Source organism: Phocaeicola plebeius (assembly GCF_003437535.1).
In the GTDB taxonomy this organism is placed as follows: domain Bacteria; phylum Bacteroidota; class Bacteroidia; order Bacteroidales; family Bacteroidaceae; genus Phocaeicola; species Phocaeicola plebeius_A.
This window is the reverse complement of the sequence record NZ_QSQT01000009.1, coordinates 1-115,343: the sequence shown is the minus strand read 5'-3', so window position 1 is coordinate 115,343 and position 115,343 is coordinate 1. Positions and strand designations below refer to the sequence as shown.

The window sequence follows — 115,343 nt, the reverse complement described above, 5'->3', positions numbered from 1 at the left end:
CTGCACGTGCTTCTTCAATCGTAGAGCCATACGCTTTCAACGCATCCGGATCAACTCCGGGAAGTAATTTTCCTGAGCCATGTCCTACACATTCATGCAAGTCTGTATGGAGGTCACCTGTAATGTCGGCATATTTTTCCAGCAAGTCTTTTTCTTCCTGACTGTACACAAATTCTTCACGGAAGCCATTGCCTTTAGCCGCCTTGTTATAAGCGTCTGTCAGATTTCCGATAGTCACCGATTTTGACCCATGCAGACTACGAATCCAGTTTGAATTAGGCAAATTAATTCCTATCGCCGAACTTGGATATAAATCACCACCCAGCATAGCCGCTGTAATCACTTTAGCAGAAACTCCTCGCACCACCTCTTTCTTGAAGGAAGGAGACACCGGAGAGTGGTCTTCAAACCATTGTGCATGCTGGCTAATAATTTCCGTACGGTGAGTAGCTTCTTCATCCTTAAAGTTTACAATTGATTCCCAACTTGCCTTCATGCCTAACGGATCACCATAGCTTTCAATAAAGCCATTAACAAAATCTACTTTTGAGTCTGTATCCTTTAACCAGGCAATAGAGTAAGTATCAAATGTCTTCAAATCGCCCGTACGATAGAAGTCTATCAACAGACGGATGACTTCACGCTGTGCCTCATTTTCAGCCACTGTTTCCGCTTTTTCCAACCAGAAAATAATTTTTTGAATTGCCTCTCCATACATGCCGTCCAATTTCCAGACTTCTTCTTGCAGAACTCCATCTTTCTTTACCAATCGGCTATTCATTCCATACATTACCGGGTGAGGATCAGCTGCTACTTTTTGCATGGCATAAAACTTCTCAGCCTCATCCTGAGTTACTCCTTCATAATAATTGGCAGCAGATGTCATAACCAAATCTTCCCCATCGGCCTGATTTACCCGCTTGGGCATCACTTTAGGGTCAAACATGACAGGGAACAATTTGTCACACATCGCCTGAACTGACTCACCATCCTTCAGAGGAAGAGAAGCGACATCTACCTGCTCTATGCACTCACGCAAAAATTCCGGTGAGAAAGCTGGCACAAACTTATCACACGCATAATGGTGATATATGCCACTGGAGAACCAAACGCGTTTCAGATAAACCTCCAGTCCCTGAAATTCCGGATTATTACGGTCGCCCGAATAAGACACATAAACCGCCTCCAGCAGTTTTCGAATCTGTAGATTATACTTTCCGTTCTGGTCAAAAAGAATATCTCTTCCTTCCAAAGCGGCCTCTGAGAGGTAATAAATCAATTCTTTCTGCCACAAAGACAAGTTTTCAAAACCTGCCACACGATAACGCAACAGCTGCAAATCGGCAAACTGTTCTACTATATAATTAAAATTTTCTGACATACTCATTTCAGCTCATTTTAGGCGTTATTACAACATAATTATACAAAAATCGTAGAAGTTTTTCGATTTCACAACAATAGTTCCGAAAACTTTATCAAAAACCTTTACATCCGCACAAAAACACGATAAAACGGTAACTCTTTATTTTTTTATATATCTTTGTGAGCAAAATTAAAAAACATGAGAGAACAAATGCTGAAAACACTCAAATCTTATTTTGGGTACACTTCTTTCCGTCCGCTTCAAGAAAAAATCATTTCTGCAATTCTTCAAAAGAAAGACGCATTGGTGCTCATGCCGACCGGAGGAGGAAAATCCATGTGTTATCAGCTACCAGCTCTGCTGATGGAAGGGACGACCGTTGTGGTTTCTCCATTGATTTCTCTCATGAAAGACCAGGTGGAGTCTCTACAGGCCAATGGTATCGTAGCCCGCGCTTTAAATAGCACGAACGATGATGCTACCAACGCCCAGCTCCATTTTGAATGTGTGCAAGGAAGAGTAAAACTTCTTTATATATCTCCCGAAAGACTGATGTCGGAAATAAACTACCTGTTACGCGACATCCACATTTCTCTATTTGCCATTGACGAGGCTCACTGTATTTCTCATTGGGGACACGACTTTCGTCCTGAATATACACAGCTGAAAGCCATACGGCAACATTTTCCCAATGTACCTGTAGTAGCTTTGACTGCCACTGCCGATAAAATAACCCGTGAAGACATCATACGGCAATTGGACATGCGCAACCCGGAAGTATTCATTTCTTCTTTCGACCGTCCAAACCTGAGTCTGGAAGTGAAAAGAGGGTATCAGCAAAAGGAAAAAATCAGGGCCATTGTCAAATTCCTGCGCAGACACCGTAATGAAAGCGGCATCATCTACTGTATGAGCCGCAACGGTACGGAGAAAGTAGCCCAGCTATTGGAAAATGAAGGGTTCGATGTAGGTGTTTACCATGCCGGTATGTCAAATGAGCAACGGGAAATGACGCAGGATGATTTCATCAATGACCGGGTACAGATTATCTGCGCAACCATTGCATTCGGTATGGGAATTGATAAGTCTAATGTCAGGTGGGTAATCCATTACAACCTGCCCAAAAGTATTGAGAACTTTTACCAGGAAATCGGACGTGCCGGCCGTGACGGACTTCCCAGTGAAACGTTACTTTTTTACTCTTTTGGCGATATTGTCCTGCTGTCGAAATTTGCCGCTGAAAGTAATCAGCAGGGAATCAACCTGGAAAAGCTAAACCGCATGCAGCAATATGCAGAATCGGACATTTGCCGCCGAAGAATTCTTTTGAATTATTTCGGAGAAACCATGAATCATGACTGCGGAAACTGTGACGTATGTAAAAATCCTCCTGAACGCTTCGATGGTACCATCATCGTACAAAAGGCCTTAAGTGCCATCGCCCGCGCCAACGAACAAATCGGTACCCGCACCCTGATTGATATTCTGAAAGGATATGCCAGCCAGGAGGTGATTGAAAAAGGGTACGACAAACTCAAGACATACGGTGCCGGAAGAGATGTTCCCGGAAAAGACTGGCAGGACTACTTGCTCCAGATGCTAAACTTAGGTTATTTTGAGATAGCCTACAACGAAAATAATCACCTGAAAATTACGGAAGCCGGAAAAAAAGTTTTATTCGGCAAGGAACGTGCACAGCTGATAGTCATTAAAAGAGAAGAAAGTTACGGAAAGAAAGGCTCTGCCAAAGAAAGCAAAACAGCCTCTCCTGCCCCCTTATTCACTCCGACCGTATTTGAAAATGAAGATGAGGGCTTGTTTGAAGCACTTCGCCAACTACGCAAAAAGCTGGCCGATCAGCTGGCTATCCCTGCCTATATTGTGCTGTCCGATAAAACCTTGCACTTGCTTGCCCTGAAAAAGCCCGGTGATATGGAGGCATTTGGTGAAATCAGTGGAATCGGCGAATTCAAGAAAGAAAAATACGGGAAGGATTTCCTGGCTGTCATCAACGAATACCTAGGTAGAAACTAATGAGACAAACGGCTTCCGGTCCATACCGGACGGGCAAACGACTGCCCGGAAAATGCAGCACGTGTATAACTTGCTACAGGCAACATTTCCGGAAGATGCGCTTTGTCAAATGTCACAAAGTCCTCATACAGTACCTGCTCTGTATCCATGCCTATTTTCATCACCTTTTCATAAAGCGACTTACGGGAAGGTGCATTAAAAGCACAGGTATTCGAGTTCATCATACTATCTTCTGAAGGACGATAAGCCCCTTTCGGATAAGTGCAAGCTCCTTCATACACCCCTAAATGTTCGTTCTGGTAACGAGAATCTGTCAAAAAGGAAGCCCATAGTACGGTATCTTTCGATGCGGTAAAATCTACATTCTGTAACCATCCGTTAGCCTGCATTGTACGTATCCGCTGTATTTCCAATGTAGAAATGCTTCCTTTGTCCGAATATACATACTCGTCTTCCAGCTTACCTAAGCCATGTCCAATCGCCTCATGTACTAACACCTGACGAAAATGTTCGCTATCAAGGTTATCAATCACCGGACAATAAGCTATAGCAAATTCCACCAATTTATTATTCTTACCCTGATACCCCCAATAAGTAGTTCCTGCGTATGCTGACGTGTTCAGTATCACTACAGCCAGACTGTTTTCTTTTTTCTTTTCTTTATCCAGTACTTTACCCACATAAATTTGTACAGATGTATCATCTCCTATAATTGTCGTACTGTTTCCACCTGCCAGCTTACAACTGAATGCCGTTTTATACCCCATACCAAAATCATTATTTTCGGAAACGGCATTAATCATAAATACATCAAAATATTCTCGCAAAGACTTCACAGGTTCTTCAGTAAACAGGTTTTCCATAGCCTTTTCCATTACACGCCGGTAGGTTCCATCGGCCAACTCCTGGTCTACAAAGCCATCTCCCATCAATACGATGGGAATCCCCTCTCCTTTTACATGCTGTTGCAATGTATCAATCTTACCATCTTCCGAGAAATCAACCGACTCCAGCACCTGGCCCCCCTGCTGAGATATTTTCACCGTCGCCAACTCTTTTTGCGACCCATCTTCTTCCTTTACAAAGAGTAAATAAGCCGAACGCGACATTCCGCCTTTATTCGAAGTTGCATGCAATGATACTTCATGCGTTTCTGAGGCTGCAGAACGGGAAGTCGTTTCCTGTCTCAACCAACTTCCAGGCTCGGAGGAAGTATACACTTTTAGTTTTTCTACATCTACATTTGTTTCAAAATAAATAGTAAACACTCCTCCTTCCACTCCTATGAGGTATTCCTCTTTCTCCGGAAGCACATAATCTCCCACCTCCTGAAAAACTGAAATTTCACAAGCCTCATCGCCAGATGTCAGTTTTACCTTTGCCTCCCGCACTTGATTTGAATTGTTTTCAAAAACGGCAGTCACTTTCACTTGGCTCTCACCAGCATCACCCGACAAAGGAGATAGGCTTAACCATGTTGCATCGGTGGTGACATTCCATGTACCCAAACTGGTAAATGAAATGAATGCCTCATCCCCGACAACTGATTGTAAAGTCACACTTTCCGTCACATTCTCAAATGCAACAGATTCCATTTCTTTGTGACAAGAAGTCAATAACATCAGAAAAGCCAAACACAGATTGAATAATGTCGTTTTCATACAGCACGATGAGAGCATTCAAAAGTTCATAATTGTTTACCGGAAGAAGTTCATAGAAACAAAAACAGGATTACAAAGAGAATTCTATCCTGCATACTGACAGTGTTCTCTTTGTAATCCTGTCTGAAGAAAGCAAGCGTCCGTTACTTATCCAAGGAATGAAATAAGTACACCGGCAGCAACTGCTGATCCGATTACACCCGAAATATTACTTGCCATACAATATTGCAACACGTGGTTCTTCGGGTCATATTTCAACGCAATTTCATTGGCTACACGGCTGGCCATCGGCACAGCACTAAGACCGGTTGCTCCAATCAACGGATTAATTTTCTTCTTCGTAAACAAATTGAATATCTTCACGAAGAAAATACCACCTGAGATTGAAAGTGCAAAAGCCAAGAAACCGCCAATCACGATACCGATAGTCGTCCAGTTCAGGAATGCATCGGTAGTCATTGTAGCTCCTACTGAAATACCCAGGAAAATAGTAGCCGCATTCATAATGCTGTTAGATGCTGCATCGAACAAGCGAGAAGTATTGCTACCAATTTCCTTCACCAAATTACCGAACATCAGCATACCGATCAAAGGCACTGCACTCGGCACGAACAAGGCCACGATGGTAGTACATGCAATCGGGAAAATAATTTTCAGAACGCGCAGATTCTTGATTTCCGTTTTTGAAGGATATTTCTTTTCCTGTTCCTTCATGTTGATGGACAATTCTTTCTTTGTACACCACAAACGTACTACCAACGGCACGATAACCGGTACCAAGGCCATATAAGAATAGGCTGCAATGGCAATCGGACCTAACAAATGCGGAGCCAGCTTAATGGTTGTAAAGATGGCTGTCGGACCGTCAGCACCTCCGATGATACCCAAAGAAGCAGCTTCCTTGGGAGTAAAGCCCATCAAAATAGATACCAGCAATACGGCAAAGATACCCAACTGAGCAGCCGCACCGAAAATAGAAAGACGAAGATTACGAAGCATCGGACCAAAATCGGTCAGTGCACCTACTCCCATGAATATAATCGGCGGAAGGAATCCCGTCTTAATCAACATATAGTAAATGAAGTTCATCAATCCCAGTTCATGTGCAATTTCATGAAGCGGCATTTCCCAGATGTTCTTCATCACACCGTTCATCATGACCATTCCGTTTTCATCGGCCTGCACTACTCCCATATCACCGCCCGGGAAGTTGGCCAGCAACACCCCGAAAGCGATGGGTACCAGCAGCAACGGTTCGTACTGCTTCTTGATACCCAGATAGAGCAAGACGAAAGCAATGGCATACATGATGAGAAACCGCGGGTCAGCAGCAATGTTGCTGAAAGCGGTCATATCATATAATCTTTCTAATATCTCTTCCATTACAAAATCTTCATTAATACATCATCTTCTGATACGGAGTCACCGGAATTTGCACAGATAGCAGTGATGGTTCCACTAAACTCAGCACGGATGGCATTGTAAGTCTTCATGGCCTCTACATAGCAAATTACATCTCCCTTGTTCACCTTGTCACCCACTTTCACCGGAGTTTCCTGCGCACTCTTCGTCAGGAAGAATTTACCTTCCAGCGGAGAAAGCACTTCTTTTCCTTCACCAGCCGGAGCTTGGGCAGCCGGAGCAGCTGCAGCAGGCTGATTCTGTGCAGAAAGTTTAGACGGATTGACATCGCCAAAGGCTACTGTTACACGATAAGCCTGACCGTTTACGTCTACTGTCAAGACTTTAGTCTGGTCATTGGCCATGTGTACCTCTTCCTTAGCTTCACGACGTTTCTTCACATCTTCCAGGAAGTCAGCTTTTGCCTTTCCGCTCTTATAGGCTTCATACTGAGCTGGGTGCATGGCATATTCAAAGAGTTCTTCATCATCCTGTCCAGTTTCCCATTTCTTTTCCCACATCATCTGACGGTATTTTTCCAGCTGATCAGGATAGTTGTCCTGTGGGTTGCCTGTGAAGAACTTACGGCCTTCACGTTCAGCTTTTTCCACAATTTCAGGAGCCAGTTTGCCAGGCAATTGTCCGGCTTTTCCTAAAATCATGTCCCAAATATCGTCGGCAATCATACCCCAGCGTTCCTTGCCTTTTTCAAGCTGGATGACATTCATCATGGCCAGGTTCTTCACATACTGGCTGAACGGAGTTACCAGGCACGGATAACCCACACGCGGCCATACGTATGCTACCTCATCAAACAGTTTAATCAGCAGTTCATCCTGAGTCATGAACGGCAAGTTACGTTTTGCCTTATACTTATTGATAGATTCCAGGTTGGTATCCAAATCGGCCATCAAGCTACCCATCATACCACCCGGAAGTCCCGGTCCAATCAGCAAAGAATTCATCAGACGGTTCTTCGGACTGATATACAATCCCAGGAAATCATCCATAAATTCCTGAATCAGAGAACGCACCTTCATATAGGCCTGCATATTGATTTCAGGCACCTTGAATCCGGCATCTTTCAGCATGGCCTGCACACTGATTACGTCTGCATGTCCGGTACCCCATGACAACGGGTCCATACCTACATCCACATAATCACATCCGGCCTTGCACACTTCCAGAATAGAAGCCATGTTGAAGCCCGGACCTGCATGAGAGTGATACTGAATCGTAATATCCTTGATTTTCTTGATACCTGCCACCAGCTTACCTAAGAATACCGGACGACCAATACCTGCCATATCCTTGATACAGATTTCATCGCATCCTGCATCAATCAGTTTCTTGGCCATATCCAAATAATATTCCACGGTATGAATCGGAGAATAAGTGATGCAGAGACAGCACTGAGAAATCATGCCGGCATCATGTGCATAACCGATGGAAGGAATAATATTTCGCACATCGTTCAATCCGCAGAATGTACGGGTAATATCTGTACCCTGAGCCTTCTTTACTTTATAGAATAATTTACGTACGTCGGCCGGTACCGGACTCATTCGCAAACCGTTCAGCGCACGGTCGAGCATGTGTGTCTGAATTCCTGCTTCATGAAAAGGCTTCGTCCACTCGCGGACAGCCTTGTTCGGATTTTCACCAAACAACAGGTTAACTTGTTCAAAACCTCCCCCGTTTGTTTCTACACGGGCAAAACACCCCATTTCGATAATGGCTGGGGCTACCTTCACCAACTGGTCTACTCGTGGTACGTATTTCCCGGCACTCTGCCACATATCACGAAAAACCAAACTAAATTTGACTTCTTTCTGTTCCATGACTAATACATGCGTGTTTTTCTAACAGATTACTGCAGTTTTTCTACTTTTATTACCTGACCTTTTCCGGCTGTCAATATATCCACAGCCGCCTTAATGGCATCCATTGCACCGGCATCGGTAGATGCGCCCGTAGCAGCCACCTTCTTTTTAGGAGCCTCTTCTGGAGCAACTTTATTTACAATGGAAATCAGAAGCTGGCTTAACCAGATAACAATGAGCAGAATTACAAAGACTGTGACCATTCCGACCACCATCAGCAATAATCCTAATTCAATGTTTTCCATTTCTCAATTAATTAGAATATACATAAAAGGCGCTCCCTGAAAAAGGATTCAGAGAGCGTCCCAAAAGTAGGAAATTCCATAAAGAACTACTACTAAAACTCGTTAAATATTTGATATTTTATTTAGGTTATCGCCTTATTACTATCAAAATAATATTTCATCAAGCGATTTGCGTTTCTTAGTTGGCACTTCTTGTTCTTTTGCATAACCCACAGGAATCATCACTACCGGCTCCATGGAATCAGGCAGACAAAGCACTTCCCTACAAAGCGGTACATCAAAGTTGCATACCCAGCAAGTGCCTAATCCCTGCTCCGTTGCAGCCAGGCAAAGATGCTCTACGGCTATAGCCACATCAACATCTGCATGGTCTTTTCCGTCCGACTTGCGATGCCAGGATTCCTCATGATTAGCACAAGCCACGATAATGCAGGGCACATTTTCCATCCAGTTTCTGGGATACGCTTTTTTCAGTTGTGACAAGCGGGCCTCATCAGTGACTACGGCAAATTTCCAAGGCTGAAAATTCACGGCCGAAGGAGACAAGCGTACACATTCCAGCACATAATCCAATTTTTCTTTTTCCACCGCACGCGTTTCATAATTCCGTACGGAATGACGCATGTTTACTAAATCCAAGAAATTCATATTATTTTCAATATTATAGTTTTATCTCTAAATTAAGTCCCAAAATATTCAGGCAGCGCTTTACGTCATATTGGCGGCAATAATATACATCCAATGCCGTTTTACGGGAAAAAGGCCATCGCACTCCCGGACGATAACGGACGCGTGGCAAGGAGAAGAAAGCCTTGTCACCCACCGGCTGAAATGCTTCCACCGAGAAATAAGGATATACCACCCAGTTTCCCGATTCATAAGCTATCCTCAAGCGTGAACGCAGCTGCGCTTCATTTGTTCCACCAATAAATGTATGTTGCAGAAGTTCCCGCCAGCCCAACTTTATATTTCGTTTGGTTCCTGAAACGATAAAACCGGCCTGATAGCGATGTCCAATTTTCCATCCGGCAGCCCCGCGGTCACGGTATTGTAACTCGTAATATCCTTTCAGCTGCAATAACGGTAATACACGATAATTCAACCCCACATTCAACCGTTCCCGTTCCATCTCCTTCAAACCGTTTTGGGTACGGGCCTGAAATGTACCTCTAAATTTCACCTTCGGATTAAATTGCCAGTCTACCCGTACTCCCGTCCAGGTGGCAAATTCACCTTCTGGCACGGCATAAGCAGAGAATGACACCAAACACATTCCCAACACAAGTAGTAATGTTCCCCATCTATTTTGTTTTTGATTCATAAGTACCTATTCCAACTAAATTGACTGTGCAAGGTATCAAGAAAATCCTGAATTTGCAAATTCAAAGAATACCTCTTCTTCATTTCACATTTGAATCTATTCCCCAGCTCTAGATATCATCAAGCATCCTAAAAAGGAATAGTTTAACACTTTACACCTCCCATTCGTAGTTTTTTTCGCCTATTCATAGATTTTATTTTCGAATCAATAGACTTCTCAATAGTTTTGCACAGATTCATCAACTCATCGCCATGAAACAAAACATATTATTATTCATTCTCATCCTATTAATTTCAGGATGCAGTCAGAAAGAAATAGAACCAAGTTTCTCACTGCAAGAAGAGACTAGTTCAATTACTTTAGCCTCTGCAGCCAGTTCCCAAACTGTAATCAGGTTTACCAGTACACGGGAATGGAAAGCAAGCACTTCCAGCGAATGGCTGCTGATTTCTCCTACTTCAGGAGAAGCCGGCACTTATCAGATGGCTCTGACGGCTTCCAGTAAGAATAATAGCAAAAACTCACGTACGGCTACGGTAAATTTAGTTTCTGCCGGCCTCACCCAATCGTTTACCGTTACACAATCGCCTGCAGAATATGTGGAACTGGAACAAACAACGTATTATACAGAAGTTCAAGGAGGCTCACTACAAGTCAAGTTCACCACCAATCTCAGCACTGACGAACTAGCTATTTATGGCACGGCCAGCTGGCTAACACAACCTGCCAACAGTCGCACAGATCAGGCCTATGTAGTCAACCTGACCGTTCTGCCGAACGAAGATGAAAAGGAAAGAACGGCCTATCTTTGTTTTTGTAAAACAAACGGCGAAGAAGAGGAAGTACTTAATAGTGTCACTATTTTACAAGAAGGCACCAGCACAAGCACGTCTACTGATTATTCTGCCGACAAGACAGTACGTGTACTTCAGCGTGCCACACAGGGAAGCGGACTCCCTATCGTACTGATGGGAGATGGATTTCTGGACACTGACATTGTAAACGGGACATACGATGAGGTTATGAACAAAGCCATGGAAAACCTGTTTACAGAAGAACCGCTGAAATCGCTGCAAAGCTATTTCAACGTATATTCCGTAACGGCAGTCTCCCGCAGTAACAGATTCGATGGTTATAACACTGCTTTTGGATGCCAAATGGAAGGAGGAATGAGTACCTTGATAACCGGAAACGATGAAAATGTAATAGACTATATACAATGTGTAGAAGGGATTGATGTGTCCGAAACACTGGCTGTAGTCGTACTAAATTCTCCCTCGTATGCCGGAACGACCTACTTTGGCTACTACAGCGAGAACCAGGTAACCGAATTAGCCATAGCCTATTGCCCGATTATCTACAACCTTGAAAACGATAGCTTCAGGCAAGTATTGGTACATGAGGCAGTGGGACATGGATTCGCCAAGTTAGAAGATGAATACAGCTACGAAGAAAACGGAAAGATGCCTTCGGATGAAATAAACGACGTAAAAGTGCTGCAAAGCTATGGATGGGCACAAAATGTGGATTTCACTCAGGATGAAAATACCATCTTATGGTCATCTTTTCTGAAAGACAGTCGCTATAGTTCAGAAGGCATCGGCATTTATGAAGGAGGCTGTACCTACATGCGCGGTGTGTATCGTCCTACGGAAGACAGTATGATGAATACCAATACATGTGGATTTAATGCACCGTCACGAAAAGCCATCTACGACATGGTGATGAGAAGAGGAGAAAACCGGGAAACCACCTACGAAGAGTTTGCGGACTTTGATAGCCAGAATGTTTCACAGGTACAAACCCTTACCCGGACTTCGAATACCATTAGCCGCCCGTTTACACGTCCGCACTTCGTCCACAAATCCATTAATAAATAAAGCCTCAAAAGCCAAGAGGATAATAAATGAATTGACCGAATATATCTACGTTTCCGCTGGCTGAGACGTACGTTTCTCTATCGGAAAACCTACGTTTCGCGTAAAGGAAACCTACGTTTCCCGACAGAGAGACATAAAAATTACTTCGGCAAAACAATAATCACATAAGGATATTTAAGAAAGACCTGTTATAAATAATATCAGAAGTAATTTACTTCAAACAAAAACGCCCTGAGTCTGTGACAGATACAGGGCGTTGCTTTTTTATTTTTCGTTTTTATTTTTATCCAGCCATCAGCAAGACAAGCAGCTGAGCCGTCAGGATACGCAAAAACATGGTCAACGGATAAACGGTTGAGTAACCTACAGCCGGCGCATCATTTCCTGCAATCTGATTGGCGTATGCCAAGGCAGGAGGGTCAGTATTACTACCGGCAATCAAACCCATCAACGTGAAATAGTTCACCCGATGATGCCAGCGAGCAACAATACCGGTAATTACCAACGGTATGAAAGTAATCAGGAAACCGAGTCCCACATACAATACGCCATCACCTTCGACTACCATCTGCACAAAGTTCTCGCCGGCTTTGATTCCCACACTCGCCAAGAAGAGCACCAGTCCCACTTCACGAAGCATCAGATTGGCACTCATTGTGGTGTAGGTTACCAGTTTCACTTTATGTCCGAAACGTCCAATCAAAATAGAGATAATCAGCGGACCACCAGCCAAACCCAGTTTTACCGGAGTCGGCATACCCGGAATGGCAATAGGCAAACTTCCGAAAAGGATACCGCAAAGAATACCGACAAAAATAGTTACGATGTTCGGATGATCCAGACGACGCAACTGGTTACCCAGCAAGTTAGCCACACGTTCGATGGCATCCTGTGGACCAACTACCATCACACGGTCGCCCACCTGCAAGCGAAGCTGACGGGCTGCAAACAAGTCCATACCCGAACGATTGACACGTGTCACGTTAACTCCATACATACTGCTGAAATGAAGTTCTCCCAGCGTTTTTCCGTTGATATTCGGCTGTGTCACCAAAATACGGCGAGACACCATCGGTTTGTCCTGCTGGTTAGTGGCATCCCAGTCTTGTTCGATTTTCGGACCGATGAAGGCCATGATAGCTTCTGAGTCATCTTCCGCACAAACCAGGAACATACGGTCACCCAGACGAAGCACCGTATTGGCATTCGGCGTAATCATGTGGCCGTCCTGAATAATACGCGTACATACAAAGTCACGTGCCAGGAAGTTCTGCACCTGTGACAAGGTCTTACCGCTCAGCGCCTCATTCTGCACCTTCAGTGAGATAGTATAAGGCTTCATGTGAGGATTGGCTTCTTCTTCTTTCTGAATCTCGTCACTATCACGCTGCACATCTACCCGGCAGATATAACGGATAATAATCATGGAAAGAATGATACCCATCACACCCAACGGATAAGCACAGGCATATCCCATGGCAATTTCAGGACCCTGATAGTGCAACTGCTGCAAAGCTTCATTTGCCGCACCAAGCCCCGGAGTATTGGTAACCGCTCCACACAGGATACCTACCATCATCGGAATGTCTACTCTACCCTGCAAAGCAAAGTACAGAATCAATGCTACGGCAATGTTCAGGAATACAATTCCCACTGCCAGCAGGTTTAATGTAATACCTCCCCGTTTAAAAGAAGAAAAGAATGAAGGACCGACCTGAAGTCCGATACAGAAGACAAAAAGAATCAGTCCGAAGTCTTGCACGAAAGAAAGGATGGCAGGATTTCCAGTAAAACCGAAGTGTCCAGCCAAGATTCCCACGAACAAGACGAATGTAACTCCCAGCGATATGCCGAAGAATTTAATTTTTCCCAACAGTACCCCCGCCGCAATTACAAAGGCATACAATGCCACTATATGCGCTATCGAGTTGGGATTCGTCAATAAATCTTGTAGCCAGTTCATAGATATTAAATTAGTTTATTCAGGAGGCAAATGTAACCAATTAAAAATAATAGGGCAAACTTTTCTTTCTTTTTTCATCCCAACCTTCTTTCTGATGTATTCCATACACTCTTTTCCTGTCCAAAAGCCCTCAGCCCCCTTGCACACGTTTAATGTTTTTAGCTTTCTATAGCTATAAAAAAGGGGTAATGTGGAATAAACAAGCGGAAAATTTGTATATTTGCCCATGCAGGCTACAACCTGTGTGATAATTTTAAATCTGAATATCAACCCAAAAACACTAATTCACTATGGCAGATAGTAAAGAAAAACTCTTTTCAGATTTTTCGCCCGTGTCCACACAAGAATGGATGGACAAGATTACGGTAGATTTGAAAGGAGCCGATTTTGAGAAGAAGTTAGTATGGAGAACCAACGAAGGTTTCAAAGTGAAACCATTCTACCGTCAGGAAGATTTGGAAGGATTGAAAACCACAGAGGGACTTCCCGGACAATATCCCTACATCAGAGGCATCAAAAAAGACGATAACACCTGGTTTATCCGTCAGGACATTAACGTAAACGATGCGGCTGAAGCCAACGCCAAAGCCCTTGATATATTAAATAAAGGTGTAGACTCACTCGGATTCCATATCAAAGCCAAAGAACTCAATGCAGAATACCTCGATACTTTGCTGAAAGACATCTGCTGCGAATGTGTGGAACTGAACTTCTCTACCTGCCAGCGTCACACGCTGCAACTGGCACAACTGCTGGTAGCCTATTTCCAGAAAAAAGGATATGCACCTGAAAAGCTGAAAGGCTCGCTCAATTTCGACCCTATCAGCAAAATGATGCAAAAAGGAAAAGACGTAAGCGCTGTCATTGCCACAGGGAAGGAACTGGTGGAAACACTGGCTGCATACCCGCATTTCCGTTGCATTGCCGTGAACTCTGTACAGTTGAACAACGCCGGAGCCTACATTTATCAGGAATTAGGATACGCACTGGCATGGGGAAATGAATACCTCAACCAGTTGGTAGAAGCAGGCGTTCCTGCCGCACTGGCTGCCAAGAAAATCAAATTTAACTTTGGTATCAGTTCCAACTATTTCATGGAAATTGCCAAATTCCGTGCCGCACGTATGCTGTGGGCTGACATCGTAAAACAATACGCACCGAAATGTCCGCGCACGGACTGCAAGAATACAGGAGCCGACGGCACTTGTTACTGTGCCTGCAAGATGGTAGCCCATGCAGAGACATCTAATTTCAACCTTACTTTGTTCGATGCACACGTGAATTTACTCCGTACGCAAACTGAGGCCATGAGTGCTGCCATTGCCGGAGTCAACTCCATCACGGTATCTCCATTCGACAAAGCTTATCAGACACCGGACGATTTCTCTGAAAGAATTGCCCGCAACCAGCAGTTGCTGTTGAAAGAAGAATCACACCTGAACCGTATCGTTGATCCGGCTGCAGGTTCTTATTATATTGAAAATCTGACTGTAGCCATTGCCAAACAGGCTTGGGACCTCTTCCTTTCTGTAGAAGAAGCAGGAGGTATGTTGCAGGCTGTCAAGGCTGGAAGCATTCAGGAAGCTGTAAACCAAAGCAACAAAGCCCGTCATGAAGCGGTTTCCAAACGTAAAGAAATCCTGTTGGGAACTAACCAGTATCCGAATTTCAATGAACTGGCAGGAGACAAACGTCCGCTGGATGGATGCAAGAAATGCGGTTGCGGTGGAGAAGCACACGAAGAAGAAGGCACTCTGGCCAAACTGGAAACCGCACGTGCAGCCAGCGAATTCGAAGCTCTCCGTCTGGAGACTGAAAATTCAGGCAAACGTCCGAAAGCTTTCATGCTGACCATCGGTAACCTGGCCATGCGTCAGGCTCGTGCACAGTTCTCATGCAACTTCCTGGCTTGTGCAGGCTACCAGGTAATTGACAACTTAGGATTTGCCAGCGTAGAAGAAGGAATTGAAGCTGCCATGAAAGCACAGGCAGACATCGTGGTCATCTGCTCCAGCGATGATGAATATGCAGAATATGCTATCCCGGCCTTCAAGGCACTCAACGGACGCGCTATGTTTATCGTAGCCGGTGCTCCGGCCTGCATGGAAGAACTGAAAGCTGCCGGCATTGAAAACTTCATTCATGTGCGTTGCAACGTACTGGAAACCTTACGCGAATACAACAGCAAACTCTTATCCTGAATTGAACTATGAGACAGAATTTCAAACAAATCGATATATTTGCCGGTTTCCATCCGCAGAATGGCATGGAATGGCAGAAAGAAAATGGCATCACTGCCAACTGGAAAACGCCTGAACAGATTCAGGTGAAACCTGTATACACGAAAGAAGACCTGGAGGGTATGGAACACCTGAACTATGCAGCCGGTATTCCTCCTTATCTTCGTGGCCCATACTCTATGATGTACACCTTCCGCCCGTGGACTATCCGTCAGTATGCTGGATTCTCTACCGCCGAAGAGTCAAACGCATTCTACCGTCGTAACTTGGCTTCCGGTCAGAAAGGATTGTCAGTAGCTTTCGACCTTCCGACACACCGTGGATACGACCCTGACCATCCGCGTGTAGTGGGCGACGTAGGTAAAGCCGGAGTATCTATCTGTTCACTGGAAAACATGAAAGTGCTTTTCGACGGTATTCCATTGAACAAAATGTCTGTTTCCATGACCATGAACGGTGCGGTACTTCCTGTCATGGCATTCTATATTAATGCCGGACTGGAACAGGGTGCCAAACTGGAAGAAATGGCCGGAACCATCCAGAACGATATTCTGAAAGAGTTCATGGTGCGTAACACCTATATTTATCCGCCTGCCTTCTCCATGAAGATTATTTCTGACATCTTTGAATATACTTCTCAGAAGATGCCGAAATTCAACTCTATCTCTATTTCGGGATACCACATGCAGGAAGCGGGGGCCACTGCCGACATTGAACTGGCTTATACACTGGCCGACGGATTGGAATACCTCCGTGCAGGAGTGGCTGCCGGTATTGACATTGATGCTTTTGCTCCGCGTCTGTCGTTCTTCTGGGCCATCGGTATGAACCACTTTATGGAAATAGCCAAGATGCGTGCCGCACGTATGCTGTGGGCCAAGATTGTAAAACAGTTCAATCCGAAGAACCCGAAATCACTGGCACTGCGTACACACTCACAGACTTCAGGATGGTCACTGACCGAACAGGATCCGTTCAACAACGTAGGACGTACCTGTATCGAAGCCATGGCTGCCGCATTGGGACATACGCAGTCACTGCATACCAACGCATTGGACGAAGCGATTGCCCTTCCGACCGACTTCTCGGCACGTATTGCACGTAATACTCAGATTTACATTCAGGAAGAAACGCAGATTTGTAAGAACGTAGACCCGTGGGGCGGTTCTTACTACGTAGAAGCATTGACCAACGAACTGGCTCACAAGGCTTGGGAACACATTCAGGAAATCGAGAAACTAGGCGGTATGGCCAAAGCCATCGAAACCGGTATTCCGAAAATGCGTATCGAAGAAGCTGCTGCACGTACTCAGGCTCGTATCGACTCGGGTGAACAGACTATCGTGGGTACAAACAAATATCGTCTGGAAAAAGAAGACCCGATTGATATTCTGGAAGTGGACAACACAGCCGTACGCCAGGAACAGATTGAAAACCTGCGCCGCCTGAAAGAAGGCCGTAACCAGGCTGAAGTGGACAAGGCATTGGAGGCTATTACCGAATGCGTACGCACAGGCAAGGGCAACTTACTGGAACTAGCCGTAGAAGCTGCTCGCGTACGTGCCACACTGGGAGAAATATCTGACGCCTGCGAAAAAGTCGTAGGACGTTATAAAGCAATTATCAGAACAATATCAGGCGTGTATTCATCAGAAAGTAAAAAGGATGCAGATTTCGCACGGGCTTGCGAACTGACCGAAGAATTTGCGAAGAAAGAAGGCCGTCGTCCGCGTGTCATGATTGCCAAGATGGGACAGGACGGACACGACCGTGGTGCCAAGGTAGTAGCTACCGGATTTGCGGACTGTGGTTTCGACGTGGATATGGGCCCGTTGTTCCAGACTCCGGAAGAAGCCGCTCGCGAAGCTGTAGAAAACGACGTTCATGCAGTGGGAGTTTCTTCATTGGCTGCCGGACACAAGACTTTGATTCCGCAAATCATTGCCGAATTGAAACGTCTGGGCCGCGAAGATATTCTGGTCTTTGCAGGTGGTGTCATCCCGGCACAGGACTACGATTTCTTGTATAAAGCCGGTGTAATGGCTATCTTTGGTCCGGGTACTTCCGTAGCTAAATCGGCCTGCCAGGTAATGGAACTGTTGTTAGAGGCAGAAGAGGAATAAAAATAATTTTCACCATAAAAAAGCGTTCCGGATTTCGAATCCGGAACGCTTTTTTATGATAATTACTATAACTTACTTATACGTAATCCAGCGAATCATTTCCTTGAAAGAAGGTTTCTTTCCATACATCAGGATACCTACCCGATAAATCTTTCCGGCTATCCAAATCATGCCGAAAGCGGCAACGTACAGAATAACTACAGACAGCATCGTTTCCCACACCGGTACATCGAAAGGCAGACGCACCATCATGACAATAGGTGAAGTAAACGGAATCATGGAACACCAGATAGCCAACGGTCCGTCGGGGTTATCGGAGCTGTAAATACCTGCATAGAGGGCAAAAATCAACAGAAGAACAATCGGCATCATAAACTGCTGAGAGTCTTCCTGCCCGTTGATGGCCGCACCGATAGCTGCAAATATGGAAGCATACACCAGGTACCCTCCGATAAAGTTCAAGACAAAGAATCCTCCCATCTTGGCCAGATTCAGTCCCTGAAGAGTTGCCAGCAAACCAGATGCTCCTCCCATCAGTTCGGGCGAACTACCAGAGATTCCCCCGGCTACAGCCAACAATACTATAATCAACACCGCCCAGATAGCCAGCTGTGCCACACCGACCAGTCCGATACCGATAATTTTTCCAATCATCAACTGAAAGGGCTTAACAGAAGAAACAATCACTTCTACAATGCGGTTGGTCTTTTCTTCCATCACACTTTGCATAACCATACCTCCGTATGACATCACAAACATGTAAATCAGAAAAGTCAGCACCATACCGGCTGCCATAGCCGCTCCTGCGTTGGATTCACTCTCACTCCCGTCTTCTCCCCATTTTACCGTGCGGATATTCAACTTGCGGTTCACATCCTGCATGATGGAAGGCAACTGCGGAATGTCATAATGCAGCAGCTTGTCCTGACGTACCTGCTCGTCAAGCGTCTCACTCACCAGGCGCGAAAGACTGTTAGGAACTTCTTTCCGCGAATAAATCGTTACGGCCTCCGGATGTTCAGCCAGGTCGGCCTTGATTTCTACCACGGCATCAAACTGTGTGGAGTCACTTCGAAAAGAGGCTTCCATCTGGGGAACTCCCACAAAATGCCAGGATTCATCGTCTTTAAACTGAGGAAGATATTTCATGGTGGCATCAATAATGGCTACCTGTTTCTGGTCTCCGCCCTTGACCGTGGATAACCACAACGGGACAAAAATAAGTGCCGCAAAAATGAACGGCATCAATATGGTAAGCAGGATAAACGACTTTTTGCTTACCCGGTTTATGAATTCACGCTGAATAATAATCCATGTCTTGTTCATAACTGAAAGATTTATTTTTTTGATTAGATTTTCCCCTCTACCGTACGGATAAAGATATCGTTCATGGAAGGGATACATTCGGTAAACTTGCAGATTTCGCCCTGCGCACCTACAAGTGACAATAACTCAGAATTGGAAATGGAAGTGAGCTTCCGCAGTTTATAGTTTACCGTCTGCTCATCCTGCACCTCACTGCTGACAATTTCAAAGGTATCCGAATTCTGTAACGGTTTCGAAGACTGCATCATCAGTTCATACTGATTGCTTTTATAACGTGAACGAATGTCTGTTACCGCTCCCTGCAACACCACCTTTGAATGATTGATTAGTGCAATATGGTCGCAGATTTCCTCCACAGAAGCCATGTTGTGCGTAGAGAAGATAATGGTATGTCCCTCGTCTTTCAATTTCAGGATTTCTCTTTTCAGCAGTTCCGCATTTACCGGGTCAAAGCCTGAAAACGGTTCGTCGAAAATCAGCAGGCGGGGACGATGCAACACGGTAATGACAAACTGCACTTTCTGCTGCATACCTTTGGAAAGTTCCTCCAGTTTCTTGTTCCACCAAGGCATAATTTCAAAGCGCTCAAACCAGTCGGTTAGTCTTTTCTTGGCCTCCTGACGGCTTAATCCTTTCAATTGTGCCAGATAGATGGCCTGTTCGCCCACCTTCATTTTTTTGTAAAGTCCACGTTCTTCGGGAAGATAGCCAATGGAATAAATATCTTCCGGGCGTGAGAGTCGTCCGTCAAACCACACCTCACCGGCATCGGGAGCTGTAATACGGTTGATAATACGAATCAGCGTGGTCTTTCCTGCCCCATTGGGTCCCAGCAAACCAAATACCTGTCCTTCGGGCACTGCGATGCTTACTCCATCCAGCGCCGTATGGTTGGCATACCGTTTTACGACCTGTCGTGTTTCCAAAAAAGAATCATTCATGTTGTTACTTGTTAAAAATTGAACATTTAAAAGATATAAGTTTCACAAAGTTATCAATTTCATGCAAAGTAAAGAAAACTGTTCTTATTTTCTGCATAAAAAGCAGACAAGAAAAAAACGCAAGGGCGTTTGACCTAAAACGTAAGTGCGTTTGAAGTAAAACGCACTTACGTTTGATCTTAAACGCAAGTGCGTTTTGAATTGAACGTAAAGGCGTTTGAAAGAAAAGGAAAAACGGCCTTCAGGGAGAAAAAAAGCGGAAATGCCCGCAGTAACTACTCAGGCATTTCCGCAACAAATTCCAATAGAATGAAAAGCTTACAGGAAGAACTTAAAGACAAAGATGAAGGCCAGAATATACATGGCCGGTGTAAACTTCTTGGTATGTCCGCACAACAGATTAATCAGGACGTAGCTGATCATTCCCAACACGATTCCATCGGAGATGCTGTAAGCCAAAGGCATAAAGATGATACAGATAAACGCCGGAATGGCTTCTGAGTAATCCATAAAATCGACTTTCTTCACAGAAGACATCATCATCAGACCTACCAGAATCAATACGGGAGCCGTAGCTGCACCCGGTACTGCCAAAAAGAACGGAGCCAAAAACAATGACAGAAGGAAGCACACTGCCGTAACAAAGGAAGTCAGTCCACTACGTCCGCCTTCGCCCACTCCGGAAGCACTTTCCACGAAGGTGGTAATGGTACTGGTACCCAGCATGGCACCGGCTGTTGTTCCGATGGCATCCACCAAAAAGGCTTGCTTCAGGTGAGGAATCTTTCCATCTTTTGTCACCATTCCGGCCTTTGTAGTCACTCCGACCAACGTACCGATGGTATCAAACATATCTACAAACAGGAAAGTAAACACTACAATCACCATTTCCTTTGTAAAGATATGCTCCCACTGGAACTGGAAGAAAATGGGTTCGATAGAAGGAGGAGTGCTCAACACGCCATCCAGATGCGTCAATCCCATAGGAATACCGATAACAGTAGTCAGCAAGATTCCTATCAGCAAGGCTCCACGGACTTTCTTCACCAGCAAGATGGAAGTAATCAGCAGGCCGATAATGCCCAGCAAGGCCGAACCAGAAGTAATATTTCCCAATGAAATCAAAGTCGCATCGTTATTCACAATGATACCGGCATTCTGCAAACCGATGAACGCAATGAACAAACCGATACCTGCACCAATGGCATTGCGAAGGCTCAAGGGCAACGCATCTACGATTTTTTCACGCAAATTGGTAACCGTCAGCAGAATGAATATGATTCCTTCCAAAAGTACGGCAGTCAGAGCAAACTGCCAGGTATAGCCCAGCGTAAGACAAACGGTATAGGCAAAAAACGCATTCAACCCCATTCCCGGTGCCAGTCCGAAAGGCAATTTGGCATAAAAGGCCATCAACAATGTAGCAAAAGCCGAAGCGATGACTGTTGTTGTGAAAAGCGCTCCCTTGTCCATACCTGTAGCCGCCAGAATGTTGGGATTGACAGCCAAAATATAGGCCATGGTCAGAAAGGTCGTGATTCCGGCCAAGATTTCCGTACGCACACGCGTCTCACGAGGGTTAAAACCGAATAATTTTTCCAGCATTTTCATTTTATAATTGCTTTAAATGATTCAACCGGTTTAGAAAGACCACTTCATGGCCAGTGTCGGGATGAAGTAGAATCCGTTACGATCGGCAAAATCCGTACTCAATTCCCATTCTGTACCTACGCTCAGGTTCAAGTCTTTGTTTACATGCTTAAACTTATTCAGGTTTACCCAGAACTGCGGTTCACTGATGAATACAAAGTCGTGGTTGTTTCCATCTGCATCAAAATGTTTCTCACGCCAGAAATCCGCAAATCCGCTGAAAGTAAATTTTTCCTTACAGAAATTCAGGGTCCATGTACCCGTCAACTGAAAGTTATGCGGTTTTTCATTCTTCTGAATATATTTATACAGCACCTGTACGCCGAATACCTTGGAAAAATCATTACTGTTCCATGAGTAGGTAGCACCTCCCAAGAAGGCATTGTTGATATAATTCAAACCTCCGTTGTATTCTACATGTGCAGAAACAGGAGCCTTCCAGAATTTCAGTTCACGGCTGATTTCCCAATAAGCAGATGACACTCCTTTGTCTGTATAATCCATATCGACAAAGAAATAAGTGCTACCCCACTTGTCTGCCTTGAACATCTCGACCGTTGTAGTCACCCACGGACGTTCGTCCAATGATTTATACAAGGCACGCCCCAAGTCATAATGCAACTGAATGTTCTGAGCCATCACTTTTCCTGCGCATACAGAAAGAAGAATAAACGCAAAAAGAAATAATTTTTTCATTTTAATTTAACGTACTTTTAATGGTTTTTAAAATCGGCTGCAAAATTACATAAAAAAGCGGTATAAAAACAAAGAACTCGTTATCTTTGCTCTTAAAGAGCATAAATAAGAAGCCATGAAAAAACTGTTAATCATTCTATTGATGTGTGTGATAGGCCTGGGAGCAAAAGGCCAGGTATCTCAAGAAGCCTTCCGCCAATGGCACGGAGACAAATATTCCATGTTTATCCACTTCGGACTTTACTCACAATTAGGCGGGGTATGGCAGGGTAAACAGGTGAAGAATGGATACAGTGAACAGATTCAGGCTTTTGCCCCAATTTCCAAGAAAGACTACGAAAAAATTGCCGGCCAGTTTAATCCGACACAGTTTAATGCTGACTCCATTGCTGTACTGGCAAAAAAGGCGGGAATGCATTCCATTATCCTGACCAGCAAACACCATGACGGCTTCTGCCTGTTCAAAACGGCTACTACTTCCTTCAACTCATACGATGCGACTCCATGCAAACGAGATTTCGTGAAAGAAATGTCGGAAGCTGCCCGCCGTCATGGACTACGGTTCGGACTGTACTATTCGCTTATCGACTGGCACTATCCGTATGCATCACCCATGTCTCCTCATAACGCTGACTTTATTACAGAAGCACACCATGCTTTTTCAAAAGCCCAACTGAAGGAACTCCTTACCAATTATGGAAAGATTTCTGAACTCTGGTTTGACATGGGAGCAAACACCCCGGCACAAAGTAAGGAACTGTATGAACTGGTACACCACTACCAGCCCGACTGCATGGTGAGCGGACGCCTGGGCAACGACCAGTATGATTTCTGCGTAATGGCAGACAATGACTATCCGGATAAAACCCTTCATGCTCCCTGGCAAAGTGCCGCATCCATGTTCAATGAGACCTGGGGATACAGAGCATGGCAAGACCGGGGAAGCATAGAAAGCAAAGTACGTGAAAAGACACGAAGCCTGATTAATGTGGTTTCCAGAGGAGGAAACTACCTGCTAAACATCGGTCCGAAGGGAAACGGAGCAGTAGTTGACTTTGAGAAAGAAGTGTTGGAACAGATGGGCGACTGGCTTTCCCGCTATGGCTACGCTGTATATCAAACGGAAGCTTCTCCTTTCCAGGAAGAGTTTACATGGGGAGAAGTAACACGCAAAGACAATCACCTGTACTTGTTTCTCTCCGGGAAATATCCGGCAGAGGGAAAAATCACCCTGCAAATGCCCGGCTATCTTCTGCAGAAAGGAGACGGGAAAATGGCTACTTACCTGCAATATGGGGACGAGGTAGTATTGACCGTACCGGCCTCAGCCTACAAGGACAAACAAATACACGTATTGACTCTTTCCTTCGATAAAAAGATTGAACCGTTCCCAGGAAAGACCATTAGAAATGCCGTGCTTACTCCTCGCAACGCTACGCCGCAATACAGTTACTCCTGTTTTGATTACTATACGAACTACCGCAGCATTACGGGCTACAGCTGGAATTTCGAACAACTTCTGTTGAAACAATTGGAGATTATCTACACTTCACAGGAAGCAGGAAGAGAAATAGACCTGATATTGGATGGAAAGACCTACTCCGTAACACTGGACAAAGGAAAAGAGATAAAAGAAACGGCTTTTTCAGGTACCACCTGGGGAGATACCTACGTATGTGGTCCCGGCAGCGGAGTGTTCCATTCGGCAGAGAAACTGGATGCAGACTTACAGCATGCACCTGTATCCGGTAAAACCTGGACCAAAATAGATAAAGACAGTGACAAGGTTGCCTGCCCGATTCTATCCAGCTATTATGTGATGCGAGAAATAGACTCTCCGCGTTCACAGCATATTCTGGCGGAAATTGGTGCCGGAAATGGAATGGAGGTCTACCTGAACGGAAAACTGATAGCCAAGCATCTGAATCCGTATCGCACGAAGTTCCGTACGGAAAAAGTGATTCTTCCACTGAAGAAAGGAAAGAACCAGGTAATCCTCCGCAGCTATAACCGTTTTGAAGACGAAGCGGCTTATCTGCTGCGACCTGCCGAGGAACAGAAAGCTTACCGTCAGGATTTCATTATTCCAGATGCGGTGAACGGAAAAGAGCATAGCCTCACTATAAAACCACACAATCCCTCTTCCCCGCACACAGATGCTGAATTATTCAACCTGCGTATCCGGTTAAGAAGGATTGCGATGTAAAAAGTCAAAGAGGTTAATACACCTCTTTGGCTACCTTATATACACTATCGGATGCCATGAATGTGTAAAAGTGCAGGCCCGGAACTCCGTGTGCCAACAAATCCTTACACTGTGCCTTGCACCATTCCACTCCTACTGCTTTCACTTCTTCGTCCGTCGTACATTTACGAAGTTCAGAAGCAAAGGCTTCTGGAATGTCTGTGCGGAACACTTTAGGCAATACATTCAACTGATTCTTAAATACCACAGGCTTGATTCCCGGAATAATGGGCACGTCAATACCTTCCTGACGGCAACGCTCTACGAAAGCATAGTATTTCTCGTTGTCGAAAAACATCTGTGTCACCACATAATCAGCTCCGTTGCGTACCTTTTCTTTCAAGTAGAACAGGTCGGACTCCATATTGGGAGCTTCTTCATGCTTTTCCGGATAACAAGCCATACCGTAAGAGAAAGGAGTTTCAATTCCTTCTATCTTGGAACCATCCAGTCCAAAGCCCTGATTGAAACGGTTCACCTGTTCCTGTAAATCGGTGGCATGCTCATGGTACAGACACAAATCTTTTTCTGCAATGTCCAGCGGCTTGGAATCTCCTCTCAGCAGCAACAAGTTATTAATGCCTAAGAAATTCAGGTCGAGCAAGGCATATTCCGTTTCCTCCTTCGTAAATCCCTTACAGATGATATGAGGCACCGCCTGAATGCCATACTTGTTCTGAATGGCTGCGGCAATGGCTACCGTTCCGGGGCGCTTGCGTACCGTAGTCTTCTTCAGGTTTCCATCGGGCTGCGGCAAATACACTATCTCACTGTGATGTGAAGTGATGTTGATGTATTTAGGGTCAAACTCCCTCAACTTATCAATGATGTGATATACTTTTTGTATACTGTTTCCCTTTAACGGTGGCAAAATCTCAAAGGAAAACACGGGTTCCTTACTATTCTTTATCAAATCTATTACTTTCATAGTGCATTTGTATAATTTGTCGGCAAAGATACAAGCAAAAGTGCTATCCACCAACAATCGGAAGATATTTAGAAAAAACGGACTGTTTTTCCCATTAAAGACGGATAGAATTAGAATAATATTCTATGTTTTATTCTGTTTATGGAATAAATACACAGAAAAGGATTTCACGTCCCTATATGTGCAGTCCATAGTCATGCTTCACTTCATCCATGACAAACATACTTTCCAGCGAACCCAGACTGTCAATTGTACCCAATACATTAATAATAAACTCCTGGTAATATTTCATGTTCGGAGCATGGATTTTCAGCAGATAATCGTAACTGCCGGAAATGTTATAGCACTCCGTCACCTCCGGAATGTTCTGAATGATACGGGTGAACTCCATCGCTATGTCTTTATTCATCCGACGCAATTTGACATTACAGAATACCACAAATCCCTGATTCAGTTTGTCGGCATCCAGCACGGCAATGTACTTCTTGATGTATCCTTCCCTCTCCAGCCTTTTCAACCGTTCAAATACAGGAGTAGACGACAGACTGACCTGTGCCGCCAGCTCTTTAGTGGTCAACCGGGCATTCTCCTGCAACGTACGGAGAATCTGCAAATCCACTTTATCCAGTTTTTCTGTCATAAGAATATTATTCTATTATGAATTGTTTTACGGCAGCAAATCTACAAGTTTTTTCTTTTAAACCATCATTATATAGAACAATTCTCCATATTTTCAGCAAATATTGGATGATATAACCATACAAACTACTTTTGCAGTATCATTTAATCACTTTTACACACTTACGACTATGGATAGAACTAAGCTACACTTCGAAACCCTCCAGTTACATGTGGGACAAGAAAATCCCGATCCGACGACCGATGCACGAGCAGTCCCCATCTATCAGACGACTTCGTACGTCTTTCATGACTCGGCCCATGCCGCAGCCCGTTTCAGTCTGGAAGACAGCGGAAACATCTATGGCCGACTGACCAATCCCACCCAAAGTGTACTGGAACAGCGAGTAGCTGCATTGGAAGGAGGAGTAGCTGCCCTGGCCGTAGCCTCCGGAGCGGCCGCCATCAGTTATGCGTTTGAAAATATTACGCGCACCGGTGACCATATTGTATCGGCCCGTACCATTTATGGAGGAACTTACAACCTGCTGGCACATACTTTCCCCAGCCGTGGGATACACACCACTTTTGTAGACGCAGAAGAACCGGCAAACGTGGAACAGGCCATCCAGCCCAATACTAAGGCGATATTCATTGAAAGTTTAGGAAATCCGAACTGCACGCTTGTCGACATCGCCCGCATTGCGGAAATAGCTCACCGTCATCAGATTCCTTTACTGATTGACAACACATTTGCTACTCCTTATCTGCTGCGTCCCATTGAACATGGTGCCGACATCGTTATACATTCTGCCACGAAGTTTATCGGAGGACACGGCACGTCATTAGGAGGTATCATTGTGGATTCCGGTAAATTCGACTGGAAAGCTTCCGGTAAATTCCCCCAACTGACAAGTCCCGACCCATGTTACCACGGACTTTGCTTTGCCGATGTGGCAGGTCCTGCGGCCTATATCACCCGAATACGCGCCATTCTGTTACGCGATACCGGAGCCGCCATCAGTCCGTTCAATGCCTTCCTCCTTCTGCAAGGACTGGAAACCCTCTCGCTCAGAGTGGAACGTCACGTAGAGAATGCGCTGAAGGTAGTAGACTTCCTGCAGCACCATCCTAAAGTGAAAAAGGTCAACCATCCGTCACTTCCTGAGCACACTTCCCCGGCCCTCTATCAGAAATATTTCCCAAAAGGTGCCGGCTCCATCTTCACGTTTGAAATCCAGGGCGGACGTACGGAAGCACACCGCTTTATCGACCATCTGGAGATATTCTCCCTGCTGGCCAATGTAGCCGATGTCAAATCGCTGGTCATCCATCCGGCCAGTACGACGCACTCCCAGCTCAACGACCAGGAACTGGCGGAACAAGGCATCACACAGTCTACCATCCGTCTTTCCATCGGAACCGAGCACATTGAAGATTTGCTTACCGACCTGAGTCAGGCCCTTGAACAAATCTAACCCAAAACACAAACGGAGAATGCCCATTTCAGTAACGCGCATTCTCCGTTTGACATATTCTTTTGTACGCCGAATTTATTCCAGTTCGTCGATATTCAATTCTTCGCTTTTCCGGTATCCGGAACTGGTCAGTACTGCAATCAACTGCTGTTGCTCATCTACCAGACGCACTTCAATGAAAGGTACCCTTCCATGATTGAACGTCTCGGTAGCCTCTGCATACACATACCCTTCACTGATTGCACGCAGAAAAGTGATATTGGCATTCAGTGACAAAGTCAGACGTCCACGGCTATTGGCCACAGCAGCAAATGCCAAATCGGCCAATGTAAACAATGCACCTCCCTGACAAACTCCTCCGGCGTTCAGATGCTTTTCAGTCACCTTCATCCGGGCTTTGGCATATCCCGGACTGATTTCCAGTAATTCCACTCCAGCCTCAGCCGCAAAACGGTCGGCCGACAGCATTTCTTTTAACGTTCCCATATCTTTTAGTGAATTGTAACCATTGTAGCTCCGAAACCGTATTCACGGAAAGAAGCATCCTGCCATTGATAAGTCTTATATTTACGTTTCAGCTCATCCAAGATAGCCCGACGCAATACACCATCTCCTTTACCGTGAATAAACACAATCCGCTGCCCTTTCTTCTGCTTGTATTCCTCCAATGTCTTGCGGAACACATCCAGCTGATAATTCAGCATTTCGGCATTTCCCATACCGGTAGTGTCATCCAGCAGTTCATGGATATGCAGGTCGACCTCCACAATTTCATTCTTTACCACATGCTGCTTTTTCTGCAACTTTGCCGGTACGTCCTGCACGTTCTTCTGCAACAGCGCATTCTTGATGTCGTCAGCCGAAACATATACCTGCTTTACCGCTTCATCATCCTTGACAATCTCATAAATCAAGGCCGGTTCCTCAAAAAAGTCGGAAGACTGGAAAGTATGCAACTTGTAAAACTTCACCGTATCAATGCGCAACTCCTGATTCACCGCCTGTTTCAGTAGAAAGGTACGGTCATCCTTATAAGCCAGAAGCTGTACGGCCACACGCTCCATACCGTTCAATGCACTCTTTTCGAACTCTTCCAGGTGCATCTTCATGTTCGGTTTCACCGTTCCCCGGCTGCGTAAAGTCCAGCTCTTACCCTCTGCCGAAAGATACAAGTAATCAATAAAATAGTTACTGTCATTCACCAGATAGGCATCAAATGCAGTAGAGGATATGGACTTTACATCCTGCGGCACATAAGCCAGAAACACATTCAGTACGTCATTTCCACGTATTTCGGGTGCCCGATAAGTTATCGGCTTTTCTTCTTCCTCCTCTTCTTCTTCAACTTCCGGTGCAGAAGGCTTGGCTGTAGATTTCAACGGGATGTTATAATCGTCGGTCTGTATCACCACACACTCCCTAATCAGCATAGGAATTTCAAAACCATCTTCTCCTTCCACCAAAGCAATGTCCTTTCCTTGAAATCCCCGGACAATGCCACCGCCTACTTCACTCAGGAAGCGTACTTTATCTCCTATTTTCATAATCTGTCCTCAATTTATTACACTCACAAATGTAACGACTTTCCACGGAATATGGAAATTATTCAGCAGTCTGCAAAAGGAAGTCCACGAAAAAATTATTATGTTAGGAGGATTCTGCTATTTGTTGTACTTTTGCAAAAAAATAAACGACATGGAAGAAACAAAACATATAAAGATTAGCGACTACAACTATCCGCTGCCGGATGAACGCATCGCTAAATTTCCGCTGCCGGTCCGCGACCAGTCCAAGCTGCTGGTGTATCAGCACGGACAAATCAGTGAAACACATTTCACCTCCCTTCCGGACTACCTGGAGCCCGGTACCCTCATGATTTTCAACAACACGAAAGTCATTCAGGCACGTCTGCACTTCCGCAAGGAAACCGGCGCGCTGATTGAGATTTTCTGTCTGGAGCCCATCGAACCCAACGACTATGTACTCAACTTCCAGCAAACCCAGCATGCGGCCTGGCTTTGCATGATTGGCAACCTGAAGAAATGGAAAGAAGGCCCTCTGCACAAGGAAATGACAGTAAAGGGAAAGACACTGACGCTGACTGCTACTCGTGGAGAATGTCACGGCACCAGCCACTGGATTGATTTCACCTGGGACAATCCGGAAGTAACCTTTGCCGACATTCTGGAGTTCTTCGGCGAACTGCCCATTCCTCCCTACCTGAACAGAGAAACACAGGAAAGCGACAAGGAAACTTACCAGACCGTCTACTCGAAGATAAAAGGTTCCGTAGCCGCCCCGACTGCCGGCCTGCATTTCACGGAACGCGTATTGCACGCTCTCAAAGAAAAAGGAGTGGATTTGGAAGAAGTCACCCTACACGTTGGAGCCGGCACATTCAAACCTGTGAAAAGTGAAGAAATAGAAGGCCACGAAATGCATACGGAATACATTTCCGTAAACCGTGGAACCATAGAGAAGCTCCTGGCACATGGAGGTGAAGCCGTGGCGGTAGGAACTACTTCTGTCCGTACACTGGAGAGCCTTTACTACATCGGTGTCACTTTGTCACAGCACCCCGATGCCAGCCAGCAGGAACTGCACGTACAGCAATGGCAACCCTACGAAACTCATCCGGAGTTAAGTACCACAGAAGCCCTGCAACAGATACTCGACTACATGGACCGGAACCAGCTCGATGCGCTGCACACCAGTACACAGATCATCATTGCACCGGGATACAATTACCACATCGTCAAGAAAATGGTCACCAACTTCCACCAGCCGCAAAGCACCCTGCTGTTACTGGTCTCTGCTTTTGTGAAAGGAAACTGGCGTCCCATCTACGATTACGCGCTGGCGCATGATTTCCGCTTCCTGAGCTACGGAGATTCATCTTTACTTATCCCCTAACCCCAAACAGAAGAAACAATGACAGACAATAGCGAAGAAATGTTTCCCATCGTAGACGAAGAAGGAAACATCACAGGTGCCGCTACCCGAGGAGAATGCCACAACGGAAGCAAGCTGCTGCATCCGGTAGTCCACTTGCATGTATTCAACAGCAAAGGAGAATTATATCTGCAAAAACGTCCGGAATGGAAAGACATCCAACCGGGAAAATGGGATACCTCCGTAGGAGGACATGTAGACCTAGGAGAAAGCGTGGAAATGGCACTGAAACGGGAAGCCGGAGAGGAACTCGGCATTTCCAATTTTACTCCTCAACTGCTGACACATTATGTATTTGAATCAGACCGGGAAAAAGAACTGGTATTTTCGCACAAAACCGTATTCGACGGACCTATCTCGCCCAGTGAAGAACTGGCAGGAGGACGTTTCTGGCCACTGGATGAAATTCGGCAAAATTTAGGGAAAAACGTTTTCACCCCCAATTTTGAACGAGAATTCACTACAGTTCTACATCAACAATAACAAGAACAAAAGTAAACAGAAAACGTTACATACTTTTCTGTAAAACAGTCTTATCCTTATTACGTTTCCCCTAAGGAAAACATAAGTTTCCCACAGCGAAACCCTACGTTTCCGGTATGAAAAACGTACGGTTCCGCCGTGGGAAACATAAAAAATATAAAGGCATTACAGCCTTATTACCCAATCATTTTAGTATTCCACCTTATCCGTTTTTTCAGTCCAGTCCTGAAAAGCCCGAATAGCTTCTTCCGGCAACAAAACTTCTGAGGGCAGACGTCTTTCCGCCGGTTTCAAATCCAGTTCCTCATAAATAAAGGCATCGTCAAAGCCGATAGCTGCTGCATCGTGCTTGTTATTTCCATAATACATACGGTCCAGATGTGCCCAATAGATTGCACCTAAGCACATGGGACATGGTTCACAAGAAGTATATATCTCACAACCACTCAAGTCGAATGTACCCAGTTTCTTAGCTGCCGCACGGATGGCACTTACTTCTGCATGGGCGGTCGGGTCGCAATCCGGCGTCACACGGTTTACTCCCGTAGCTACAATCTCACCGTTCTTTGCAATGACAGCACCAAAAGGACCGCCACCTTCAGCTACATTCTTCACTGACAACTCAATAGCCTTACGCATCAATTCTTCTTTCGTCATACCATATTATTTTTAGTAATTCGTAAAAAACTTGATGAAAATACACAAAACTATAGAATAATCCAAACTTTTTAGCTATATTGCAAAAGCCACACATAATAACAGCCGCCTATGAAAAACCGCCTATTCATTTTGTTATGGTGTATTCCCGGCTTTCTTTTTTCCGTCACTCCCAAGCCGGATGTAGAAAAACTGACAGAAACGGCCGATACTTATTATCAGGCAGGTAAGGTAGATTCTGCCCTATGGGCTATCGAACAAGCTCTTCAACTTGCAATGACAGAAAAGGATACTTGTGCCATGATGTCATGCTACACTTCACAAGGAGTCTACCTGCGCTCGTCCGGGAAACTCACCGAAGCAATTGCCGCCTACGACAAAGCCCTGCAATATGCGCCCCTTCTTTCCGGTAACAACGAAGAAAACTTACAGGCAATTACCACATTATACAACAACTTGGCTACGGTTTACTTGGATATGAAAAATCCGGCTCAGGCAGTAAAATACGCCTTAGATGCGGTTAAGCAGGCCGATAAATGTCAGGATAAGTCATTCCGCACACAGATTTATACCGTCTGTTCTTCCATTTTCATCACTCAAGAAGAATACGAAGCCGCCAAAACCTATCTGTCTAAAGCCATTGCCCTATCCCAGCAATTGCAACAGCCCGAAACGGAACTTGGTGCCCGCACATACTACCTGCTGACCTTGTTCCGCACCCAGGCATCTGCCTCAGAAATCCAGAAACTGGTAGAACAAACGAATGCACTTGCCGCTAAGGTCAACTCTACCATGGCACTTGTCAATTACTATCAGGTACTTTTCTATGTCCAGCAGACCCGTAAAGAATGGAAGGCTGCCACTCAGACTGCACAGAAAATCCTGCAACTGCCGGGCATCGAAAATTATCCGTTCCTGCAATATGACGTGTATAACAACCTTCATCTTGTCTACAAGGAACTATCTGAATTTCCACAGGCCTACCACACGCTGGAATTGGCCAAGGCACTCAGCGATTCGTTGTTCGTGCAAGAAAAAAGTCGCCAGCTGGAAGAGCTTTCCGTGAAATATGAAACCCAGAAAAAGGAGCTGGAGTACCAGAAGCTGCAGGAAAAGCGTCAAAAGGAAAAGCAGAATCTGCAATTGAAGATTACGTTTCTGTTAATCCTGATGGCTATAATGGCCTTCGTTTCACTCTACTTTATCCAAAAACAAAAACTCCGTATCGAACGGCAGAAAAGAGAAGCAGAAGCACAAAAGCGTGAATTCGAAACTTTGCAACGCGATACGGAACGCAATGCCACACGTGCCTACCTGAAAGAGCTCGAGAAAGAACGCAACCGTCTGGCCAAAGAACTTCACGACGGCGTTTGCAACGACCTGTATGCACTCGAGATGAATGCCTCCACACTCAACGAATCGTGGAAAGAACTCCTGCGCACCAGTCGGGAGAACATCCGACGTGTATCCCACGAACTGCTTCCTCCTACCTTCCAGGAAACGACTTTAAAGCAAGTATTACAGAACTATGCAGAACGGATGACCTCTGCATCATGCAAAGTCACCCTGACCACTCTTCCCGAAGAATGCGACTGGTCTGTACTTCCGGAAACTTATTGTCTGAACATCTACCGCATCATTCAGGAGGCTACCGGCAATGCGCTCAAACATGCCTTCCCCACGGAAATCCATCTCACACTGGAGTGGAAACTTCCGAATCTGGAACTCACCATTTCACACAACGGGAAATTCAGCTCTACCTCAGAAAAAGGTATCGGGCTACAAACTATGAAAGAAAGAGTGATGGCAATGAAAGGACACATTTCAGTTGAAGCAGAAAAAATACAAATCATTATTCCGCTTTTCCTATAGAAAAACTACGGCTTCCCGTGGGCATTATCTCAAGAGGGTTGCGTACTTTTGTTAACAAATAAAAAGACAAGTATTGCATGAATTTGAATGTAGCCATCGTAGACGACCATCCTCTTGTGCTGGAAGGCCTAAAAAGCCTGCTTCTTCAGACTGAAGGCATAGAACACATCTATACTGCCCAAACAGGTTCACAACTGGGCAGTTTGCTCGCTCTGCATTCAATTCATCTGTATATCATCGATTTAGACCTGCCTGATATAGACGGTTTTGAACTGATTCACCAGATTAAACAGAAATCTCCGGAGGCCAAGATTATTGTCAGCACCATGCACGAGGAAATCTGGATTGTCAACAAGCTGAAACATCCTGACATTGACGCTGTGGTATTCAAATCTTCCGCAGGGAAATACATACAGAAAGCCTTACAGGCTGTTTTAAAGGGGAAAAAATACTATTGCCCGCAGTTTCAGAAACTCTATAAAGAAAAAGATAAAATCGGACACACGCCCGACACGCTTGATTCCGCTCCCACCATTCGGGAACTGGACGTGCTGAAAGCCATAGCCAAAGGAATGAGTACCCACGAAATATCCGAATGTCTCTTTATTTCAGAGAATACAGTAGAATGGCACCGGAAAAACCTGATGGTGAAGTTCGGGGCCAAGAACGCCACCGACCTGGTCATCAAAGCCCTTTCAAAAGGTTATCTCAGTATTCCGCTGAAATAAGTATTGCTTTGTTTTATTTTATGTTTCACCTAAATTATCTGCTACCATGAAAAAACTGATTTATGCAGGACTTGCCTGCTTTATGCTACTGGCCGCTCAAGCTTGTTCCGGAAATGCACAAAAATCCACTTCTGATGAAGCCGTCCAGGAAACTGTTTCTCAACCAGTTTCAGACCCGGTATACGACAAAATCATGAACCTGATTGAGGAAGCGACTGCCAAAATCAAGGAAAATCCCAATCCGCAAGAAGCCATGAAAATTATGGCAGAAACCAGCAAGAACATTGATAAGTGCTGTGAAGAAAATGGTATCACCCTTTCCGATTGGAAAAAGAACCTGTCTGACGACTTAAAGAAAAAATACGAAGAAGCAACTGCTAAATTCTTGGAAGCCTGCGAAAAAATAAAATAACCTTTAAATAAATACGTTATGAAAACATTAGCTTATTATTTGTTAGGCATCTTCTCTTTATGCCTCCTGAATGCATGCAGTGACGAAGAAAACCCAACTCCGGAACCTCCTCCTTCCAAAGGACAGGAAGAAGTACAAAAAATTGTAGAAGTACTGAAAGAAAGCAATCCGGAAGTCAGCCAGTTTGTAGAAATACTGGAAAAAGTGAATGTAGCCGACCTGACACAAGACGAACTGACCGTCTTTGCTGTAAAAAACAAAAATACCGCAAGCCGTGCTGCCGTATTGGATACCGCTTCCATCAAAAATCACATCGTCAAAGGACGCTATGCCAAAGAGGATTTAACAGATGGCAGTACCCTGACCAGTATCAGTAACGAAACACTTTATGTGACACGTACTGAAAATGACGTACAAATTAATGGAGTCAAGATTGAAGGCAATGCTATTCCGGCCGGAAACAGCTATGTGTATGTCGTTCCTGAAGTGATTCCGACAGCAGAGGTTCCTTTGGTTCCTTTACATGCAACCACCATTATCACCAAGTTACCTACAGGAGAAGCACTTGCAGGAGTCAACATCGAAGCAAAAGATGGAAGAGGAAACCTGCTTGGCACTTTCACCACGAATGAAAACGGTGAAACAATTATTCAGCATCAAAGCGATACATTGAGTTATGTGATTAGTAAAGAAAATTTCTCTAACCTGCACGACGGCTTCTTAATCGCAGGAATGGACGAAAACGGAAATTTAATATACGCCGACTTAAACGGAGATGGCCTGATAAACGTGGATGATAAAGTAAGCAGTGACCCTTATACTTACTTCGTGAATTACAAAGATCTTCCGGAAAACAGTCTGACAAAGACTCACTACATGACAGAGATAAAAGAGGAAGAAATCAATGTGCCTGAAGTGGAAGCACTATGGAAACAATCATTTGAGACATTCCTTACTCAAAGCAAAAACATGGAATTCAGCCTGTTATATGATAAAAGCTTTGACTATAACATGATTGAATATACCTCCAGTACTTTCTGGGATTTTGCTTATCAAACAATAGACGAATGCAAAAAATACCTGGAACAACTGACTTCACTCAATACCGCAGAAGGATGGGAAGCCTCCTGGAATCTAACCGTTGACTTAGGAGTCATTCAAAGCCAGTTGTTCGGATATTATGGTAAACTCATACCTAATGACACACAGGAAAGTCAAGAATACTTGATTTACTATCTGACTGATTTAGTAAATACATTTGACACGGAGAAACAATTAGCAGCCAGAGCCCTACTTGCAAAGATTTCCCTACTTTCTGGAGCTTACGACGCTGCTATCCAAGAATGCCAATATATTTTGAATACCAACGCATTCGTTTTAGACCCACAGGCTCTAAATAATCTTGAAAGTAAAGAAGTTATTTGGGGAGGATATAAAGACAATTTCGGTAATCCCGGAGGCGACTACATTCATCCAGTTCTGCTGCGTGAAGTCTACCTTATGGCTGCCATCGCTTATTCTCAAACCGGAAGAGAAATGGAAGTCACAGAAGTTAAAAACATCTTAAACGAGGCATTCTCTATCGAAGGTGCAGAATGGAAAGACTACATCAATCTGCTGCAAGGAACCGGAAGCGCTTATCCATATTACCGGTTGCTGAACATACCTATCGAGCAGACAGGATTCAACCCGAACAAACATTTCTATCTCCCCATTCCTCAAACTGCACTCGATACTTATCCAGGAATGAAGCAGAACTCTGGATATTGATTCTCTCTTACTCTCTCTCTAACACAAAAAAATCCCAGCCAGAAATATTTCCGACTGGGATTTGCTTAATATCTGAAAGGGGAAGATTACATCATACCGCCCATGCCACCCATTCCCGGAGCAGCCATCGGCATTTCAGGTTTTTCTTCCTTCTTTTCTACGATGACACATTCTGTAGTCAGGAACATACCTGCGATAGAAGCGGCATTTTCCAATGCTACACGAGTAACCTTTGCAGGATCAACTACACCGGCAGCATGCAAGTGTTCGTATACATCTGTACGAGCATTGTAACCGAAGTCACCTTTACCTTCACGTACTTTCTGTACTACAACTGCACCTTCCTTACCAGCGTTAGCTACAATCTGACGAAGCGGTTCTTCGATTGCACGCTTGATGATTTCGATACCTGTAGTTTCATCTGCATTGTCACCTTTCAAGCCTTCCAATGCATCGATGGCACGGATGTAAGTTACACCACCACCCGGTACGATACCTTCTTCGATAGCGGCACGAGTTGCACACAAGGCATCATCTACACGGTCTTTCTTTTCCTTCATTTCTACTTCGCTGGCAGCACCTACGTAAAGAACTGCTACACCACCTGACAATTTAGCCAGACGTTCCTGCAATTTTTCCTTATCGTAGTCAGAAGTAGAGTTCTTGATTTCAGCCTTAATCTGATTGATACGTTCCTGAATCAATTCTTTCTGACCTGCACCGTTTACGATAGTAGTGTTTTCCTTAGAAACAGTTACCTTGTCGCAAGTACCCAACATTTCGAGTGTAGCCTGTTCCAGTTTCAAACCTTTTTCTTCGCTGATAACTACACCGCCAGTCAATACGGCAATATCTTCCAGCATAGCCTTACGACGGTCGCCGAATCCCGGAGCCTTCACAGCACAAATCTTCAACTGACCACGCAGACGGTTAACTACCAAAGTAGTCAACGCTTCGCTGTCTACATCTTCTGCGATAACCAACAAAGGACGTCCGCTCTGTACAGCCGGTTCCAGGATAGGCAAGAAATCTTTCAGGTTAGAAATCTTCTTATCGTAAATCAGGATATACGGATGTTCCATCACGCATTCCATCTTTTCAGTATCAGTTACAAAGTAAGCAGACAAGTAACCACGGTCAAACTGCATACCTTCTACCACACCAATTGTAGTATCTGTACCCTTAGCTTCTTCGATAGTGATAACACCGTCTTTAGAAACTTTACGCATTGCATCTGCAATCAACTTACCGATAACCGGGTCGTTGTTTGCAGAAATTGTAGCAACCTGTTCAATCTTATCGTAGTTATCACCTACAGTTTCAGACTGAGCCTTGATAGATTCCACAACCTTTGCCACAGCCTTGTCAATACCACGTTTCAAATCCATCGGATTTGCACCGGCAGTTACGTTCTTCAAACCAACACCTACGATTGACTGAGCCAATACAGTAGCAGTAGTTGTACCGTCACCTGCATCATCACCTGTCTTAGAGGCTACAGATTTTACCAGCTGAGCACCTGTGTTCTGGAACGGATCGCTCAATTCCACTTCTTTTGCTACAGTTACACCATCCTTTGTAATGTGAGGGGCACCGAATTTCTTTTCGATGATTACATTACGACCTTTCGGGCCCAGTGTTACTTTCACTGCATTAGCCAGTTCGTCTACACCTTTTTTCAACTGATCGCGAGCGTCAATGTTGAAGAGAATATCTTTTGCCATAGTGAATTTCCTTTCTAATCTTAAATTCGTTAATTACCTAAATTATCCCAAAACTGCCAGTACATCGCTCTGACGCATCATCAAATACTTCACACCTTCGTATTCGATTTCAGTACCAGAATATTTACCATACAATACAGTATCACCTACTTTCAAGACCATTTCTTCGTCTTTAGTGCCATGGCCAACTGCCACTACTTCACCCTGCAACGGTTTTTCTTTCGCTGTGTCAGGAATAATGATACCACCGATTGTTTTTTCTTCTGCAGGAGCCGGAAGAATCAGGACTCTGTCTGCTAATGGTTTAATGTTCATAATGCTATAATTTAGTTTATATTTTATCGTTTATCAAATGCGTTAAAGCACCTATCTTTCTGCGAAAAGCGTGCCAAAACAAAAGACTGACATTCTGACATAAACAACCTGACAGTCCTGGCCGTCATACTGACAATTCTGACATCCAGCCTTACACGCAAACAAACTTCCGTTATTGGAGATGTATCGAAAAATAATTATCTTTACCACCTAAACCTAACATAATAAATATATGAACAGACCTCTGCAAACACTTACTTTAGCCGCTGCACTTTCCTGCACAATGGCTACGGGTTGGGCTTCCATTCTTACACAAATGCCCAATCAACAGAACAATGACTACGAAATGTTTATGGAAAAAATCCGGAATACAACTATTAAAAATCCTTCCATTGACAAAGATCTAGCTTTGTTTCAGGAAAACGGCTCATTTAGCGACATTGATTATGATGATACCCAGATGACCAACTGGACTCCGATTCAACACATTGAACGTTTGTCGGATTTTGTCTACGCATATACCAACGAAAAGAACAAATACTATCAGAACGAAGATTTATATCAGAAAATTGTCAAAGGATTAGAATACTGGTATGACGTAGATTCTGAAAGTGACAACTGGTGGCACAATCAGATTTCCGAACCACAGAAACTCGGGGTGCTGCTCATTCAAATGCGCATTGGAAAAAAACAGATTCCACAAGAACTGGAAACAAAAATATTGAAACGGATTCAGGAAACAGGCGGAGACCCGGCTAAATGGACAGGTGCCAACCGTACAGATATTGCTCTACACTGGATTTACCGTTCTTGTCTGACACAGAATGAAGCCGATTTAAAAACAGCTATCGACAACGTTTTCAATCCGGTGGTATATACCACAGAAGAAGGATTCCAACATGACAACAGTTATTTCCAACATGGAGAACAGCTTTACATCGGAGGCTATGGAGATGAAATTCTTAAAGGTGTTACCCAGGTAGCTTCCTATGCATTGGGCACACAGTATCAACTGGATAAAGAGAAAGTGAAGCTGCTCAGCAAGTTCATGCGCGAGACTTATTACCGTACCGTACGCGGTCAGAATATGTCGTTCGACGTGGTAGGACGCAGTGTAAGCCGTCCGGGATTACTGAACAAACGAACCACTACCACTTATGCCCAGCGAATGATTGACATCGATCCAACTCATGCCGATGAATACAAAGCCATCATCGCCCGCCTGAACCGAAAGCAGCCTGCTGACTATCAGGTAACCGCTTCACATACCCATTATTTCCGTGGTGACTACTCATTACATGTGCGTCCTCAATATAACTTTGACGTACGTTTGGCTTCTACACGCACGAAGAAATGTGAATACGGCAACAAAGAAAACCTGAAAACCTATTTCATGTCCGACGGATGTACCAACATTGTACAAACAGGCGATGAGTATTTCAATATCTTCCCAGTATGGAACTGGTGCCATATTCCGGGTACTACCGCTCCTCAAGTAGAAAAAATACCGATGGATCCGAAAGCATGGGGCGTGTTAGGTACTTCCACATACGCAGGAGGAGTTTCCGACAGTATTTATGGAGCTACGGCATACGCTTACATGGATACCAATCCTGAAGTAAACACCGGAGCCAAGAAAAGCTGGTACTTCTTTGATAACGAAGTGGTATGTCTGGGAGCTGGTATACAATCCACTTCCACTTATCCGGTTCACACCACTGTCAACCAATGCTTCTTGAAAGACGGCATCTTAGTTGACAAGGGAGGTAAAGAAGAGACCTTAGCAAACGGAAGTTATACCTTGCAAGCCCCGCAGTGGGTATTGCATGACAAAATCGGCTACTTCTTCCCACAGAAAGAAGAAGTGTTCCTGACAGCCCAGACACAGAGCGGACGCTGGTATGACATCAACACCAGCAAATCGAAAAAAGAAGAAAAGAGGGATGTCTTCACATTGGGTATCAATCACGGTGTGGCTCCGAAAGACGGCTCATACGCTTACATTGTAGTGCCGGGAAAAACTTCCGCACAAGAGATGGAAGCCTATCAGAAAGAGAATGCCATCGAAATTCTGTCGAACAATGCAAAAGTACAGGCTGTTCGGAATACCAAACTGAATGTCTGGATGGTAACTTTCTTCGAAGCTGGTACTTTCAAACATAAAGAATTGAGTGTTACCGTAGACAAGCCATGCATATTGATGGTAAAAGACATCAACGCAAAATCGGCCAATCTGCATATTGCCGACCCGGGACAAACCCAGTCGCCCATTCAAGTGGAACTGAAAATCGGTAAGAAGAAACAAGCGCTCACAGCCGACTTCAGCCAAACAGGCATTTATGCAGGAGCTACCAAGCAATACACTGTAAAACTTTAATCTCAATATGAGACAAAAAAGAAGCTCCATGGTACACTCAACTCAAGGCCATGGAGCTTCTTCTTTTTATTGTTCTTCCGATTCCGAGAATAAATCTCTTGCAGGAGTCACCGGTGTCGTGCCCCTGTCCGCTTCCTGCCGGATACGGGAGGAGAACCTCTTTTTCGAAGTGATGCCCAATTCCGTCAGCATATCCGCCTGACGAATCAGGTTGCCTTTTCCCTGCGAAAGCTGCCCCAACGCATTCTTGTAAGCCGTGGAAGCTGCCTGTAAAGAATCTCCAATCTTTTCGAAAGTCTCGGTAAATCCTACCAGTTTCTCATAAAGCACCGTTCCTCGCTTGATGATGTCCTGAATATTTTTCACCTGATACTCCCGCTTCCATAAATCCAAGGCCAATCGAAGCGCTGCAATCAGGTTGGTCGGACTAATCAATACGACCTTCTTCTGGTAAGCATAATTCCAAATGTCCGGATCGGCCTGCAAGGCCAACAAATAAGCCGGCTCGTTCGGCACGAACATCATTACAAAATCCAATGAAGACACATTGTAGCTGGAATAATCTTTCCGGCTCAACTCATCAATGTGGGCTTTCACAGAAGCCAGATGTGCTTTCAAGTACTGTTCACGCTGCACGGCATCCTCACAGGCCACATAGCTTGCGTATGCCGTAAGCGATACTTTTGAGTCAATAATCACCTGACGGTTATCCGGATACACCACCAGCACATCAGGCTGCATCCGCTGTCCCAACTCGTTTTTAAGCGGTTCACCGTGTTCATCTTTCAAGAATTCCTGACGGAAATATTCTTCCCCTTCCCTCAGACCGGAATTTTCCAAGATAGTCTCCAATATCATTTCACCCCAGTTTCCCTGCATCTTGGAATCTCCTTTCAAGGCACGAGTCAGGTTGTTGGCATCGTCGCTAATCTGTTTGTTCAGCTGCATCAGTTCCTTGATACGGTCTTCCAAAGAAAAGCGTTGCTTGGATTCTTTATCGTACACCTCTTCCACCTGATGCTTGAATTCTTTCAAATTCTCTCCAAAAGGTTTCAACAAATTACTCAAAGTTTCTGAACTAAGCCGGTTGAATGCCTCCGTCTTCTGCTGGAAAATCCGGTTAGCCATATTCTCAAACTCCGTATTCAGTTGCTTCCGCAATTTCTCCACTTCTTCCTTCTGATTCTCCAACCGTTCTTCCAGGTTGCGACGCTCTGCCTGTGATGTAGCCAGTGCACGACCTGCCTCTGCCCATTTCCCAGAAAGTTCATCGACCTGTCCACGCAGCCTCTCCGTATCCTTCCGATACTGCTCTGTCAGCAATTCAGCACGTTCCTTTTCCGCCTTCAGCAAATCCTGGGCATGCTGTTGGTTCATCTGTAACTCCGACCGCAAAGAAACGGACTTCCTCGCAGCCCATAAATAGCCCAGCAATCCTCCTACTATCACGCCAACAACCAAATATACAATTTCCATATTCTCTACTAATTTTCGAAACACCTATAAAAAAACACAGGTTTCACGAAACAGAAGTCCGAAGCATCTGCCTCTTCCGTCTTCTTCCGTGAAACCTGTGTCCTTTTTATTTATGATTAACGCTCACGCTTATCCGTTGATGGCAGCTACCAGTTCGTCCGGAGTAACCAGCGACTGTTCGCCGCTTGTCATATTCTTCAGCATGACTTTTCCTTCTTTCATTTCATTTTCACCCACAATGGCTACAAACGGTACCATCTTTGCATTGGCATAGCTCATCTGTTTCTTCATTTTGGCAGCATCCGGGTAGATTTCTGCACGAATACCAGCCGCACGTACCTGTGCCAATACCGGCAATACATACGCAGCCTCAGCTTCGCCAAAGTTGACGAACAGCAACTGTGTACCGTTCACCGCTTCTTTCGGATACAAATCCAACTGGTTTAGTACGTCGTAAATACGGTCAGCACCGAATGAGATACCCACTCCCGACATGCCTTCCATACCGAACACACCGGTCAGGTTATCGTAACGGCCACCTCCACTGATACTACCAATCTGTACGTCCAGTGCCTTCACTTCAAAGATAGCACCCGTATAATAGTTCAATCCGCGAGCCAATGTCAAATCCAGTTCTACTTCCGACTGAATACCCAGTCCGGCAATCGTCTTCAGGATAAATTCACTTTCTTCTACTCCCTTCAAGCCAGTCTCGCTGGCAGCCAGCACATTCTTCAACGTAGCTATTTTCTCTTCATTCGAACCGCTCAACAGAATAATCGGCTGCAACTTATCAATGGCTTCCTGCGGAATACCTTTTGATGCCAGTTCCGCATTTACATTGTCCAAACCAATTTTATCCAGTTTGTCGATAGCTACTGTAATATCTACAATCTTATCAGCTTCTCCGATAATTTCGGCAATACCTGTCAGAATCTTACGGTTGTTAATCTTGATGGAAACACGGATACCAAACTTCTGGAACACGGCATCAATCATCTGTACCAATTCCACCTCATTCAGCAGAGAGTTACTGCCCACCACATCGGCATCACACTGATAGAATTCACGGTAACGTCCCTTCTGCGGACGGTCGGCACGCCATACCGGCTGAATCTGGAAACGCTTGAACGGGAAAGTGATTTCATCACGGTGCATTACCACGTAACGCGCAAAAGGAACTGTCAGGTCATATCGCAAACCTTTTTCACAGAATTTGCTGGCCAATTTTGCTGCATTGCGGCTCAACAGTTCTTCATCTGTCAGTCCAGAAAAATAGTCACCTGAATTCTGAATCTTGAAAAGCAGCTTATCGCCTTCCTCTCCGTACTTACCCATCAAAGTAGACAGGTTTTCCATGGAAGGAGTCTCTATCTGCTGAAAGCCGTAGCGATAGAACACCTCGCGAATGGTGTTGAATATATAGTTACGTTTCGCCATTTCTACCGGCGAAAAGTCTCTTGTTCCTTTAGGTATACTTGGTTTTGTTGCCATAATGAATCAGTCTTTAAATTAACGGGGCAAAAATACGAATAAAATTTCTACCTTCCGCATACAAAACGAAAGGATTTCATGCTTACTCGCGACGATTCATATAAATCGTTACGTAGTAAATCAGCGTAGCCAGTGAACCCAAGGCAGCTACGACATACGTATAGGCAGCCGACTTCAAGGCATCCGTAGCCTGCTGATGATTAAACGCATTGGTAATTCCGGCACTGCTCAACCATACCAGTGCACGACGGCTTGCATCAATTTCTACCGGAAGAGTAATGAAACTGAACAACGTGGTCATGGCAAACAGACAGATACCGATAAGCAGCAGCTGAGGAAAAGAGTTGACCATCAGAATACCAGCTAACAACACCCAAGATACGATGGAAGAAGAAAACTGTACCACCGGGACCAAAGCCGAACGCATACGCAAAGGCGCATATCCCCGTGCATGCTGTACCGCATGTCCGCACTCGTGAGCTGCTACAGCTGCAGCAGCCACACTCGCACTACCATAAACCCCTTCACTCAAATTTACCGTCTTGTTCATCGGGTTATAATGGTCAGTCAACATACCCGATGTACTGGTCACCGTCACGTCGTAAATACCATTGTCACGCAGCATCTTCTCCGCCACTTCCTTTCCTGTCATGCCATTGGTCAACGGCATCTGGGAATATTTTTCAAATTTACTCTTCAGGTTTGCCTGAACCAGGTAACTGATAATCGCAATACCTATAAATACAATCCAAATCAACATAATTTCTTCATTTAAATGTTATACTAATTCTTTAGCAAAAACCTTGCCAAAAGAAAGGTTGTCAGTCATTTCTGCCCAAAGATAAAGATTTTATTTTTCTATTCAGGCAACTTTACGTAATTTTGCTCCGTATTGAAAGAAAGACCATGATAGTTTGCATAGCCGAAAAACCCAGCGTGGCACGCGACATCGCTGATGTGCTGGGAGCCAAAAACCGAAAAGAAGGATACATTGAAGGAAACGGATACCAGGTAACCTGGACATTCGGTCATCTGTGTACCCTAAAAGAACCGCATGAATATACTCCTTCGTGGAAAAGCTGGAGTCTGAGCAGCCTGCCCATGATTCCTCCCCGCTTCGGAATCAAGCTGATAAACGACAGCGGAATAGAAAAGCAGTTTCACATCATCGAAAAGCTGATGCAGGAAGCTGAAATGATTATCAACTGCGGGGATGCCGGCCAGGAAGGAGAACTCATCCAGCGGTGGGTAATGCAAAAGGCCGGTGCCAAATGCCCGGTCAAACGACTCTGGATTTCCTCACTGACGGAAGAGGCTATACGCGACGGATTTGCCAACCTGAAAGACCAGGCGGAGTTCCAACCGCTCTACGAAGCCGGACTGAGCCGCGCCATCGGTGACTGGACTTTGGGCATGAATGCCACCCGACTATACACCTTGAAATACGGACAGAACAAACAGGTACTTTCCATCGGACGAGTACAGACTCCGACTCTGGCCCTGATTGTAAAAAGACAGCAGGAAATAGAACACTTCGTACCCAAGCAATACTGGGAACTGAAGACGGTCTACCGCGATACGGTGTTCTCGGCCATCGTACGAAAGAGCGATGAGGAACTGGCTGAAGAGGCTGAAAAAGAAAAAGAGAACCCTTCGGCCAAGAAGAAAACACAACCCGATGCCAACCGTGGTATTCCGCAGATTACCGACGAACAGACCGGAAAGGAATTACTGGAACGCATCCGGAATGTAGACTTTACCGTAACCGAAGTCAGCTCCAAGAAAGGAACGGAAGCGCCTCCCCGCCTGTTCGACCTGACCTCTTTGCAAGTGGAATGTAATAAAAAATTCAGCTACTCGGCCGACATGACTTTGCAGCTCATCCAGTCATTATATGAAAAGAAGGTGGCTACTTATCCGCGTGTGGATACCACTTTCCTGAGTGACGACATTTATCCCAAGTGCCCTAAAATTCTGGAGGGCTTGAAAGACTATGCCGTTTACACGACGGCATTAAGCGGAAAACCACTGATTAAATCGAAAAAAGTATTCGATAACAGTAAGGTGACCGACCACCATGCCATCATCCCCACCGGGGTACAACCGCAAGGCCTCAGCGACATGGAAAAACGGGTGTTCGACCTGATTGCCCGCCGCTTCACCGCTGTGTTCTATCCCGACTGTAAGTTTTCTACCACCACCGTCATCGGTGAAGCAGACCAGATAGAGTTCAAGGTAACCGGAAAGCAGATTCTGGAACCCGGCTGGCGCATAATCTTTGCCAAGGACGTTCCGGAAGAAGGGAAGGAAAACGAGGAAGAAAGCGTATTGCCTGCTTTCACCAAAGGAGAAAGCGGCCCGCATAGCCCGATGCTCAACGAGAAATGGACACAGCCGCCTCGTCCCTATACCGAAGCTACCCTGCTGCGTGCTATGGAAACTGCCGGAAAGCTGGTGGACAATGATGAACTTCGGGATGCCCTGAAAGAAAACGGTATCGGTCGCCCTTCTACCCGTGCAGCCATTATCGAGACCTTGTTCAAACGGCATTACATCCGCAAGGAACGCAAAAACCTGATTGCTACTCCTACCGGAGTAGAACTGATTCAGCTAATTCACGAAGAACTCCTGAAATCGGCCGAACTGACCGGTATCTGGGAAAAGAAATTGCGCGAAATCGAACGAAAAAGTTACGATGCAGGTACCTTCTTAGCTGAATTGAAGCAGATGGTCACCGAAATAGTCTACAGCGTACTGCGTGACAACAGCAACCGCCGTGTGACCGTTACGACTGATGACAGCCCTAAAATTCCGCTGAAAAAAGCAGCTGCCCCTAAAAACGGTGAAGAAGAGCCCAAGAAAAAAGCGGCTCCCCGCAAGCCACGGGCCAGCAAGAAAGCAGCCACTCCCGAAGCCCCTAAGGAAGACAACCTGCCAGCCGATGACAGCATCTTAGGAAAAGCCTGTCCTGTATGCGGCACGGGCATTATTATTAAAGGAAAGACGGCCTACGGATGCTCTCAGTGGAAAAACGGATGTAAATTCCGCAAGCCTTTTAAAGCGTGAAATATTTCCCGCCCTATATACTAAAACAAAAATTCCTGAAGAATTCCTGTTCACAAAGCAAACAAAGAATTTCTTCAGGAATTTTTATTATTAGTTTTTCAATATAACGTGATACTCTACCCCCTTCTCTGTCTGGAAGGTATATAATCCCTTATCAGACGCTGTAACAGGAACTTCCTCTCCCGAAGCAGCCTCTACTTTTTGAATCACAATATCAGGACTATAAATTGTGCATTCATTTCCTGAACCAGAGACTAATGTACACTCCTGAAGTACATGTTGTTTCCATTTTAAATTAAAAGTAAAGTCCCCTACTGCACGTAACCCATCTATACACCCTTCAGGCCATGCAGCAGGTAACGCAGGGAGCAACTGAATAAAACCTTGATGACTCTGTAAAAGCATTTCTGCCATCCCAGCAGTAGCTCCGAAATTACCATCAATCTGGAAAGGAGGGTGAGAGTCGAACAAATTCTCATATACACCTCCTTTGTCGTTATCCATACTTATTACAGTCAAAGAAGAAAGACTCAGTGCAGATTTAAGCAAACGGTAAGCATGGTCTCCATCCTGAAGACGGGCCCAGCAAGCTATCTTCCATGCCCGACTCCATCCTGTTCCCAAGTCACCTCTGGATAGCAAGGTTTGCTTTGCTGCCTCAGCATATTCTGGTGTTCTATAATAAGAAATTTGATTACCCGGATAAAGAGCAATTAAATTAGAAAGATGACGATGCTGGTTTCCTAAAGTATCCAGTTGCCAAGTATCATATTTCCATTCTTTTATTTGTCCCCATGAGCCAATTGTAAGTCCATTATCCAAACGAGCAAATTTGTCCTTCAATTCTTTCTCAAAAGCCTCATTCTGTTGTATTCCCTTTTGGTGGAAAACTTGTAAGGCCTGAGTTGTTTCACTAAACAGTTGCCAGATTAACTGCTGGGCATACGATACACCATCCTCCCACGGTCCTTGTTCCGGTGACCACTCATCAGGAGCAACCAATTTGCCATTTTCATCTTCTTTCAAACGATCAAACCAATACTCACAAGTAAGCTGCATAACAGGAAATGCTTTTTCAACCAAAAAGTTCACATCCTGTGTATAAAGATAATGTTGCCATAAATGCATGCAATACCAGGCATTAGCTGGCCGATTTATATTCCAGTCCGTATAGCCAAAAATATTGCTTTGGGTTTTAATTGCCCATCCTCTAAGTCCTTCTTCCTGAGCAACCTTCTGCCAGCTTCCATCCGATTTAAGAGCTTCTTTAAAAATATAATTCAAGAAAGGAGCATGGCATTCGGACAAATTACAATTTTCAACAGGCCAATAATTCATTTGTACATTAATATTACTGTGGATGTCGCACTCCCATGGAGGAGTATTATCATTATTCCATATTCCTTGCAAATTACTAGGCAAGTCCATGCCGCGCGAAGAAGCCAACATCAGATAACGGCCATACTGAAAGTAAAGCATATCCAGATAAAGACTTTCTTTATGGAATTTTACAAGTTCATCTGTAGGAATCACCGGTAAAGTTTCAGTTAAATCAAGTTTCACACGTTGAAACAAAGGACAATAATCTTTCATGTGACTCTGTTTCAACTGTTCATAACCTTTTATTGAAGCCTTACAAATCCGGTCAGATATACGAAGATGCAGTTCTTCAGATGTCTCATCTATGTAGGAAGGCGATGAAAGGCTGAAATTCGTAGCCCCCGTCAATAATAATGTCACGGCATCTGCATTCTTCACCACCAACCTGTCCCCCTCTATAAACAAGCTGCCTCCCTCATTCATAACCTTTAACTGAGCCTCGTAAGAAAGTAAATCCAGTTTATTCTGCAATAATAAGGTGGTATTATCCTTGCATCGTGTCACCCCCTCACGGCCATCCTTCAAAGTCACTGAAAAACTTAACTTTCCTTCATTGCCCAGTGTGATTAAACGGGCCACAATCATGCTATCCGGGTGACTTGCAAAATACTCACGTTCATACGTAACACCTTGCCAATCGAATGTTACACGACCTATTGCCTCATCCAATGAAAGTTCCCGATAATAATTCTCTACTTTACAAGAATCAATTCCTTCAAAATCAAGGAATACATCTCCAAAACTCTGATAAGCCCCTCGCAATTCCTGACTCCCAGACCACAAGGATTTTTCATTAAACTGTAGCTGTTCACGAGCTATTCCGCCCAAAAACATTGCCCCTAACTCTCCATTTCCAATCGGTAGAGCAGACTTCATCCAGTTTGTTGCCGGACGGTTATACCACAGCTTCATTTCAACAGTGGATTCTTGCTTGCAGGATAACATAAAAAATGTAATAACCCCGCATAAAATCGACACAAATTTTCTCATAAATATAAATTCCACAATTATTTATAATACAGTTCCTTTTACTAACAATTCTGACAAGATAGCTTCTTTCCAATCTGCAAATTTAATACGTATAAAACGCCCTGTATTTTTGCCCTTATCAAGAACTAACCGATGAGTTGTATCTGCTTTCTCAATTTGTGGATTATCACATATTGTATTCCAGCTTTCTTTATCATCCGAAATTTCTACTATATAATAAGACGGAGATTTCCCTGAAAGAAAACCGAGTTCTATCTCCTTCAATTCCAAAAACTTTTCAGTATCCAGTATCCAATAAGGTGAAGTATCTCCGTTGGCAGCTTTCCAATAAGTATCAGGATTCCCATCTGCCGCCATACCGGGTGCATGCCCCTCTTTACTGCTGCTGGCAAAAACCGGATTATTCCGGCCGAAAGTCTGTAACTCACTCATGCCCTGCTCACGTACAAAACGAACATAAGGGCGATATGATACAATTGGAGTTACTCCTTCACGATATACATTATCTCCCACAAATTCTATTTCAATTCGTGATTTTTCCAAACCGTCTGCACTTGCTTCAATCACGGTTTTCCCAGCATAATATGAACGGAAAGAGATGGCAGCCTGCCCGTCCATGATACGGATGTCACTTCCTTCTTCAAAACGAATGGATCGTCCTGTAGGAAATTCACCCGGACCTGAAATAACTTTCAAATCTACTGTAGGAGTAGAAGATACCGCTTTCCCTGAAGCATCACAAACAGTAAGCCATAGTTGTACATCATCTGTACCATCAGTCTTCACCCCCTTTATCTTACTTGCTTTTAACTTTAAACGTGCAGGATTATCTTTCCCCGGCCATTCAGGAGGTGCAATACCCGCATATTCATTCCGATACCAATACCAGGAACGTTTCGGAATACGGAAATAGTCCACAATCCCCATTTTTCCCAACGCACTTCCAGCAATACTACCATGGTCAAATCCACACCAGATAGCCTGTCCACTGCGCCATGAACGTCCTTTCCAACCTTCATCACGTTGTAAGTCACTCCATCCAGGAACGTATTCACCCGGACGGTCAGCCGTTACACTTCCATATTCTGACACCAGATTAGGAATACCCGGATTTTGAAAATCAGGCTGTGTGGCACCATCTCCATTATATCCGGCAAGGTCTCCAATACGGTCAATTCTTTCATCGGCTAAAGGACGTTGTGCTCCTCCCACGGCAGCTGGTCTTGTAGCATCCAGTTGATGAGCCAAATCCACCATCCGCTTCAGTAACCTACGTACTCCCGTCATTGCTTCCGGGGCAGAAAAGAATGCTTCATTGCACATACTCCATGCCACAATGGAAGGATGATTACGATGAATACGTATCATTTCACGCAATTGCTGCAAAGCACTCTCCTCAAAAGCCTGCTCATACTTTTTTTCTACAGGATAGGCGCTGCTGTTCCAATAGCCATCCGGCTTAAATCCTCCAATTCCCCAAAATGGAGCTTCCGACCAGAATAAAAGTCCTGTTTCATCACATGCTTGTGAAAAAGCTGGCGCATGAGGGTAATGCGATCCTCGAATTAAATTAAAACCAGCCTCTTTTATCATATTTACATCCCTGTACATTGCAGCTTCAGTTACAGCATCTCCCCAACCGGCCTGATCCTGATGTACATTGGCTCCTCTAATATAAAAATGATGTCCATTCAAGAAAAATCCTTTATCAGCCGTCCATTCAAACCAGCGAAAGCCAAAAGAAGTTTCCAAAGAATCAATCAATCTATCATTGTGATATACCAAACTTACAGCTGTATATAAATTCGGATGCTGCGGGCTCCATAAAGCCGGATAATCAACCGGTTTAGTCAACTGCATAAATATTTTCTTTCCACCGGCAGCCACCGTTTCCGTAGTCTCTACTGTGGCTACATTCTTTCCATTACAATCCAGAATCCTAGTTTGCAAACGATAAATTCCACTCTTATTACTCTCATTGCATATTTCCGTTTCAATCTTTACTCTTGAATAACGTCCTTGCTGTTCTGCCAAATCAGGAGTTGTGATAAACATACCATACCAGGAAATATAGCAATATCCTTTTTTCACCAGACGCACATTTCTATAAATACCTCCACTAAACACATGCTCCCCAGCTCTCGGAGCCACATCCGGTTTCCATAAATTGTTCACTCTTACAGCTATCAGGTTCTTTCCCTTTTTTATCCATGGAGAAATATCTACAGAAAACCCCGTATATCCTCCCACATGTTTCCCTGCCATTCTTCCATTGACAAAAACCTCAGCTTCCTGAAACACCCCGTCAAACTCCAGAAAAAGTTTCCTCTTCAAATCTGCCGCACTTAACTGGATCTGTTTCCTATACCATCCATAGCCAACATAAAAGTCTTTCGACATAAAATAAGGGATACTGAAAGAATGAGGAAGTCCTACATTCTCCCAAGAAGTATCATCAAAATCTTCTTGTTCTGCATGCTCATGATCTCCTTTGGAGTATTTCCAACATGAATTTATTAAAAGTTCCTCACGAGGCAAATCCTTCGCATATAAAGTACACGCACATATCCATATCAAAAGACATGAGAATATTCTAAAGTCCTTCATAAAATTCATAAATTTTACTGATAATACATTCCATTAACTATTTCACCCAATTCATATATTGGCAATCTTTATATATACTTTCATTGGTAAAAGGCCATACCTTTTCAATCAGCAATACATCCTTTAACCGATTCAGTTTATCTGCTGATTTTCCACTTTCAGCTATTGGAAGATATTCCGAATGTTCCATTGATCCCACTCCTCCTAATATAACAACATCCAGTAAATGTCCGGCATCGTCTATAGACTGAGAATACTCTTGCTCTGACAAATGATTCAAATTCACAGCCAACCCCATGTTAGCACTTACACCAATTTGCTGTAACATTTGTTTTTGCTGCTTTACGTCTGCAGCTATTCTAAAACGAGTATTAGTCAATAAAATTTTAAGTTGTCTCTGTCCTGCATACTCTGACAAAATCTTAAACGATTCTTTCATCTTATTGTAGATCTGCTGTTCAGAGTAATTAGCTTCAATAGGAGCCTGCGTAGTAAACAGTGCTCTTTTTAGTCCTAGATGTCCCATTTTACTCAACACATCCTTATAATAATCCATACTTCTTTCATAATATACAGGAACAGCATCACATAATGTCAATCCAGGAAAATGATTAATCTCTTCAATAAAACTAACAATGACCGAAAGTCCTATCTTATCCCACCATTTTTTCTCCTCCAGCAAAGCATCCAAAGATTTATTAGCAATATATTCAGCTGTTACACACACACCACCAAATGCATCAAAAAAGCAATCGACTCCTGAAACAGCTTTTCGTATATCTTTTTCATAACGCTCCAAGGTCAAAATATGATTTTCGTTAACCGGTAAAACTTTTTTATCGACTGTTACATCCAATTGCTTATTTACACACCTTTCACGCATTGCCATATAAACATCATCCCATTCCAGTATTGAACAATCCAATAACCTGAAATTCTTCCCATAAGACCAGTTAGAGTTTTCCGAAATAGAATCAATAAAACAAATATTATAATATGCCCTCATTTCATCTGGACACTGATTCTTATAAGCACAAGGAATTAACAATGAATGTTTTCCGTATAGCAACTGCAATTTCTTACTTATTCTATTTAAGTCATCTTTTGTACGCTGAAAAGCTGACTTCTGAATATCAAAAGTCCAATAACCAGAATCAAAGCCACTGCGCAAATCTGCAGCTATATCAAGTGACTGTAGCGTATACCACTCATTTTGGCGCGCCAAAGCCTTATCATCCATTTGCAAAACAGCCCTCCCATCAACAGCCACTCCATCAAAATAATCAAAAAAAGTAGGCATTGTCCTAATTACCTCTTTCAGGTACATCATATTATCGGTAGCCAAGTAGGAACCTGTTACGGGTGAAACCTGATTTATTTTTCTCATCACATTTATTTTTTCATTTTTCACCGTTACATCAAATAGACGAATATCCCCTCCATAGATATGTGATTCATCATCTTTACCTTCTACTTCTCCCTTCATCTCATGAGGCCAATACCCGGCACAACTGAAAAGCTTATTTCCTGTAGAAAGTTCATTTATTGTTTCTATATCACCTATATGTGATTCTATTTTAAATGGAAGACTTTTCAACGTATTATTATACACAGCAAGCCGATATTTTCCTTTACCTAAATAGTTTACTATATACCCTAAATCTTTACCTACCGAAAATAAATTTACAGATGAAAATAATTCATCCAAGATTGTTTCAAAATGGCTCAACAGACGATAAGGACGCTCCAAATAAGTATTAAACTCCCCTCTATGCCAACTAGAAGGAGGTTGTACTCGATAAGGTTGAGAATTTAAACCAAACTCTGTCAATGACAGAATTACCCGTCCCTTTCCTACTGGAATACACCAAACCGTAGGAAATTTTCCCACCTTAGCCATGATTTGCGCATTCTCAGGCAAATCAGCCTTATATAGTCTAAATGCAGCCTGCTCAACGATTTGTTCATTTCCTACTTTCACTTTAGTTCCTGCCGGGAACAAAGTATTTTTCTCTATAATTTTCCATTCCGGCCAAAAACGAGCAGCATTTTTAGCCGTAACCACAAAGGTTCCTCCTTGTAATACATAATCATTTATTTTATCAGTCAATTCTCTTCCTCCACTAAACAAATCACCAGCAGCTACTATCACTGGATATTGCTTCATTGTTTCTACACGAGCATCACTCAATAACGCGTCTACATTCTCACCGTAAGGAGTTGCGCACATGGCCCCAGTTTCATCATAAAAAAATCCACTTCGCTCATAATGTGGATAAAACATGCTGACAAGAGCATCCGTCAAATAATCTCCTGAGGAATATGGCATACCATTCCAAACGCGAAATGAAGCTGCAATATGAGAAGCAGGCATCCAACCTGAATAAAAATCATTCAATAAAGCAATCTGAGTAACCATAACTCCAGGCTGCCCATATTTATGTACAAAATCCACGCAATCATTATGCATTATCCCAATGGGAGAAAGTTTTCCACGATTAGTGGCCCAAGCTCCTTCACACCATCCATGTTCCATACTCAAAATTGTAGAATTATACATATATTGAGTATAATAAGAACGCTTCATAAGCGACAAACTTCCACCATTTTTAAACCCATTTTTATCATCATAAATTTTGCATCCCCATGAATCAAAAACAGATACATCACCATACCACAATATGCCATATTGCTTCCCTGCTCCCCTTAAATGCATGTATTGTACCTGTCCGTTAGTTATCTTATTCTGAGTCTCCGAACCAGCCAGCATAGTATATCCTTCTTTTAAAATGGGATGCCAATACCAAAGTACACTTAATGCACTGCACCAGTTTCCTAAATCACTTGCTACCCGATCAAAATAAGGTTGTGAAGCCAAGTATTGCTGTTTTTTATCAGGTATATAAGGTTCTATAATATGCCGATATGTAAAATTAAAACGTCCATCTTGTTCTCCTACATCAAAACCCGTGAACTTATTTCCTATATACCTCTGAATCTGATCTATCTGCCACTTCGGAACAATACATTCTCCAAATCCACCATATACAGGCATAGCAGATCCCGGTCCATATCCACCTATATTATGCACAAAGAAATTATTCTTCGACATAAATTGCAATCTCCGAGTGAAGTTCTTATCACACATCAATGAAAGTCCTGGCCTATATACATCACCTTTTACCTCAGCTACCTCTGTTGAATCTATAGGGGTGTTACGCCCCACTACAAACTGGGTCTTATTGCCAAAATCTTTCCACGATAGCGAGGGATAAGGCCTTCTATAATATTCAGGATAATCTTTCGGCTCTACCAAATAAGGATATATTGCAGGGGTTATTGTCAAACTTTGAGAATAGTTTGTCTTACACGTTTCCTTTTGTTCTATGGTTTCAGCAGCATACCCTTCAATACTGACAATCGGTAAAAAAGAAGAAAGCAGATATAAAATATAACGGTATCTCATAACACTATATAAAAAACAAATCAACACACTAGCTAAGAGAAATGTAATAAATAGCTTATCACATTTCTCTATAAACCTATAACAAATTAGAAGCCGCCACTCCAGATATAAGATATGGACAAATCATCTATCAATAAATTCATATTATCTAATTTTGATTCTATTGTAAGATTAAATGTGTCTCCTACCTTAATTAATCCCGTTTTATAACTAAACTTTGTCCATTCCCCAACATTAGAATAGACTTCATTTGTTCCAAAAGTTGAATACACATTAAAACTTCCATTTTCTTTTCGAGCCATAAAGCTTATCACATAATAACCATCATACAAAGCACCTCCCCAATCATGAAGAATCTGTAACTTACCTTCTTTTATTATTAATTGCTTTGAGCCCGAATATGCTTCCCCCGCTACGACTATAGGGCTTCCCTCCGTATAATATTGTGTACGTTCAGCTATTTCAGTCCAAGGTTGTATTACATAACCATCCTCATATTTTTCATAATTATCCAAACATAAATAAGCTTTGTTTCCAGTAGCCGAAATTCCAGTCTGTGAAATCCCATTATAATTATTTGAATAAAGTGTATATTCTGTGGGAACATCTGTAGCATCATAATCAATAAACTGATTTTCAACTACATCTGCATAAAAAACATCATTCTTATATAATTTATAAGAAGTAGCAAAACGCCCAGTTGTCCACGACAATACACATCCTCTAATATCATCTACCGAAGCTTCAAATTTTATTGGAGCACGTGGAATGATTCCATTTGGAATGCCCAAATATCCAGAATCTGAGGCATAAGTAGAAGAGCGCCATCCCATAGCATCCACTGCATAAACTCTATATTCAGTCAATGTATCAGGTGCTAAAGCATCTTCATAAGACTCTACATACAAACTATCTGCTATTACTTTTAAACCACGAACCAATGTATAAAATGCAGTTCCTTCAACCTTATCCCATTTTAAAAAGACAGAAGTATCCCCACGTGTAGCAGACAAATTCTCTGGTGAAGCTATTCTATTAATAGCATAATCTTCTTCATTACAACCAACATATACAAAGGTTCCAATAAACACAAAAACTATAAATAACAACTGTTTCATAATAAATTAATTTTATTAATACCCAGGATTATTAGGAGAAAGATTTGGATTTGCATCAATAGCACTTTGCGGAATAGGCCAAAGTTCATTCTTTCCAGAAACAAACACTTTATGAGATCCAAAATCATATTTTTCATCCGATGTGATTCCATTTATCACTTGATCAGCAATACCCCAACGACGAATATCAAAATATCTTAATCCTTCAAAAGCAAATTCCCACTTTCTTTCATTCTGTATCGTATTCATCATCTCAGATTGAGATTGTCCTCGAGGCACACGTGCAATACCGGCTCTATCTCTTACCTTATCTAATATGTCATAAACAGAATCGTCTATTTGTCCAAGCATTGTTTTAGCCTCTGCATACATCATTAACACATCTGTATAACGTAAAACAATAAAATCAGACTCATCTTCATTTGTCCAGTCTATTTTATCATCTTCATTCATATATCCTTTATTTATTGTTAAAGGATAATCATTTGCGCATTGAGCACTTATATTGCATACATATTCAGACGATTCATATAAAAGGCCATTAACCATTGAATAATCACCAATATAAAATGTGCTTTCAAACCTAGGGCCTCTATTCGCCCATTTTTGTTCCGGATCATAAGCTCTTGAACCCTCTTCCACTGTTTTACCATCAATTAAAGGATATGAATCTATAAATTCAGGTAATACAGAAACTGTTTCCCAAGAACCATTCATACTGGCTTCTGGCAGTCCTGGTAACTTACTACCAAACGTTGTATTAAAGGTGCTTCCCTGTTTATATCCTCCCGCAGTATATTTTAAGGCAAATAAAATCTCTTTATTATCTTCATTTGAATTTGAGAAAATGTCTTTATAATTATCCAAGAAACCAATTTCAGATGGATTTTGCTTTTCCAATTCCATTAATTCCAATGCACTCTTAATTGTATTCTCATAATCCTCTGCATATAAATAAGCTCTTACCTTCATTCCAATTGCAGCTTGTTTTGTTGCAATCCCTTCACGAGAATCATAAGGAGTAACTTCTAAGTTTGTTGCAGCCAATGTAAGATCTGGAATTATAATTTTTTCCATAATCTCTGAAAAAGGACTTCTTGGCAATTTTGATTCCTCAGGAGTATAAATCTTATCAACCAAAGGAACATCACCCCATAAACTTGTCAAACGAATATAACATAAAGCCCTTACAAAACCTATTTGCCCTGTTACATACTTTACAAAATCCTCATCAAAATTATCAGCTTTTGCCTCTATTTCTGCCTTAATTGTATTCGCCCATGAAATTGCATAGTACAAATTTTTATACACAAGATCTACATTTCCAGTCACTGCATTTAATTCTCCTCGTGAAATATCAAACCAAGGTTGTGTCCAACTGTTCTTCCACATACAAACATCCGCACAAACCTCCCAATACAGATTCCCAAAATATGCACCTCCAACAGCATCTGCATCCGTAGGCCGAAGTATTGCATAAAGCCCTGTTATAGCCTGATTAAAATCCTCTTGAGTATTAAAAAATGTCTCTTTTGCCAAAGAATCCTCCGGTTCCAACTCAATCCAATCATTGCAACTATAAAAGAAGCATGACATAAAACCCAGTACTAATAAATATATCTTTTTCATATTTCAATTCTATTTAAAAAGTCAAATCAATACCCATTTTGAATGTCGTAGCTTGAGGAATTCCTCCACGTTCTCCACTACTATTAGACCGTTCTGGATCAAATCCCTTATATCCTTTCTTTGTCCAAGTAAATAAATTTGATGCAGAAGCATACACCCTCAAACGGCTTGCTCTCAGTCTCTTACATATATTCTGTGGAAAAGTATAGCTAAATACTAAATTTTTCAAACGCAGATATGTTCTATCCATCAGAAAATATGTATTGGCATAAGTATTATTAGGACCATTATCTACCCACACTCTCGGTACAGTTTCACTAGGATGTTCAGGTGTCCAACGCTGTACCCAAAATTGTCCAAAATTGGAACCTTGGAAAGTTGGTGTATAATATTCGCAAGTTCCATAAGAATATGCGTCAGCAATCCCCTGAAAATCAACACTCAAATCGAATCCTTTATATCCAAATGACAAATTTGCCCCAAAAGTCCAAGAAGGATACTCAGTTCCTAAAATTTGCCTATCGTAAGCATCAATAGTTCCGTCAGGAGTCCCGTCAGGACCGCTAAAATCTTCAAAAATAAGATCTCCAGGACCAGCCCCACTCACATGAGGGCTATTATCTACTTCTTCTTGTGTTTGATAGATTTTTCCAGTCCACTTCACTAAATAATATGAATTGATAGGATTATCACGTGTAGTTATTTGATTTCCATTTATATGCCTATCTGCTTCACCAACCAATGTTGGATCTAACGAAATAACTTTATTTCGTATATATGAAGTATTTCCACTTATTGACATATTAAAATTATTAAATCTTTTTTGGTAAGTGGCCATAAATTCAAAACCATTATTTTGCACCTGAGCAAGATTAGTCATTACCGAGCTAAAACCCGTTTCATAAGGTAATGGAGTATTAAATAAAATATCCTTTGTTTTACGAATAAAATAATCTCCTTCAAAAATCAATTCTGAATCCAAAAGATGTAAATTAAAGCCTAAGTTTGTTACATTCGTCGTTTCCCAATGCAAATCAGGATTTCCATAGCTAGATGGCGTAACCCCTGTTTCTACAGTTTTTCCCCACACATAATTTGCATTATAAGCTATCTTTGCCATATAAGGAAAATTATCTCCACCATACTGATTTCCCAATTGCCCCCATGAAGCTCTTAACTTAAAAAAGTTAATTAATGGAACATTCTTCATAAAATCCTCCTGAGTTAACACCCATCCAGCAGAAAATGAAGGGAAAACACCATATTTATAGTTAGAGCCAAATCTAGAAGAACCATCACGTCGGATATTAAATTCAAATAAATATTTATCAGCATAGTCATAATTAATACGACCAAACTGAGACAAAATTGCATATTTAGATAAAGCACTTGAATTATCTTTCGTAGTAGGATCACCTGCACCTAAAATATGAATATAGTTAGAGATAAATTTACCACGGTATGCATCAAAATAGTTATTACTATTCTTCTCATAACTAACAGCTGCCATAGCTTTCAAGTTATGCTTGCCAAAATTCTTCTCATAATTTAATTGTACATGAGGGTTTATTCGATAGTTTCTAGAAGATGACATCTTTAGACTTGCATTCCCATAAAAATTATTTTCCAGGTCACTCATTGTACCATTGAAATAAGGATCCGCCAATAATTCCTTATAACGCCAGTTTTTTGTTGAAGGACATCCCTTCCATTCATTATAATCATAAACCTGAATATTAGCATTCAATATAGTAGTCAAATGAAGTCCTGGCAAAATATTCCAGTCCAAATAAGCAGTGCCAATAATATCATTACGAGTTTGATGTATCTCATTATATAAAAGTCCAGCCAAGGGATTACCACTTTGAACTTGTCCCGTATAAGATAAAGAATAACTATCAGGAAGAGCCAACGACCCATCATCATTATAAGCTGGATTTAAAGGAGAAGCTCTCATTATATCAAGTGCAAAGACCTCATTCACACTACCATTGGGAGTTCTTTGATTACCATAAGTATACCCCATTACAGCCCCAACGTTCAATTTTGGCAGAATTTGTGAATCTAATGTCAAGCGAGAAGTAATTCGTTCATAATTACCATCTGAAACAATAGATCCTTGATCCATATAACCTAAAGAAAAATAAAATTTAGTTTTATCGTTTCCTCCATGTGCACTAATATTATACTCTTGAGTAAAACTAGATCTAAAGATTTCGTCAAACCAATCTGTAGAACATGCCTCTCTATAAGAAGGTGTACGGTACAACTCCATTACTTCTTCAGAAAATGCAGGAGTTAATCCTGAATTGACACGTGCCTCATTCATTAAAAGCATAAAAGTCTCTGTATCTGTGACCATTTGAGGCTTACTCTGTTTGGTTATTTGAGATATAGAAAATCCAGCATTCACATTAAAAACTGCTCTATTTTCTGTGCTTCCTTTCTTTGTAGTCACAAGAATTACCCCATTAGCTGCTTGAGAACCATATATTGAGGCCGAAGCAGCATCTTTTAATACAGAAATATTCTCAATATCTGCAGGATTCACTACATCCATACTTGGCGAGATAACACCATCAATTAAAATAAGAGGTGCAGTATTATTCAAGGTTCCCAATCCACGAATGGTAATTTGTGCACCATCATCTCCTGCAATACCTGAAGATTGTGCAATATGAACACCAGCAACTTTTCCAGCCAGACTTTGAGAGGCACTAGTAATTGGTTTACTTTCTAATTGTTTTGAATCCAAAGTAGCAACCGCTCCCGTTAAATTTACTTTCTTTTGAGTTCCATAACCTACCACTACAACTTCATCCAAAACCTCTGTATCTTCTGCTAATACAACCTTGACAAAAGTTTGCCCTTTCAATGCAACTTCTTTTGTTTCATATCCAATAAATGAAATTATTAAATTCTTTGCAGATTCATCCTTTAGTATAAAAAAACCATTCAAGTCAGTAATTGTACCTAAAGATGTATTTTTTATTTTTACACTAGCGCCAATGATTGGCTCTCCATTCACATCGACAACTTGCCCTTTTACTTCTGAACTTTGTTTTATTAAATTTATTTCATTATAAGATAAAGATTCAGAAGCCAAAAGGTAATCATGCCGTATCATAAGACCTTCCAACATTATCATAGAAAGGAATATACCAATTCTATTCAAAAGCAAACATTTTTTGTTTCTCATATAAACCATAGTTTAAGTTACAAAGCAACCAAATTAAATTTCACACATCATATTATTCATGCATTCTTTATATATGCAGTCATAACATTAATCAGCATTTTATGTCTGCGTAATTGAAGATGACATTACACTTTTTCTAAGCCATTGAAATCTGTTCATAACAATATTAAATTAATAGGTTCAAAAATAAAAAACATGTTTTTCTAGGCACAAAAGTAGAATGTATAAGCTCCCAAATGAGGAAGAAATCCGTCAAAAACAGGTAATAATAGGTTTTCAGCGTAAAAAGAGAAACATTCACCCTTTATGAGAAGTATCTTCTAATAAGGATAGTTGCATCACATATTGTTTGGGGGATATGTTCATTTTTTTCTTAAACGCATCACGGAAACTCTTTATATCATTAAAACCACATTTTACACAAACTGAACTTACATTAGTTTCACCTCCATTAAATAGTTGGACGGCCTTAAAAACTTTATATTCATTAATAAAATCCATTCCGCTCATTCCTGTCACAGATTTAATCTTACGGTAAAAAGATGAATGACTCATACCTAACTTCTCAGCCATAAAAACCACTCCAAGATTTGGATTCATTAAATGCTCATCAATAGTCTCCTTGCATTTTAATAAAAAACGCTGTTCCTCTTTCGTATAGTTTTTTTCTGACTTCGCCAAAGCATTTGCCATTACAACAGACTCCGTACGAGCCAATAAATAATCTATTCTATTACGTAAAAATTTCAATGAAACAGGCTTCGTCAAATAAGCATCCGCACCACTATCAAAAGCTACAATTTGATCCTCCTCAGCAATTTTCGCCGTTAACATGATTATCGGGATATGGGCCAATTCTTTATCTTCCTTCAAGGCTTCCAGAAAAGCCATTCCGTCCATTTTCGGCATCATTACATCACATACAATAAGGTCTGGAAGTTCTTTCCTTACCACAGTCAGTCCATCCATTCCATTATTCGCTTTCAATATCCTAAAATCTTCAATTAAGGAACGTTCCATCAGTTCTAAAATTTCAGGTTCATCATCTATTAATAAAAGTGTATGAGTAGCTGTTGGCGACATAGGTTGCGCATTAAGAAGTAAAGATTTTTCTTTTTCCACATCCGGTAAAACCTCCACTTCTTCTACCTTCTCCTCTTTATTTTCATCTTTCAAGGGAATAGAAAACATAAATTTTGACCCTTTCCCGAACTCACTTTCTAAATGTACTTCACCTCCATGTAATTCAACCAAATATTTTACAAAGGAAAGCCCAATACCATCTCCCATTGCAATCGATTGAGAAGAATCTACCTGAAAAAAACGCTCAAACACCATATCCTGAAATTCTTTCTCTATACCAATACCATTATCCTCAACTGAAAACATTACATTTTCTGATGTCTCATCAATAACAAGAACCACTTTACCACCTTCCGGAGTATATTTAAATGCATTTGAAACTAGATTAGTAAGAATTATTTCTAATTTTTCTGCATCAAAATTCAATCGAATAATAGTTTTTGCTGGTAAAAAATGAAAAATAATATTTTTTTGCTGACATAGAGATTCGTAGTCTGGTACAAGATCTTTGCAAAAAGATACGACATTCTGTGTATGTAAATCCAACTTCAGTTTTCCTTGCTCTAACTTTCTTAGATCAATCATGCGAGTAACTAATTTACTTAGCTTCATAGCATTACGATACATATTCATCAAATATGTACGAGGAACTGATACTATCCGTTTTTTTTCAGTCATTAATTCCTCTAATGGAGCTGTAATCAGAAATATAGGCGTACGTAATTCATGCGTAATATTCGTATAAAACCGTAATTTTGCTTCATTAATATTACGAGCTGTTTCTTTTTCTATCTCTTTTAATTGAACAAGGTGCTTAATATTCAATTCATGTTTATAAAACCAGAAGGCAGTTGCAATAGCTCCAGATAAGAGCAATATCCACAAGCACCAAGCCCACCCCGTTTGCCACCAAGGAGGAGTGATGACAATATATAAACAAGACATTTTATCACTCCATTTTCCAGAACTGTCTGTCGATTTAACATAAAATACATATTTTCCTGGAGGTACATTTGTATAGGAGACTTGCCGTTTCGTCCCAATCTCCTGCCAACCTTTTTCAAACCCTTTCATATAACACGAGAAACGGACTTTATCTGGGGTCAACATCTCTGGCACTGAAAAAAATAAAGTAAAGAAATTCTGATTATAAGCTAAAGAAACGCTTTTCCCCTCCATACCTAGCAAATGAACTTTACTACCTGAATGATTCAATAACTCCAATTCTGTAAAATAAACAGGACTAGTCTGATGCGTATAAACAATCTTTTGGGGTTCAAACCAAACAAGACCTTTTGTAGCGCCCATATACACAAACCGATTATCTTGTGCACAAGCATGATAATTAAATTGTCCAGCCCACAGATTATCCATTTTCCCAAAATGAACAAAAGAATCATGTTTCGGATCATATTTATATAAGCCATTATAAGTGCCTAACCATAAACACCCCACACCGTCTTCTTCTATACTCACCACTTTGTTATTTTGAAGTTCGATACGCTCCGCATAAGATATTATTTTCCCTTTCTGCTCGTCCATCCGATATAGTCCGGCAGACTCCGTTGATAACCATATAGAATGATTAGAATCCATAAACATATAGCGGATAAAATTAGAAGGAAGTGATACTTTCTCCGATTTTTCATGGTAATGCATACATATCTTTCTTGTTTTCCGATCCAATTTATATAATCCCGTATGCGTAGAACTAATCCATACAAAATCGCCATCAAATAAAATGGAAGATGCACTATAAACTCCATCAACCAATGTAAAAGATTCTGTCTTAGGATTAAATAAATAAACTACAGAACCTATAATCCATATATTCCCATCATTGCCCTGTTGAATATCCCACACCTGATTTGCATTATAAATCTTATCGATAGAAAAAAGATCATAATTTTTAAAAGTATGAGTAGTACGTGAAAAACGGCATAATCCCTTCTCATAAACTGCCATCCATATATACTGGGAATCTGCACATATAGACAAAATATTATTCCCCGAAATAGTACTATTCTGTTGAGAATAAACAGTCAATGAACCAGACTTTTTATCATATATATTTAAGCCACCTCCATCTAACCCTAAATACAGTTTATCTCCATCCGGATAAATTGCAGTCACAATATCATGGGATAAGCCTTCTTCATTCTTGGTCAAAGTATAAAACCAATCGTAATAAGATGAGTAAAAATTTACACCTCCACGATAAGTTCCTATCCATAAGCAATCTCTCCTGTCAACAAACAAAGCGTGAACTGCATCACTGCTTATATTCGAATTTTGAGATGTATAATTTACTATTTCTCCATCCTTTAACTCCACTATTCCTCCACCATCCAGACCAAATAATACCTTATCCTGATAATCCACAATTGCTTTTATATCTTTCAACGCAAAAGATTCTTCCACAATCTCTGCCAATTCGGAATTTATTTTAAAGGCCCTACCTGCATATCCAATCCCCGCACCCACATAAACAGTTTTCTGATTCTGACTATAATACATCATACAGCCACTTAGAATATGTTTATCTAACAATTTCTGGTTTACGATAGCTTGTTTTTGGGCATCAATCAAAAATAAACCTTCTGTACTATAGGCCAAAAATAGATTTTCCTTATAATTTGCAATAGCTTGCCAAGACATTTTTTTTCCATATACACAAGGTATAAAAACATATCCTTCTTTTTGAACCCAAATCTCATCCATAGTTGTTAAAACAAAGACAAGACCATTACAACAAATAATATTACGAATAGCTACGTCTATTCTTTTTTTCTCACCAGATGGAGACAAATAAACACAATCATAAAACAGATCTTCTTTCTGGGAATAACAAGAAAGTCCATTGGTTGTTCCTACCCATAAATAATCACCAACTGACAACAATGCTTCCACATGATTATCCACTATAGAATTAGAAGTATTCTTATCATGCCTATAAATAACGAACTCAGCCCCATCAAATCGACATAAGCCATTAAAAGTTCCCAACCACATAAATCCCCGACTATCCTGTGTAAAACATTTTACAGTATTATCCGGTAATCCATTTGAGGTATCTAAAATTTTAAAATCTTTTGCACAAAGAGAAACTGTAAAGAAATCTAGAAGTATAAAAAATAACAGTTCAATAAAATGTTTTTTTACAGCATTATTCATAGCATACACCTTTTTTGTTTACACAAAAATACGAATTAGCCAATCAAAAAAAGGTGGAAAATCGTCAAATATAGGAAGAAATTCGATATTATCAATTCAAATTCCAAGCTTCAGACATAAGCTTCAATACACATAAAACTTTATTACCGTACAATAGAGACATAAAAATATTACTCGACCAATGAATTAACAACGGTCGAGTAATTCTGCACACAATCCCTAATTAAAAGGGGGATTTATACATCCTATCATATTTACTAATATATTTCCATACTACCTCACAAACTTATTTCCAAGCCACCTTCTCACGGGTTCATCATAGAGCTTCAGACACAAGTATGCCAATGCAATACTTCCGAAATATACGACAGCTGCCACCGGCCAAGTGTCTTCCAACGTATACAACTGTTTCTCAATAAGCCATGAATAGAATACATACATAATAGGATAGTGAATGGCATAAAGCGGATAAGATATATCTCCCAGGAACTTACAGATAGCGGTCGACTGCTTGTCTGTCGTCTTGCCGGATGCCCCCATACACACCAATAGAGGAAATACCACCGCAATGCATATCATCTCGAACACGCCATTCAAGCATACCGGTGACTTACCTTCGATATAAGGCACACAGAAAAGTCCCAACAGGATAATGCTGCAAATCCAGAATGCGCCTCGAATCTTGAACGGACAGAAATTTCTTGAAATCAGCATACCTAACGTGAAAGGAAACAGCATTCTCAGCATGCCTCCCCAAAAGTTCAGCCCATCGAGCGTCCAGCCCACTCCTATCATGCCATAACCTACCACATCAAACAAAGCAAACCAGGAAAGCCCCAAACCGAGCAGTATGACCAATACTGTCAGTGCCTTATTACTTAAACGATGAATGAAAAGAGCGTAAAGTATATTACCTATATATTCAAAGAACAATGACCAGCTCGGTCCGTTCAAGGAAAACATCTCTCCGTTCCCGCGTACGTCATACCCGGCTCCCGGATAAGCCGGAATAAAGCACATTGCAAGCAAGAGTGCCAACATGACCGCGGAGGTCGCTACATGTGTACCATCCCATTTCACTCCCCCTTGCACAAAGAAAGCAATGCAACCGATTATCGCCCCCATAATAATCATCGGATGGAGTCGGATAAGTCTCCGCTTAAAGAAGCCTTTTAACGTCAAGTTCTTCTTCCACCGGTCATCGTACGCATATCCGATGACAAAACCTGAAAGTATAAAGAAGAAATCGACGGCCAGATAACCATGATTAATGACAGTAATGAGGGTACCTCCTCCAGCAAAAGAAAAACCTTCGAAAATGTGATAGAACACAACAAGCAGTGCGGCCACCCCTCTTAGCCCGTCAAGAAGTTCATAATGCGGTTTTGTATCTGCAAAAGCTGAAGATGAGATTCGATGATTCATATCGGGATAAATTAAACTGATTAGGATTTATACTATACATTTACATCGTGCAAAGATAGGGAATCTCATCCATTAAAAATTTGTCCTAAATCAAATTACTGTCTTTTGCTTCGCAACCTGCTGAGAGTAGAAAGGGTGATTCCTAAATAGGATGCAATGTATTTCAGATTTACCTTTTTGCATATTTCCGGAAATTGTTTCTGAAATTCCTCATAACGCTCCTTTGCCGGCAATGACAACCTCTCTTTATGGCTCCTGTGCAACCGTCTGTATTCATTCTGATGTATGATTCTCCCCCAGTTGCATAACTCCAAGTTGGTTTCCATAAGATTTTTGAGGTCACGTATATTGATTCTGTAGGCTTCCACTTCTTCCAGCGTTTCCACATATTCCTCACTTTTTTTGTTGTAATATAATTCATCCATGCTGAAAACAATACATCCCTCTGCTCCGAACGAGGTAGTGTATTCCTCTCCATCGACCACCCAATAGGCTCTTAAGATACCCTTCTCTATAAAATAAGCATACTTACAATAAATACCTTCCTTTATAAGTTGATACCTTTTAGGGAAACTGCAAGGTGTTAAATAGGATTCAAGTTCCTTTATGGTCAAATCGGACACCGGATATTGCTTTCTGATACTCTCTATTATATTTTTCATTTATAAGACTTGGTTTTCAATAAATAAAACTTGCATACCGAGCTAGGCAGCCCGGAAACACAACCGTATTCGTTTTTGTATTTTAAGCCACCTCAATCATAGCTACGATATACTTGGAGGATAAAGTTATAAAGATTTATAGCATAGCCGATAATTTCTATCAGGAAATTCCACCTCTCCCCACATATAATTACAAATTCCGAAAAGCATAATTCAGAACGCTTCGAAGAATTCTCTGTTTCACACTGCGGGATTTATATTTCACAGTGTGAAATATGTATCCCACAGTGTGGTTTTTGTATCCCACACTGTGAAACAGAGAATACGATTAAGCATTTACCACTTTATCTCTCTGTGTTTCAAGCAATTTACCTATCGGAATCGTAAAATTAGTTCTGTACCAGATTCTGCATCTTGCGAAGTATCTTCGGGAATTGCCAGAAGAAGAGCAATGTGCAACAAATAGCAGCCGTAGCATCCGAAACTGCTTCGGCCATAAATACGCCTTCCACGCCACAGAAGCGAGGCAGCACCAGAGCAAGAGGCACCAGCAAAATAACCTTACGCAGCAAAGCTATAAAAATAGAAATCCGTGCCTGACCAAGGGCTACAAACATATTCTGGCAGGCGCGCTGCAAACCAAAGATTGTCATTCCTGCCAGGAAGAGCGGCAGCACATGCTCTACGGTGGCTATTAACTCCGGATCGCTCGTAAATGCCGAGGCGACTACCGTAGGGAAACAAATCATCAGCAACATCAGGACAAAATTGAAAGAGAACATTACCGTCAGTACAATGCGGAAACAGTCTTTCACCCTCTGGCGGTCACCATGTCCGTAGTTGTAGCTGGCCACCGGCACAAAACCTTGGGCAAATCCTGTAAGTGGCACACTGACCAGCTGCATGGCACTCTGTAAAATAGCCAGGGCTCCTACGTATATATCGCCAAATTTCTCCAGACTGCCGTTCAACACAAATCCTACCAGACTCTCTGTACTAGCCATAATGAAGGGAGATACCCCCAAAGCCAACATCCCCCCGACGATACGGCGGTCGAATTTCAGGTAACATTTTTGCAAACGCAAAGAGGCACGGTCGGAACATAGAAAGCCTAACACCCACCAGGCGCTGCATGCCTGCGAAAGAATAGTGGCTAGTGCCGCTCCTTTTACGCCCATATCAAACCAGAAAATAAAAATCGGATCAAGCACAATATTCAGCAAGGCCCCAATCAAGACGGAATACATCGCAATATTGGGACGCCCCTGTGAATTGATGAACGTATTGAGTCCGGTAGAGATTTCCACAAACAAAGTACCCAGCAAGTACACTGAAAGATAATCTTCTGCGTAAGGAAGTGTAACGGCAGATGCTCCCGCAAACAGCAGAATAGGCTCCATAAACAAATAAGATACCAGCGAAGTCAGCACGGTAAACAGAATCAGCAGCATGAAACCGTTGCCTAAGAATTTCCCCGCACGCACCCGGTCGCCCTGTCCCAGTGCCATGGCAGCCAGCGGCGCACCTCCGGCCCCCACGATAGCCGAAAAAGAAGAAATCAGAATTACAATGGAAGTGGTCACTCCTACTCCCGCCAATGCATTTGTCCCGATTTCCGGTATATGACCGATATAAATACGGTCTACTATATTATATAGGAGATTGACGAACTGCGCGGCCACTGCCGGTAAAGCCATTTTGAAAATGAGAGGAAGCATCCGCTCCGTTCCCAGGCGTTCTTCGTACTGATTGTTCATTCTTGCTGCCATAGGTATTCTACAAAACGGCTGCAAAGTTACGAGTTTTTCGGGAGAGAAAGGGGAAAATGTAATTGAAAAGAAATAACCCTGCCTCCGGATTTGATTTACATCAACAAATTGGCCTTTTACAAGAAAAACATGCTATAAAACATATTTTGTAAAGAAAAAAGGTCTATATTTGCAGTGTAAAAAGAAAGGCTAAAAGAAAAAGCCAATAAAAAGTTTTCAAGGTAAATAAGGTAACAAGTACAACGGCCGGCTGGGAAGTCCGCTAAGAAGATTTAATTAAACTAACTAAAAAAGAAAGGGTAACAATTATGAAAAAGGTAAAAAACATTTTCCACAAGATTGCAAATGCAGATCCAATGATCTGGGGTTATGTAATGCTGAATGACGAAAGACGCAAATAAAACTGCGACGCTGACAAGTTCAGCATTTTAAAGACGAATCTGATAAATGCCGAAAGGCTTCTCGTAAATATTCTGACGAAAAAGCGGTTAGACTTCTAACCGCTTTTTTTATTTCCCATTTGTCCGTATCTTTGCATGAATCTCTAAACACAATGACAGATGACTCCTACCCTGATAGATACCGACAACCCCGAATTTCAGAATGCACTGAAACTCATCCAATATACCCGCCAATCGGTCTTTCTGACCGGAAAAGCGGGAACGGGTAAGTCTACATTTCTGAAATACGTCTGCCAGCATACCAAAAAGAAATATGTAGTACTGGCTCCTACGGGTATTGCGGCTATCAATGCGGGTGGCAGTACCCTGCACAGTTTTTTCAAGCTTCCGTTTCATCCACTCCTGCCCGATGATCCGAAGTTTCAGGGGCGAAAACTGAAAGATTTTCTGAAATATTCTTCCGACCACCGGAAACTTATTCAGAACATCGAACTCATCATCATCGATGAAATTTCCATGGTGCGGGCCGACATCATCGACTTTATCGACAAGGTGCTTCGCACGTACTCTCATAACTTACGTGAGCCGTTCGGTGGAAAACAGCTGCTGTTAGTGGGCGACGTATTCCAACTGGAGCCGGTAGTAAAAAGTGACGAACGGGAGATTCTGAACCGTTTTTATCCGAATCCGTATTTCTTCTCAGCTAAAGTGTTCCAGGAGATGGAGCTGGTATCCATCGAACTCACCAAGGTATACCGGCAAACAGACCAGGTATTCGTCAGCGTGCTCGACCATATCCGGACTAATACTGCCGGAAATGCGGATTTACAACTATTGAACACCCGTTATACGCCGACACCTCCTTGCCCGGAAGAGAATGATTTGTACATCACGCTGGCCACCCGGAGGGACAACGTAGATTATATCAACGAAAAGAAACTCAACGAACTGCCAGGCGAACCGGTCACATTAAAAGGAGAAATACATGGTGAATTTCCGGAAAGCAGCCTCCCTACCCTGATGGAACTGGTCATCAAGCCGGGAGCACAGGTGATTTTCATCAAGAACGACCAGGAAAAACGCTGGGTGAACGGTACCATCGGTACGGTATCAGGTCTTTCGGAAGACGGTACCATCTATGTAATAACGGAAGACGGGAGTGAATTCGATGTACACAAGGAAAGCTGGAGCAACATCCGCTACCGATATAACGAGACGGAAAAGAAAATAGAAGAAGAGGAATTAGGCACATTTACACAATACCCCATCCGGCTGGCCTGGGCCATCACCGTACACAAGAGTCAGGGGCTGACTTTCAACCGGGTAGTTATCGACTTTACGGGAGGAGTTTTTGCCGGAGGACAGGCTTATGTAGCTCTGAGCCGCTGCACCTCATTGGACGGCATCCAGCTGAAGCGGCGGATTTCGCACGCAGATGTGTTTGTCCGACCGGAAATTGTCAGCTTTGCCCAGCGCTTCAATGACAACCAGACATTTGAGAGGGCCATGAAGCAGGCACAGGCAGACATTCAATACGTAGCCTCTGTAAAAGCTTTCGACAAAGGCAATTTTGCCGAATTCTTAGAAGCTTTCTTTAAGGCCATCCACAGCCGATATGACATTGAAAAACCGTTGATACAGCGTTTTATCCGCCGGAAATTAGGCATCATCAACCGGTTAAAGGAAGAAAACCGATTGCTGAAGGAGCAAATGCAACAACAGCGGCAGAATTTGCAGAAATACGCCCGGGAATATTACCTGATGGGAAACGAATGCATCACTAAGGCACACGACCCGAGGGTGGCACAAGCCAACTATGACAAGGCCCTGGAGCTGTATCCGGAGTATGTGGATGCCTGGGTACGAAAAGGAGTGACATTCTTCGATGAAAACCGAATGGAAGAAGCTGAAGAATGCCTGAATCATGCCGTACAACTACGGCCACAGGACTTCAAGGCAGTATACAACCGAGGAAAACTTCGTCTGCTGACCGGAAAAACGGAAGAAGCGCTCTCCGATTTGGACAAGGCTACCAGCCTGAAGCCACAGCATGCCGGTGCGCATGAATATTTTGCTGAAGCACTCGAAAAAAGCGGAAAGGAAATAGAAGCTGCCATTCACTATCGAATTGCAGAAGAACTGCGAAAGAAAAAGAAATAATTTTCTTATTTTTGCGTTCATACGAAGTCAAATCTTCGTAAATAACGCCATGTTACTTAAATTATATTCTAAAAACAACCGACCGGAAGACCTGCAGCGCATAGTAGACATTCTGAACGATGGGGGCATCATTATCTACCCCACAGACACGGTGTACGCATTAGGATGTCATGCGCTGAAGGAACGCCCCATTGAGCGTATCTGCAAACTGAAAAATATCGATCCGCGCAAGAATAATTTATCCATCATCTGTTACGACCTGAGCAACATCAGCGAATATGCTCGCGTGAGTAATGCCACTTTCAAACTGATGAAACACAATCTGCCCGGTCCGTTTACCTTTATCCTGAATGCGGACAGCCGTCTGCCTAAGATTTTCCGCAACCGGAAGGAAGTGGGTATCCGTGTACCCGACAATGCCATCATCCGTGAAATCTGTCGGTTGCTCGATGCACCGATTCTGACGACCACTCTGCCGTTAGAGGAAGGAGAAGACATTGAATACATCACTGAACCGGAACTGATTGACGAAAAGTTTGGAGAGAAAGTAGACCTTATTATTGACGGAGGTACGGGAGGTATTGAACCTTCTACCGTCATAAATTGTTGTGATGATGTACCTGAAATTGTCCGACAAGGCAAGGGGATATTAAATGAATGATTAACTATAAAAATTTTAATTCACATTACACATGTTACTTACATTATTACAAGCTACAGCACAAGCAAGCAATACTGCTTCAAAAATTAACGTAGAACAGCTGCTGGACAGACTGCTCAACTGGGGAATCGAGGTTGGAAAAGACATTCTGGCTGCCATTATTATCTACATCGTCGGCCGGTTTATCATCAAACAAATCAGCCGACTGGTCAGCAAAATTCTGGAAAAACGTAAACTGGAAATCAGTGTACAGACGTTCTTAAAAAGTCTGCTCAGCATACTTCTGAACCTGATCTTAGCATTTGCCATCATCAGCAAATTAGGAGTAGAAACCACCAGCTTTGCTGCAATCTTAGCTTCTGCCGGTGTGGCAATCGGTATGGCATTGTCCGGAAACCTGTCTAACTTCGCCGGAGGATTAATCATCTTAGTATTCAAGCCCTTCAAGGTAGGAGACTACATCGACGGACAAGGTGCCAGCGGAACAGTAAAAGAAATTCAGATTTTCCACACCATTCTGGCTACGGTAGACAATCGAATTATTTACGTACCTAACGGTGCTCTGAGCAGCAATGCCATCACCAATTACAGCAAACAAGACATGCGCCGCGCTGAATGGGTATTCGGAGTGGAATACGGAGAAGATTATGAAAAAGTAAAAGCTGTACTGGAGCGAATCATTGCGGCCGATGAACGAATCCTCACGACTCCAGCTCCATTTATCGGACTGGGAGCTTTGTCTGCCAGCAGTGTAGATATTAAGGTACGTGTGTGGACCAAGACCGAAAACTACTGGGATGTGTATTTTGACATGAATAAAATCGTATACGACACATTCAACAAAGAAGGTATCGGATTCCCGTTCCCGCAACTGACCGTACACCAGGCAAAAGACTGATAAGCATATATCACTCCATAAAAAAACTTCCACCAAGGGAAAATCCTTTAGTGGAAGTTTTTTTATATCTATCAAAAAGATAACTTATTTACGGTCTGCTTTCAAACGGTCGGCCATTGCCTTAGCCAATTCCTTAGCCTGTGCATAATTGTCGGCCTTCATGCTCTGCTTCATTTCTACCGGGTTACCTACTACTTCAAATTTCAGTTTTTCAGTAAACTCACCCAATTTCTTCACTGCTGCGCTGGCCCAGGTGAACGAACCGAAGTAACCAAACAGACGGTTCTTCATTTCACGAGCGGCTACCTTGCTCAACAGAGATTCCATTTCAGGATACAACTGCATGTTATAAGTAGTACAGCCTGCTATCAAAGCTTTATACTTAAAGATGTCGGCCAGGATATAAGAATGATGCGTATGAGAAACATTGTGCAGAATGATATTCTTGATGCCCTGTGCACTCAGTTCTTCTGCAATAGCCTCAGCCAGTTCTTCTGTATTACCATACATGGTTCCATACACAATCACTACACCTTCTTCACCTTCATAGCGGCTCAGCTTGTCATACATATCTACCACTTGCGGAATGCATTCTTCCCATACCGGTCCATGAGTCGGACAGATTGTCTTGATAGGCAGTCCTCCACATTTCTGTAAAGCTTTCTGTACCGGATTACCGAACTTACCTACGATATTAGCATAGTAGCGGCGCATTTCATTCCAATAAATATCAGTATTGATGTTACGGTCGATGCATCCTCCGTTCAATGCTCCGAAACAGCCGAAAGCATCTCCAGAGAACAGGATACCTTCTGTTTCATCAAAAGTTACCATTGTTTCCGGCCAGTGTACCATGGGCACCAGATAGAAGCGAAGGCTATGATGTCCCAGTTTCAGGAAATCTCCATCACCTACCACATAACGTTCACCTGTTACTCCATAATATCCTTCTACCATTTCGAAAGTCTTCTTGTTACCTACCAATACAATTTCAGGATAGTATTTCTTAATCAGAGCAATTGAACCAGAATGGTCAGGCTCCATGTGATTTATAATCAAATAATTGATTTTACGGTCTCCGATAACACTGCGTATCTTCTTAATATATACTTCAAAGAAAGCCACATCTACCGTATCGACCAATGCGACCATATCGTCATCGGCAATCAGGTAAGAGTTATAAGACACGCCATAAGGAAGTGGCCACAAATTTTCAAACAAAGCTTTTGTACGGTCGTTCACACCGACATAATGAACTTTACCTTTAATTTCCATTGAATCCTAACTAATTTAAAAATTTGATATTATATTGTTTCCTTTTTTACTTCTTCATAGAATTTTCCCTGCCAGGTATCTCTTTCCTGAAGGCGACGCTGCATACGAACGGCAAATTCGTAATTTTTAATGCCCCAGTCTGGAGCTATCAGCAGTTCCTTGGGAGATTGCGAAACGAAACGTTCCAGCACAAGATCCGGACGTACACGCTCGAGATAATCTATCACAAGATCAATGTATTCATCTACCTCGTACAAATGAAAATCTTCAGGACACAACTCATATTCATGTGCCATCCGTGTACCACGCACCAGCTGCAACTGATGCATTTTCAGCGTTGTCAAAGGAAGTTCAGACACCTGTCGTGCCTGACGGATGATAGCTTCATGATTTTCTCCCGGAAGTCCTAAAATCACATGACCTCCCACACGTATACCTCTTTCTGCTGTACGTTTTACGGCATCCACCGTACATTCAAAAGTATGTCCCCGGTTTATTCGCTGCAAAGTATGATTATCCGTACTTTCAATACCATATTCCACTAAAAGAAAGGTTCGCCGATTCAACTCTTCCAGATAATCCAGCAATTCTTCGGGCATACAATCGGGACGCGTACCGATAACGAGTCCGACAACTCCTTCTACCCGCAATGCCTCTTCATACATCCGACGCAGCTTGTCCAGCTCTGCATACGTATTTGTGTAGGCTTGAAAATATGCCAAAAACTTCATTTCCGGATATTTTCTGGCAAAAAACTCTTTTCCTTCCTCCAACTGCTGCGTAACAGACTTGTCTGTCCGACAATATGCCGGATTAAAGGTCTGGTTATTGCAATAGGTACATCCTCCATATCCTTTTACACCATCTCTGTTCGGACAAGTAAATCCCACATTCAATGAGATTTTTTGCACCTTAAAAGGAAAATGAAGGGCCAAAAACCGGGCAAAATCATTGTATCGTGTACGTTCTCCCATGAGTTTACAAATTCCTCGCAAAGATAAGGATTTTCAGTTACTTTTCCCAGTCTTTATCTGTACAAGAAATGTAAAAACATACATGAAAACAAAGAGACATAAAAAAGGCTGCTACAGTATTTACCTGCAACAGCCTTCAGACTACATTATTTCAATAAAAAAAGAATTATTCTGATTCGCTCAAAGTAGCAATACTTACACGATTCCAATCCGGTTCTGAGAACATAGATCCTACACCCTGACCTTCAGCTGTGATACGTGAAGCACTAATTTTATACTTACTTATCAACATATTCTTTACTGCTTCCGCACGCTGCTTAGCTACACGTGCATTTACTTCGGCACTACCTTCCGGAGAAGCGTATCCCTTGATAGATACCGTACTCTTCAGATTATTCTTCATATAAGTTGCAATACGCTCTACATTAGGTATCTGATCCGTACTGATTGTGGTCTTTCCCTGACGGAACGTAACAACTGATTCCAATGACTTAGAATGTGTATTCTGAATAATAGTCTCTATCTGCTTAGGTGCATTACGCAAATCTGTCAGCTCTTTTTCCAAACGTGCATTTTCTGCATCCTTTGCTCCTAAAGCTTCATCTTTACGGGCATTTTCTGCACGCAAGGCATTAATCGCCTCATTCAGAGAGTTCACCTCAGCCTGGTTGTATGGCTTCTGAATAGTCATATAGTGCTTTCCGTTGCTGCTTGCGAAACGATAAGTTACTCCAGCCAAAATTTCAATCTTCGACTTGTTTACGTTCAGTTGTTGTGCACGGTCACCATCCATTCTGTAAACAATAGCCGGACGTACATTTACAGCCCATGCTTTTTTCTCACCCAAGTTGAAGTTAAAGCTAGCACCAAAACGGCTTACCATATAAGAACGGTCCGCACCCATACTTGAGTTCACAAAATCATGTCCCCAACCAAATCCAGCGATACCTTCTACTTCAAACAATCTGGGTTCACCATTATATCCCCCAAAAAGATTATTCAAGTTAATCTTACCCAATACGCCTAAATTCAAATCATCAAAAGCTGTTTTGCTGAAAGACGTATTGATACCTGTCAATCCTTCGAAAGAAACACCCAACACCGGAGTAATCTGTTTTCCTAATTCAATACCAGTTTCCGCACGCATATTAGGCCAAAATGCAGAATGAGTAGTAGGAGTAGTCACTCCACCTTTCACACCCACATACCAATTATCCAAGAAACGAGTTCCTTCATACGCTTTTTGTGCATTCACAGAAAGAGCAGATACAGCTAACGCTGCTACTAAAAAACTTACCTTTTTCATTTTTTCATTCAAAAACTTTAATACCTAATTACTTTTATCAATCTCGATGACTTAATAACCATGATATCGAATATTTTGTTTTTGGAACGACAAAAGTTAACATCCATTAAGAAGTCAGCAACGCATCAAATAAACCATAAACAGCTGATTATAAGAAGGTAAAAAAGAATATTTCTATTTGAAAGAGAAAATAAAAAGAAGAAACAAAAAAGGTGTCCCGATTACTCAGAACACCTTTTTCTGTTGGGCTACTCGGACTCGAACCAAGAAAAACAGGACCAGAATCTGTTGTGTTACCATTACACCATAGCCCAATAACGCTTTATCCTCTCCGCGAGAACGCTGCAAATGAAGTTGGGCTACTCGGACTCGAACCAAGAAAAACAGGACCAGAATCTGTTGTGTTACCATTACACCATAGCCCAAAATCAGAGAACGATTGTCATCTTTTTGTTTTGACGGTGCAAAGGTACAACATTTTTGGGACATACCAAAGCATTTCGGCATTTTTTTCTTCCCAAAAACATATTTTTTTTCTTTTTTCAGCTTCTTTCAAGTAAAAATTTTCGGATATACAGAAAACCAAGTATATTTGTCCTATGTTATATATAGAACTTTATTTTCAATTTTTAAAATAGGAATAATCAAAAGAATGAACGAAACGACAACTTTAATAGAAAAAATCATTGAAGGAATTCAAGAGAAAAAAGGCAAGCAAATCGTAGTAGCTGATTTAAACGAAATAGAAGATACCATCTGTAAATATTTTATCATTTGCCAAGGAAATTCTCCCAGTCAGGTATTGGCAATTGTGGACTCCATCAAAGAACATGTAAGAAAAGAGACCGGCACTAAAGCGTATGCCATAGACGGCCAAAGAAATGCACAATGGGTAGCTATGGATTATAGCGACGTTATTGTACATATATTTTTGCCGGAAGTACGACATTTTTATAATCTGGAACACTTATGGGCAGATGCCAAACTGACCGACATTCCAGATTTGGACTAATATATAATAAGGAAAGAGAAATATGAGTGACAACAATAAACCTAAAATCAATGTACCACGCTTTAATTTAACGTGGCTTTATGTCATCATTGCCTTGATTTTTGCCTTCCTCTATTTTTCCGGAGATGAAGGAAGTGCCACCAAAGAGGTAAACTATACCGAATTTCAGGAAATGGTTACCAAAGGATATGCAGATAAAATCGTGGCATACGACAACAATACGGTGGAAATGTATATCAAGCCGGATCACATTGTAGATGTATTCAAGAAAGATGCCAACAAAGTCGGAAGAAGTCCTTCCATCAACGTACAGATAGGCTCCATGGAAGCTTTGGATAAGTTTCTGGATGAGCAGACTAAAGAAGGTAACTTTACCGGTTCTATCCAATACGAAAAGAAAAGTGACTATTTTAGTATAATCCTGTGGAACGTTCTGCCGTTTGTCTTCCTTATCGGTATCTGGATGTTTGCCATGCGCCGCATGGGTGGCGGAGGAGGAGCCGGAGGAGGCTCAAACGTATTTAATGTGGGAAGAAGCAAAGCACAGCTTTTTGAAAAAGGGACTAACCGCATTACATTTAAGGATGTTGCCGGACAAGCTGCTGCCAAACAGGAAGTACAGGAAATTGTAGATTTCTTGAAACAGCCGCAAAAATATACGGAACTGGGTGGAAAGATTCCTAAAGGTGCTCTGCTTGTAGGCCCTCCGGGAACAGGTAAAACATTGTTAGCCAAAGCTGTGGCAGGTGAAGCCGATGTACCTTTCTTCTCTATTTCCGGTTCAGACTTTGTAGAAATGTTTGTCGGTGTCGGTGCTTCTCGCGTACGTGATTTGTTCCGTCAGGCAAAAGAAAAGTCGCCTTGTATCATCTTCATTGATGAAATTGATGCCGTAGGCCGTGCCCGTGGCAAAAACCCAAGCATGGGAGGAAATGACGAACGTGAAAATACATTGAACCAGCTTCTGACAGAGATGGACGGATTTGGTTCAAACAGTGGAGTCATTATCTTAGCGGCAACCAACCGTGTAGATATTTTGGACAAAGCCTTACTGCGTGCAGGACGTTTTGACCGACAAATATATGTAGACCTTCCTGACCTGAATGAACGAAAGGAAGTGTTTGGAGTTCATCTTAAACCTCTGAAGCTGGACAGCAGTGTAGACGTAGATTTATTAGCACGACAAACCCCTGGTTTCAGCGGTGCGGACATTGCCAATGTATGTAATGAAGCTGCTCTTATTGCAGCACGTCATCAAAAGAAGAGTGTAGATAAAGATGATTTCTTAGCTGCAATCGACCGTATCGTAGGTGGTCTGGAAAAGAAAACAAAAGTCATGACTGCCGCCGAAAAACGTGCCATTGCACTTCACGAAGCAGGTCACGCCACCATCTCATGGTTCCTGGAACATGCCAACCCGCTGATTAAAGTAACCATTGTCCCAAGAGGACGTGCGTTAGGAGCAGCATGGTATCTGCCTGAAGAACGACAGATCACTACTAAGGAACAAATGCTGGATGAAATGTGTGCCACATTAGGTGGACGTGCTGCTGAAGAAATTTTCATCGGACACATCTCCACCGGAGCAATGAATGACTTGGAAAGAGTCACCAAACAGGCTTATGGCATGATTGCATACGCAGGAATGAGTGACAAGCTTCCTAATCTCTGCTATTATAACAGCAATGAAGATTACAGCTTTACGAAACCTTACAGTGAGCATACAGCTGAGCTTATAGACCAGGAAGTACAGCACATGATTAATGAGCAGTACATGCGTGCAAAGGCCTTGCTGCAAGAACACAGTGAAGGCCACAACCAACTGGCACAGCTGTTAATTGACCAAGAAGTAATCTTTGCTGAAGATGTTGAAAAGATTTTCGGTAAACGTCCATGGACTTCCCGTTCGGAAGAAATTATGGCAGCCAATGAGCAGCTACCGGAAACCAAACAGCTGGAAAACAAGCAGGAAAATACGGATAATGAAAATAATTCTTCCTCTGAAAATAACATACCTTCACAGGAAGAAAACCAGGAAAAAGGAGAAGCATAACCGAATAAAAACCAACTAACGTGAAAAATAACTTTATTCAACGAGCAATTACGGGAATAATCTTCGTAGGAGTACTCATTGGTTGTATTCTTGGAGGTCCTATCTCTTTCACCCTATTGTTTGCTCTGATTACAGCCCTGACCATTCATGAATTCGGGGTTATCATCAGCAAACAGCCGGATGTAGAGATAAACAAACCTATATGTATGTTGGCCGGCGTATTTCTGTTCTTTGGTTTTGCCTATTTAGGAGTCATGCCTGGACAAACAGAAATACTGATTCCTTACTTATTTCTTATCATATACCTGCTTGTCAGCGAGCTATATTTAAAGAAAAAAAATCCACTGAACAATTGGGCCTATGCCATGATGAGCCAAATCTACATCGCACTTTCGTTTGCAATGTTAAACGTACTGGCCTATCATTCTATTGGAAATGAAGGAGAATTGTCAAATTACCAGGTACAGTACAACCCAATACTGCCGTTGTCAATATTTATTTTCACATGGATTAATGATACGGGAGCATATTGTACCGGTATGCTATTCGGAAAACATCGCTTGTTTGAACGAATTTCTCCTAAAAAATCATGGGAAGGTTCCATTGGCGGCGGAGTTTTCAGCATTATAGCTGCCATTGTGATGGCACATTACTTCCCATTCATGCCGATTAGTATCTGGATAGGACTAGCCCTGACCGTTGTAATATTCGGTACATTAGGCGATTTGACAGAATCGCTGCTTAAACGCACTATTGGAATAAAAGACTCAGGCAATATATTACCTGGTCATGGAGGCATGTTAGATCGCTTTGACAGCACTCTGATGGCGGTTCCGGCAGCGGTTGTTTATCTGTATATCATTTCTTTTATTGAATAATATAAGCAGAAAATTTATAACAGGTCCTTCAGTCTTACTGTAAGGACCTGTTGTATTTTTGAGATAAAAGTTCAACGATTTTTCCGGCTGCCCGTTCAGAAGCTCCTTCCTGTCCAAGAATTTTAATCAGCGCATCATAATTCTGCAACATTTGTTCACGAGTCATTTGCCCGGGTAGAATTGCTTCTAGTTGTTGTTTCACATTTTCTGCGGTCATACCATCAGCAACCAGTTCAGCCACCACTTCACGACCTGCAATCAGGTTGACCAAAGAAATATATTTTACTTTTAAAATATGCCGGCGTAAGAATGAAACCAGCTTTCCAGCAGCAGTATAATAACACACTACCTGAGGCACCCGGAACAAGGCGGTTTCGAGTGTAGCCGTACCACTGGTAACCAAAGCAGCTGTAGCATGACTCAGCAAGCTATATGTCCGACCAAATATAATTTTGGTATCATCCCCCATATAAGCCTGATAAAATTCAGGAGATATTCCAGGAGCTCCCGCAATAACAAACTGATATTCTGTATAGTTGCGGGATGCTTGTATCATCCGCTGCAAATTATCCTTAATTTCCTGCTTACGACTACCAGCCAACAACGCAATAATTGGCTTTTTATCCAACCCGTTACGAAGAGTAAATTCCTCAAAACTCTCGGCATATCCCTGCTTAAAACAATGTACAGCATCCACACATGGATTTCCGACATAATGAATGGGATAATTATACTTCTTGAAAAAATCCACTTCAAAAGGTAGTATAGAAAACAGCTCATCCACATCTCGTTTTATATTCTTGATGCGGTACTCCTTCCAAGCCCAGATTTTAGGAGAGATATAATAAAAAATAGGAATATTCGTATGCGCTTTTATATATTCAGCTATTTTCAGGTTAAACCCCGGATAATCCACCAAAATCAAGACATCAGGATTCCACTGAACAATATCTTTCTTGCACAAATCCATATTACGAAAGATTGTCCGCAAATGAAGCAACACCGGGATAAATCCCATGTATGCCATATCCTTATAATGCTTGACCAGTGAACCTCCTGCAGTCGCCATCAAATCGCCTCCGAAAAAACGAAACTCAGCTTTAGAATCTTTTGCTTGCAGTGCCTTCATTAAATTAGATGCATGCAAATCACCCGAGGCTTCACCTACAATTAAATAATATTTCATAGCTGCCAGTTCCAGTGATTCAATTGTTCCATCAAAGTATAAGCCGTTACATCTATCTGAGTAGGAGTAATGGCTACGTATCCATGATCTAATGCCCAATGGTCGGTATCTTGTGCCTCGGGTTCATCGTTCCGGTAAGAACCTGTAAGCCAATAATAATTTCCACCTCTTGGATGAACAGACTTTACAAACTCATTTGTCCAGACTCCGTCTGTTTGCCGACAAATACGCACTCCTTTCAAATCCTTTACATCAGGAAAATTTACATTCAAACAGGTTCCTACAGGTAATCCATGCTGCAAGACCTCTTCTACGATACGTTGTATATAAGGGAAAGTGGGCGTAAAATCTGCATCTTCCGCATGATTACAAAGAGAAAAACCGACTGAAGGTATTTTTTTCAGACATCCCTCTATAACAACTCCCATTGTACCTGAATAGTGCACATTGACAGAAGAGTTATCTCCATGATTAATTCCTCCGATCACCATATCAGGTGTACGGGGTACCAAGTCGTGCAAAGCCAGTTTCACACAGTCCACAGGAGTACCCGTACAACTGTACAATGAAAATCCCGGTGCAGACTCTATCTTTTTACAACGAAGCGGATGCTCTGAAGTAATGGAACCGGAAGCTCCTGAACGTGGGCCAGAAGGTGCTACTACCATCAAATCGGCCATTGGCCTTAATACTTTTATCAGTTCCTGAATGCCTTTTGCGGCAAATCCATCATCATTCGACAACAACAGAAATGGTTTCTCTTTCATCATATCTTTATTATCCAAACTTTTATGAGTGTAAAGTTACAACAAATCTTAATCTTACCAAACCACATCATGCAATTAGCTAAAAATATATATCTTTGCCCGCGTGAAGTTATTAACAGATGAGGTGAGTTTTCAACACTTTCCCAAAAGTCATGGAATTTTAATTGAAACTATCGTCATTTATTAGTTACTTCGCAATCAGAATAAACTGATTAATATGGGAAAAATTATTGCTTTAGCCAACCAAAAAGGAGGTGTAGGCAAAACTACTACCACTATAAATTTGGCTGCATCTTTAGCTACTCTCGAGAAGAAAGTACTAGTGATTGACGCTGACCCTCAGGCAAATGCCTCATCCGGCCTTGGTGTAGATTTGAAAGACATTGACTGTTCAATCTATGAATGTCTGATCAATCAGGCTGACATACGGGAAGCGATTTATACAACCGATATTGACGGATTAGACATCATACCTTCTCACATTGACCTGGTGGGTGCTGAAATCGAAATGCTGAATTTGGAGAACCGTGAGAAAATCATGCGACGCGCGTTAGAGCCGATGAAAAGCGAATACGATTACATTTTGATAGACTGTTCTCCATCGTTGGGTTTAATTACCATCAATGCCTTAACAGCTGCCGACTCTGTAATTATTCCAGTACAATGTGAGTATTTTGCGCTGGAAGGTATCAGCAAGCTTTTAAACACGATTAAGATTATCAAGACAAAACTAAATCCTTCATTAGAAATTGAAGGATTCCTGCTGACAATGTTCGACTCGCGCTTGCGTCTGGCCAACCAGATATACGACGAAGTGAAAAGACACTTCCAGGAACTGGTTTTCAAGACCATTATTCAGCGTAATGTCAAACTAAGTGAAGCACCCAGCCACGGTATTCCTGCTATTCTTTATGATGCAGAATCAACCGGAGCTAAAAACCATTTGGCTTTAGCCAATGAAATTATAACAAGAAATAGCAAATAAGTATATGGCAGTACAAAAAAAATTTGCATTAGGACGAGGACTTGATGCTCTGATATCCAACGAAGAAGTAAAAACTTCCGGATCATCATCCATCAACGAAATAGAACTGGACAAAATATCTGTAAACCCCAACCAGCCTCGTCGTGAATTTGATCCTATCGCCTTACAAGAACTGGCTGATTCCATTGCAGAAATAGGTATCATCCAGCCTATCACCTTACGTAAACTAAACGAAGATTCTTATCAAATTATTGCAGGTGAAAGACGATATAGGGCATCCATACTTGCTGGTCTAAAAACAATTCCAGCATACATTCGTACTGCAGACGACGAGAATGTGATGGAAATGGCCTTGATTGAAAACATTCAACGCGAAGACCTGAATTCTCTGGAAATCGCACTGGCCTACCAGCATTTAATTGAACAATATGAACTGACACAAGAACGCCTGAGCGAACGCATTGGCAAAAAACGAACAACCATAGCAAACTATTTACGTCTGCTAAAATTGCCAGCCCCCATCCAAGTAGCCTTGAAGAACAAGGAAATAGATATGGGACATGCACGTGCGTTATTAACTCTGGAAGATCCTAAAAATCAGATACGTATCTTTAATGAGACAGTCGCTCAAGGGTACTCCGTGCGTAAAGTGGAAGAAATTGTAAAAGCACTGGCTAACGGTGAAAGCATAAAAAGCGGAGGAAAAACAATCTCTGCCAAAGGCACACAATTATCTGAAGAATACTCTATGCTTCAAAATCATCTGTGCAATTTCTTTGGAACGAAAGTACAACTTTCCTGTACCAATAAAGGAAAAGGAAAGATCAGCATTCCTTTCAACAGCGATGCAGATCTGGAAAGAATTATGGAGATTCTGGATTCTTTGAAAAAAACGGAATAAACAAAAATAATTTGAGAGCACATACTTTTACATATATTCTGTCGCTTATCCTGCTATTCTGTATCCCCTGGGGGAATATGGAGGTAAATGCACAGCGAGCCCAAAAACGCAGGGAGGGCATACTGACAACTGATTCTATCCGCTCACAGAATCGGGCAGACAGCCTGGCTTTGGCTGATACAACCAACCTGCAGCGAAAACTCGCATTAGAGGCACTGGAAGCCCCCTTAGATACTGCAGCCTTGGCAAGACAAAACGACTCCATTCAAAATACTCTGCCTCCCACTCAGGAGAAAAAACGCTGGATACCCAATTCTAACCGTACAGTATGGTTAGGACTCGTTATCCCTGGAGCCGGACAGATTTACAACCGGAAGTACTGGAAACTACCTATCATTTATGGAGGTTTCGTAGGATGTGCATACGCCTTGACATGGAACGGACAGATGTATAAGGATTATTCTCAAGCCTACCAAGACATTATGAGCGATAATCCCAATAACAACAGCTATATGGATTTCCTTCCTCCCGGAACAAATGTCAATGACCGTTTGGAGTATTGGCAGGAAATCTTCCGAAAACGAAAAGACCTTTATCGACGTCAACGCGATTTAAGTATATTTGCATTCATTGGTGTATATCTGCTATCAGTGATTGATGCCTATGTAGATGCTGAGCTGTCTGATTTTGATATCAGCAAAGACCTCAGCATGAAATGGGAGCCTACCGTGTTCAACGATGCATTCCGCAACCGTCCGCAAGGAGTTGGTTTGCAATGCTGTATTAAATTTTAAAAGATGAAAAGAATAATTTTTAGTTTACTTACTGCTGCAATCTGTAACGCTTCTTCTCTTTTTGCCCAACAGACAGAAAAAACGATTACCATACAAACCAATGGGCAGGAAGATGTAATAGATTTACCGGAAGGAATGATTACCACTACAGATAGTCTGTACTTGGACTGGATTTCCAAGCATTACATCAATCCTGCAGAAAACTGTACGATGACTACTCAAAATCCGGAAGTCAGCGATTCTATTTACATGGACCGCTTGCAGCGTATTCCTGCTATTATAGAAATGCCTTATAACGACATCATACGGAAGTTTATAGACATGTACTCTACCCGTCTCCGTCAAAAGGTATCATTTATGCTAAGCGCCAATAATCTATATATGCCTATTTTTGAAGAGGCACTGGATTTATACGATCTTCCGTTAGAATTAAAATACCTTCCCGTCATTGAATCGGCATTAAACCCGACAGCCACTTCGTCACAGGGCGCAGTAGGGTTATGGCAGTTCATGCTTCGCACGGGACAAGTATATGGGCTTAAGGTCAACTCACTTGTGGACGAACGCAGAGATCCGGTCAAATCTACTCGTGCTGCAGCACGTTACCTGAAAGATTTATATGATATATATCAGGACTGGAATCTCGTTCTGGCAGCCTATAACTGTGGACCTGGTACTATCAACAAGGCTATCCGCCGGGCTGGAGGCGAAAAGGATTTCTGGAAAATCTACAACTTCTTACCGAAAGAAACCCGAGGTTACGTACCTGCTTTCGTAGCTGCCAATTACATCATGACTTATTACTGTGAACATTATATCAGCCCTATGGAAATGAACATGCCAGAAAGTACCGATACTGTTCACATCAACCGTTCACTGAACCTAAATCAGGTGGCAGAAGTATGCAAGGTAGACATAGACCAGCTCCGCGCACTTAATCCAGAATTTAAAAAAGATATTATCCCTGGAAACGAAAAGCCATACGCACTACGATTGCCTACTCAAATAATGAGTTACTTCATTGACCACGAGGATAGTATCTATAATTATAAACCAGAAGTTTTTCAAACCCGTCGCAGCACCGTAACTGTCAGCAATACCACTACTAAAGGGAAAAATAGCGGAAAAGCTGTATACCACCGCATCCGTAACGGAGAGACATTAGGAGGCATTGCCGCTAAGTACGGAGTTAGCGTAAGCCAATTACGGAGACTGAACGGAATCAAGGGAAGCAGTATCCGGGCTGGCAAATCTCTACGCATCCGGTAAGAAAACCCCTCATTTGCTTGTTTGATTCGTATTTTTCTCTATTTTTGCATTATTGATTCAAAGAAAAGGGAGAGAATTATGACCGAGGAGAAACTTACGCAGGAACAGACAGATGAAAAAATGATTGATGAAGCATTTCAGGAGCTATTGGACCAATACCTGAAAAGTAAACATCGGAAAAAAGTCGAGATAATTACAAAAGCATTTAATTTCGCCCGACAGGCACACAAAGGAGTGCGCCGACGTTCGGGCGAGCCTTATATTCTACATCCTATCGCTGTAGCACGCATCGCCTGCGTAGAAATCGGCTTAGGATCTACCTCTATTTGTTCTGCTCTACTCCACGATGTAGTAGAAGATACTGACTATACCGTAGAGGATATCGAAAACTTGTTTGGACCTAAGATTGCTCAAATTGTAGATGGATTAACCAAAATTTCAGGAGGAATCTTCGGAGACAGAGCTTCTGCACAAGCTGAGAACTTTAAGAAGCTGCTTCTCACAATGAATGATGATATCCGTGTCATTCTTATAAAAATTGCCGACCGGTTGCATAATATGCGTACCTTAGGCTCCATGCTCCCAAGCAAACAATATAAAATTGCCGGGGAAACACTCTATATCTACGCTCCTCTCGCCAACCGACTGGGTCTGAATCGTATCAAAACAGAATTGGAAGATTTAAGTTTTAAATACGAACACCCAGAAGCTTACCAGCAAATCGAAGAAAAGCTAAAGGCTACTCAAGCTGAAAGAACCAACCTATTTGAAGAATTTACAGCTCCCATTCGCGAACAATTAGATAAAATGGGGCTTCCTTATCGTATTCTGGCACGTATCAAGTCTCCCTACTCCATCTGGAACAAGATGCAAAACAAACACATTACGTTTGAAGAAATCTATGACATACTTGCCGTACGTATCATTTTCACTCCTAAGAATGAAGAGGAAGAACTGAATGACTGCTTCAACATTTATGTAGCTATTTCCCGGATATATAAGCCTCATCCTGACCGTTTGCGCGATTGGGTCAGCCATCCAAAAGCCAATGGATATCAGGCTCTTCATGTGACATTGATGAGCAACAAAGGACAGTGGATTGAAGTTCAGATCAGAAGTGAGCGAATGAATGATGTAGCAGAACAAGGTTTTGCTGCACACTGGAAATACAAAGAAGGAGGAGGAAGTGAAGACGAAGGAGAGCTTAGCAAATGGCTGAAAACCATCAAAGAAATTTTGGATGATCCGCAGCCCGATGCCCTTGACTTTCTGGATACAATCAAGCTTAATCTTTTCGCATCTGAGATATTTGTATTTACTCCTAAGGGTGAAATTAAAACAATGCCTCAGAATGCAACCGCACTCGATTTTGCCTTCTCCATTCATACATTCTTAGGAAGCCATTGTATTGGAGCTAAAGTAAACCATAAACTGGTACCACTGAGCCATAAACTGCAAAGTGGAGATCAGGTAGAAATTCTGACTTCAAAATCACAGAAAGTACAACCTTCATGGATTAATTTTGCCACGACAGCAAAAGCCAAGGCTAAAATATTATCCATCCTCAAAAGAGAACGAAAGGAAGTCCAGCAGGCCGGAGAAGACATGCTGCATGAATTCCTTAAGAAAGAAGGCATTGAAGCTACTGAAACGAACATCCAGAAGCTTTGTACCCTTCATAAACTAAAAACTCCTGAAGACTTGATGTACCAGATCGGGCAAAAAGTTTTCACCTTAGGAGATTTGGAAAAGAATGAGTTAAAAGAAAAATCCACTCCCACAAACTGGAAAAAATACATTGCATTTGCATTTGGAGGAGGAAGCAAACCCAAATCTCAGGATAATGCATCTTCCAAAGAAAAACCTGCTTTGAACATTGACAAGAAGAAAATTGTCAAGCTTACGCCTGAAGAAATTCAGAAGCACTACATCATTGCAGACTGCTGTAAACCAATTCCCGGAGATGATGTCTTAGGATATATTGACGACAACAATCGAATTATTATCCATAAGCGCCAATGCCCGATAGCTACGCAACTGAAAACCAGCTTTGGCAACAGATTATTGGCCGTACAATGGGAAACAGGTAAAGCACTTAACTTCCCGGTAAATGTATACATGAAAGGAATCGATGGAATTGGAGTGCTTAACCAAGTAACAGGAATTATATCCCAACAGTTGAACGTAAATATTCACAAATTGAATATCGAGTCCAATGATGGCATTTTTGAAGGCCGAATTCAATTGTTTGTACACGATGTAGATGATGTAAATACCATCTGCGAGAATCTTAAGAAATTAGACCACATCAAGAAAGTCACCCGAATAGAAAACTTCGATGACACCATTACCGATTAAAAACTTGCTGCTGTCGCATTTTCTTTATAATCAATCCGATAAAAAATCTTACTCAAATTCAGGGCTGGTTTCTCCGCTGAGATACCGGCCTCTTTTGTTTGTAAAGAAATCCTGAACTTTTTCATGAAATATCCGTCCGTTATTTCCCGAAGACAAAACCAGATTTACCTCGACACGTACGTGACGAGGTCATGACACGTTCGTGCGGAGAGGTCGACACGTACGTGTCGAGGTCTTAACACGAACGTGTTGTGATATCATCGTAAAGACATTTCCTGTACAACTTCTATTGCATCGGACAATAATATAGAACAGCTCTATCCAAATAGAGCTGCAGATTTTTATATAGCTTTTCTGATGGAACTGACTGATAAAATGGGGAAAGAATAAGAGCTTAAAAAAACAAAAAAAACCGCTGATGTTCAGCGGTTTAATAATCATCGTGGACCTGGAGGGAGTCGAACCAAAACCAATATGCATCTATATATCAACAAGTTACACAGTACACTTTTCTATACTCCAATGAAAAATCCAATAAGCCCAACTTACTCTATTCAAAGACCTTACGCAATGCAAAACTATGAAAAATGAAGAAATCACCACAATTTCCTATAATAGAATTTGGATAATTCACTTTTATCACAGAACTTTGTACCAACATTCACGGCAGGGTGAATGTATTAAACATGATTATAAACACTTTGTCCTGCCACAAAGTACCAAAATCAGGAGTATGAACAGATATGACAAACAATCTGGATACGCTCCTAATGCGTCTGTAACCAGTTTAGAGAACTGCCAAGTTACAGGAAAATTAGGAAAGGATACTTCTTCAATCCTTTATGACTTAGTTGATTTGGAGCAAATCTTCAAAGTAACTAAAAGAACATTATTTAACTGGAGAGCCAAAGGGTTTATCAGTTTTGTTAATTTTGGGGGTAAGCTATACATGACTCATGAAATGCTAATGGCTTGTATTGAAGCCAGAAAGGAGGGAGTATGTTGAAAACCCTACCTCATGCTATACCAAAAGTAGCAAGCCCAACCGAAAAAATACCCAATGAGGGGTTCAATTCCAACATTGAACAAGTACAGGCTTATCTAACAAGACATTATGAGTTTAAGTACAATTCTGTCACTCAAAGATTATTAGTAAGAATTAGAAATGCTGATGAGCAATACCATTATTTGGAAGACTATGAGTTCAACAGCATATTAAAAAAAATCAAAATCCAAAACATCAAGTGCTCAAAGGATATGTTGCTGATGATTTTAAAATCAGATTATGTCCTACAGTTTGACCCCTTTCTGAACTATTTAGAAAATTTACCAGAGTGGGATGGAACTGATTATGTCGCTCAATTAGCTACATCTGTCAGAACAACTCAACCTCATCACTTTGCTAAATGTCTAAAGAAGTGGATGGTAGCATTAGTAGCATCTTTGATGGATGAGAATGTAGTAAACCAAACAGCAATCATTCTTTCAGGTGCACAAGGTATTGGCAAAACCACATGGTTTCACACTATACTTCCTACTGATTTTCAAGAATTTATCCATAAAGGATATATACAAACCAAAGACAAAGAAACCAATGTTAAAATATCAGAATGTGTACTCATTCTAATGGATGAACTTGAAAACTTGTCTGATAAAAGCATGGATGGAATTAAACAGCTTATGACCCAAAAGGGAACAAGCATGAGAAGGGCTTATACCACTATCAGCCAGTATTATAGGAAGAGGGCCTCATTTGCAGGTACAGTCAATAGAAAACATTTCCTGAAAGATTTAACTGGAAATAGAAGATTCTTGTGTTTTGAAGCAGAAAGTATCAATCTGCAACATAATATACCTATAGACCAGCTATTTGCCCAGCTCTTACATCTTTACAGAACAGGCTTTCAATTTTGGTTTGATGAAGATGAGATTGAAGAACTCGATAGAATGAACTCTGAATTTAGAGATATCTCAATTGAAGAAGAGTCTTTTATAAATCATTTTGAGAAATGTGCTATTGATGATGAAAATGGACTATTTATGACCACTACTCAAATTCAGCAGCAGTTAGTTCAAAAGACTGGACATAAAGCACTTTCAACTCAAATGCTGGGCCATGTCCTAAGAGACATGAAAGTAGAAAGAATAAAAAGAGGAGGAGTATATGGCTACCTCTTAAAAGCCAAAAACTGACTTTATAATATATCCAAAGACAAGAAGTTACCTTGCCTACTCTTATTCAGGGTAAGCAGGTAACTTATTGTTTAACCTTGTACACATTATATGCAGCACTAAGCAAAGATAATTCTTTTGCTTCTACTTCATAAATTATTTTCTTATAGAGTTATAAACCTCTCCTTTCAGTATAGAAGAGGTATATTGTTATAGAATGCTTAGTTTACATCTTTCCCAGAAATCATTCAATAGGGATTTCTTTAATCTCAAATTTTGATTGAGGTAAATCCCCTACGCGCATAGCCTGCAACCTTAGAGTGCTGAATAAGCCACTATAATCTCCTTTAGATAATTGTTGCATTGTTATAAATGTCATATCAATCACTTTCTCCTTACTTATCTTTTTTATAACGGTATTACCTGCTATAAAGGGGCTACTATGAACATCTATTGTATTATAAATAAGATAGTAAACTATTAAAGGGTTAAGCCCATTGATATTAAAGGAGTTCTTACTTTCAGGCAGGTTTATGCTATACTTGGCAGCATAATCTTTAACATCTTGAATAGAGACTGTTATATCAGCCACTAGTCTTAACCCGTTCTCCTTAAACACCATTTGAGCTTCTGACAGAGTATATAAAGAATCCTGTTTAGCTATCAGTGCCCTATTCTCTTTGTGTAATAATACACTATAAGAGATAGAAGATACTGATACAATCAATAATACGACAATAGATAAAATAGTTGTCTTTTTCATTACTTATCTGTTATTATTAATTTGTCCAAGTCTATAATCCATCCATTTGCTGTAAGGAATGGCATACCAAGTACCCCATGTACCTGTATTCCAGATTCATTCTCAATATGTTTCATGCCTTTGTACTCCTCTATGACTGAGAATACTCCAGAGTATGCTTTTCCCTCTAGTTGAAAGGTTATTCCCACATATTGGGTCTTATGCTCCTGTCCCTCAAAGCCTATCATAGAACCGCAGCCTTCAAGCTCAATGAAAGACTTGGTGAAGTGCTTGCATACAAACTTGTATATGATGTTTATGGTTGCTCCTGTATCAATCAGAAAGCATAGGTTACCTTTATTTCCATCATCAGTTGTCAACTCAATAGTAATCAGAGGTAAGCCTGTCTTAGCTATGCTCCAACTTAAATCCTGTTCCATGTTATTTTATATTAGTCCTTTGGGTTAAATTACTTATGTCAAACTTGATAGTCTTGTTATCTTTTACTGCATAAACCAAACTTCCATTACTTCTAACAGGTGATATGTTATCATAGATGGCAGGAAGTATCTCATTCCCTTGTGTATCTATAAGTCCCCACCTCTTTATTACAGTATCATCTGTTTTCTCTTCTATGATAACTCTGAGTAGTCCATATTCCACTCCACTAATCCACTTGTATTGGATGAGAGTAAGTAGATTGCCTGTAGGAGTGATTAACCCTTTAAGGAGTTTTTTACGAGCTATAAGGAGATTGTTGTAGTAATCAAGGCTGTCATACTCTCCAAAAGGTATAGTCATCTTCTTAGTTAGAACTTCTATGATGCCTCTTTGATATTCAGAGTTCATGACTATTGCATATTGAGTACCAACAAGTGATATGCTTCGATACTCACCCATCAGCATTTCAAGTCCATCAGTATTTAATACTCCCCACTTGTTATCTTTACATACTACAATCATAGATTCAGGAGAAGTGAACTCTCCTGTAATGTTATCATATTGAGGTTGAATTACTATCTCAGCATAACTATTGATAAAGCCTATCTTGCCATTCTGTATGACAGGACATAGATAGCAATCATAACCATTCAATAACTCCTGATTAACCAAGAGACCGATACCTTTGGCCTTTAGTTTAGCAATCCTCCCCTCTTGACTACCATAACAAGTTTCATGTACTGTTCTGCCTGTAGTCCCAATATAGGACTTGGCGAGAAGTTGTGGTGGTGTTTTGTATATCTTCATTAATACTCTCCTTTCTCAGCTTTGTCTTCATCATCTTCCCAATCATCATCATTGTAAGGTCTTGCACCACTAGACTTATCACTCACCATGTAGATTATACCCACTATTGTTATAATCCATCCTATAATAGTTATTGAATCCATCACTTCTTGTTTTTATAATGTTCAATGATTATACCTATCACCCCTAATATAGGTATGATAAATATGAGGAAAATCCATATTAAGCTTATTGCTATTTCTGTAGAACTCATTGCTATCTGCCTCCATATCATCTCAGTTTAAGGCATAAAGAAAGGTGTGATACTTTCCTGTTCAAGTCCAAGGTATCACCACAACACCTACAATCACAAACAGAGAAAGCCCACACCTTATGGTATGAGCATTCACTTGCTTACTGCTGTGATTGTTAGTCTTCAAAGTGGTGATTTTAGGACTGTCACAAGTAAGAAGCAAACACTTCCTTTTCCAATATGTCTTTGTTAAACCTTTACTTCATTGGCAATTACTTTAGTTATTACTGCTACAAAGGTAGCACTTTCCAGCGAGAAACAATCATAGAACCGCCACTTTTTCAAAGCAAACTCCAGCATATCAGATACCATAGGTATGGGCTGTGCCTTAACTACATACAAAGGTACTCTTATTCCCTGTTATTAATGCAGGATAGTTTAAGTAATGTCCTGTTGCTAACAATGCAGCAATGAACTTTACTGATAATATTCATTCATTATAGGTATAGCACATCAAAAGCCCCAACCTGTAATAAGCTGGGGCTTGTACAACAACAAACTACAGACATGGGCTGCTACCAGTCCAATACCTTAGCCATTATGAAGAGACCAATAAAGAACATGGCTATCTCTCCTAAAAGGTCTAACACAATTTCCATTTCTTAAATTTGTTATTTGTTCAACATTACTCAATACAAGCGGCATTCTTATGGTCAAGAAAGGGATTAAGTTAAGGATGATGGAACAGCCACATATCCTAACTTCCTTAAACAAACCTCTTCCTGACCATAATAGCCAACCTCTTTAATGACCAAATGCACATCTAACTCTGTCTTTATATAGAGAAATCTCAAGTTAGATGTGCAATTTGTGCTTGCCTTCCTTATCCTTATAGCAGGTGTACTCACTTTCCTATAAATCAGAAAAGAGAAGTGAGTACAATCCTGCTCTGCTGTAAAGCTAATATGTTACAATATATAATATTTATAACTTAGTGCGCAAATGTCGATTTTTACTTTAATTCCTATAAGACAGTCCAGTATTTTTCGACACAACAAGAATTTCCTACCATAATGGATAAGAGAGGGAGAAAACTACTAATCAGGGTGATTACTGGATGAACCAAGAATACTCACTTTCTCCATAGAGAGCCTTGTTAAGCCCCTCTGCAAGCTGGGTGGCATTGTAGGCTCTATCCAAGAAGTTATCAATGTAACTGCTCTTATTAGCTCCTGTAAGCAGATTATACACATTCCACATGCTGATTCCGCTATTAGGGTCTTGAAGAGGTGAAAAGTTATCATCATGATAATATGCCTTGGCTACAAGGTTCACCTGTGTATCAGTCATAAGCATCAGAGGCAGCTTCCTCTTCTGTTCATTAGGCAGGTATTGGTACAGTCTGCTCTTGCCCAAGAACTGTGCAAACTGCTGTTCTGTCATGTAGCTGTCCTTAAAGGCTGACATATAGTAAAGGTGCTTTGATATGTTGTACTCTTGGAATAGCTGCATGGCAGATGTAAACAGGTCATTGATGCTCATCACCTTTAGCTCTGACTTGTAACCATCAGTAGAAACACACATATTGCAACATACCATATTCTTGAAGCCAATGAACACCTTGAATTTCTCTGCTCCTTTCCTACTATAAAGGTTCTCATGGTTGTATGCCCTTACACCACCTATGGTGAGGTTAAGCCTGTTACCTGCAATGTCCTCATGAATGGTGGGTATCTCGAAGCAGAACATCATCCTTTCATAATAGATGGTCTTGTCTGTTTCCAGCAAGTCCTTTACTGGCTTGTGGATGGCTTCAGGGGTTCTTCCCTTAATCACATGGCTTACCCTTATAGCTGGGCATTCAATGGTCTCATTGGGGAATACTCTATTGGCAGCTTCCCATACAGCTTCTATGAAGTTGGGATGTGAGATTGTTATCTCATTATCCTTGCTGAATACAGGCACTACGCAGTCATTTTTCAAATGTTCAATAGTGACTTCTTTTGTATTGGCTTCTATGAAAGGCAACTTATGCCCACTTCCTGACTGTGGCACTTCTGCTTCCATTATCTCTATTGGAGTAATGACCTCCGCATCATATCTCAAACTTCTGTTCATCCTGCTTGGATAAACCAAATCAGCCCTGACAGGCTGCAACTGCATTGCTTCCATATCTTGTAAAATTAGGTGTATAGTTGATACTCTTGTTCTTTATCTCCTGCAACTCTGATTTCTTGTTCATGAAGTCAGAGGTGAGTTGCTGATACCATTCAGGGTACTGGTGATAGATTGAGGTCAGTTCCTCAATGGACTTGGCTTGGTTTATCTTACCTCTAATCATTTCTACGGTAACCCCGTCATTGCACCAGTCATTGATGATTTGCCCTGTGGTTGGGGTAATCATGAAGTCAGGTTTGTTAATGAAAAGATTTGTCCTGTCCTTAGATACCACACACTGGTGTTTCATATTGATGTCAAAAACTATGGTAAACTCATAATCTATTCCATCCCTCATGACAGCCTTTAGACCTACCTTTTCAGGCACCATTTTGCCATTCTTCTCATTCAGCACATAATCCTGCTTGCACCTCATGGTACAGATAATGTGCCTGTCTGACTGCAATATCTTCTGCATGAAGCTGTTCATTCTTGGTGTTATCTTCTGCCAGTTAGTGAAGCTGTTCCCTTGCAAGTTGGCATGGTACTCCAGCAGGTTATCCCAGCATTGGGATATGCTGTCTATGATGATTACCTCCATGCCTGCATCCTCACATACCTTTATGGCTTCCATATAGGTTTCTGGTGTGAAGTTCTCATTCAAGCTCAATACATTGTAACTGCCCAGATGTGCATATAAATCTGCACTTCCATTCTCTGAATCAATGACTGCTATCTTAGTCCAGTCATTGCAAAGTCCATAAGCCAGCAGTAGTGCTGAATAGGTTTTTCCACTACCTGCACAGCCTTGCAAGGCTAACTTAATCTTAGCCTGCTTCTTAGATGATTTTCTTAAGTTCATCATATCAAAAATACATTTAGTTAAACCTTTTGAGAAATAAAAAAGAGTAGCAAGCCTTAACTCACTACTCTTCTTGACCTTATTGACCAACCTTAAAGGGTAGCCAAAGTAGGTGCTCCTCCATCCCCCTTCTGATGGAGCATATAGAACATATCTCCTGTATCTGGAGAGCATACCTGTGAGATGACAGGGTTGGAGATTTCACCATTAATGAACTTCTCACTCACTGCACCAGTTTCAAAACCATAGACAAAGAAGCACTTACCTGTATAGGGATTCTGCTTAACTTCAATCTTATTTACACTCATCTTGGACTTGAACTCTTCAACAGTCATAGTCTCTAAAAACTTTAACTTTTCCATGTCTATTAATTTAGAATGTTATACATTAGTTACAAAGGGGGAGTTAGTGCCCAATGAGTTAGTACCAGTTCATATCACCAGCAATTAACTCACTGGGGTATCTCCCACTCCAAAGCAAGGGGAGGGAGGGGAAAGGTGGTTAAGGCTTGCTTATGGAAGTCCAGAAGAGGTGAAAAATTAAAAATAATTTTTTTAAAATAGAATTGGAGAAGGGCAGTAAATACAGTTATCTACTTCTATGTTCAGATATGGCAACCCTCTGCTTACAATGAAGGAAACAGGGACTTTTGAACTTTATCTCATTCATAACACTTTTCTACATTTAACATTTCATGCTCTATTGAAGCATCCAATACTCTCGCATAATGTTGTGTCATTCTAATACTGGAATGTCCTAACATTTTAGATACATTTTCAATAGAAACCTGATTAGCAAGAGTAACAGTCGTGGCAAATGTGTGTCTTGCAAGATGTGTAGTTAAATCTTTACTAATACCCACTATACCAGCTATCTCTTTCAGATAAGCATTCATTTTCTGATTAGATAATACAGGAAGCAATTTCCCTTCTTTATGGGATAATGAAGCATACTTATCAAGAATTTCTTTAGCTGGCTTTAATATGGGTACATGATACATCACATTGGTTTTATACCTTGATTTTCTAATCCATAATCTACCATTTTCTTCCGTAATATCATTGATACTCAAAGAATAAACATCAATATATGCAAGTCCAGTATAACAACAAAACAAAAACACATCCCTTACTTGCTCAAGTCTGACAATATTAAAATCTTTATTAGCAAGCCTTGTAAGCTCTTCTTGTGTAAGAAAGCCCTTATCAACAGGTTCCATTTTTAGCTTCAGTTCTTCTGTAGGAGAAGCTGTTATAAGTTTTCTTGATACAGCTAACTTAAGTATTTTTCCAAGATTTCTGATATATTTTACTGTAGTATTATTGCTATTATGTCTTACAGTCATCAAATAATGTTGATACTTTTGAAGCATTTCCACATCAATTTCACTAATATCTACATCTTCTACTTGGTATTTGTACAGCAGAAACTCATGAAAAAGCTTCAAAGAAGTTTCATGTCTTTTGTAGGTAGCCAATGCTACTGATATATCCACTAATTCCTTCAATTCTTGATTATGTTCAGCATAAAGAGCTAAAATGCCTGTTTTAGGCTTGGGAGCATTAAGGTACTTATATCTGTCTAAAATCTCTTTTGCACTTACCTGTTTACCCTCTCTCTGAATTTGGAGAGTTAAATCATGCAGAGTATATTCCATTTGGTCTAAAAAGGAATTTGTCTGCTTGTTAACTAATGTATTTCCTTTTGCTCTGCCTTTAGTTGCCACCCAATGGGAGGGCATTACACTTCTTCCTGTAGTAACTTCGGCTGAAAGCCTGTTAAATGTAACTCTTACAAAGATAGATGCAGTCCCATCCTTCAAAAGCTTCTTCCTTTTAATAAAGAATAAAATTGATACCATATTACACCACTTTTAATTATTATTTCAATGATGCAAAGGTCTTAATAATCAGAGAATTACACAAGTGCAAAAGATTGAATATCAATGAAATAGAACGAAGTCTGTTGGACCTAAAGAAGGACATATTTCAAGTCCAATGATTTATCCAACCAAAAATTTTCTTTTATATTCATTTTAATTCATCATCTTACAAAAGCAAAATCCTGCAATTCAGAGAATTACAGGATTTTTCATTGTCTTTCATCAGACTTCTGTGGACCTGGAGGGAGTCGAACCCTCGTCCAAACAAGGAAGCCATATGCTTTCTACATGCTTATCTCTGCCTTCGGTTTTCGTGCATAAGCAAGACCAGAGCCACCCACTTATACCTTAGTTCCTAAAATTTCATTTCAGTCGCGGAACGAGACCAAAACTATTTCCGAATTTGCTGCACCGCTAAACCAAACGCTTCGGAACAAGAGCTTTTGAGCGATGTCTCGTTTCCATCACTTTGACGGAAATAAAGCTAATCTACTGTACTTCGATTAAGCAGCGAGAGCATAGTTTTCGTTGCCAGATAATTGTTCAGTAACTGAGATTATAGTGCAAATCACTGACGCACTGCATGCTTACATACCACATCTCTCGCTGTCAAAACCAAACAAGCCCAAGATTAGTATCAATTTTCTGCAAAGATAGTAAATCAAATACTATTTACAAAAAAAGAGAGGTAAATTCACTTGACTTTCATCCCAGCCGGCAAATTTACCCCTCTATTTTCAGACTAATTAATTATTAATGATGGAATAAACGGATTCCCGTAAATGCCATTGCAATACCGTATTTATCGCAAGTTTCAATCACATGGTCATCACGCACAGAACCTCCTGCCTGAGCAATATATTCCACGCCACTCTTGTGAGCACGTTCAATATTATCTCCAAACGGGAAGAAAGCATCCGAACCCAATGATACTCCCTTCAATGTATCAAGCCAAGCACGTTTTTCTTCGCGTGTCAATACTTCAGGTTTCTCAGTGAAGAACTGCTGCCATACTCCATCAGCCAATACATCGTCATGATCTTCGCTAATATAAATATCGATGGTATTATCACGATCGGCACGACGGATCTTTTCTACCCAAGGCAAATTCAGCACCTTCGGATGCTGGCGCAAATACCAGATATCAGCCTTATTACCAGCCAGGCGAGTACAATGGATACGGCTCTGCTGTCCGGCACCAATACCGATAGCCTGTCCATCTTTCACGTAGCAAACAGAATTAGACTGAGTATATTTCAAAGTGATTAATGCAATCATCAAATCACGTTTAGCAGCTTCAGGGAAATTCTTATTCTGAGTCGGAATATTCTCAAACAATTCTGCTCCATTCAATTTCACCTCATTACGTCCCTGCTCAAAAGTGATACCAAACACATCCTTCCGTTCAATGGGATTCGGACGATATGCCGGATCAATTTTAATCACGTTATAAGTACCCTTACGTTTATTTTTCAGAATTTCAAGGGCTGCGTCAGTGTATCCCGGAGCAATCACTCCGTCAGAAACCTCACGATTGATAAAACGAGCTGTTTCTTCATCACAGACGTCACTCAAAGCTATAAAATCGCCATACGATGACATACGGTCTGCTCCACGAGCGCGCACATACGCATTTGCCAACGGAGACAAAGGTAAATTATCCACGAAATAAATCTTTTTCATGGTTTCATCCAGTTCCAGACCGATTGCGGCTCCGGCAGGACTCACGTGCTTGAACGAAGTTGCAGCCGGCATTCCGGTAGCTTCTTTCAATTCTTTCACCAACTGCCATCCGTTAAACGCATCCAGGAAGTTAATGTATCCAGGACGTCCGTTCAATACTTCAATAGGCAGTTCTCCCTCCTGCATGAAAATGCGGGCCGGCTTCTGGTTAGGGTTACAGCCGTACTTGAGTTCGAGTTCTTTAGCCATATTTTAATAGTTTGGTTGAATTTTCTACAAAAGTACGAAAAAATCAGAAGCTTCTTCATGATAAGTGCATGATTTTAAGAATTCCTCCAAAAGCCAACTGAAATATCACAAAATAAATCTGTATTTTTGCCCATATTCTATACAAAATATAAATGTTATGATAGACGAATTATTAAACTTCAACAAGACTTTCGTAGAAACCAAGGGATACGAAAAGTACATTACGAACAAATACCCTGACAAAAAAATCGCCATTGTCACTTGTATGGATACTCGCCTGACAGAGCTACTTCCCGCAGCCTTAGGAATAAAAAACGGTGATGTCAAAATCATCAAGAATGCCGGAGGTACCATCACTCACCCTTTCGGTAGTGCCATGCGAAGCTTGCTTGTGGCAATCTATGAATTAGGAGTGGAAGAAGTCATGATTATCGGACATACCGATTGTGGCGTACAGCACATGGACAGTGAAACCATGTTACAGCACATGCGTGAAAGAGGAATTTCACAAGACCATATTGAAATGATGCAATATTGTGACATCAACCTTAACTCATGGCTCAGCGGATTTAACGACACGGAAGAAGCCGTACAAAAGAGTGTACACATCGTACGCCATCACCCGCTCGTACCTCAAGACATAAAAGTAAGAGGATTTATCATGAACTCCACAACCGGAAATCTTACTGAAATAGAAGACAAATAAAACAATAAAAGCCGATAAAGGAGATTAACCCTTTATCGGCTTTCTTTAAGTACACAAAATTATCTTTCTTCTGTAAGCGCAATCATTGAAACTTCCTGAGGCACATAATCTCCCTGGAAGAAGCGGCTGGCACGAAGCAAATGACGCCAGATACTTACCAACTCCTGAGATTCCTGAAGAATATTCAAATATACCATAGATGCCTTCAAGCTTGCATTATCACCTTCCTGCATACGGTTCATCTGCTGTTTACGCAAAGCAGAGATACGATTTTTCAGGTCATCTCCTTTTTTCAGAATGTCATCCGCTTCTTCATAATTATCCTGGCTGATAGCCACTTTGGCACGTTCCATCAGTTTGCATAATTCATCACGTACAGGCAAGAATTCTTTTACACAATCCGGAGAAATCGGATTAAAGTTGTTGTCCACATGTTCTTTACACGGTTCACAAATTCGCTTCAAGCAATAAAGCATCTGTTCGCAACTGTTACTTCCCAAGTGGAACCAAGTATTCTTTTCCATAGCCACGGTTATTGGCAAACGGCGGAGACCAAGTATTTCTTTACGACGACGTTTCTTCAACATTTTCTTCTGGTCGTCCGTCGCATTCATAGCCTTTCGTAAGCTACGCAAATCTTCATTGATGAACCCGTCGGTTACCTGCACATACGTCTTCTCACAGAAACCCACGTAATCAGTCAGTGTTTCCTGCACATGCTGACGGAGCAGAGCCAATGTTTCACTCTTGTCTTTGCTGCTCATCATACGTTTGAACACATCATCCTGGCTTTCTACCTTTTCCTTCTTGCTATATCTGATGTTACTACGAACCAGAAGTACGACTGCCACCACAATAAAAGCAAACATACCGAAGAAACTGGTGTAAAACATAACGAATGTAACCAAGGCACAAATAGTAAATGCGACAAAAGCAGTGATAAACCAGCCCCCAATCACAGAAAGCACGCCCGTGATACGATAGACCGCACTTTCACGACTCCAGGCACGGTCGGCCAGCGAACTACCCATCGCTACGATGAAGGTCACATAAGTAGTAGACAAAGGCAGCTTCATGGTTGTACCCATGATAATCAGCAATCCGGACAATACCAGGTTCACCGAAGCACGTACCATATCAAAAGCGGCCCCGTCAGCCAAAATAATCTCATCTTTATTGAAGCGGCCGTCAATCCAACGACGTACATTTACCGGAATCACACGTACCAGAAAATCATTGATACTCGTTGCACGACGCACAATCACACGTGCCAGTGCAGAAGAGCCGAACATCTCATCTCCTTCCTCCTGACGAGCCAGGTCGACAGAGGTCTTGATTACATTCTTGGCTTTTTTAGAAGTGGCCAGTGCATAGACCATAATCACACCGGAAATGACCAGGAAAATCAGCGGAGTCTGTGCGGAAGACATAAGGGAAGACATCATGAAATCATGGATACCGGCTCCATTCGAATTGGCCACATAGTCTGTATAGGCAGAAAAACCGGCCAGAGGCACACCGATAAAGTTAACCAGGTCATTCCCGGCAAATGCCAAAGCCAACGAAAAAGTCCCCAACAAAACTATCACCTTGAAGACATTCACCCTACACCAGTGGAGCACCTGCATCAACACGGTAAATATCACAAAACAGCCTCCCACCAGCATCGCGGTATTCTCCTGAATCCAGGCCAACGCTTCCGGAGTCATAAAAGATGCACTCTTCAACCCCTTAATGATGATAAAATATCCCAAAGAAGTTACGGCAATACCACCGAAAATTCCGATAGTCCAAGAAAGATTCTTCTTATAGTTAAAACTGAAAATTAGTCGGGATATATATTGTACAACAGTACCCACAATAAAAGCGACGGCTACTGAAAGGAAAATACCCATAATCACTGAAAGAGCCTTTTCCGTATTCATCATATCACCTAAGGTTAACAGTCCGGTTTCATCACCGACAATCTTCAGAATGGCAAGAATAAAAGTACCTCCCAATAATTCAAATACCATTGAAACAGTGGTAGAAGTAGGAAGTCCTAACGTATTAAAGACATCCAGAAGGACTACATCCGTCACCATTACCGCGAGCAGAATACACATGATTTCATAAAAGCTGAAGTTTACCGGATGAAAAATTCCGTGACGGGCAATATCCATCATCCCGTTACTCAGCACCGCTCCCGCAAATACTCCGATAGCAGCTACAATAATAATAGTTCTGAACTTTGCTACTTTTGCACCTACTGCAGAGTTCATGAAATTCACTGCGTCATTACTGACCCCCACCAGCAAATCAAAGACTGCCAGCATAAATAAGAAAATAACAATTCCTAAATAAACAGTTTCCATACTTGTTTTGTTAAGTTTTTTCCGAGTGCAAAAATATTTCGTTCGTGTTATAAAAGAATGTCATATATGTTACAATCGTGTTACAAAATAAAAAGGACAGCCTGAAAAAACTTTGTTTCTCTTCAAACAACAGCATTAAAACTTTCAGTGATAATGCAAAAAAAAGATATTTTATGCTCATTATCCTGCGTTTATCATCTGAAAATTCGTAATTTTGCACCTGAATTTTAAATATCAAACATTTATGTCAGAATCAAAGAAAATAAAGACCGCATTGGTGTCTGTTTACCATAAAGACGGTTTGGACGCCATCCTGGCCAAGCTTCATGCAGAAGGCGTTGAGTTCTTGTCTACCGGAGGAACACGTCAGTTCATTGAATCATTAGGTTATCCCTGCAAGGCTGTAGAAGACATTACCACTTATCCTTCTATTCTTGGAGGACGCGTTAAGACATTGCATCCTAAAATCTTTGGAGGTATCCTTTGCCGCAGAGAACTGGAAGGCGACCAGAAGCAGGTTGCTCAGTATGAAATTCCAGAGATTGACCTGGTTATTGTAGACTTGTATCCTTTTGAAGATACAGTTGCAAGCGGTGCAGCAGAACAAGACATCATCGAAAAAATTGATATAGGCGGTATCTCATTGATTCGTGCCGGAGCTAAGAACTTCAATGATGTAGTAATCGTAGCCAGCAAGCATCAATACCAACCCTTATTGGAAATCCTCAACAAACAGGGAGCTGTAACCACACGCGAACAACGCCGTTGGTTTGCAGGTGAAGCATTTACTGTTTCTTCACACTACGACACTGCTATCCGCGATTATTTCAAAAAATAATTGTGCTGGCAGTCATTCAGTCTTCCTAAAACGGATTTATTAATTTCAAAATTCTAGACTTATATTAAAGGAATGGGATTATTCTCCTTTACACAAAACATAGCGATGGACCTTGGCACAGCCAATACCATCATTATCAGCAATGACAAGATTGTGGTAGACGAACCATCTGTTGTTGCATTGGATCGTCGCACAGACAAGATGATTGCCGTAGGTGAACGTGCCAAGCTGATGTACGAAAAAGAAAATCCGAACATTCGCACTGTACGCCCGTTACGTGACGGTGTTATTGCCGACTTCAACGCTTGCGAACAGATGATGCGCGGATTGATTAAAAAAGTAAATACAGGACGCCATTTCTTCACTCCCTCTTTGCGTATGGTAATCGGAGTACCTTCCGGTTCTACAGAAGTAGAATTACGTGCCGTACGTGACAGCGCGGAACATGCAGGAGGACGTGATGTCTACCTGATATTCGAACCTATGGCTGCAGCTATCGGTATCGGACTGGATGTAGAAGCTCCGGAAGGTAACATGGTAGTTGACATAGGTGGAGGTTCTACGGAAATCGCCGTCATTTCTTTGGGAGGTATTGTTTCAAATAACTCTATCCGCGTAGCCGGAGATGATTTGACAGCAGATATTCAGGAATACATGAGCCGCCAGCATAATGTCAAAGTCAGTGAAAGAATGGCAGAGCGTATCAAGATTCACGTAGGTGCAGCCATGACAGACCTGGGAGATGATGCACCTGAAGATTATATCGTACGTGGTCCAAACAGAATCACTGCCCTGCCGATGGAGGTTCCGGTATGCTATCAGGAAATCGCGCATTGTATGGAAAAGAGCATTGCCAAAATAGAAACAGCTATTTTAAGTGCTCTGGAAAATACACCTCCTGAATTGTATGCCGACATTGTAAACAATGGTATCTATCTGGCTGGAGGCGGAGCGCTTCTGAGAGGACTTGACAAACGACTGACAGATAAAATCAACATTCCTTTCCATATTGCCGAAGATCCTTTGCTGAGCGTAGCTAAGGGAACAGGCATTGCACTGAAGAATGTAGATCGTTTCTCATTCCTGATGAGATAATATCATAAAAATTGAAAATGAAGAGATTTCAGATTTCTTCATTTTCAATTTTCATTTTTTCGTTTATACACCATTCGGATTCTCTGACATGCGAAATCTGCTCAATTTTCTGCTGAAATATAATCACTGGTTCCTTTTCGTTCTATTAGAGGTTATTTCACTTACCCTGCTGTTCCGTTTCAACAACTATCAGGGAAGTGCTTTTTTTACTTCTGCCAACTACCTCGCAGGAATAGTATATGAAGCTTCCAGCCAAGTAACACGCTATTTTGGCCTGACAGAAGTCAACAAGGACCTAACAGCACGAAATGTCGAATTGGAGATTGAAGTGGAACGCTTGTCACAAGCCTTAGAACAATATACGCAAGACACTACAGGAGTGGCTAACCTGCGTAAAGAAGCATTAAAAGACTATGTGCTATATGATGCAAGAGTAGTCAACAACAGCATCACACACCCCAACAATTTCATTACCATCGACAAAGGAGAGGCCGACGGCATCCGCCCGGAAATGGGAGTCGTATGTGGAAACGGAGTAGTCGGCATTGTTTATCTCACAGGAAAGCATCATGCCATTGTACTGCCCGTATTAAATTCCAAAAGCAGCATCAGCTGTAAAATCAAACGAACCTCTTATTTTGGTTTCCTGAAATGGGAAGGAGGTTCTTCACAATATGCCTACGTCAAAGATATGCCCCGACATTCCGAATTCTCATTGGGCGATACGATTGTAACAAGTGGTCATAGTGCTGTTTTTCCTGCCGGGATTCCCGTAGGAACCGTAGATGATATGGAAGACAGTCACGACGGACTATCTTATCTGCTCAAAGTCAAGCTATTCACAGACTTTGCCCGACTGAACAATGTCAGGGTTTTAGGGTCATTCAACGGCACTGAGCAGGCACAACTTGAGGACAGCATACATTCAATGCAACCATAAAAATTAACGATACAGAAAGCCAAGGTAATTATGCAATATATCATACGTCTTGAATGGTTCATCATACTTGTCTTACTGCAAGTACTGGTACTCAACCACATTCATTTTGAACAATATGCCACACCCTTGTTCTATATCTACTTTTTATTGAAGATAGATTCAGACAACAGCCGTAAGGGATTAATGTTATGGGCCTTTTCTTTAGGACTTTGCATCGATATTTTCAGCAACACCCCAGGATTAAACGCTGCCACAGCTGTATGTACAGCCTTCTGCCGCCCATGGATTCTCAGATTGTTTTCCTTGCGTGACATTACAGACAACTTTGAACCAGGCATGTATCAGATGGGATTTGCTTCATTTTTCCGGTACACGATAGTCCTTGTTTTATTACATGCTTTCATACTGAATATCTTGGATACATTCTCATTGGCCAACACGCCCACGCTGTTGCTGAAAATTGCCAGTGATACAATTATCACGCTCATATTCATCTTATGTGTTGATTCTGTCAGGAGGAAAAAATAGTGGAAAGAAACTACGATCTTGAAAAGCGAAAATATGTAATTGGCGGTGCAGTCATTGTGATTGTGCTGATTTTTCTTATACGTTTACTTTCACTACAAATCATGAGTGAAGACTACAAGAAAAATGCCGACAGCAACGCTTTTCTCAAAAAAATACAATATCCAAGCCGAGGAGTCATATACGACCGGAATGATAAACTGCTGGTTTATAATCAGGCTGCTTACGACATCACTGTGATTATGAAAGAAATTACGGAGCTGGATACCATGGATTTATGCCAAACACTGAAAATCTCACCGGAGTTTCTGCGAAAAAAATTCCGTGACATGAAAGATCGCCGGCTTAATCCTGGCTACTCCCCTTACACCAACCAGGTATTTCTTACCCAGCTGTCGGCCGAAGATTGTGGTATGTTCCAGGAAAAACTGTTTAAGTTTCCAGGATTCTATATCCAGCGACGTACCATCCGACAATATACCTACAATGCCGGAGCTCACATCCTGGGAGATATTGCCGAAGTTTCCAAATCCGATATGGAAAAGGATGAATACTATATTCCCGGCGACTTTATCGGTAAATTAGGTGTAGAGCGTTCTTACGAAAAGCAGTTACGAGGAGAAAAAGGTATCGAAATATTGTTGCGTGATGCCCGAGGACGAATCCAAGGGAATTACATGGACGGGAAATTCGATAAAGCTCCTGTAGCAGGAAAAAACCTGCGACTGAGTCTGGACATCGAACTTCAGGAGCTGGGAGAACGTCTGTTGGAAGGAAAAATCGGAAGTATTGTAGCCATAGAACCATCTACAGGCGAAGTACTCTGCCTAGTTTCTTCACCGACTTACGATCCTCGAAAAATGGTCGGAAGAAACCGCGGTAAGAACCACCTGATACTGGCACGTGACCCCTGGAAGCCTTTACTGAACCGTGCCATCATGGGTACCTATCCGCCAGGCTCCACTTTCAAGACCTCACAGGCACTGACCTTCCTGCAAGAGGGAATTATAACCACCCAGACCAGTTATCCGTGTTTTGGTGGATTCAACTTCCGGGGACTTCATGTTGGCTGCCACGGTCACCCCTCGCCGCTTTCACTGATTCCGGCATTAGCAACTTCCTGCAACGGATATTTCTGCTGGGGGCTCTATTACATGATTGGCGCCCGAAAGAAATACGGAACCGTACAAAAAGCCATGAACACCTGGAGAGACTATATGGTATCCATGGGATTCGGTTATCCGTTGGGAATCGACCTTCCCGGAGAGAAAAGAGGATTTATCCCCAATGCTAGCGTCTACGACAAAGCTTACCGAGGCTCATGGAATGGACTGACCATCATCAGTATTTCCATCGGGCAAGGTGAGGTCACACTGACTCCATTACAAATAGCCAACTTAGGAGCAACCATTGCCAACAGAGGCTATTTTATCACCCCCCATGTAGTGAAGGAAGTAGAAGGTGAACCACTCGACACCCTTTACACACAAAAAAGATATACCATGGTAGACCGTTCCCACTATGAGGAGGTGGTGCAAGGTATGCGCTCTGCCGTATTGGGCGGAACCTGTAGAGGAGCCAACCTGCCCGACATCGAGGTATGTGGAAAAACCGGAACGGCCCAGAACCGTGGAAAAGACCACTCTGCCTTTATGGGATTTGCTCCCATGAAAGATCCCAAGATTGCCATAGCAGTCTATGTGGAAAACGGAGGATTCGGTGCGGTATACGGTGTACCTATCGGACGACTCATGATTGAAAAGTATTTAAAAGGGAAACTCTCGCCAGAAGACGAAGTCATGGCTACAGAGATTCAAAACAGGAGGATTGATTATGGGATACATGAGAGGTAGTGTATGGAAAAATGTGGACTGGTGGACCATCGGACTTTACCTGATACTGGTCATCTGCGGATGGTTCAGTGTGTGCGGAGCAAGTTACGATTATGGTGAGCCGAATTTCCTGGATATTACCACACGCGCCGGTAAACAGCTGATGTGGATAGGCTATTCACTGGGGATAGGCTTTGTCATACTCATGCTTGAAGACCGTGTATACGACACCTACGCTTATCTGCTTTATGGCATTATGATTTTGCTACTATTCGGTACTATCTTCAATCCGCATGAAATCAAAGGTTCACGTTCATGGATTGTATTAGGACCGGTAAGTCTGCAACCCGCTGAATTCGCCAAATTTGCCACAGCCCTTGCATTAGGAAAATATATAAACGAATATACTTTCCAGATGCAGCGCACCCGCAATCTGATAACTGTATTGGGCATCATTCTGCTACCTATGGCATTGATTATACTCCAGAAAGAAACAGGTTCTGCCCTGGTGTACCTATCCTTTTTTTTAATGCTCTACAGAGAAGGGATGACCGGAACGGTTCTATTTTCCGGAATCTGCGCTGTGGTATTTTTTATTGTCGGCCTAAAATTCAGTGCAGAAATTATGCCTGATGAAATGACATCATGGGGAGAATTCTCCGTGTTGACGCTGGTCATTCTGCTTTCTTCCTTTCTGGTGGGAAAATATTGTCAGCGTCAGTCGCCCAAACTTGCAGCCTACATTTTCGGTATCGGAGGCGGAGGAACGTTATTAGGAGCCCTGTTTTCCAACTATGTAATTCCATTTAATGTATGTCATCTCCAGTTAGCCCTTTGTGGAGGTATCGTACTCACACTGGCTTTCTTCTATCTGCGTGAACGACTGAGAGCTTATTTCTATGTAATTCTGTTCGTAGTTGGCTCGGGCATCTTTTTCTTCTCGACCGACTATGTATTCAATCAGGTACTTGAACCTCACCAGAAGATTCGAATTGAAGTGCTATTGGGAATGAAAGATGACCCTGCAGGAGCTGGATACAATGTCAACCAAAGTAAAATTGCCATCGGTTCCGGAGGATTATTCGGAAAAGGCTTTCTCAACGGTACACAGACCAAATTGAAATACGTTCCGGAACAGGATACCGACTTCATTTTCTGTACCATTGGCGAAGAGCAAGGATTTGTCGGCTCCGCTTTTGTCATTTTCTTGTTTATGGCACTCATTCTACGCCTTATCGTGCTATCCGAGCGACAGGAAAGCCGCTTTGGAAGAGTATACGGCTACTGTGTACTGAGTATATTCTTTTTCCATCTCTTCATCAATATAGGAATGGTTCTCGGACTAACCCCCGTTATCGGTATCCCCCTTCCCTTCTTCAGCTACGGCGGTTCCTCATTGTGGGGATTTACCATCCTGCTGTTTGTCTTCCTCCGCATTGACGCGGCCAGGGAGAAATAACCGGATTCCCACATCGGATATTCCAGGTAATGGATTCTGCCTCATCAGATGAGTGATACGAAAAATGCGGTCTATTGAATCGGTAGAGAAAATAACCGGTTTATCTGACACATATACATGCTGATACAATCCTCCCATTGCCCCACTCTGCACCCAGTGTCCTTTTTCATCGGTCAGATAAATGTGTAGTGTATCCGTGCGGGGCGGTATTGAATCGCCTTCCGACTGCGTCACCGAAAGCCAGATATCCCGATAAGAATATTCTCCGGTATGACGGAGACCTATCTCCATCCGGTACTCACCGGAAGAAAGTCCTACAGGAAGATGGAAAGCCAGGGAATCGGATTTATCCCAGCCTTCTTCACCAGAAACAGCCTGATATACATGATACCGTGTATCTGTATGACAGGCATTCAGCAGGAACAAGACACATAGTGCCAGTCCTGCCTTTATATAATAGATAAAAGATTCTTTAAGCCTGTACATCCGTATTTGTATTACGCTCCGGACGTTTGTTTCCCTCGTTATTCCGACGGAAATTTCTCCGTCCGTTGCGGTTAGGGCGAGGTTCCTGACCGGCTTTTGCCTGTGGTGCATTTCCGGCATTTTCAGCCGCTGGAGCCTGTGGAGCTGCCGGAGCCGGATTCCCTTTCGGTCTCTGTGGACGGTTATTTCTTCCTTGCGGTCCTTTATTTTCTTTCTCCTTAGGAATGTCTGGAGTTTGTCCATTACCTGCTTCAGGAGCCGCTGACGCATTGTTTTGTGATGCCTGCCCTTTTTGTTTCTTTTTCCGGTTCTTTCCGCCTTTTGTCTTGTCAAAACGGGTCAAGCTCTCTTGTTCCAGCAAGTCTTTTGAACGCTGCGATTCACGTCCAGAGAATTCGTCATCCAATTTTTCAGGCTTTTCTCCCCGTTTGTTCATATTCAGCACTTCAAATGCTCTGCGTGCAGAGATAGTCACTTCATTTGCCAGGAAACTCTTATCCGTACTATAAGTTATAGTTCCTTTCAGAATATCTGCCTTGAAGTAATAATACATGTTGTCCAACGTTTCAAGGGTAATTTCCTTACTCGGCAAACGTTTCTGACATTCCACGTAGGCATCTACTTCATAATTCAGACAGCATTTCAGTTTGGCACACTGCCCGGCCAGTTTTTGCGGATTAAGCGAAATATCCTGAAAACGAGCCGCACTGGTCGATACTGAAACGAAGTTCGTCATCCACGTAGCACAGCACAACTCGCGTCCGCACGGTCCGATTCCTCCGATACGTCCGGCTTCCTGACGGGCACCAATCTGTTTCATTTCGATACGCACCCGGAAAGTCTCAGCCAGCACCTTAATCAGCTGACGGAAATCCACGCGTTCATCTGCAATGTAATAGAATATTGCCTTATTGCCATCACCCTGGTATTCCACGTCACCGATTTTCATCTGAAGTCCCAGGCTTTCTGCAATCTTACGCGAGCGAATCATTGTATCATGTTCACGTGATTTTGCTTCCTCATATTTTTCCATGTCCACCGGCTTTACCTTACGGTAAATACGGCGTATTTCTGCATCAGGCTTCAAATTAGCCTTACGCATCTGCAAGGGAACCAGTCTTCCGGTCAGTGTTACCGTACCGATGTCATGTCCCGGACTGGCTTCCACTGCCACAATATCTCCCTTCTCCAGATGCAGCCCGTTGCTGTTTTTATAATATCCCTTACGGGTATTCTTAAACTGAACTTCCACCATATCCTGTTCCTCCGCGTTTCCAGGAATATCGGCCAGCCAATCGTAAGTATTCAATTTATTATTCTGTCGTCCGCAGCCTCCACAGCAGAGTCGGCCACTTCCGTTTTTAAGCTTGAAATCGTCCATATATTGTTATTGTTGTTTCATTTCTACAATCATTCTCAGCGCCATGTCAAAAAAAACCATCTTCGGATTCACATTCTGCTCAATATGTACCTGCGCCTCCCCCAGCAATTCCATCACGGAAATAATATTTCGCTCATTGATGTAAGGAGCAAAACGGCTGGCGAACTGCAACTCCTCCGGATTCAGATATACCATATCAGGTTGACGGAAATTACAGATAAAGTTTTCACGTACCATCCGCTGGCAATACTCCAGGAGGTTCTTCTGCCGTTCGCGCCCCATTCCTGCCACCTGCTCACTCCACGCTTTCAGGCTACGAATATCACGTTTATAGGCCGTACGCATGAGGTTCACAAAGAGTTCAAAACAAAGCTTGTTTTCCTCTCCCAAATGCACATTTTCCACAGCCCTCAACAAGCTTCCGGCCGAACGGTGTGCTATGTCACGGGCATCTTCCACAGGGAGCATATAACGCTCCACCAGATAACGCTCAATGTCCGACTCCGGCAAGGGCTTTAAATTGATGCGCTGCGTACGACTCACAATCGTAGGAAGCAATAAGTCAGGTTCCTCACTCACCAACAGAAAAACAGTCTTTAAAGGAGGTTCTTCCAGTAGTTTCAGCAACTTATTCGCACATTCCACATTCATTTTTTCCGGAAGCCAGATGAGCATGACCTTGTATCCTCCCTGACTGGCTTTCAGCGAGAGTTTCCGTTGAATTTCATCACTCTCACGCACATAAATCTGAGGCTGCTGATTGCCCGCATCAATGACCCGCATCCACTCCTGAAGGTCGGCATACGAATTACGTCCCAGCATTTCACGCCACTGAGGCAGGAATTCATCGCAAACCACGTCCCTTCCGGCCTTTTTACGTACTACCGGAAAAGCAAAATGCATGTCAGGATGAGCCAGATGGTCCATCATCTTACACGAATTACATTGTCCGCACGCATCATTTTCTGCAGGATGATGACAAAGAAGATAACGTGCCACCGCTAAAGCTATGGGTAACTTTCCACTTCCAGCAGGTCCCGTCAGCAACACAGCATGAGGCATCTTCCCATTCTTTGCACTATGAATGAGAAGTTGTTTCACATCTTCTTGTCCGATTACATCCTTAAAAAACGACATATTGTTCCGTAAAAATCAAGTTCTTTTTTGGGCTGTTACTACTATATAATCGGACAAAAATAAGAAAAAAATCGTAGTTTCAGGAGATATTCACCTTTTATTATTATATAACCGGCGTAAACAAATGCGCAAACCACCCTACGAAACGACGCCAGACACTCCGCTTCTTATATTCCTCACGGGTCATAATCGTACTGTTGAGCTTGTCGTTCTGAAATACTTCCCCCAACTCGGCAGTAGTAGGCAAATCCAGAATAAAAGCATTGATTTCATAATCATAATGCAGACTACGGCTGTTCAAGTTCGTACTGCCCACCGTACAGAACCGCTCGTCCACCATCATGATTTTAGAATGATGAAAGCCTCCATTAAACACGTAGATGTGTGCTCCCGCCTTACGCAGCTTATTGGCAATATAAAATCCGGCATCAGGAGTAAAAGAGATGTCCGACTTCCCCGGGATCATGATTTCCACCCGAACTCCCCGTTCAGCCGCTCGTTTGATAGCATTTCTGACCTTACGGGTAGGAGTAAAATAAGGATTGATAATCTGCACCTTACGTTCTGCAGCATCCAATGCCGCAATATAGGCCTCACGCATGATTTCCGGACAAGCTTTCGGAATACGCTGCACAATGGCCACCCTTCTTCCGGAACCCTCGCACAACGTGTCGTGTGGCACTTGTCCTTCTTTCAAACCTTCGTGCGTTTCCTTATTCCATACACCTAAAAAAGCTTTTTCCAGATACTGCACCGCCGGTCCTTCTATACGAATATGCATATCGCGCCAGGGACCGATTTCGGGAAGCCCGTTGATATAATAATCGGCAATATTCATGCCTCCCGTATATCCCACCTTTCCGTCAATCACCACAATTTTCTGATGGTCACGACAAAATACGTGATTGATATAAGGAAAACGAATGGGACTGAAACGGGCCATTTCCACTCCTCTTTCCGCCAGCATCTTCAGATGTTCCTTTCGCAAGGGACGACTGTTCGACAAATTTCCAAAGTCATCAAACAGGGCCTTGATTGTCACTCCTTCTTTGGCTTTCTCGGCCAACAGGGTAAACAATTCCTTGGCAATAGAATCACTGCGGAAATTAAAGTATTCCAGATGGATATAGTTTTCAGCCTTCTTTATATCCTCAAACAGATGTTCAAACTTGCTGCGACCGCTCTTCAACAAAGTCATACGATTACAAGCCGTAACAGGTATTTGTTTTTCTTTCAGAAAACGGGCAAACAAGGAATCAGCAGGCAGGTAAACATTGGTTGTGTCCGTTTCAGCCTGACCAACAACTTCTTTCAAACTCTGTCCTTTGGCTGAAATCACACTGCATATCATTATTACCCACCCTAACAGGTATAACTTTACTTTCATCTTCATAACGGTTATCGGGCAAAAATATGGAATATTTCAGAAAACTCAATGACTTTCGAAAACAGAATTGAAAGAATGACCATCTATTCCGTCAAATTGCCTTATATATACTCTACTCTATAGAACAAAAAGTCACGATAAAACTCTTAGTCTCAATACTCCTCCAAAACGCAAGTGCGTTCGTTCTAAAACGCAAGTGCGTTTGACTTGAAACGCAAGGACGTTTGAAGTGTACTGAAAATAGTTGTCAGTTTGAAGATTAATTCCTGACAAA

General features: G+C 42.1%; 84 protein-coding genes, 2 tRNA genes, 1 other RNA gene and 1 pseudogene (1 of these 88 running past the window's edge). 34 read left to right on the top strand and 54 right to left on the bottom strand.

Annotated elements, in window-relative coordinates; all coding sequences use genetic code 11:
* A protein-coding gene (locus DXD04_RS06260) for a dipeptidyl-peptidase 3 family protein (protein WP_117671817.1) crosses the window boundary here: on the bottom strand, window positions 1-1,387 show its 5' portion. 581 nt of this gene lie to the left of the window's left edge; the window shows 1,387 of its 1,968 coding nt (coding positions 1-1,387); its start codon is at window positions 1,385-1,387; its stop codon lies beyond the left edge, outside the window.
* A 186-nt stretch (window positions 1,388-1,573) separates the two neighbouring features.
* Here DXD04_RS06260 and recQ point away from each other — a divergent pair, with 186 nt between their 5' ends.
* Window positions 1,574-3,397, top strand: a complete 1,824-nt coding sequence (recQ, locus tag DXD04_RS06255) for a DNA helicase RecQ (RefSeq protein WP_117671816.1) — start codon at window positions 1,574-1,576, stop codon at window positions 3,395-3,397.
* Here recQ and DXD04_RS06250 read toward each other — a convergent pair.
* From DXD04_RS06250 to DXD04_RS06225, 6 genes are all read right to left on the bottom strand, one after another.
* Window positions 3,394-5,058, bottom strand: a complete 1,665-nt coding sequence (locus DXD04_RS06250; RefSeq protein WP_181977158.1) for a M64 family metallopeptidase — start codon at window positions 5,056-5,058, stop codon at window positions 3,394-3,396. The two genes, recQ and DXD04_RS06250, sit on opposite strands and share 4 nt — an antisense overlap.
* A gap of 147 nt (window positions 5,059-5,205) precedes the next feature.
* Window positions 5,206-6,441 (bottom strand): sodium ion-translocating decarboxylase subunit beta, encoded by a 1,236-nt coding sequence (locus DXD04_RS06245; protein WP_117671812.1) that lies wholly within the window; start codon window positions 6,439-6,441, stop codon window positions 5,206-5,208.
* A complete protein-coding gene (locus DXD04_RS06240) occupies window positions 6,441-8,300 on the bottom strand; it encodes a biotin/lipoyl-containing protein (RefSeq protein ID WP_022054185.1) in 1,860 nt (619 codons plus the stop codon). Before DXD04_RS06240 ends, DXD04_RS06245 begins: the two co-directional genes overlap by 1 nt.
* Window positions 8,301-8,329: 29 nt before the next feature.
* The gene (locus DXD04_RS06235) at window positions 8,330-8,587 is read right to left on the bottom strand and encodes an OadG family protein (RefSeq protein ID WP_007561999.1); all 258 of its coding nucleotides are present in this window, start codon (window positions 8,585-8,587) and stop codon (window positions 8,330-8,332) included.
* Between the two features lie 144 nt (window positions 8,588-8,731).
* Window positions 8,732-9,235 carry a nitroreductase family protein gene (locus tag DXD04_RS06230; RefSeq protein WP_117671810.1) on the bottom strand — a complete coding sequence of 168 codons (504 nt, stop codon included), beginning with the start codon at window positions 9,233-9,235 and terminating at the stop codon, window positions 8,732-8,734.
* A gap of 13 nt (window positions 9,236-9,248) precedes the next feature.
* Complete coding sequence (locus DXD04_RS06225) at window positions 9,249-9,908, bottom strand: DUF2490 domain-containing protein (protein WP_117671808.1); 660 nt, start codon at window positions 9,906-9,908, stop codon at window positions 9,249-9,251.
* 251 nt (window positions 9,909-10,159) lie between these two features.
* Here DXD04_RS06225 and DXD04_RS06220 point away from each other — a divergent pair, with 251 nt between their 5' ends.
* Complete coding sequence (locus DXD04_RS06220; RefSeq protein ID WP_117671806.1) at window positions 10,160-11,788, top strand: M64 family metallopeptidase; 1,629 nt, start codon at window positions 10,160-10,162, stop codon at window positions 11,786-11,788.
* Window positions 11,789-12,071: 283 nt separating this feature from the next.
* Here the strand turns inward: DXD04_RS06220 and DXD04_RS06215 are convergent, their stop codons facing one another.
* The gene (locus DXD04_RS06215; RefSeq protein ID WP_117671804.1) at window positions 12,072-13,751 is read right to left on the bottom strand and encodes a putative transporter; all 1,680 of its coding nucleotides are present in this window, start codon (window positions 13,749-13,751) and stop codon (window positions 12,072-12,074) included.
* A gap of 290 nt (window positions 13,752-14,041) precedes the next feature.
* On the opposite strand from DXD04_RS06215, the gene mutA reads away from it, so the two are divergent.
* Window positions 14,042-15,952, top strand: coding sequence for a methylmalonyl-CoA mutase small subunit (mutA, locus tag DXD04_RS06205; protein WP_117671800.1), 1,911 nt, complete (start codon window positions 14,042-14,044; stop codon window positions 15,950-15,952).
* An 8-nt stretch (window positions 15,953-15,960) separates the two neighbouring features.
* Window positions 15,961-18,114, top strand: a complete 2,154-nt coding sequence (gene scpA, locus DXD04_RS06200) for a methylmalonyl-CoA mutase (RefSeq protein ID WP_022054179.1) — start codon at window positions 15,961-15,963, stop codon at window positions 18,112-18,114.
* Between the two features lie 72 nt (window positions 18,115-18,186).
* Here the strand turns inward: scpA and DXD04_RS06195 are convergent, their stop codons facing one another.
* The 4 genes from DXD04_RS06195 to DXD04_RS06180 form a co-directional block, all read right to left on the bottom strand.
* Window positions 18,187-19,440: an ABC transporter permease gene (locus DXD04_RS06195; protein WP_117671798.1), complete on the bottom strand. Its 1,254-nt coding sequence runs from the start codon at window positions 19,438-19,440 to the stop codon at window positions 18,187-18,189.
* A gap of 23 nt (window positions 19,441-19,463) precedes the next feature.
* Window positions 19,464-20,381 (bottom strand): ABC transporter ATP-binding protein, encoded by a 918-nt coding sequence (locus DXD04_RS06190; RefSeq protein WP_117671796.1) that lies wholly within the window; start codon window positions 20,379-20,381, stop codon window positions 19,464-19,466.
* 318 nt (window positions 20,382-20,699) lie between these two features.
* On the bottom strand, window positions 20,700-21,986 hold the full coding sequence (locus DXD04_RS06185) for an NCS2 family permease (RefSeq protein WP_117671835.1): 1,287 nt from the start codon (window positions 21,984-21,986) through the stop codon (window positions 20,700-20,702).
* Window positions 21,987-22,022: 36 nt separating this feature from the next.
* Complete coding sequence (locus DXD04_RS06180; RefSeq protein ID WP_117671794.1) at window positions 22,023-22,727, bottom strand: nucleoside-specific channel-forming Tsx family protein; 705 nt, start codon at window positions 22,725-22,727, stop codon at window positions 22,023-22,025.
* A 115-nt stretch (window positions 22,728-22,842) separates the two neighbouring features.
* Here DXD04_RS06180 and DXD04_RS06175 point away from each other — a divergent pair, with 115 nt between their 5' ends.
* The gene (locus tag DXD04_RS06175; protein ID WP_117671792.1) at window positions 22,843-24,933 is read left to right on the top strand and encodes an alpha-L-fucosidase; all 2,091 of its coding nucleotides are present in this window, start codon (window positions 22,843-22,845) and stop codon (window positions 24,931-24,933) included.
* Window positions 24,934-24,946: 13 nt separating this feature from the next.
* Here DXD04_RS06175 and metF read toward each other — a convergent pair whose 3' ends face one another.
* Both metF and DXD04_RS06165 read right to left on the bottom strand, forming a co-directional pair.
* Window positions 24,947-25,900 (bottom strand): methylenetetrahydrofolate reductase [NAD(P)H], encoded by a 954-nt coding sequence (metF, locus tag DXD04_RS06170; RefSeq protein ID WP_117671790.1) that lies wholly within the window; start codon window positions 25,898-25,900, stop codon window positions 24,947-24,949.
* 175 nt (window positions 25,901-26,075) lie between these two features.
* Window positions 26,076-26,540: an Lrp/AsnC family transcriptional regulator gene (locus DXD04_RS06165; protein WP_007562030.1), complete on the bottom strand. Its 465-nt coding sequence runs from the start codon at window positions 26,538-26,540 to the stop codon at window positions 26,076-26,078.
* A 169-nt stretch (window positions 26,541-26,709) separates the two neighbouring features.
* Here DXD04_RS06165 and DXD04_RS06160 point away from each other — a divergent pair, with 169 nt between their 5' ends.
* The gene (locus tag DXD04_RS06160; protein ID WP_117671788.1) at window positions 26,710-27,996 is read left to right on the top strand and encodes an O-acetylhomoserine aminocarboxypropyltransferase/cysteine synthase family protein; all 1,287 of its coding nucleotides are present in this window, start codon (window positions 26,710-26,712) and stop codon (window positions 27,994-27,996) included.
* Between the two features lie 75 nt (window positions 27,997-28,071).
* On the opposite strand, the gene DXD04_RS06155 is transcribed toward DXD04_RS06160, so the two are convergent.
* Together DXD04_RS06155 and DXD04_RS06150 are read right to left on the bottom strand one after the other, a co-directional pair.
* On the bottom strand, window positions 28,072-28,482 hold the full coding sequence (locus DXD04_RS06155; RefSeq protein ID WP_117671786.1) for a PaaI family thioesterase: 411 nt from the start codon (window positions 28,480-28,482) through the stop codon (window positions 28,072-28,074).
* Between the two features lie 5 nt (window positions 28,483-28,487).
* Window positions 28,488-29,540 (bottom strand): DUF2027 domain-containing protein, encoded by a 1,053-nt coding sequence (locus DXD04_RS06150; RefSeq protein ID WP_117671784.1) that lies wholly within the window; start codon window positions 29,538-29,540, stop codon window positions 28,488-28,490.
* Between the two features lie 151 nt (window positions 29,541-29,691).
* Here DXD04_RS06150 and DXD04_RS06145 point away from each other — a divergent pair, with 151 nt between their 5' ends.
* Window positions 29,692-30,909, top strand: a complete 1,218-nt coding sequence (locus DXD04_RS06145) for an S-adenosylmethionine:tRNA ribosyltransferase-isomerase (RefSeq protein WP_117671782.1) — start codon at window positions 29,692-29,694, stop codon at window positions 30,907-30,909.
* Window positions 30,910-30,927: 18 nt separating this feature from the next.
* Entirely contained in the window at window positions 30,928-31,431 is a 504-nt protein-coding gene (locus DXD04_RS06140; protein ID WP_117671780.1) for an NUDIX hydrolase, read from the top strand.
* Window positions 31,432-31,620: 189 nt separating this feature from the next.
* Here DXD04_RS06140 and DXD04_RS06135 read toward each other — a convergent pair whose 3' ends face one another.
* Window positions 31,621-32,088: a nucleoside deaminase gene (locus DXD04_RS06135; protein WP_117671778.1), complete on the bottom strand. Its 468-nt coding sequence runs from the start codon at window positions 32,086-32,088 to the stop codon at window positions 31,621-31,623.
* A gap of 111 nt (window positions 32,089-32,199) precedes the next feature.
* Between DXD04_RS06135 and DXD04_RS06130 the strand changes: the two genes are divergently transcribed.
* From DXD04_RS06130 to DXD04_RS06115, 4 genes are all read left to right on the top strand, one after another.
* Entirely contained in the window at window positions 32,200-33,960 is a 1,761-nt protein-coding gene (locus tag DXD04_RS06130) for a tetratricopeptide repeat-containing sensor histidine kinase (RefSeq protein ID WP_117671776.1), read from the top strand.
* A gap of 77 nt (window positions 33,961-34,037) precedes the next feature.
* The gene (locus DXD04_RS06125) at window positions 34,038-34,688 is read left to right on the top strand and encodes a response regulator (RefSeq protein WP_117671774.1); all 651 of its coding nucleotides are present in this window, start codon (window positions 34,038-34,040) and stop codon (window positions 34,686-34,688) included.
* 46 nt (window positions 34,689-34,734) lie between these two features.
* Window positions 34,735-35,100: a hypothetical protein gene (locus DXD04_RS06120; RefSeq protein WP_117671772.1), complete on the top strand. Its 366-nt coding sequence runs from the start codon at window positions 34,735-34,737 to the stop codon at window positions 35,098-35,100.
* 18 nt (window positions 35,101-35,118) lie between these two features.
* Window positions 35,119-36,870 (top strand): fasciclin domain-containing protein, encoded by a 1,752-nt coding sequence (locus DXD04_RS06115; protein ID WP_117671770.1) that lies wholly within the window; start codon window positions 35,119-35,121, stop codon window positions 36,868-36,870.
* Between the two features lie 86 nt (window positions 36,871-36,956).
* Here the strand turns inward: DXD04_RS06115 and groL are convergent, their stop codons facing one another.
* Window positions 36,957-38,594: a chaperonin GroEL gene (gene groL, locus DXD04_RS06110; protein WP_007562045.1), complete on the bottom strand. Its 1,638-nt coding sequence runs from the start codon at window positions 38,592-38,594 to the stop codon at window positions 36,957-36,959.
* Between the two features lie 42 nt (window positions 38,595-38,636).
* A complete protein-coding gene (locus DXD04_RS06105) occupies window positions 38,637-38,909 on the bottom strand; it encodes a co-chaperone GroES (RefSeq protein WP_007562047.1) in 273 nt (90 codons plus the stop codon).
* A gap of 232 nt (window positions 38,910-39,141) precedes the next feature.
* Between DXD04_RS06105 and DXD04_RS06100 the strand changes: the two genes are divergently transcribed.
* Window positions 39,142-41,286 (top strand): polysaccharide lyase 8 family protein, encoded by a 2,145-nt coding sequence (locus DXD04_RS06100; protein ID WP_229035432.1) that lies wholly within the window; start codon window positions 39,142-39,144, stop codon window positions 41,284-41,286.
* A gap of 66 nt (window positions 41,287-41,352) precedes the next feature.
* On the opposite strand, the gene DXD04_RS06095 is transcribed toward DXD04_RS06100, so the two are convergent.
* The 3 genes from DXD04_RS06095 to DXD04_RS06085 form a co-directional block, all read right to left on the bottom strand.
* Window positions 41,353-42,762 (bottom strand): DNA recombination protein RmuC, encoded by a 1,410-nt coding sequence (locus DXD04_RS06095; RefSeq protein ID WP_117671768.1) that lies wholly within the window; start codon window positions 42,760-42,762, stop codon window positions 41,353-41,355.
* Window positions 42,763-42,891: 129 nt separating this feature from the next.
* On the bottom strand, window positions 42,892-44,256 hold the full coding sequence (gene hisS / locus DXD04_RS06090; protein ID WP_007562052.1) for a histidine--tRNA ligase: 1,365 nt from the start codon (window positions 44,254-44,256) through the stop codon (window positions 42,892-42,894).
* A gap of 82 nt (window positions 44,257-44,338) precedes the next feature.
* Window positions 44,339-45,016 (bottom strand): zinc metallopeptidase, encoded by a 678-nt coding sequence (locus DXD04_RS06085; protein WP_022053971.1) that lies wholly within the window; start codon window positions 45,014-45,016, stop codon window positions 44,339-44,341.
* A gap of 146 nt (window positions 45,017-45,162) precedes the next feature.
* Between DXD04_RS06085 and DXD04_RS06080 the strand changes: the two genes are divergently transcribed.
* Complete coding sequence (locus tag DXD04_RS06080) at window positions 45,163-47,322, top strand: DNA topoisomerase 3 (protein ID WP_117671764.1); 2,160 nt, start codon at window positions 45,163-45,165, stop codon at window positions 47,320-47,322.
* Between the two features lie 90 nt (window positions 47,323-47,412).
* On the opposite strand, the gene DXD04_RS06075 is transcribed toward DXD04_RS06080, so the two are convergent.
* From DXD04_RS06075 to DXD04_RS06030, 10 genes are all read right to left on the bottom strand, one after another.
* Window positions 47,413-49,614, bottom strand: coding sequence for a glycoside hydrolase family 95 protein (locus DXD04_RS06075; RefSeq protein ID WP_259296031.1), 2,202 nt, complete (start codon window positions 49,612-49,614; stop codon window positions 47,413-47,415).
* Window positions 49,615-49,713: 99 nt separating this feature from the next.
* Window positions 49,714-52,308, bottom strand: coding sequence for a glycoside hydrolase family 2 protein (locus DXD04_RS06070; protein ID WP_373103998.1), 2,595 nt, complete (start codon window positions 52,306-52,308; stop codon window positions 49,714-49,716).
* A gap of 28 nt (window positions 52,309-52,336) precedes the next feature.
* Complete coding sequence (locus DXD04_RS06065) at window positions 52,337-55,765, bottom strand: hypothetical protein (protein ID WP_117671758.1); 3,429 nt, start codon at window positions 55,763-55,765, stop codon at window positions 52,337-52,339.
* 86 nt (window positions 55,766-55,851) lie between these two features.
* On the bottom strand, window positions 55,852-56,883 hold the full coding sequence (locus DXD04_RS06060; RefSeq protein ID WP_117671756.1) for a hypothetical protein: 1,032 nt from the start codon (window positions 56,881-56,883) through the stop codon (window positions 55,852-55,854).
* A 15-nt stretch (window positions 56,884-56,898) separates the two neighbouring features.
* Window positions 56,899-58,512 carry a RagB/SusD family nutrient uptake outer membrane protein gene (locus tag DXD04_RS06055; RefSeq protein WP_117671754.1) on the bottom strand — a complete coding sequence of 538 codons (1,614 nt, stop codon included), beginning with the start codon at window positions 58,510-58,512 and terminating at the stop codon, window positions 56,899-56,901.
* 13 nt (window positions 58,513-58,525) lie between these two features.
* Window positions 58,526-61,711 carry a SusC/RagA family TonB-linked outer membrane protein gene (locus DXD04_RS06050; RefSeq protein ID WP_181977142.1) on the bottom strand — a complete coding sequence of 1,062 codons (3,186 nt, stop codon included), beginning with the start codon at window positions 61,709-61,711 and terminating at the stop codon, window positions 58,526-58,528.
* A 297-nt stretch (window positions 61,712-62,008) separates the two neighbouring features.
* Window positions 62,009-65,968, bottom strand: coding sequence for a hybrid sensor histidine kinase/response regulator transcription factor (locus DXD04_RS06045; protein ID WP_117671751.1), 3,960 nt, complete (start codon window positions 65,966-65,968; stop codon window positions 62,009-62,011).
* A 273-nt stretch (window positions 65,969-66,241) separates the two neighbouring features.
* The gene (locus DXD04_RS06040) at window positions 66,242-67,393 is read right to left on the bottom strand and encodes an acyltransferase family protein (RefSeq protein ID WP_117671749.1); all 1,152 of its coding nucleotides are present in this window, start codon (window positions 67,391-67,393) and stop codon (window positions 66,242-66,244) included.
* Between the two features lie 95 nt (window positions 67,394-67,488).
* Window positions 67,489-68,055: a Crp/Fnr family transcriptional regulator gene (locus tag DXD04_RS06035; RefSeq protein ID WP_117671747.1), complete on the bottom strand. Its 567-nt coding sequence runs from the start codon at window positions 68,053-68,055 to the stop codon at window positions 67,489-67,491.
* A 389-nt stretch (window positions 68,056-68,444) separates the two neighbouring features.
* Window positions 68,445-69,812: an MATE family efflux transporter gene (locus DXD04_RS06030; RefSeq protein ID WP_117671745.1), complete on the bottom strand. Its 1,368-nt coding sequence runs from the start codon at window positions 69,810-69,812 to the stop codon at window positions 68,445-68,447.
* A 572-nt stretch (window positions 69,813-70,384) separates the two neighbouring features.
* Between DXD04_RS06030 and DXD04_RS06025 the strand changes: the two genes are divergently transcribed.
* From DXD04_RS06025 to DXD04_RS06015, 3 genes are read left to right on the top strand one after another with little or no spacing between them, the layout of a single operon-like run.
* The gene (locus DXD04_RS06025; protein WP_117671743.1) at window positions 70,385-72,385 is read left to right on the top strand and encodes an AAA family ATPase; all 2,001 of its coding nucleotides are present in this window, start codon (window positions 70,385-70,387) and stop codon (window positions 72,383-72,385) included.
* A 49-nt stretch (window positions 72,386-72,434) separates the two neighbouring features.
* A complete protein-coding gene (locus DXD04_RS06020; protein ID WP_117671740.1) occupies window positions 72,435-73,046 on the top strand; it encodes an L-threonylcarbamoyladenylate synthase in 612 nt (203 codons plus the stop codon).
* 31 nt (window positions 73,047-73,077) lie between these two features.
* Entirely contained in the window at window positions 73,078-73,944 is an 867-nt protein-coding gene (locus DXD04_RS06015) for a mechanosensitive ion channel family protein (protein ID WP_117671738.1), read from the top strand.
* Window positions 73,945-74,028: 84 nt separating this feature from the next.
* Here DXD04_RS06015 and DXD04_RS06010 read toward each other — a convergent pair whose 3' ends face one another.
* The 5 genes from DXD04_RS06010 to DXD04_RS05990 all read right to left on the bottom strand — a co-directional run bounded on the left by DXD04_RS06010 (window position 74,029) and on the right by DXD04_RS05990 (window position 77,924).
* Window positions 74,029-75,219: an FprA family A-type flavoprotein gene (locus DXD04_RS06010; protein ID WP_117671736.1), complete on the bottom strand. Its 1,191-nt coding sequence runs from the start codon at window positions 75,217-75,219 to the stop codon at window positions 74,029-74,031.
* Between the two features lie 29 nt (window positions 75,220-75,248).
* Window positions 75,249-76,193: a tRNA modification radical SAM protein MnmL/YtqA gene (gene mnmL / locus DXD04_RS06005; protein ID WP_117671734.1), complete on the bottom strand. Its 945-nt coding sequence runs from the start codon at window positions 76,191-76,193 to the stop codon at window positions 75,249-75,251.
* A gap of 166 nt (window positions 76,194-76,359) precedes the next feature.
* On the bottom strand, window positions 76,360-77,499 hold the full coding sequence (locus DXD04_RS06000) for an OmpA family protein (protein ID WP_117671732.1): 1,140 nt from the start codon (window positions 77,497-77,499) through the stop codon (window positions 76,360-76,362).
* 243 nt (window positions 77,500-77,742) lie between these two features.
* Window positions 77,743-77,813 (bottom strand) — tRNA-Gln (locus tag DXD04_RS05995).
* Between the two features lie 40 nt (window positions 77,814-77,853).
* Window positions 77,854-77,924: transfer RNA gene (locus DXD04_RS05990), tRNA-Gln, on the bottom strand.
* A gap of 227 nt (window positions 77,925-78,151) precedes the next feature.
* Between DXD04_RS05990 and rsfS the strand changes: the two genes are divergently transcribed.
* The 3 genes from rsfS to DXD04_RS05975 are packed head-to-tail and all read left to right on the top strand — an operon-like array spanning window position 78,152 to window position 81,442.
* The gene (gene rsfS / locus DXD04_RS05985) at window positions 78,152-78,511 is read left to right on the top strand and encodes a ribosome silencing factor (RefSeq protein ID WP_117671730.1); all 360 of its coding nucleotides are present in this window, start codon (window positions 78,152-78,154) and stop codon (window positions 78,509-78,511) included.
* A gap of 22 nt (window positions 78,512-78,533) precedes the next feature.
* Window positions 78,534-80,564 carry an ATP-dependent zinc metalloprotease FtsH gene (ftsH, locus tag DXD04_RS05980; RefSeq protein ID WP_117671728.1) on the top strand — a complete coding sequence of 677 codons (2,031 nt, stop codon included), beginning with the start codon at window positions 78,534-78,536 and terminating at the stop codon, window positions 80,562-80,564.
* Between the two features lie 20 nt (window positions 80,565-80,584).
* Complete coding sequence (locus DXD04_RS05975; protein ID WP_117671726.1) at window positions 80,585-81,442, top strand: phosphatidate cytidylyltransferase; 858 nt, start codon at window positions 80,585-80,587, stop codon at window positions 81,440-81,442.
* A gap of 34 nt (window positions 81,443-81,476) precedes the next feature.
* Here DXD04_RS05975 and lpxB read toward each other — a convergent pair whose 3' ends face one another.
* The gene (lpxB, locus tag DXD04_RS05970; protein ID WP_117671724.1) at window positions 81,477-82,628 is read right to left on the bottom strand and encodes a lipid-A-disaccharide synthase; all 1,152 of its coding nucleotides are present in this window, start codon (window positions 82,626-82,628) and stop codon (window positions 81,477-81,479) included.
* Complete coding sequence (gene surE, locus DXD04_RS05965; RefSeq protein ID WP_117671722.1) at window positions 82,625-83,398, bottom strand: 5'/3'-nucleotidase SurE; 774 nt, start codon at window positions 83,396-83,398, stop codon at window positions 82,625-82,627. The genes lpxB and surE overlap by 4 nt, the downstream gene beginning before the upstream one ends.
* A 214-nt stretch (window positions 83,399-83,612) precedes the next feature.
* Here surE and DXD04_RS05960 point away from each other — a divergent pair, with 214 nt between their 5' ends.
* The 7 genes from DXD04_RS05960 (at window position 83,613) to DXD04_RS05930 (ending at window position 91,895) form a co-directional block, all read left to right on the top strand.
* On the top strand, window positions 83,613-84,380 hold the full coding sequence (locus DXD04_RS05960; protein ID WP_007562086.1) for a ParA family protein: 768 nt from the start codon (window positions 83,613-83,615) through the stop codon (window positions 84,378-84,380).
* A 4-nt stretch (window positions 84,381-84,384) separates the two neighbouring features.
* Window positions 84,385-85,281 (top strand): ParB/RepB/Spo0J family partition protein, encoded by an 897-nt coding sequence (locus DXD04_RS05955; RefSeq protein WP_117671720.1) that lies wholly within the window; start codon window positions 84,385-84,387, stop codon window positions 85,279-85,281.
* Window positions 85,282-85,292: 11 nt separating this feature from the next.
* Window positions 85,293-86,075: a DUF5683 domain-containing protein gene (locus DXD04_RS05950; protein ID WP_259295997.1), complete on the top strand. Its 783-nt coding sequence runs from the start codon at window positions 85,293-85,295 to the stop codon at window positions 86,073-86,075.
* A 3-nt stretch (window positions 86,076-86,078) separates the two neighbouring features.
* A complete protein-coding gene (locus tag DXD04_RS05945; protein ID WP_117671718.1) occupies window positions 86,079-87,344 on the top strand; it encodes a lytic transglycosylase domain-containing protein in 1,266 nt (421 codons plus the stop codon).
* A gap of 78 nt (window positions 87,345-87,422) precedes the next feature.
* Window positions 87,423-89,702 (top strand): RelA/SpoT family protein, encoded by a 2,280-nt coding sequence (locus DXD04_RS05940; protein ID WP_117671716.1) that lies wholly within the window; start codon window positions 87,423-87,425, stop codon window positions 89,700-89,702.
* 733 nt (window positions 89,703-90,435) lie between these two features.
* Window positions 90,436-90,708: a helix-turn-helix domain-containing protein gene (locus DXD04_RS16765; protein WP_117671714.1), complete on the top strand. Its 273-nt coding sequence runs from the start codon at window positions 90,436-90,438 to the stop codon at window positions 90,706-90,708.
* Window positions 90,702-91,895 carry a VapE domain-containing protein gene (locus tag DXD04_RS05930; RefSeq protein WP_117671712.1) on the top strand — a complete coding sequence of 398 codons (1,194 nt, stop codon included), beginning with the start codon at window positions 90,702-90,704 and terminating at the stop codon, window positions 91,893-91,895. Before DXD04_RS16765 ends, DXD04_RS05930 begins: the two co-directional genes overlap by 7 nt.
* Window positions 91,896-92,118: 223 nt before the next feature.
* On the opposite strand, the gene DXD04_RS05925 is transcribed toward DXD04_RS05930, so the two are convergent.
* The 10 genes from DXD04_RS05925 to DXD04_RS05885 all read right to left on the bottom strand — a co-directional run bounded on the left by DXD04_RS05925 (window position 92,119) and on the right by DXD04_RS05885 (window position 100,929).
* A complete protein-coding gene (locus DXD04_RS05925) occupies window positions 92,119-92,637 on the bottom strand; it encodes a hypothetical protein (protein ID WP_117671710.1) in 519 nt (172 codons plus the stop codon).
* Window positions 92,637-93,056, bottom strand: coding sequence for a pepsin/retropepsin-like aspartic protease family protein (locus tag DXD04_RS05920; protein ID WP_117671709.1), 420 nt, complete (start codon window positions 93,054-93,056; stop codon window positions 92,637-92,639). The genes DXD04_RS05925 and DXD04_RS05920 overlap by 1 nt, the downstream gene beginning before the upstream one ends.
* 1 nt (window position 93,057) lies before the next feature.
* Window positions 93,058-93,864: a WG repeat-containing protein gene (locus DXD04_RS05915; protein WP_117671707.1), complete on the bottom strand. Its 807-nt coding sequence runs from the start codon at window positions 93,862-93,864 to the stop codon at window positions 93,058-93,060.
* Window positions 93,864-94,007, bottom strand: a complete 144-nt coding sequence (locus tag DXD04_RS16650) for a hypothetical protein (RefSeq protein WP_181977141.1) — start codon at window positions 94,005-94,007, stop codon at window positions 93,864-93,866. Before DXD04_RS16650 ends, DXD04_RS05915 begins: the two co-directional genes overlap by 1 nt.
* Window positions 94,008-95,206: 1,199 nt before the next feature.
* Complete coding sequence (locus DXD04_RS05910) at window positions 95,207-96,268, bottom strand: DUF3871 family protein (protein ID WP_117671705.1); 1,062 nt, start codon at window positions 96,266-96,268, stop codon at window positions 95,207-95,209.
* Window positions 96,234-97,118, bottom strand: a complete 885-nt coding sequence (locus DXD04_RS05905; protein ID WP_117671829.1) for an AAA family ATPase — start codon at window positions 97,116-97,118, stop codon at window positions 96,234-96,236. The genes DXD04_RS05910 and DXD04_RS05905 overlap by 35 nt, the downstream gene beginning before the upstream one ends.
* An 89-nt stretch (window positions 97,119-97,207) precedes the next feature.
* The gene (locus DXD04_RS05900) at window positions 97,208-97,477 is read right to left on the bottom strand and encodes a hypothetical protein (protein ID WP_117671703.1); all 270 of its coding nucleotides are present in this window, start codon (window positions 97,475-97,477) and stop codon (window positions 97,208-97,210) included.
* Between the two features lie 299 nt (window positions 97,478-97,776).
* Window positions 97,777-98,976 (bottom strand): site-specific integrase, encoded by a 1,200-nt coding sequence (locus tag DXD04_RS05895; RefSeq protein ID WP_117671701.1) that lies wholly within the window; start codon window positions 98,974-98,976, stop codon window positions 97,777-97,779.
* A gap of 251 nt (window positions 98,977-99,227) precedes the next feature.
* Window positions 99,228-99,624: a transfer-messenger RNA gene (ssrA, locus tag DXD04_RS05890) on the bottom strand.
* Between the two features lie 126 nt (window positions 99,625-99,750).
* The gene (locus DXD04_RS05885) at window positions 99,751-100,929 is read right to left on the bottom strand and encodes a phosphoribosylaminoimidazolecarboxamide formyltransferase (RefSeq protein WP_117671699.1); all 1,179 of its coding nucleotides are present in this window, start codon (window positions 100,927-100,929) and stop codon (window positions 99,751-99,753) included.
* Window positions 100,930-101,086: 157 nt separating this feature from the next.
* On the opposite strand from DXD04_RS05885, the gene DXD04_RS05880 reads away from it, so the two are divergent.
* Window positions 101,087-101,635: a beta-class carbonic anhydrase gene (locus tag DXD04_RS05880; protein ID WP_007562103.1), complete on the top strand. Its 549-nt coding sequence runs from the start codon at window positions 101,087-101,089 to the stop codon at window positions 101,633-101,635.
* A gap of 59 nt (window positions 101,636-101,694) precedes the next feature.
* On the opposite strand, the gene DXD04_RS05875 is transcribed toward DXD04_RS05880, so the two are convergent.
* On the bottom strand, window positions 101,695-103,989 hold the full coding sequence (locus DXD04_RS05875) for an inorganic phosphate transporter (RefSeq protein WP_117671697.1): 2,295 nt from the start codon (window positions 103,987-103,989) through the stop codon (window positions 101,695-101,697).
* 244 nt (window positions 103,990-104,233) lie between these two features.
* Between DXD04_RS05875 and DXD04_RS05870 the strand changes: the two are divergent.
* The 6 genes and pseudogenes from DXD04_RS05870 to rodA all read left to right on the top strand — a co-directional run.
* Window positions 104,234-104,818: pseudogene (locus DXD04_RS05870) on the top strand (IMP cyclohydrolase); the annotation flags it as partial.
* 81 nt (window positions 104,819-104,899) lie between these two features.
* Entirely contained in the window at window positions 104,900-105,922 is a 1,023-nt protein-coding gene (locus DXD04_RS05865) for a rod shape-determining protein (RefSeq protein WP_007562111.1), read from the top strand.
* An 88-nt stretch (window positions 105,923-106,010) separates the two neighbouring features.
* The gene (gene mreC / locus DXD04_RS05860; protein ID WP_022053215.1) at window positions 106,011-106,862 is read left to right on the top strand and encodes a rod shape-determining protein MreC; all 852 of its coding nucleotides are present in this window, start codon (window positions 106,011-106,013) and stop codon (window positions 106,860-106,862) included.
* 30 nt (window positions 106,863-106,892) lie between these two features.
* On the top strand, window positions 106,893-107,390 hold the full coding sequence (gene mreD, locus DXD04_RS05855) for a rod shape-determining protein MreD (protein ID WP_117671695.1): 498 nt from the start codon (window positions 106,893-106,895) through the stop codon (window positions 107,388-107,390).
* Window positions 107,390-109,240: a penicillin-binding protein 2 gene (mrdA, locus tag DXD04_RS05850; RefSeq protein WP_117671693.1), complete on the top strand. Its 1,851-nt coding sequence runs from the start codon at window positions 107,390-107,392 to the stop codon at window positions 109,238-109,240. Before mreD ends, mrdA begins: the two co-directional genes overlap by 1 nt.
* Window positions 109,221-110,678 carry a rod shape-determining protein RodA gene (gene rodA, locus DXD04_RS05845; protein ID WP_117671691.1) on the top strand — a complete coding sequence of 486 codons (1,458 nt, stop codon included), beginning with the start codon at window positions 109,221-109,223 and terminating at the stop codon, window positions 110,676-110,678. Before mrdA ends, rodA begins: the two co-directional genes overlap by 20 nt.
* On the opposite strand, the gene DXD04_RS05840 is transcribed toward rodA, so the two are convergent.
* From DXD04_RS05840 to cls, 4 genes are all read right to left on the bottom strand, one after another.
* Entirely contained in the window at window positions 110,613-111,164 is a 552-nt protein-coding gene (locus DXD04_RS05840) for a gliding motility lipoprotein GldH (protein ID WP_117671689.1), read from the bottom strand. The genes rodA and DXD04_RS05840 overlap by 66 nt on opposite strands.
* Window positions 111,151-112,545 carry a PSP1 domain-containing protein gene (locus DXD04_RS05835; protein ID WP_117671687.1) on the bottom strand — a complete coding sequence of 465 codons (1,395 nt, stop codon included), beginning with the start codon at window positions 112,543-112,545 and terminating at the stop codon, window positions 111,151-111,153. The genes DXD04_RS05840 and DXD04_RS05835 overlap by 14 nt, the downstream gene beginning before the upstream one ends.
* Before the next feature lie 6 nt (window positions 112,546-112,551).
* A complete protein-coding gene (gene holB, locus DXD04_RS05830) occupies window positions 112,552-113,682 on the bottom strand; it encodes a DNA polymerase III subunit delta' (RefSeq protein WP_117671685.1) in 1,131 nt (376 codons plus the stop codon).
* A 103-nt stretch (window positions 113,683-113,785) separates the two neighbouring features.
* Window positions 113,786-115,075, bottom strand: coding sequence for a cardiolipin synthase (gene cls / locus DXD04_RS05825; RefSeq protein WP_117671683.1), 1,290 nt, complete (start codon window positions 115,073-115,075; stop codon window positions 113,786-113,788).
* Between the last annotated feature and the right edge of the window lie 268 nt (window positions 115,076-115,343).

What these genes read in the sequence shown, in the direction of transcription:
- recQ (WP_117671816.1), top strand. Translation starts at nt 1,574, where the DNA reads ATGCTGAAAACACTCAAATCTTATTTTGGGTACACTTCTTTCCGTCCG.
- DXD04_RS06250 (WP_181977158.1), bottom strand. Translation starts at nt 5,058, where the DNA reads ATGAAAACGACATTATTCAATCTGTGTTTGGCTTTTCTGATGTTATTG.
- DXD04_RS06245 (WP_117671812.1), bottom strand. Translation starts at nt 6,441, where the DNA reads ATGGAAGAGATATTAGAAAGATTATATGATATGACCGCTTTCAGCAAC.
- DXD04_RS06240 (WP_022054185.1), bottom strand. Translation starts at nt 8,300, where the DNA reads ATGGAACAGAAAGAAGTCAAATTTAGTTTGGTTTTTCGTGATATGTGG.
- DXD04_RS06235 (WP_007561999.1), bottom strand. Translation starts at nt 8,587, where the DNA reads ATGGAAAACATTGAATTAGGATTATTGCTGATGGTGGTCGGAATGGTC.
- DXD04_RS06230 (WP_117671810.1), bottom strand. Translation starts at nt 9,235, where the DNA reads ATGAATTTCTTGGATTTAGTAAACATGCGTCATTCCGTACGGAATTAT.
- DXD04_RS06225 (WP_117671808.1), bottom strand. Translation starts at nt 9,908, where the DNA reads ATGAATCAAAAACAAAATAGATGGGGAACATTACTACTTGTGTTGGGA.
- DXD04_RS06220 (WP_117671806.1), top strand. Translation starts at nt 10,160, where the DNA reads ATGAAACAAAACATATTATTATTCATTCTCATCCTATTAATTTCAGGA.
- DXD04_RS06215 (WP_117671804.1), bottom strand. Translation starts at nt 13,751, where the DNA reads ATGAACTGGCTACAAGATTTATTGACGAATCCCAACTCGATAGCGCAT.
- mutA (WP_117671800.1), top strand. Translation starts at nt 14,042, where the DNA reads ATGGCAGATAGTAAAGAAAAACTCTTTTCAGATTTTTCGCCCGTGTCC.
- scpA (WP_022054179.1), top strand. Translation starts at nt 15,961, where the DNA reads ATGAGACAGAATTTCAAACAAATCGATATATTTGCCGGTTTCCATCCG.
- DXD04_RS06195 (WP_117671798.1), bottom strand. Translation starts at nt 19,440, where the DNA reads ATGAACAAGACATGGATTATTATTCAGCGTGAATTCATAAACCGGGTA.
- DXD04_RS06190 (WP_117671796.1), bottom strand. Translation starts at nt 20,381, where the DNA reads ATGAATGATTCTTTTTTGGAAACACGACAGGTCGTAAAACGGTATGCC.
- DXD04_RS06185 (WP_117671835.1), bottom strand. Translation starts at nt 21,986, where the DNA reads ATGCTGGAAAAATTATTCGGTTTTAACCCTCGTGAGACGCGTGTGCGT.
- DXD04_RS06180 (WP_117671794.1), bottom strand. Translation starts at nt 22,727, where the DNA reads ATGAAAAAATTATTTCTTTTTGCGTTTATTCTTCTTTCTGTATGCGCA.
- DXD04_RS06175 (WP_117671792.1), top strand. Translation starts at nt 22,843, where the DNA reads ATGAAAAAACTGTTAATCATTCTATTGATGTGTGTGATAGGCCTGGGA.
- metF (WP_117671790.1), bottom strand. Translation starts at nt 25,900, where the DNA reads ATGAAAGTAATAGATTTGATAAAGAATAGTAAGGAACCCGTGTTTTCC.
- DXD04_RS06165 (WP_007562030.1), bottom strand. Translation starts at nt 26,540, where the DNA reads ATGACAGAAAAACTGGATAAAGTGGATTTGCAGATTCTCCGTACGTTG.
- DXD04_RS06160 (WP_117671788.1), top strand. Translation starts at nt 26,710, where the DNA reads ATGGATAGAACTAAGCTACACTTCGAAACCCTCCAGTTACATGTGGGA.
- DXD04_RS06155 (WP_117671786.1), bottom strand. Translation starts at nt 28,482, where the DNA reads ATGGGAACGTTAAAAGAAATGCTGTCGGCCGACCGTTTTGCGGCTGAG.
- DXD04_RS06150 (WP_117671784.1), bottom strand. Translation starts at nt 29,540, where the DNA reads ATGAAAATAGGAGATAAAGTACGCTTCCTGAGTGAAGTAGGCGGTGGC.
- DXD04_RS06145 (WP_117671782.1), top strand. Translation starts at nt 29,692, where the DNA reads ATGGAAGAAACAAAACATATAAAGATTAGCGACTACAACTATCCGCTG.
- DXD04_RS06140 (WP_117671780.1), top strand. Translation starts at nt 30,928, where the DNA reads ATGACAGACAATAGCGAAGAAATGTTTCCCATCGTAGACGAAGAAGGA.
- DXD04_RS06135 (WP_117671778.1), bottom strand. Translation starts at nt 32,088, where the DNA reads ATGACGAAAGAAGAATTGATGCGTAAGGCTATTGAGTTGTCAGTGAAG.
- DXD04_RS06130 (WP_117671776.1), top strand. Translation starts at nt 32,200, where the DNA reads ATGAAAAACCGCCTATTCATTTTGTTATGGTGTATTCCCGGCTTTCTT.
- DXD04_RS06125 (WP_117671774.1), top strand. Translation starts at nt 34,038, where the DNA reads ATGAATTTGAATGTAGCCATCGTAGACGACCATCCTCTTGTGCTGGAA.
- DXD04_RS06120 (WP_117671772.1), top strand. Translation starts at nt 34,735, where the DNA reads ATGAAAAAACTGATTTATGCAGGACTTGCCTGCTTTATGCTACTGGCC.
- DXD04_RS06115 (WP_117671770.1), top strand. Translation starts at nt 35,119, where the DNA reads ATGAAAACATTAGCTTATTATTTGTTAGGCATCTTCTCTTTATGCCTC.
- groL (WP_007562045.1), bottom strand. Translation starts at nt 38,594, where the DNA reads ATGGCAAAAGATATTCTCTTCAACATTGACGCTCGCGATCAGTTGAAA.
- DXD04_RS06105 (WP_007562047.1), bottom strand. Translation starts at nt 38,909, where the DNA reads ATGAACATTAAACCATTAGCAGACAGAGTCCTGATTCTTCCGGCTCCT.
- DXD04_RS06100 (WP_229035432.1), top strand. Translation starts at nt 39,142, where the DNA reads ATGAACAGACCTCTGCAAACACTTACTTTAGCCGCTGCACTTTCCTGC.
- DXD04_RS06095 (WP_117671768.1), bottom strand. Translation starts at nt 42,762, where the DNA reads ATGGAAATTGTATATTTGGTTGTTGGCGTGATAGTAGGAGGATTGCTG.
- hisS (WP_007562052.1), bottom strand. Translation starts at nt 44,256, where the DNA reads ATGGCAACAAAACCAAGTATACCTAAAGGAACAAGAGACTTTTCGCCG.
- DXD04_RS06085 (WP_022053971.1), bottom strand. Translation starts at nt 45,016, where the DNA reads ATGTTGATTTGGATTGTATTTATAGGTATTGCGATTATCAGTTACCTG.
- DXD04_RS06080 (WP_117671764.1), top strand. Translation starts at nt 45,163, where the DNA reads ATGATAGTTTGCATAGCCGAAAAACCCAGCGTGGCACGCGACATCGCT.
- DXD04_RS06075 (WP_259296031.1), bottom strand. Translation starts at nt 49,614, where the DNA reads ATGAAGCTGTGGTATAACCGTCCGGCAACAAACTGGATGAAGTCTGCT.
- DXD04_RS06070 (WP_373103998.1), bottom strand. Translation starts at nt 52,308, where the DNA reads ATGAATTTTATGAAGGACTTTAGAATATTCTCATGTCTTTTGATATGG.
- DXD04_RS06065 (WP_117671758.1), bottom strand. Translation starts at nt 55,765, where the DNA reads ATGAGATACCGTTATATTTTATATCTGCTTTCTTCTTTTTTACCGATT.
- DXD04_RS06060 (WP_117671756.1), bottom strand. Translation starts at nt 56,883, where the DNA reads ATGAAACAGTTGTTATTTATAGTTTTTGTGTTTATTGGAACCTTTGTA.
- DXD04_RS06055 (WP_117671754.1), bottom strand. Translation starts at nt 58,512, where the DNA reads ATGAAAAAGATATATTTATTAGTACTGGGTTTTATGTCATGCTTCTTT.
- DXD04_RS06050 (WP_181977142.1), bottom strand. Translation starts at nt 61,711, where the DNA reads ATGAGAAACAAAAAATGTTTGCTTTTGAATAGAATTGGTATATTCCTT.
- DXD04_RS06045 (WP_117671751.1), bottom strand. Translation starts at nt 65,968, where the DNA reads ATGAATAATGCTGTAAAAAAACATTTTATTGAACTGTTATTTTTTATA.
- DXD04_RS06040 (WP_117671749.1), bottom strand. Translation starts at nt 67,393, where the DNA reads ATGAATCATCGAATCTCATCTTCAGCTTTTGCAGATACAAAACCGCAT.
- DXD04_RS06035 (WP_117671747.1), bottom strand. Translation starts at nt 68,055, where the DNA reads ATGAAAAATATAATAGAGAGTATCAGAAAGCAATATCCGGTGTCCGAT.
- DXD04_RS06030 (WP_117671745.1), bottom strand. Translation starts at nt 69,812, where the DNA reads ATGAACAATCAGTACGAAGAACGCCTGGGAACGGAGCGGATGCTTCCT.
- DXD04_RS06025 (WP_117671743.1), top strand. Translation starts at nt 70,385, where the DNA reads ATGACTCCTACCCTGATAGATACCGACAACCCCGAATTTCAGAATGCA.
- DXD04_RS06020 (WP_117671740.1), top strand. Translation starts at nt 72,435, where the DNA reads ATGTTACTTAAATTATATTCTAAAAACAACCGACCGGAAGACCTGCAG.
- DXD04_RS06015 (WP_117671738.1), top strand. Translation starts at nt 73,078, where the DNA reads ATGTTACTTACATTATTACAAGCTACAGCACAAGCAAGCAATACTGCT.
- DXD04_RS06010 (WP_117671736.1), bottom strand. Translation starts at nt 75,219, where the DNA reads ATGGAAATTAAAGGTAAAGTTCATTATGTCGGTGTGAACGACCGTACA.
- mnmL (WP_117671734.1), bottom strand. Translation starts at nt 76,193, where the DNA reads ATGGGAGAACGTACACGATACAATGATTTTGCCCGGTTTTTGGCCCTT.
- DXD04_RS06000 (WP_117671732.1), bottom strand. Translation starts at nt 77,499, where the DNA reads ATGAAAAAGGTAAGTTTTTTAGTAGCAGCGTTAGCTGTATCTGCTCTT.
- rsfS (WP_117671730.1), top strand. Translation starts at nt 78,152, where the DNA reads ATGAACGAAACGACAACTTTAATAGAAAAAATCATTGAAGGAATTCAA.
- ftsH (WP_117671728.1), top strand. Translation starts at nt 78,534, where the DNA reads ATGAGTGACAACAATAAACCTAAAATCAATGTACCACGCTTTAATTTA.
- lpxB (WP_117671724.1), bottom strand. Translation starts at nt 82,628, where the DNA reads ATGAAATATTATTTAATTGTAGGTGAAGCCTCGGGTGATTTGCATGCA.
- surE (WP_117671722.1), bottom strand. Translation starts at nt 83,398, where the DNA reads ATGATGAAAGAGAAACCATTTCTGTTGTTGTCGAATGATGATGGATTT.
- DXD04_RS05960 (WP_007562086.1), top strand. Translation starts at nt 83,613, where the DNA reads ATGGGAAAAATTATTGCTTTAGCCAACCAAAAAGGAGGTGTAGGCAAA.
- DXD04_RS05955 (WP_117671720.1), top strand. Translation starts at nt 84,385, where the DNA reads ATGGCAGTACAAAAAAAATTTGCATTAGGACGAGGACTTGATGCTCTG.
- DXD04_RS05945 (WP_117671718.1), top strand. Translation starts at nt 86,079, where the DNA reads ATGAAAAGAATAATTTTTAGTTTACTTACTGCTGCAATCTGTAACGCT.
- DXD04_RS05940 (WP_117671716.1), top strand. Translation starts at nt 87,423, where the DNA reads ATGACCGAGGAGAAACTTACGCAGGAACAGACAGATGAAAAAATGATT.
- DXD04_RS16765 (WP_117671714.1), top strand. Translation starts at nt 90,436, where the DNA reads ATGAACAGATATGACAAACAATCTGGATACGCTCCTAATGCGTCTGTA.
- DXD04_RS05930 (WP_117671712.1), top strand. Translation starts at nt 90,702, where the DNA reads ATGTTGAAAACCCTACCTCATGCTATACCAAAAGTAGCAAGCCCAACC.
- DXD04_RS05925 (WP_117671710.1), bottom strand. Translation starts at nt 92,637, where the DNA reads ATGAAAAAGACAACTATTTTATCTATTGTCGTATTATTGATTGTATCA.
- DXD04_RS05920 (WP_117671709.1), bottom strand. Translation starts at nt 93,056, where the DNA reads ATGGAACAGGATTTAAGTTGGAGCATAGCTAAGACAGGCTTACCTCTG.
- DXD04_RS05915 (WP_117671707.1), bottom strand. Translation starts at nt 93,864, where the DNA reads ATGAAGATATACAAAACACCACCACAACTTCTCGCCAAGTCCTATATT.
- DXD04_RS16650 (WP_181977141.1), bottom strand. Translation starts at nt 94,007, where the DNA reads ATGGATTCAATAACTATTATAGGATGGATTATAACAATAGTGGGTATA.
- DXD04_RS05910 (WP_117671705.1), bottom strand. Translation starts at nt 96,268, where the DNA reads ATGGAAGCAATGCAGTTGCAGCCTGTCAGGGCTGATTTGGTTTATCCA.
- DXD04_RS05905 (WP_117671829.1), bottom strand. Translation starts at nt 97,118, where the DNA reads ATGATGAACTTAAGAAAATCATCTAAGAAGCAGGCTAAGATTAAGTTA.
- DXD04_RS05900 (WP_117671703.1), bottom strand. Translation starts at nt 97,477, where the DNA reads ATGGAAAAGTTAAAGTTTTTAGAGACTATGACTGTTGAAGAGTTCAAG.
- DXD04_RS05895 (WP_117671701.1), bottom strand. Translation starts at nt 98,976, where the DNA reads ATGGTATCAATTTTATTCTTTATTAAAAGGAAGAAGCTTTTGAAGGAT.
- DXD04_RS05885 (WP_117671699.1), bottom strand. Translation starts at nt 100,929, where the DNA reads ATGGCTAAAGAACTCGAACTCAAGTACGGCTGTAACCCTAACCAGAAG.
- DXD04_RS05880 (WP_007562103.1), top strand. Translation starts at nt 101,087, where the DNA reads ATGATAGACGAATTATTAAACTTCAACAAGACTTTCGTAGAAACCAAG.
- DXD04_RS05875 (WP_117671697.1), bottom strand. Translation starts at nt 103,989, where the DNA reads ATGGAAACTGTTTATTTAGGAATTGTTATTTTCTTATTTATGCTGGCA.
- DXD04_RS05865 (WP_007562111.1), top strand. Translation starts at nt 104,900, where the DNA reads ATGGGATTATTCTCCTTTACACAAAACATAGCGATGGACCTTGGCACA.
- mreC (WP_022053215.1), top strand. Translation starts at nt 106,011, where the DNA reads ATGCGAAATCTGCTCAATTTTCTGCTGAAATATAATCACTGGTTCCTT.
- mreD (WP_117671695.1), top strand. Translation starts at nt 106,893, where the DNA reads ATGCAATATATCATACGTCTTGAATGGTTCATCATACTTGTCTTACTG.
- rodA (WP_117671691.1), top strand. Translation starts at nt 109,221, where the DNA reads ATGGGATACATGAGAGGTAGTGTATGGAAAAATGTGGACTGGTGGACC.
- DXD04_RS05840 (WP_117671689.1), bottom strand. Translation starts at nt 111,164, where the DNA reads ATGTACAGGCTTAAAGAATCTTTTATCTATTATATAAAGGCAGGACTG.
- DXD04_RS05835 (WP_117671687.1), bottom strand. Translation starts at nt 112,545, where the DNA reads ATGGACGATTTCAAGCTTAAAAACGGAAGTGGCCGACTCTGCTGTGGA.
- holB (WP_117671685.1), bottom strand. Translation starts at nt 113,682, where the DNA reads ATGTCGTTTTTTAAGGATGTAATCGGACAAGAAGATGTGAAACAACTT.
- cls (WP_117671683.1), bottom strand. Translation starts at nt 115,075, where the DNA reads ATGAAGATGAAAGTAAAGTTATACCTGTTAGGGTGGGTAATAATGATA.